109 protein-coding genes (2 of these 109 running past the window's edge) are annotated in these 115,343 nt (G+C 35.7%); 19 read left to right on the top strand and 90 right to left on the bottom strand.

The genetic code is table 11. The features are described 5' to 3' along the window. Together LACWKB10_RS01110 and LACWKB10_RS01105 are read left to right on the top strand one after the other, a co-directional pair. Window positions 1-595: the 3' portion of a hypothetical protein gene (locus LACWKB10_RS01110; RefSeq protein WP_034977608.1), read on the top strand. 137 nt of this gene lie to the left of the window's left edge; the window shows 595 of its 732 coding nt (coding positions 138-732); the start codon falls outside the window, past its left edge; its stop codon occupies window positions 593-595. Continuing rightward, window positions 595-1,314: a hypothetical protein gene (locus LACWKB10_RS01105; protein WP_034977606.1), complete on the top strand. Its 720-nt coding sequence runs from the start codon at window positions 595-597 to the stop codon at window positions 1,312-1,314. Before LACWKB10_RS01110 ends, LACWKB10_RS01105 begins: the two co-directional genes overlap by 1 nt. Before the next feature lie 52 nt (window positions 1,315-1,366). On the opposite strand, the gene LACWKB10_RS01100 is transcribed toward LACWKB10_RS01105, so the two are convergent. From LACWKB10_RS01100 to add, 7 genes are all read right to left on the bottom strand, one after another. Then, window positions 1,367-3,274, bottom strand: a complete 1,908-nt coding sequence (locus tag LACWKB10_RS01100) for a copper-translocating P-type ATPase (RefSeq protein ID WP_034977603.1) — start codon at window positions 3,272-3,274, stop codon at window positions 1,367-1,369. A gap of 13 nt (window positions 3,275-3,287) precedes the next feature. Then, complete coding sequence (locus LACWKB10_RS01095) at window positions 3,288-3,659, bottom strand: cupredoxin domain-containing protein (RefSeq protein WP_081945311.1); 372 nt, start codon at window positions 3,657-3,659, stop codon at window positions 3,288-3,290. A 136-nt stretch (window positions 3,660-3,795) separates the two neighbouring features. Then, window positions 3,796-3,999, bottom strand: a complete 204-nt coding sequence (locus LACWKB10_RS01090) for a hypothetical protein (protein WP_034977598.1) — start codon at window positions 3,997-3,999, stop codon at window positions 3,796-3,798. Between the two features lie 101 nt (window positions 4,000-4,100). Continuing rightward, a complete protein-coding gene (locus LACWKB10_RS01085; RefSeq protein WP_034977595.1) occupies window positions 4,101-4,883 on the bottom strand; it encodes an ABC transporter permease in 783 nt (260 codons plus the stop codon). A 2-nt stretch (window positions 4,884-4,885) separates the two neighbouring features. Beyond that, on the bottom strand, window positions 4,886-5,683 hold the full coding sequence (locus LACWKB10_RS01080) for an ABC-2 family transporter protein (RefSeq protein WP_235191477.1): 798 nt from the start codon (window positions 5,681-5,683) through the stop codon (window positions 4,886-4,888). After that, the gene (locus LACWKB10_RS01075; protein ID WP_034977592.1) at window positions 5,680-6,663 is read right to left on the bottom strand and encodes an ATP-binding cassette domain-containing protein; all 984 of its coding nucleotides are present in this window, start codon (window positions 6,661-6,663) and stop codon (window positions 5,680-5,682) included. The genes LACWKB10_RS01080 and LACWKB10_RS01075 overlap by 4 nt, the downstream gene beginning before the upstream one ends. 241 nt (window positions 6,664-6,904) lie before the next feature. After that, window positions 6,905-7,930, bottom strand: a complete 1,026-nt coding sequence (gene add, locus LACWKB10_RS01070) for an adenosine deaminase (RefSeq protein ID WP_034977589.1) — start codon at window positions 7,928-7,930, stop codon at window positions 6,905-6,907. 300 nt (window positions 7,931-8,230) lie between these two features. Here add and LACWKB10_RS01065 point away from each other — a divergent pair, with 300 nt between their 5' ends. Further along, on the top strand, window positions 8,231-9,376 hold the full coding sequence (locus LACWKB10_RS01065; protein WP_034977586.1) for an IMP dehydrogenase: 1,146 nt from the start codon (window positions 8,231-8,233) through the stop codon (window positions 9,374-9,376). A 53-nt stretch (window positions 9,377-9,429) separates the two neighbouring features. Here LACWKB10_RS01065 and LACWKB10_RS01060 read toward each other — a convergent pair whose 3' ends face one another. The 7 genes from LACWKB10_RS01060 to glmS form a co-directional block, all read right to left on the bottom strand. Next, window positions 9,430-9,855: a MarR family winged helix-turn-helix transcriptional regulator gene (locus tag LACWKB10_RS01060; protein WP_034977583.1), complete on the bottom strand. Its 426-nt coding sequence runs from the start codon at window positions 9,853-9,855 to the stop codon at window positions 9,430-9,432. 10 nt (window positions 9,856-9,865) lie between these two features. Continuing rightward, window positions 9,866-11,263: a DHA2 family efflux MFS transporter permease subunit gene (locus tag LACWKB10_RS01055; RefSeq protein WP_034977580.1), complete on the bottom strand. Its 1,398-nt coding sequence runs from the start codon at window positions 11,261-11,263 to the stop codon at window positions 9,866-9,868. Between the two features lie 130 nt (window positions 11,264-11,393). Further along, window positions 11,394-12,917 carry a glycosyltransferase gene (locus LACWKB10_RS01050; RefSeq protein ID WP_034977577.1) on the bottom strand — a complete coding sequence of 508 codons (1,524 nt, stop codon included), beginning with the start codon at window positions 12,915-12,917 and terminating at the stop codon, window positions 11,394-11,396. Window positions 12,918-13,059: 142 nt separating this feature from the next. Beyond that, complete coding sequence (locus LACWKB10_RS01045; RefSeq protein WP_034977575.1) at window positions 13,060-13,773, bottom strand: hypothetical protein; 714 nt, start codon at window positions 13,771-13,773, stop codon at window positions 13,060-13,062. Between the two features lie 36 nt (window positions 13,774-13,809). Further along, complete coding sequence (locus LACWKB10_RS01040) at window positions 13,810-14,247, bottom strand: CopY/TcrY family copper transport repressor (protein ID WP_034977572.1); 438 nt, start codon at window positions 14,245-14,247, stop codon at window positions 13,810-13,812. A 24-nt stretch (window positions 14,248-14,271) separates the two neighbouring features. After that, entirely contained in the window at window positions 14,272-15,087 is an 816-nt protein-coding gene (locus LACWKB10_RS01035) for a Cof-type HAD-IIB family hydrolase (RefSeq protein ID WP_034977570.1), read from the bottom strand. A gap of 126 nt (window positions 15,088-15,213) precedes the next feature. After that, a complete protein-coding gene (gene glmS, locus LACWKB10_RS01030; protein ID WP_034977567.1) occupies window positions 15,214-17,025 on the bottom strand; it encodes a glutamine--fructose-6-phosphate transaminase (isomerizing) in 1,812 nt (603 codons plus the stop codon). A gap of 371 nt (window positions 17,026-17,396) precedes the next feature. On the opposite strand from glmS, the gene LACWKB10_RS01025 reads away from it, so the two are divergent. Continuing rightward, window positions 17,397-17,687 (top strand): hypothetical protein, encoded by a 291-nt coding sequence (locus tag LACWKB10_RS01025; protein ID WP_034977564.1) that lies wholly within the window; start codon window positions 17,397-17,399, stop codon window positions 17,685-17,687. A gap of 455 nt (window positions 17,688-18,142) precedes the next feature. On the opposite strand, the gene glmM is transcribed toward LACWKB10_RS01025, so the two are convergent. Genes glmM through murB form a run of 4 tightly spaced genes read right to left on the bottom strand, consistent with a single transcriptional unit; the run spans window position 18,143 to window position 22,279 of the window. Next, window positions 18,143-19,495, bottom strand: coding sequence for a phosphoglucosamine mutase (gene glmM, locus LACWKB10_RS01020; RefSeq protein WP_034977561.1), 1,353 nt, complete (start codon window positions 19,493-19,495; stop codon window positions 18,143-18,145). 20 nt (window positions 19,496-19,515) lie between these two features. Continuing rightward, the gene (locus LACWKB10_RS01015; RefSeq protein WP_034977558.1) at window positions 19,516-20,493 is read right to left on the bottom strand and encodes a YbbR-like domain-containing protein; all 978 of its coding nucleotides are present in this window, start codon (window positions 20,491-20,493) and stop codon (window positions 19,516-19,518) included. Continuing rightward, window positions 20,490-21,335, bottom strand: a complete 846-nt coding sequence (gene cdaA / locus LACWKB10_RS01010) for a diadenylate cyclase CdaA (RefSeq protein WP_034977555.1) — start codon at window positions 21,333-21,335, stop codon at window positions 20,490-20,492. The genes LACWKB10_RS01015 and cdaA overlap by 4 nt, the downstream gene beginning before the upstream one ends. Window positions 21,336-21,379: 44 nt before the next feature. Then, window positions 21,380-22,279, bottom strand: a complete 900-nt coding sequence (gene murB / locus LACWKB10_RS01005) for a UDP-N-acetylmuramate dehydrogenase (protein ID WP_034977552.1) — start codon at window positions 22,277-22,279, stop codon at window positions 21,380-21,382. 98 nt (window positions 22,280-22,377) lie between these two features. Between murB and LACWKB10_RS01000 the strand changes: the two genes are divergently transcribed. Next, window positions 22,378-22,911 carry a 3'-5' exonuclease gene (locus LACWKB10_RS01000; protein WP_034977550.1) on the top strand — a complete coding sequence of 178 codons (534 nt, stop codon included), beginning with the start codon at window positions 22,378-22,380 and terminating at the stop codon, window positions 22,909-22,911. A 74-nt stretch (window positions 22,912-22,985) separates the two neighbouring features. Here the strand turns inward: LACWKB10_RS01000 and tsaE are convergent, their stop codons facing one another. Genes tsaE through LACWKB10_RS00985 form a run of 3 tightly spaced genes read right to left on the bottom strand, consistent with a single transcriptional unit; the run spans window position 22,986 to window position 25,154 of the window. Further along, on the bottom strand, window positions 22,986-23,459 hold the full coding sequence (gene tsaE, locus LACWKB10_RS00995; protein ID WP_034977548.1) for a tRNA (adenosine(37)-N6)-threonylcarbamoyltransferase complex ATPase subunit type 1 TsaE: 474 nt from the start codon (window positions 23,457-23,459) through the stop codon (window positions 22,986-22,988). Next, window positions 23,449-24,447, bottom strand: coding sequence for a phosphate acetyltransferase (gene pta / locus LACWKB10_RS00990; protein WP_034977544.1), 999 nt, complete (start codon window positions 24,445-24,447; stop codon window positions 23,449-23,451). The genes tsaE and pta overlap by 11 nt, the downstream gene beginning before the upstream one ends. A gap of 11 nt (window positions 24,448-24,458) precedes the next feature. Further along, window positions 24,459-25,154 carry a uracil-DNA glycosylase gene (locus tag LACWKB10_RS00985; protein ID WP_034977541.1) on the bottom strand — a complete coding sequence of 232 codons (696 nt, stop codon included), beginning with the start codon at window positions 25,152-25,154 and terminating at the stop codon, window positions 24,459-24,461. Between the two features lie 196 nt (window positions 25,155-25,350). Between LACWKB10_RS00985 and LACWKB10_RS00980 the strand changes: the two genes are divergently transcribed. Next, on the top strand, window positions 25,351-26,226 hold the full coding sequence (locus tag LACWKB10_RS00980) for a Cof-type HAD-IIB family hydrolase (protein ID WP_034977539.1): 876 nt from the start codon (window positions 25,351-25,353) through the stop codon (window positions 26,224-26,226). Window positions 26,227-26,236: 10 nt separating this feature from the next. Beyond that, on the top strand, window positions 26,237-26,758 hold the full coding sequence (locus LACWKB10_RS00975; RefSeq protein WP_034977536.1) for a hypothetical protein: 522 nt from the start codon (window positions 26,237-26,239) through the stop codon (window positions 26,756-26,758). 61 nt (window positions 26,759-26,819) lie between these two features. Here the strand turns inward: LACWKB10_RS00975 and LACWKB10_RS00970 are convergent, their stop codons facing one another. From LACWKB10_RS00970 to LACWKB10_RS00910, 13 genes are all read right to left on the bottom strand, one after another. Further along, window positions 26,820-28,388: an ABC transporter ATP-binding protein gene (locus tag LACWKB10_RS00970; RefSeq protein ID WP_034977533.1), complete on the bottom strand. Its 1,569-nt coding sequence runs from the start codon at window positions 28,386-28,388 to the stop codon at window positions 26,820-26,822. A 186-nt stretch (window positions 28,389-28,574) separates the two neighbouring features. Continuing rightward, window positions 28,575-28,970, bottom strand: a complete 396-nt coding sequence (locus LACWKB10_RS00965) for a MerR family transcriptional regulator (protein WP_034977531.1) — start codon at window positions 28,968-28,970, stop codon at window positions 28,575-28,577. Window positions 28,971-28,982: 12 nt separating this feature from the next. Continuing rightward, window positions 28,983-29,837 carry an aldo/keto reductase gene (locus tag LACWKB10_RS00960; RefSeq protein ID WP_034977528.1) on the bottom strand — a complete coding sequence of 285 codons (855 nt, stop codon included), beginning with the start codon at window positions 29,835-29,837 and terminating at the stop codon, window positions 28,983-28,985. Window positions 29,838-29,918: 81 nt separating this feature from the next. Then, window positions 29,919-30,488 carry a GDSL-type esterase/lipase family protein gene (locus tag LACWKB10_RS00955; RefSeq protein ID WP_034977527.1) on the bottom strand — a complete coding sequence of 190 codons (570 nt, stop codon included), beginning with the start codon at window positions 30,486-30,488 and terminating at the stop codon, window positions 29,919-29,921. Window positions 30,489-30,554: 66 nt separating this feature from the next. Further along, on the bottom strand, window positions 30,555-31,160 hold the full coding sequence (locus LACWKB10_RS00950) for a hypothetical protein (protein WP_034977525.1): 606 nt from the start codon (window positions 31,158-31,160) through the stop codon (window positions 30,555-30,557). 94 nt (window positions 31,161-31,254) lie between these two features. Beyond that, window positions 31,255-31,923, bottom strand: coding sequence for a hypothetical protein (locus LACWKB10_RS00945; RefSeq protein ID WP_034977522.1), 669 nt, complete (start codon window positions 31,921-31,923; stop codon window positions 31,255-31,257). Between the two features lie 134 nt (window positions 31,924-32,057). Beyond that, the gene (locus LACWKB10_RS00940; protein ID WP_034977520.1) at window positions 32,058-32,636 is read right to left on the bottom strand and encodes a hypothetical protein; all 579 of its coding nucleotides are present in this window, start codon (window positions 32,634-32,636) and stop codon (window positions 32,058-32,060) included. A gap of 155 nt (window positions 32,637-32,791) precedes the next feature. After that, a complete protein-coding gene (tpiA, locus tag LACWKB10_RS00935; protein ID WP_034977519.1) occupies window positions 32,792-33,547 on the bottom strand; it encodes a triose-phosphate isomerase in 756 nt (251 codons plus the stop codon). A 24-nt stretch (window positions 33,548-33,571) separates the two neighbouring features. Beyond that, entirely contained in the window at window positions 33,572-34,783 is a 1,212-nt protein-coding gene (pgk, locus tag LACWKB10_RS00930) for a phosphoglycerate kinase (protein ID WP_034977517.1), read from the bottom strand. 106 nt (window positions 34,784-34,889) lie between these two features. Then, window positions 34,890-35,906: a type I glyceraldehyde-3-phosphate dehydrogenase gene (gene gap, locus LACWKB10_RS00925; RefSeq protein ID WP_034977515.1), complete on the bottom strand. Its 1,017-nt coding sequence runs from the start codon at window positions 35,904-35,906 to the stop codon at window positions 34,890-34,892. 63 nt (window positions 35,907-35,969) lie between these two features. Continuing rightward, window positions 35,970-37,001, bottom strand: coding sequence for a sugar-binding domain-containing protein (locus tag LACWKB10_RS00920; protein ID WP_034977511.1), 1,032 nt, complete (start codon window positions 36,999-37,001; stop codon window positions 35,970-35,972). Window positions 37,002-37,423: 422 nt separating this feature from the next. Then, window positions 37,424-38,416, bottom strand: a complete 993-nt coding sequence (gene argF / locus LACWKB10_RS00915) for an ornithine carbamoyltransferase (RefSeq protein ID WP_052060229.1) — start codon at window positions 38,414-38,416, stop codon at window positions 37,424-37,426. A gap of 246 nt (window positions 38,417-38,662) precedes the next feature. Further along, window positions 38,663-40,189 (bottom strand): GW dipeptide domain-containing protein, encoded by a 1,527-nt coding sequence (locus LACWKB10_RS00910; RefSeq protein WP_034977509.1) that lies wholly within the window; start codon window positions 40,187-40,189, stop codon window positions 38,663-38,665. 165 nt (window positions 40,190-40,354) lie between these two features. Between LACWKB10_RS00910 and LACWKB10_RS00905 the strand changes: the two genes are divergently transcribed. Together LACWKB10_RS00905 and LACWKB10_RS00900 are read left to right on the top strand one after the other, a co-directional pair. Next, entirely contained in the window at window positions 40,355-41,791 is a 1,437-nt protein-coding gene (locus LACWKB10_RS00905; protein WP_034977506.1) for an APC family permease, read from the top strand. An 87-nt stretch (window positions 41,792-41,878) separates the two neighbouring features. After that, window positions 41,879-42,325 (top strand): Fur family transcriptional regulator, encoded by a 447-nt coding sequence (locus LACWKB10_RS00900; protein ID WP_034977503.1) that lies wholly within the window; start codon window positions 41,879-41,881, stop codon window positions 42,323-42,325. A 164-nt stretch (window positions 42,326-42,489) separates the two neighbouring features. Here the strand turns inward: LACWKB10_RS00900 and LACWKB10_RS00895 are convergent, their stop codons facing one another. Further along, a complete protein-coding gene (locus tag LACWKB10_RS00895) occupies window positions 42,490-44,196 on the bottom strand; it encodes an SH3-like domain-containing protein (protein WP_034977500.1) in 1,707 nt (568 codons plus the stop codon). A gap of 160 nt (window positions 44,197-44,356) precedes the next feature. Here LACWKB10_RS00895 and clpP point away from each other — a divergent pair, with 160 nt between their 5' ends. Then, the gene (clpP, locus tag LACWKB10_RS00890; RefSeq protein WP_034977497.1) at window positions 44,357-44,941 is read left to right on the top strand and encodes an ATP-dependent Clp endopeptidase proteolytic subunit ClpP; all 585 of its coding nucleotides are present in this window, start codon (window positions 44,357-44,359) and stop codon (window positions 44,939-44,941) included. Window positions 44,942-44,999: 58 nt separating this feature from the next. Here the strand turns inward: clpP and whiA are convergent, their stop codons facing one another. The 17 genes from whiA to LACWKB10_RS00805 all read right to left on the bottom strand — a co-directional run bounded on the left by whiA (window position 45,000) and on the right by LACWKB10_RS00805 (window position 65,849). Further along, a complete protein-coding gene (gene whiA / locus LACWKB10_RS00885; RefSeq protein WP_034977494.1) occupies window positions 45,000-45,935 on the bottom strand; it encodes a DNA-binding protein WhiA in 936 nt (311 codons plus the stop codon). A 6-nt stretch (window positions 45,936-45,941) separates the two neighbouring features. Next, entirely contained in the window at window positions 45,942-46,967 is a 1,026-nt protein-coding gene (yvcK, locus tag LACWKB10_RS00880) for a gluconeogenesis factor YvcK family protein (protein ID WP_034977491.1), read from the bottom strand. Window positions 46,968-46,971: 4 nt separating this feature from the next. Further along, window positions 46,972-47,850, bottom strand: coding sequence for an RNase adapter RapZ (rapZ, locus tag LACWKB10_RS00875; RefSeq protein WP_034977488.1), 879 nt, complete (start codon window positions 47,848-47,850; stop codon window positions 46,972-46,974). A 93-nt stretch (window positions 47,851-47,943) separates the two neighbouring features. Continuing rightward, window positions 47,944-48,507 carry an HdeD family acid-resistance protein gene (locus tag LACWKB10_RS00870; RefSeq protein WP_255358030.1) on the bottom strand — a complete coding sequence of 188 codons (564 nt, stop codon included), beginning with the start codon at window positions 48,505-48,507 and terminating at the stop codon, window positions 47,944-47,946. 29 nt (window positions 48,508-48,536) lie between these two features. Then, window positions 48,537-51,389 carry an excinuclease ABC subunit UvrA gene (uvrA, locus tag LACWKB10_RS00865; RefSeq protein WP_034977483.1) on the bottom strand — a complete coding sequence of 951 codons (2,853 nt, stop codon included), beginning with the start codon at window positions 51,387-51,389 and terminating at the stop codon, window positions 48,537-48,539. After that, complete coding sequence (uvrB, locus tag LACWKB10_RS00860) at window positions 51,379-53,421, bottom strand: excinuclease ABC subunit UvrB (RefSeq protein ID WP_034977480.1); 2,043 nt, start codon at window positions 53,419-53,421, stop codon at window positions 51,379-51,381. The genes uvrA and uvrB overlap by 11 nt, the downstream gene beginning before the upstream one ends. 100 nt (window positions 53,422-53,521) lie before the next feature. Continuing rightward, entirely contained in the window at window positions 53,522-55,246 is a 1,725-nt protein-coding gene (locus tag LACWKB10_RS00855) for a phospho-sugar mutase (RefSeq protein ID WP_034977476.1), read from the bottom strand. Between the two features lie 132 nt (window positions 55,247-55,378). Further along, window positions 55,379-56,308, bottom strand: a complete 930-nt coding sequence (gene trxB, locus LACWKB10_RS00850; protein ID WP_034977473.1) for a thioredoxin-disulfide reductase — start codon at window positions 56,306-56,308, stop codon at window positions 55,379-55,381. Between the two features lie 57 nt (window positions 56,309-56,365). Continuing rightward, complete coding sequence (locus LACWKB10_RS00845) at window positions 56,366-57,385, bottom strand: NAD(P)H-dependent glycerol-3-phosphate dehydrogenase (RefSeq protein ID WP_034977470.1); 1,020 nt, start codon at window positions 57,383-57,385, stop codon at window positions 56,366-56,368. A gap of 30 nt (window positions 57,386-57,415) precedes the next feature. Continuing rightward, complete coding sequence (gene lgt / locus LACWKB10_RS00840; protein WP_034977468.1) at window positions 57,416-58,252, bottom strand: prolipoprotein diacylglyceryl transferase; 837 nt, start codon at window positions 58,250-58,252, stop codon at window positions 57,416-57,418. Next, window positions 58,249-59,211: an HPr(Ser) kinase/phosphatase gene (gene hprK / locus LACWKB10_RS00835; RefSeq protein WP_034977465.1), complete on the bottom strand. Its 963-nt coding sequence runs from the start codon at window positions 59,209-59,211 to the stop codon at window positions 58,249-58,251. Before hprK ends, lgt begins: the two co-directional genes overlap by 4 nt. A gap of 16 nt (window positions 59,212-59,227) precedes the next feature. Further along, window positions 59,228-59,503, bottom strand: coding sequence for a hypothetical protein (locus tag LACWKB10_RS00830; protein WP_034977462.1), 276 nt, complete (start codon window positions 59,501-59,503; stop codon window positions 59,228-59,230). 8 nt (window positions 59,504-59,511) lie between these two features. Then, window positions 59,512-60,628, bottom strand: a protein-coding gene (gene prfB, locus LACWKB10_RS00825; RefSeq protein WP_162833768.1) for a peptide chain release factor 2 whose coding sequence is annotated in 2 segments (ribosomal slippage) — window positions 59,512-60,555 and window positions 60,557-60,628 — 1,116 coding nt in all. Because the reading frame shifts where the segments join, the coding sequence is not laid out codon by codon here. Between the two features lie 79 nt (window positions 60,629-60,707). Beyond that, window positions 60,708-63,107 carry a preprotein translocase subunit SecA gene (gene secA / locus LACWKB10_RS00820; RefSeq protein WP_034977457.1) on the bottom strand — a complete coding sequence of 800 codons (2,400 nt, stop codon included), beginning with the start codon at window positions 63,105-63,107 and terminating at the stop codon, window positions 60,708-60,710. A gap of 130 nt (window positions 63,108-63,237) precedes the next feature. Next, complete coding sequence (gene hpf / locus LACWKB10_RS00815; protein ID WP_034977454.1) at window positions 63,238-63,786, bottom strand: ribosome hibernation-promoting factor, HPF/YfiA family; 549 nt, start codon at window positions 63,784-63,786, stop codon at window positions 63,238-63,240. Between the two features lie 93 nt (window positions 63,787-63,879). Further along, window positions 63,880-64,569: a ComF family protein gene (locus LACWKB10_RS00810; RefSeq protein WP_034977451.1), complete on the bottom strand. Its 690-nt coding sequence runs from the start codon at window positions 64,567-64,569 to the stop codon at window positions 63,880-63,882. After that, window positions 64,566-65,849 (bottom strand): helicase-related protein, encoded by a 1,284-nt coding sequence (locus LACWKB10_RS00805; RefSeq protein ID WP_034977448.1) that lies wholly within the window; start codon window positions 65,847-65,849, stop codon window positions 64,566-64,568. The genes LACWKB10_RS00810 and LACWKB10_RS00805 overlap by 4 nt, the downstream gene beginning before the upstream one ends. A 42-nt stretch (window positions 65,850-65,891) precedes the next feature. On the opposite strand from LACWKB10_RS00805, the gene LACWKB10_RS00800 reads away from it, so the two are divergent. Then, window positions 65,892-66,554, top strand: coding sequence for a YigZ family protein (locus tag LACWKB10_RS00800; RefSeq protein ID WP_034977445.1), 663 nt, complete (start codon window positions 65,892-65,894; stop codon window positions 66,552-66,554). Between the two features lie 37 nt (window positions 66,555-66,591). Here the strand turns inward: LACWKB10_RS00800 and LACWKB10_RS00795 are convergent, their stop codons facing one another. From LACWKB10_RS00795 to LACWKB10_RS00705, 19 genes are all read right to left on the bottom strand, one after another. Beyond that, entirely contained in the window at window positions 66,592-67,746 is a 1,155-nt protein-coding gene (locus LACWKB10_RS00795) for a glycosyltransferase family 4 protein (protein ID WP_034977442.1), read from the bottom strand. A gap of 167 nt (window positions 67,747-67,913) precedes the next feature. Beyond that, window positions 67,914-69,710 carry an FAD-dependent oxidoreductase gene (locus tag LACWKB10_RS00790; RefSeq protein ID WP_034977438.1) on the bottom strand — a complete coding sequence of 599 codons (1,797 nt, stop codon included), beginning with the start codon at window positions 69,708-69,710 and terminating at the stop codon, window positions 67,914-67,916. A 21-nt stretch (window positions 69,711-69,731) separates the two neighbouring features. Continuing rightward, entirely contained in the window at window positions 69,732-71,537 is a 1,806-nt protein-coding gene (locus LACWKB10_RS00785; protein WP_034977436.1) for an FAD-dependent oxidoreductase, read from the bottom strand. A gap of 16 nt (window positions 71,538-71,553) precedes the next feature. Beyond that, window positions 71,554-72,546, bottom strand: coding sequence for an AraC family transcriptional regulator (locus LACWKB10_RS00780; protein WP_052060227.1), 993 nt, complete (start codon window positions 72,544-72,546; stop codon window positions 71,554-71,556). A 158-nt stretch (window positions 72,547-72,704) separates the two neighbouring features. Further along, window positions 72,705-74,333: a ribonuclease Y gene (gene rny / locus LACWKB10_RS00775; RefSeq protein ID WP_152560546.1), complete on the bottom strand. Its 1,629-nt coding sequence runs from the start codon at window positions 74,331-74,333 to the stop codon at window positions 72,705-72,707. Window positions 74,334-74,467: 134 nt separating this feature from the next. After that, a complete protein-coding gene (gene recA, locus LACWKB10_RS00770; RefSeq protein WP_034977431.1) occupies window positions 74,468-75,580 on the bottom strand; it encodes a recombinase RecA in 1,113 nt (370 codons plus the stop codon). A gap of 146 nt (window positions 75,581-75,726) precedes the next feature. Then, window positions 75,727-76,392, bottom strand: coding sequence for an ABC transporter permease (locus LACWKB10_RS00765; protein ID WP_034977428.1), 666 nt, complete (start codon window positions 76,390-76,392; stop codon window positions 75,727-75,729). Continuing rightward, window positions 76,392-77,297 (bottom strand): osmoprotectant ABC transporter substrate-binding protein, encoded by a 906-nt coding sequence (locus tag LACWKB10_RS00760; RefSeq protein WP_034977798.1) that lies wholly within the window; start codon window positions 77,295-77,297, stop codon window positions 76,392-76,394. Before LACWKB10_RS00760 ends, LACWKB10_RS00765 begins: the two co-directional genes overlap by 1 nt. A gap of 43 nt (window positions 77,298-77,340) precedes the next feature. Next, window positions 77,341-77,964 (bottom strand): ABC transporter permease, encoded by a 624-nt coding sequence (locus LACWKB10_RS00755; protein ID WP_034977425.1) that lies wholly within the window; start codon window positions 77,962-77,964, stop codon window positions 77,341-77,343. A 2-nt stretch (window positions 77,965-77,966) separates the two neighbouring features. Beyond that, entirely contained in the window at window positions 77,967-79,145 is a 1,179-nt protein-coding gene (locus tag LACWKB10_RS00750; protein ID WP_034977422.1) for an ABC transporter ATP-binding protein, read from the bottom strand. Window positions 79,146-79,305: 160 nt separating this feature from the next. Further along, the gene (gene pgsA / locus LACWKB10_RS00745) at window positions 79,306-79,866 is read right to left on the bottom strand and encodes a CDP-diacylglycerol--glycerol-3-phosphate 3-phosphatidyltransferase (protein WP_034977419.1); all 561 of its coding nucleotides are present in this window, start codon (window positions 79,864-79,866) and stop codon (window positions 79,306-79,308) included. A 24-nt stretch (window positions 79,867-79,890) separates the two neighbouring features. Beyond that, complete coding sequence (locus tag LACWKB10_RS00740; protein ID WP_034977416.1) at window positions 79,891-81,018, bottom strand: RodZ family helix-turn-helix domain-containing protein; 1,128 nt, start codon at window positions 81,016-81,018, stop codon at window positions 79,891-79,893. Window positions 81,019-81,082: 64 nt separating this feature from the next. Next, window positions 81,083-81,811 (bottom strand): elongation factor P 5-aminopentanone reductase, encoded by a 729-nt coding sequence (ymfI, locus tag LACWKB10_RS00735; RefSeq protein WP_034977413.1) that lies wholly within the window; start codon window positions 81,809-81,811, stop codon window positions 81,083-81,085. A gap of 161 nt (window positions 81,812-81,972) precedes the next feature. Then, window positions 81,973-84,423 carry a DNA translocase FtsK gene (locus LACWKB10_RS00730; protein WP_034977410.1) on the bottom strand — a complete coding sequence of 817 codons (2,451 nt, stop codon included), beginning with the start codon at window positions 84,421-84,423 and terminating at the stop codon, window positions 81,973-81,975. A 19-nt stretch (window positions 84,424-84,442) separates the two neighbouring features. Beyond that, the gene (locus tag LACWKB10_RS00725; protein WP_034977408.1) at window positions 84,443-84,835 is read right to left on the bottom strand and encodes a DUF1149 family protein; all 393 of its coding nucleotides are present in this window, start codon (window positions 84,833-84,835) and stop codon (window positions 84,443-84,445) included. Between the two features lies 1 nt (window position 84,836). Beyond that, window positions 84,837-85,394, bottom strand: a complete 558-nt coding sequence (locus tag LACWKB10_RS00720; protein WP_034977405.1) for a tRNA (cytidine(34)-2'-O)-methyltransferase — start codon at window positions 85,392-85,394, stop codon at window positions 84,837-84,839. A 44-nt stretch (window positions 85,395-85,438) separates the two neighbouring features. Then, a complete protein-coding gene (locus LACWKB10_RS00715; RefSeq protein WP_034977401.1) occupies window positions 85,439-86,665 on the bottom strand; it encodes an AI-2E family transporter in 1,227 nt (408 codons plus the stop codon). Between the two features lie 13 nt (window positions 86,666-86,678). Beyond that, window positions 86,679-87,059, bottom strand: a complete 381-nt coding sequence (locus tag LACWKB10_RS00710) for a PTS glucitol/sorbitol transporter subunit IIA (RefSeq protein WP_034977398.1) — start codon at window positions 87,057-87,059, stop codon at window positions 86,679-86,681. An 80-nt stretch (window positions 87,060-87,139) separates the two neighbouring features. Then, window positions 87,140-89,896, bottom strand: coding sequence for a cation-transporting P-type ATPase (locus LACWKB10_RS00705; RefSeq protein ID WP_034977395.1), 2,757 nt, complete (start codon window positions 89,894-89,896; stop codon window positions 87,140-87,142). 170 nt (window positions 89,897-90,066) lie between these two features. Here LACWKB10_RS00705 and LACWKB10_RS00700 point away from each other — a divergent pair, with 170 nt between their 5' ends. After that, a complete protein-coding gene (locus tag LACWKB10_RS00700; RefSeq protein ID WP_034977392.1) occupies window positions 90,067-91,101 on the top strand; it encodes a lactonase family protein in 1,035 nt (344 codons plus the stop codon). Window positions 91,102-91,167: 66 nt separating this feature from the next. Here LACWKB10_RS00700 and LACWKB10_RS00695 read toward each other — a convergent pair whose 3' ends face one another. The 3 genes from LACWKB10_RS00695 to LACWKB10_RS00685 are packed head-to-tail and all read right to left on the bottom strand — an operon-like array spanning window position 91,168 to window position 93,480. After that, window positions 91,168-92,058 (bottom strand): RluA family pseudouridine synthase, encoded by an 891-nt coding sequence (locus LACWKB10_RS00695; protein ID WP_034977389.1) that lies wholly within the window; start codon window positions 92,056-92,058, stop codon window positions 91,168-91,170. After that, complete coding sequence (locus tag LACWKB10_RS00690; protein ID WP_034977387.1) at window positions 92,045-92,851, bottom strand: NAD kinase; 807 nt, start codon at window positions 92,849-92,851, stop codon at window positions 92,045-92,047. Before LACWKB10_RS00690 ends, LACWKB10_RS00695 begins: the two co-directional genes overlap by 14 nt. Next, window positions 92,851-93,480, bottom strand: coding sequence for a GTP pyrophosphokinase family protein (locus tag LACWKB10_RS00685; RefSeq protein ID WP_034977384.1), 630 nt, complete (start codon window positions 93,478-93,480; stop codon window positions 92,851-92,853). Before LACWKB10_RS00685 ends, LACWKB10_RS00690 begins: the two co-directional genes overlap by 1 nt. Window positions 93,481-93,833: 353 nt before the next feature. Between LACWKB10_RS00685 and LACWKB10_RS00680 the strand changes: the two genes are divergently transcribed. Further along, window positions 93,834-94,457, top strand: a complete 624-nt coding sequence (locus LACWKB10_RS00680; protein ID WP_034977382.1) for a CYTH domain-containing protein — start codon at window positions 93,834-93,836, stop codon at window positions 94,455-94,457. A gap of 73 nt (window positions 94,458-94,530) precedes the next feature. Further along, on the top strand, window positions 94,531-95,151 hold the full coding sequence (locus LACWKB10_RS00675) for a DsbA family protein (protein ID WP_034977379.1): 621 nt from the start codon (window positions 94,531-94,533) through the stop codon (window positions 95,149-95,151). On the opposite strand, the gene LACWKB10_RS00670 is transcribed toward LACWKB10_RS00675, so the two are convergent. The 6 genes from LACWKB10_RS00670 to LACWKB10_RS00645 form a co-directional block, all read right to left on the bottom strand. Beyond that, on the bottom strand, window positions 95,137-95,979 hold the full coding sequence (locus LACWKB10_RS00670) for a competence protein CoiA (protein ID WP_034977377.1): 843 nt from the start codon (window positions 95,977-95,979) through the stop codon (window positions 95,137-95,139). The genes LACWKB10_RS00675 and LACWKB10_RS00670 overlap by 15 nt on opposite strands. Before the next feature lie 73 nt (window positions 95,980-96,052). Beyond that, the gene (locus LACWKB10_RS00665; protein WP_034977375.1) at window positions 96,053-96,778 is read right to left on the bottom strand and encodes an adaptor protein MecA; all 726 of its coding nucleotides are present in this window, start codon (window positions 96,776-96,778) and stop codon (window positions 96,053-96,055) included. 107 nt (window positions 96,779-96,885) lie between these two features. Further along, on the bottom strand, window positions 96,886-97,284 hold the full coding sequence (gene spxA / locus LACWKB10_RS00660) for a transcriptional regulator SpxA (protein WP_034977372.1): 399 nt from the start codon (window positions 97,282-97,284) through the stop codon (window positions 96,886-96,888). A 202-nt stretch (window positions 97,285-97,486) separates the two neighbouring features. After that, entirely contained in the window at window positions 97,487-99,220 is a 1,734-nt protein-coding gene (gene ptsP / locus LACWKB10_RS00655; protein ID WP_034977369.1) for a phosphoenolpyruvate--protein phosphotransferase, read from the bottom strand. Next, window positions 99,220-99,486: a phosphocarrier protein HPr gene (locus LACWKB10_RS00650; protein WP_034977366.1), complete on the bottom strand. Its 267-nt coding sequence runs from the start codon at window positions 99,484-99,486 to the stop codon at window positions 99,220-99,222. The genes ptsP and LACWKB10_RS00650 overlap by 1 nt, the downstream gene beginning before the upstream one ends. 113 nt (window positions 99,487-99,599) lie before the next feature. After that, entirely contained in the window at window positions 99,600-99,782 is a 183-nt protein-coding gene (locus LACWKB10_RS00645; RefSeq protein ID WP_034977361.1) for a hypothetical protein, read from the bottom strand. Between the two features lie 170 nt (window positions 99,783-99,952). On the opposite strand from LACWKB10_RS00645, the gene LACWKB10_RS00640 reads away from it, so the two are divergent. Further along, entirely contained in the window at window positions 99,953-102,148 is a 2,196-nt protein-coding gene (locus tag LACWKB10_RS00640; protein ID WP_034977795.1) for an ATP-dependent Clp protease ATP-binding subunit, read from the top strand. Between the two features lie 127 nt (window positions 102,149-102,275). Next, window positions 102,276-102,557 (top strand): DUF1827 family protein, encoded by a 282-nt coding sequence (locus tag LACWKB10_RS00635; protein WP_034977791.1) that lies wholly within the window; start codon window positions 102,276-102,278, stop codon window positions 102,555-102,557. Between the two features lie 30 nt (window positions 102,558-102,587). Here LACWKB10_RS00635 and LACWKB10_RS00630 read toward each other — a convergent pair whose 3' ends face one another. Both LACWKB10_RS00630 and LACWKB10_RS00625 read right to left on the bottom strand, forming a co-directional pair. Then, entirely contained in the window at window positions 102,588-104,159 is a 1,572-nt protein-coding gene (locus LACWKB10_RS00630; protein ID WP_034977358.1) for a peptide chain release factor 3, read from the bottom strand. Next, window positions 104,159-105,031 (bottom strand): hemolysin family protein, encoded by an 873-nt coding sequence (locus LACWKB10_RS00625; RefSeq protein WP_034977355.1) that lies wholly within the window; start codon window positions 105,029-105,031, stop codon window positions 104,159-104,161. The genes LACWKB10_RS00630 and LACWKB10_RS00625 overlap by 1 nt, the downstream gene beginning before the upstream one ends. 99 nt (window positions 105,032-105,130) lie before the next feature. On the opposite strand from LACWKB10_RS00625, the gene LACWKB10_RS00620 reads away from it, so the two are divergent. After that, window positions 105,131-105,592: a hypothetical protein gene (locus LACWKB10_RS00620; protein WP_034977352.1), complete on the top strand. Its 462-nt coding sequence runs from the start codon at window positions 105,131-105,133 to the stop codon at window positions 105,590-105,592. On the opposite strand, the gene LACWKB10_RS00615 is transcribed toward LACWKB10_RS00620, so the two are convergent. Together LACWKB10_RS00615 and recX are read right to left on the bottom strand one after the other, a co-directional pair. After that, window positions 105,589-106,074, bottom strand: coding sequence for a hypothetical protein (locus tag LACWKB10_RS00615; RefSeq protein ID WP_034977349.1), 486 nt, complete (start codon window positions 106,072-106,074; stop codon window positions 105,589-105,591). The two genes, LACWKB10_RS00620 and LACWKB10_RS00615, sit on opposite strands and share 4 nt — an antisense overlap. Window positions 106,075-106,082: 8 nt before the next feature. Beyond that, entirely contained in the window at window positions 106,083-106,898 is an 816-nt protein-coding gene (gene recX, locus LACWKB10_RS00610; protein ID WP_034977345.1) for a recombination regulator RecX, read from the bottom strand. A 122-nt stretch (window positions 106,899-107,020) separates the two neighbouring features. Between recX and rlmD the strand changes: the two genes are divergently transcribed. Then, complete coding sequence (gene rlmD, locus LACWKB10_RS00605) at window positions 107,021-108,397, top strand: 23S rRNA (uracil(1939)-C(5))-methyltransferase RlmD (protein ID WP_034977342.1); 1,377 nt, start codon at window positions 107,021-107,023, stop codon at window positions 108,395-108,397. A gap of 242 nt (window positions 108,398-108,639) precedes the next feature. On the opposite strand, the gene LACWKB10_RS00600 is transcribed toward rlmD, so the two are convergent. Beyond that, the gene (locus LACWKB10_RS00600; protein ID WP_034977340.1) at window positions 108,640-109,596 is read right to left on the bottom strand and encodes an alpha/beta hydrolase; all 957 of its coding nucleotides are present in this window, start codon (window positions 109,594-109,596) and stop codon (window positions 108,640-108,642) included. Window positions 109,597-109,667: 71 nt separating this feature from the next. Between LACWKB10_RS00600 and LACWKB10_RS00595 the strand changes: the two genes are divergently transcribed. After that, on the top strand, window positions 109,668-109,952 hold the full coding sequence (locus tag LACWKB10_RS00595) for a hypothetical protein (RefSeq protein ID WP_034977337.1): 285 nt from the start codon (window positions 109,668-109,670) through the stop codon (window positions 109,950-109,952). A gap of 28 nt (window positions 109,953-109,980) precedes the next feature. Here the strand turns inward: LACWKB10_RS00595 and LACWKB10_RS00590 are convergent, their stop codons facing one another. The 5 genes from LACWKB10_RS00590 to LACWKB10_RS00570 all read right to left on the bottom strand — a co-directional run. Continuing rightward, complete coding sequence (locus LACWKB10_RS00590; protein WP_034977334.1) at window positions 109,981-111,144, bottom strand: hydroxymethylglutaryl-CoA synthase; 1,164 nt, start codon at window positions 111,142-111,144, stop codon at window positions 109,981-109,983. After that, entirely contained in the window at window positions 111,128-112,354 is a 1,227-nt protein-coding gene (locus LACWKB10_RS00585; RefSeq protein ID WP_034977331.1) for a hydroxymethylglutaryl-CoA reductase, degradative, read from the bottom strand. The genes LACWKB10_RS00590 and LACWKB10_RS00585 overlap by 17 nt, the downstream gene beginning before the upstream one ends. Next, window positions 112,355-113,503, bottom strand: coding sequence for a thiolase family protein (locus LACWKB10_RS00580; protein ID WP_034977328.1), 1,149 nt, complete (start codon window positions 113,501-113,503; stop codon window positions 112,355-112,357). A 156-nt stretch (window positions 113,504-113,659) separates the two neighbouring features. After that, entirely contained in the window at window positions 113,660-114,547 is an 888-nt protein-coding gene (gene galU / locus LACWKB10_RS00575) for a UTP--glucose-1-phosphate uridylyltransferase GalU (protein WP_034977326.1), read from the bottom strand. A gap of 65 nt (window positions 114,548-114,612) precedes the next feature. Next, window positions 114,613-115,343 carry the 3' portion of a YihY/virulence factor BrkB family protein gene (locus tag LACWKB10_RS00570; RefSeq protein WP_052060226.1) on the bottom strand. Its footprint extends 187 nt past the window's final position, so 731 of the gene's 918 nt are visible here — the last part of the coding sequence; its start codon lies beyond the right edge, outside the window; its stop codon occupies window positions 114,613-114,615.

The following is a 115,343-nucleotide window of genomic DNA, read 5'->3' as shown; positions in this document are numbered from 1 at the left end:
TAATCCACAATTGTGGCTGCAAAGTGGTATTTTTGGTATGTGGACTTCGTGTACAACCGTTGCCGGTTGTATCGGTTTTGAACGTTACAAAGGAACGCTGCCATATTTGCTAAACAGTCAATATGACGAGCGAGCTTCTTTAATTACTTTACTTTTACCTGCTTCGAGCTATGGTTTATTTTCATTTCCTATTGCTTATATTCTTGCAAAAATTTTAGGAGTAGCTACTGGTAAAATTTCTCTGTACCAGATTTTGCTAATTTTTCTACTGTGGATCGGATGCTCAGTAATGGGAATTTTAATTTCTTCATTTCTTACTCTTTCACCTAATGCAATGGTTTATGAGGGCTTAATTGGCACTCCTATTTTGTTATTAGCAGGATTATTTGGCAATGAGACCATTTTGAATCCCTTAACCAAGTTTTCTCAGTGGTTTATTCCTATAACTGGACCAATTGCTTCTTTGTCCCATAATAAAAGTCTCAACTGGACTGCTTATTTTTGCAGTTTACTTCTTTGGCTTTTGTTAATTGTGATTATTGTGAGAAAAATTAACGACCTTGTCAGAAAGAAAGGAGCTCTGAAAATTATCTAATGTTTGCTACACAATTCTCTGGCCTTTCTTTTCTCAATAATTGGCGTACCAAACTAACTTATTTCTTTATCACACCAATGATAAATCTGGTCCTGTTAGTATTAATCAATATGCAGTATTCTAATCAATTTAACTGGGATGTTGCGATCAGTTCAATTGTAATAGATGCTGCGGTACTTGCTCTTGAAACATTTTGTTCCGCTGTGATTAATGATGCAGACTTAAAAATTGACTTTGAATTAATTGCCAAAAGACCTTTTAGTATCATGTATTGGCTTTCTAAATGCATTGTTGCCATCATTATAGGTTGCATTTTAGCATTAATTAACCTATTTTTATTGTACTTAGCCGGCTCTCCCATAGTCATTATTGAACGAGCTTTGCTCATGCTACCGCTTTTATGTATTTATGGCTGCGTTTTAGGTTTTGTATCTTGGGCCATCTCATGGCAAATGAATGATCCTTACTTTTTGGAGAATATTTTTAGCAGTTTAGCCCAATTAGTATCAGGAGTCCTAGTTGTAATTTCAGCTTATCCTGAATGGTTAAAAGAAATTGCTTTATTATTTCCTTTTGCAGAACCTGTTACTTACATCAAAACTGGTAGCGCCAATTTGATGTACAGTGCATTAATTACATTTATTTGGCTCATTATTGGAATTTTAGCTTATATTAGCCAAATCAAGCCAGTTCTGGCTAAAGGTAAACACCATTATTAAAGCTTACACAGTAAAATAGCAGTCGCAAGATTTACGACTGCTATTTTTATATCTATATTTTTGTTTTTCCTAACAAAACTGAACTGATTACAACCGATAATGAACTAAAGGCCATTGCTAATCCTGCTATTTCCGGACTAAGTGTGAGACCCACACCTGCAAAAACACCAGCGGCAACTGGAATACCCAGTACATTATAAATGAAAGCCCAAAACAGATTTAGCTTTATCCTATTAAAAGTCTTGCGACTAAGTTTCAAAGCGCGAACAACATCTTCCAAGTCATTTTTGATAAGCACGATACCACCCGCATCGATGGCAACATCCGTACCCGAACCCATGGCAATTCCAACATCTGCCTGGGTTAGAGCTGGCGCATCGTTGATCCCATCACCAACAAATGCGACATGGTGCTTCTCTTGCAATTTTTTTATAACTGCTGCTTTATCAACCGGCAAAACCTCAGCAATTACCTGATCGATATCGACCTGTTCTGCAATAGCGTGGGCTACTTGTTGATTATCTCCAGTTAACATGACAGTTTTCAAGCCTAAACGATGTAAGTCGTTTATCGCATTTTTGGCATTCACTTTAGGAGCATCCTGAATTGCAATTAGACCCAGCACTTGATTATCCTGAACAACAGACACTACTGTTTTTGCCTCATTTTGCAATGCCACTGTTTGCTCTTCTAATTCTGGAGCAATTTTAATTTCTTCTTGTTTTTTGGGACTGCCGACAGCAACATTTGTACCAGAAATTTTACCAGTGACACCCCATCCCTCAACTACAGTAAAATTTTCTACCGTTTTTAACTGCAACTTTTCCTTTTTCGCCGCAGCTAATATAGCTGGAGCGAGAGGATGTTCAGATAATTTCTCTAAACTGGCAGCATATTGTAGGACATTTTCTTTATCTCCAACAATATCTGTTACTTGTGGTTGACCTTTGGTAATCGTTCCCGTTTTATCAAAAACTATAGTATCAATGCTGTTTGCAGCCTCTAAAATTTCTCCATTTTTAATTAGGATTCCCATTTTGGCACCACGACCAGTTCCAACCATTAGTGCAGTTGGTGTTGCCAGCCCTAAAGCACAAGGACAGGCAATAACCATAACCGCAACGGCAAAAACTAATGCAGTTGCTATGCTTTTACCTAAAAAAATATACCAAACTAAAAATGTTACAGTTGCAATAATCAATACTGTGGGAACAAAAATATTTGCAACCTTATCAGTTAATTTTTGAATCGGTGCATGACTGTTCTGTGCCTTTTTAACAATTTCAATAATTTGCGCTAGCATCGTTTCATTACCAACTTTTTGGGCTTGCATTACAAATGATCCCGTTTGATTGATTGTAGCTCCTATTACCTGATCGCCTGTCACTTTTTTAACTGGCATACTTTCGCCAGTTACCATAGATTCATCAATGCTTGAATTGCCAGAAACAATTTTGCCATCAACTGGTACTTTTTGCCCAGGCATTACTTGTATGTAGTCGCCCTTCACAACTTCAGTGATAGGAATACTGACAAATTGATCATCGCGCTTTACTAAGGCATTTTTTGCACCTAAATTAAGCAATTTCCCCATAGCGTCAGAAGCAGTTGACCGCATTTTTTCTTCTAAAACCTGCCCTAATAAGACGAAAGTAATAACAAAAGCAGCACTTTCAAAGAAAACAGGTCTTTTAGTAAACATCGCATAAATACTGTAGATATAAGTTATCGATGTTCCTAAAGCAACGAGGGTATCCATATTTGAATGGTGCTTTTTAAAGGCAGACCACGCACTAGTAATAAATGGACCTGCTGAAATCAACATAATTATTGTTGTAAAAATAAGCATGGTCCATTCACCACCTGGCAACATCCATCCAGTAAAAGGATGAATAATCATTTCCAGAAGCATTGGCAGTGATAATATTAGCGACGTCCAAAAACGTGTTGTAATTTTCATTGTTTTTCCTTAGCTATTTGACAATTACCTTACCATGAAACATGTTCATACTGCATTCCCATTGATATTCACCTGGTTTTGAAGTATCTATTTTAACCGTTTCTACTTTGCCTTCAGGTAATTTCTGATTTATTCCAAAATCTGAAAATACAACATGATCTAAACAATTGGAGGAGTCTGTTCTCTTAAAGTTTAAAGTAGCGGGCACTCCCCTTTTAAGAACAACTCTTTCTGGTGAATAACCACCTTTAACTTCAATATCAACACTCTGGTTGTTTGACTTCATAGTGGCTTTCTCCTCTTCTACTTGATGGCTACCAAAGAACCACCATGCAATAAAAGCTATTAGTGCAAGACCCAAAGCTAAGATAATAATTTTATTCATGATAATTCCTCCCCGATGAAGCTTATTATTAATGTCTACATTTGTAAACTAAATTTAGTATAAATTATGTATCTACAAATGTAAACATAAATGCTCAAAAAAAACTTACTGATTTTTTTCAGTAAGTTTTACCTTATTAATCTGCATCTAATCGCTTTAACCAATGAGTCAGATCATTTTTGTCCACCATTATTTGCTTAAGTTCGGCCTTATTATCTGCGGCCAAAAACAGCATTAACTGTAGATACTTTGTCACAGAAAGTCCATAATTTTCCAGATTAGCCTTAGCTGCTTTTACTACTGTATCATTTAAACTAATTGTAAGAAGTTCGTCTTTCAAAGTCTATCCCATTTCCTATATTCTAAATAAAAACTAACAGGATTATTTTAGAAAAACCTCTAATGCTATGCAAGTATTTAATTCAAAAATCATAATTCTTTTTATCTACCTGCTCCATTATATTTCCTCAAGCCTAAATTCCATACCCAATGGTCTAAAAATAAGAATACTAAGGCTATCAAAAGTTGCAATAACATTATTTGCCATTGCCGTGGCCTTATTAAAATAATTGTTGCAGGACAAGCAATTAGTCCAAAAGGCAGGATGAAATTAAAAATAATATTACCCAGCCCCCGATAAATACTTGCAGGGTAGCGACTCATTTGTATCATACTTAAAAATAAATCATTTCTGCCAAAATTTGTTGGAAACCAAAATGCCGAAATTGTCCATAAATACCAAAGAGAATAGTATAAAATGCAGCCAAAAACGCAAGAAAGCAAAAATAACAACACCTGGCCTATATTAATACTTATACCCTGACATGCATAAATAATTACAAATAGTCCCAGCACCGAATTAATTAATTGTGTAAATTCAATTGCACTAAAAAAGTAATATACCTTAGCGTTAATTGGTTTTAATAAAATTGAATCTAAAGTTCCTTCTCTAATGTCTTTTTCCATTTTAGGCATTGATTTGACCAAGAAAGCCATTAAGAAGCCGTCAAGCATAGTATAAACGCCAACCAACAACAGACATTCTTTGTAGGTCCAACCACCGATAGTATCAACATTTAAATAAATTACCTTAAAAAAAGCTATAGGAATGCCTAACCACAATATAGAAGAGATTATCCCAAACAATGTGTCTAACCTGAAACTAATAGTTTGCAATAAGGCAATTTTAATTAACGATTTGACTACTTTAAGTTTACTTTTCATAATCAACCCATTACATCAGAGTATCTCTGAAGCCCTTCTTTATTAACTATTTTTACTATTAAATAAAAAACTATCATCCATACAATTTCAATGATTGTGTTTTTAAGCCATATATTTAATGGTAATGCTTTAACAAGCGTATCAATTGGAAAAGAGCTGAAATATTGAAATGGCAGTAGTTTAATTATTTTTACCAAAAAAGGCGGCAAAATTTCTAAAGGAAAGTAAAAGCCTGCCAGCAGATTGACTACAACTTCTTTTACCAGTAAAACAAAGAAAAGATTGTCAAACCAGTACGCTACACTACCAATAATATAAGAAAAAAGAAACCATAATATGGCTGCCATAATTAAACTAAATGCAAATTCAAGAAGCACGAGTAAAGAAATATGAATTAAATTACGCGCAACTATATAGACAAATCCAATAATTAAAATCGGAGCAAGCAAAATTAAATTTGCCAGTCTATCGCCCAGCATTTTAGCAAAATAATATTTTTCAATTGTAATTGGTCTATGGATGATATTAGACAATTCTCCTGAATGGATATCATCATTCAATTCCCAGTCAACTGCATACCATACAAAAGAATTAATAAAATTAACCCCAATATAATAAATTACCATTTGATTTTTGCTAAAACCACCAATAGTTTGACCATGATTCAATATTAATGACCACAAATAAAACATCACTAAACTTGGTACCAGTGCTTGCAGAAGCAAAATTATGACGCTGCTCTTATTGGCTAATATAGACTTCAATGAGATCTTGCTTACTGAAAAATAGGTTTTTATCATTTTTCTTTCTCCTCAGCAAATAGCTCTAAGATAATATCTTCAAGCTTCAGGTCATTTATTTGATAGTCGGAGCCTTGATTATCCCGTGCCAACTGAGCGATCTGGTCATCTACCTTTTCTACAGGAACTTTAATTGTCACGGTCAAATCATCCTGATCAATAATCTTGGCGCCCAATTTACTTTCGTTGAAGTTCTCCGATTTAATAAAAGTAATATATTTATTCTGATTAAACCTCTCTAATAAATCTGTTTTTGGTCCATCCCACATTATCTGACCGCTATTTACAATGATCAGGTGATCACAGATAGTTGCAATATCTTCCATATCATGAGAGGTAAGAAAGACAGTCAATTTTTCTTCCTGATTCAGCCTTAACAAAAACTTGCGTATATCCCTTTTTGCCAAAACGTCTAAGCCAATAGTCGGTTCATCTAAAAAGAGTATTTTTGGTCTAGTTGCTACGCCGGCCAGAAATTCTACTTTCATTCGTTCTCCCAGTGATAATTTGCGGGTTTGTACATCTAATTTTGAAGTTACATTTAATATTTGAGCCAGATCATTGACCGTTTTTTGAAAAATTTCTTCCGGTATATCGTACATTGACTGCAATAATTTTAAATAATCTCTAGGGGTTAAATCAGGAAAAAGTTGCGATCTATTTCCCATAACGACTGAGATTGACTTTTTGAAATCATTTATCCTTTTTGTAGGATCATAGCCATTTACTTTGCAAGTTCCAGCTGTTGGAAACAAGGTTCCAGTCAGCATCTTAATGGTCGTGGTCTTACCTGCCCCATTTTTGCCAATAAAGCCAACTTTTTCACCGTTCTTGATAGTAAAATTGAGCGATTTTACTGCTTGCACTGCCGTCTTTTCAGGCTTAAAAATATTTTTAACAACTGCACGCCAGTTTTCACCCCTGCTGCTAATAAAATAATCCTTAGAAAGATTATGAACTTCAATCGCATTTTCGTTCATTTTTGACCTCATTAGTTATCTAGCCAGCACAAAAAAGCAATTTTTAAAAGGACAATCCTTTTTACAAAATTGCTTTAAGTTTTGAACACCTATCATCATACATTTAGAAACTGTCATTGGTTTAACCTTATTACTCATAGTTTTTAAATCAGCAACAATTAGATAAATTCTACCACATTTTTAGCATTTTTTAAATATAATTTAATTTTTGGCACAAAATATATTTACTATTTAGAAAATATCACCTTTTACTTGAGATGTATTCTTCTATTTGGGCAAGATAGTGTTCTTTTTCCTGTTGACTGATCCAAGAGGTTTTAAATGAATTTTGTGCTATTCGAATCAGTTCTTTTTCACTCCAATCGCACTTTTGGGCAAATTTATAGTAAACATCATTAATATAATTACTACCCTTATAAGCCGGATCATCGGAATTAAAACTAATCAGTGCACCGCTATTAAAAAGCTTATTTATGGCCTCTTGTTCCATAACTTTGCGGGTGTAAAAATAAGCCATGGGACATGCTGTAATACCAATTTTTTGGTCTATTAAAAATTCCATTAAATCCTCATTTTCAACTATATTTAAGCCATGATCCAAACGATCTACCGTAATAATTTCTAAAGCTTGTTTGATATGATCAATTGAATCAACTTGGTGTAGATCACAATGCATTGTTAAATAGTAACCTTGAGCTCGGGCCTTAGCAAAAACCAGCATAAACTTCAACGGTGGGTTATGATGTTCATCTGAATCAAGACCAACACCTAATATCCAGCCTTTTTTATGATATGGCTCAGCTTCTTTTAAAGTTTGCATTGCTGATTCTTGTGAATACTCTCTTAAAAAGCACATTATTAACTGTACATCAATGTCTAATGATGCTGCATCAACAATCGCTTCATGAATGCCCTCAATTACTGTAGCAAAAGGGATGCCCCGACTAGTATGAGCTTGAGGATCAAAAAACAATTCAAGGTGCTTAACATTGCTGTCAGCTTCTTTGCGCAAAAAAGCTGCAGTTAAATCATAGAAATCTTGTTTAGTCCGCAAGACCTGCATCCCTTTATAGTATGCCTTTAGAAATTCCGGCAATCCTACTCCATAATTCCTGTCAATATCCGCTGGAGTCTTAGCACCGATATCAATCTGGTTTCTCTTAGCGATGGCAAATTCCATTTCGGCTTCTAGTGTTCCCTCTATATGAACATGCAGTTCAGCCTTAGGCAATCCGTCAACAAACTTACGAGATAATTTTTGGATCATCTTTTTCTCCTTAACAAAATCACTATAAATACGAACATTTTAACCGAATTATAATTACCTTCTTTATCATCAAAGCTTTTATATAGGTAAAAATCAATATTTAAAATCATAACATTTTTATTTAATACTTACAATGACTATTTATATTGTGCTTTTGTTCGATTTTTGCATTGAAATACTTTGGTAGCAATATTATAATTTTAACAATACGATCTATAATTTTATCTTGACCAAGGTTAAAATCACTAGTAAAGTGTAATCAATTTAACTTTAATATTTTTGAAAAGGAGAGTGCATTAAATGTCAAATTGGACAACAAAATTTGTTAAAGAGGGCTTAACGTTTGACGATGTGTTATTGATTCCAGCGGAAAGCCATGTATTGCCAAATGAAGTGGATCTTCATACTCAATTAGCGCCTAACCTGAAACTTAATATTCCTATTATTAGTGCTGGAATGGACACCGTAACTGAAGGCGCAATGGCAATAGCCATTGCTTTGCAAGGTGGTTTAGGCGTTATTCATAAAAACATGTCCATCACTGCCCAAGCTGGCGAAGTTGCAAACGTCAAAAATGTTGTTGTTCCATCTAACATTACCAAAGCAGCTGTCGATGACAACAATCACCTGCTCGTTGCTGCTGCTATTGGAGTCACAAGTGATACATTTGAACGTGCTGAAGCACTTATCGAAAAGGGTGCTGATGCAATTGTCATTGATACTGCTCACGGTCATTCAGCTGGAGTTTTGCGTAAAATCAAAGAAATTAGGGATCATTTTCCTCATGTTACGTTAATAGCGGGCAACATTGCTACTGGAGATGCTGCTAGAGCTCTTTTTGATTCAGGAGTTGATATTGTCAAAGTGGGTATTGGTCCTGGCTCCATTTGTACTACCCGCGTCGTTGCTGGTGTCGGAGTTCCGCAAATTACTGCAATTTATGATGCTGCTACTGCTGCCAGAGAATACCACAAACCAATAATTGCAGATGGTGGAATGAAGTACTCAGGAGATATAGTTAAGGCACTGGCTGCGGGCGGAAATGCGGTCATGCTTGGAAGTATGTTGTCAGGTACAACTGAAGCACCCGGTGAAGTGTTTGAAAGCAATGGTCAAAAATATAAAACCTATCGTGGTATGGGATCTGTCGGAGCAATGGCTCAAGCCCATGGATCCTCTGACAGATATTTCCAAGGTGGTGTCAATGAAGCTAATAAATTGGTACCTGAAGGTGTAGAAGCACGAGTGGAATATAAAGGTGATGTTTCTGATATTATTTTCCAAATTATTGGAGGTCTGCGTTCAGGCATGGGTTATGTGGGCGCTGCCACTATTGATGAACTACGTGAAAATGCTCAATTTGTGAAGATTACCAATGCTGGTTTAAGAGAATCCCATCCACATGATGTCCAAATTACAAAAAAAGCACCTAATTACGAAAGATAAAAATTTAAATTAAAAAATAGTTATTGCATGAAAGCAATAACTATTTTTTTGATCTATTTTTCAGATATGGCTTCGTTCAGCTTCTGTAGATTTTTTACCAATTCTTTTTTTGTATCAGTTCCTAAAATTTCGGCATAACTATTCTCAGAATTGATAAAATAATTAGTTATTTTTGGTCCAAGCTTGACAGCTTTCTCAGTTAGGATTATTGCCTTTAATCGTGTATCATGTTGATCAACTTTTTTGGTAATCAAGTCTTTTTCTTCCATTAAGCGTAATACATTAGTAGCAGTAGACTTCCTAATGTTAAATTCATGCTCAATATCCTTCTGATAAATTGACTTGTTTTGGGCAAATGAAGCCAAATATTCAATGATCAACATCTGTGTTCCAGTTAAGCCAATTTTCCTGGCGTAGTAATCAGCATTACGATTAAATGTATTTTGTACACGCTGTAAGGCTAATCCTAATCTGTTCATTAATCTTACTCTATTCCTTTGTTTTTACCGATTTTGTAGCTTGATAAAGTAAGTATACACCAACAAGAACAATAATAAGAATAAAAATAAAACCTACCTGAGCAGCCTCAATGTATTTTCCAGTAGTAGAGCTTTGACTACTCATCTGTTCTACAAATTGCATAATAGCTGAAATAATTGCCGTGCCGACAGCTCCAGCAAATTGCTGTGCCATATTGAACAGCCCATTTCCATCTGTATTTTCTTTTTCATCTAGTTGACCAATGGAAGCAGTCATTGTGTCCCCCATTACCAGGCCTATACCCATCATAGTAATAGCATAGAACAGAATAATTTTGCCAGATGATAGTGACGAAGCAAATAAACAATAAAGAATGCCGCCTATTATTTCAAAAAAAGCACCAGTCATAATTGGCTTTCTAGGACCGTAATTGTCGAGCAATCTGCCACTAATTGGTGAGAGCACCGCTCCAACAAGTCCACCGGTTAAAAGCAGAAGACCTGCAGTCATTGCTGTAGAATGATTAACAATTTGAACATAATTAGGCAAGATAAACGACAATCCTAAAGTATTAACTTGAAAAATAAAATAAGCTGTTATGCCTTGAGTAAATTTTGTGTTTTTAAAAACTCTAATATTAATTAACGGAGTAGCGGTATTTAATGAATGCTTGATAAAAATAATTAAACAAATAACACCAACTGCCAGAGGCAAAATGAACATCAATGGTTTTTGTAATATAGTAGACAAATTGCTAAAAGCAAAAATAAAACCTATGAATGTTAAAGCAATACTCAAAAATCCTGCTGTATCGAGTTGAGTATGTGAAATTTTTTTGGATTCATCATTAATTGAAGCTATACCCATTAGCAGAGAAATAATCATCACAGGAATGATAAAAATAAATATGTAGCGCCAACCTAAAGTGTTGACGACTAATCCACCAAAAGTTGGACCTAAAGCTGGAGCGACCGCTGTAATCATTGTTCCTATTCCCATAAGCAATCCAATTTTATCTAATGGTGTCCGTTCCAAAATAATATTAAACATTAATGGAATAGCTATTCCTGCACCTGCTCCTTGGATGACACGACCAAGTACCAGAAAAATAAATTGATTTGCTACTGCATCAATGACTAAACCACAAATAAATAAGGTAGCGGCTGTCACAAAAAGTTTTCTTGAACTAAAATTTCTTTTTAAATATGCAGATAATGGCATAATAATAGAAGCAACTAACAAATAACCAGTTGTCATCCACTGTACGGTAGCCATATTAACATGAAAATCATTCATTAAAACAGGAAAAGTAACGTTTCCCGCTGTTTCAATTAGCACACCTGAAAAAGACATTAATCCGGCTGCGAAAATTGAACAAATTAATTTTGCATCTAATTTTCTTTGCATTCAAATTCCTCCTAAAATTTAGTTAGCAAGCTAACTAATTAACCATAGTAACTCACATTTTTTTGAAATGCAATAAAATAGAGCAAAGAAAAACACCTGAGACTCAGATGTTTTTCTTATAATCAAATATTCATTTATCAGTATCAATTACATATTTTTGCCAATAACGCCAAACATTTTCGCTTGAAAAACGCTTAGCATTTTCATATGCCCCATCATTGAATTTCCTGCGTAATTTAGGACTAGCAAAAAATTCAGTAATTTTGGCAGCCAAATCATCAATATGTCCGTCAGGTACAATGAAGCCACTTTCATCGTCAGAAACCAAATCCGCTACTCCGTAATTAATATTATATGAAATCACCGGGACGCCATGAGATTGGGCTTCAAGTAAAGAAAGATTGAAGCCTTCATACCTCGATGTAGCAACAGATAGCTGCGCATCATCATAAATATAATTCATATCCTTCACATAACCCATAAAATGGACTACATCCTCCAAGTCAAGATCCTGCACTAATTCTTTTAGCTTTTTTTCTTCCTTGAAATTATCAGCACCATTACCATAACCATAGATATCTAAGGTCAGCGAATCATTATTTTGATAAGCCTGATTAAAAGCTTCGATGGTGTCATCAATACGCTTTTCATAAAATAGTCTAGCTACTACTATTATTTTACCTTTAGTGCGCTCACTCATTGGTATATGCTCAACATGCAGCTGCTTATCTGACACTATTCCAACAGGAATAGCAACGATTGGTACTTGTGTCCTCAACCTTTTACGCATATCATCTGCTTGTTGTTTTGTAGGAGTAATTACTAAATCGGTTTTACTAAGTAGCTCATTATTAGAAATTGAGTTGTAAGTAAGAGGTGAAGTAGGATCCCAATAATCTCTAAAATGAATACTATGAAAATGCTCAATTTTTCTGGCAGGCGTTTTCATATTAATCATTGGTACATTAGTAATATTGCTACGGTCCGAAATAAATGTTGATCTTTCATCCCCATCTTGTTCGTTCAATTCATCAAGCATAATGGTAAAGGCTTGACCATTATTCATTAGTGAGTGGACATTGCCATTAGTGTCGGTCATTTGAATGTTAGTAGCTGGATAGACATTTGGTTTTCTTTCATATGAGATTTCATAGTAAATGGTATTATTTGGACGAAAGAACAACTCATAAATTAAATGACCATCAACTGTATCATAAATTTGGGTCATACTCTTAAATCCACGTGTATCGTAAAATTCTTGTTTAATACAGTGGACATCAGCATTAAAATATTTAATTGTATCGATGCTACCATTAGGCAACATAATAATAGTCATTGTTTTACGTTGACCCTCATAGACTTCATAACCATTGTCAATTTTTTTTACATTATTGTCACTCGGAATCGGCAAATCTTTTATAGTTACAATACGACTAGCAAACTTTACTGTACCGGCAAAAAAGTCGAACTTATTAACATAATCATCATCGGTCATGTCATACAAAGGTAAATTTCGGTGAGCAAACCGGTTATATTCCGATGTCACTATTTTTGCCTCAACGTGATTACGTTTAAAGAGCATTAATCTTTTGACTTCTGCGTGCTCTATTCCTGAACTATTCGCATCTAATCTATTATCTAAAAAGTAATACATAAATTGTCCTTTATTCCTATATTCAAACTGTCATAGTCAATTTTAGCATAAAATTTCTAAATATAAGTAGTGGATTTAAAATGCAAAAAAGTATTAACCGATCAATATTCGGCTAATACTGCTAATACTTTAGTTAAATTATTTACCGCTGCTTTTTAGTTAATTTTAAAATTAAAGGCCAAATAATTGCAGCAATTATGCCCAAAGCCAAACCGCCCCATAGAATCGGGGAGGTAGTTAATGAAATTCCATTTGCAACATTACTTTCAAGCCATTGAACTAATTGATTTGCTAAAAACTGTAGTGCTCCAAATGATCCTATGGACGCAACTAATAAAATAATTGAAGCCCAATATTTACCAAATAACATCAACAAAGCAGCTAGAATAAAAACTAATATTGTTGCAAAAAGACAATAATGAAAAATACTAATAGTTTGGTTAACTTTATCCTTGTTTTCATCTAAACCATTGTTAATTTTATTTAGCAGCAGATTGCTTACAGCTTTCTGTACTTCATTATTTTCTGGGAAAGACAAATTCTTAGCAGATACTTCTCCATTTTCTTGATAAATAACACCGAGATTATATAGACTAACATAAGACATATCATTATGATATTTTTTGGGTAACTGTTCTAAAATTTTGTCTTCAACACCAAAATCCTTAGCCAATTTTAGAGTACCTTTTAGTCTTGAGTCACCAGTATCATTTACGCTTTTTTTAATTACAGTTTGTGCCATGCCACGAACATTTTGCACATTAACAGTTATTGGAGATTCCAGTAGCAAAAAGCCAGAAATACAAACTGTCGCAGTAAAAATCAGGCGGAATAAAATACTAGCAAATTTTTTCATTAAATTGACCTCCCACAATAATATTAACTATTTAATCTAACAGTCATGTTGACCCGAAGCTAAACAGTTACAATTAACCATTTCGGGAGCACTCTCTTTTTTAAAAGCAAGTTCTTTTTCTATTTTAGCAATGTCACCCTGAGCAAGAGGCATATCTTTAAGAATAGCTATCATTACCTGACCTTTATGCATATCACACATATGACTCATCATTTCTTTTGTGACCCCAATCATCATTTCGATTTGAGTAACAGTAGCAGAATAAACAAAACGGCGACCATCTTTACGAGTTTTTAACAAACCCTTTTTGACCAAACGTCCCATTAAAGTTTTGATTGTAGATTCAGACCAATTCTTTTTTGCTTGAAGCTGCTGAATCACTTCTCCAGTGTGAATTTCTCCTAAAGTCCACACTATTCTCATAACTTCCCACTCAGCTTCGGAAATATTATGTTCTCTATTTTTTTCTACCATAATAATCAACTCAACTTTATTTTACTACAGAACGAACTTTTTTATTGCTTTCGCAATTCCATCATGATCATTGTCTTCTGTCACATAATTTGCATAATCTTTTATTTCTTCAATTGCATTACCCATGGCAATTTTCATAAAGTCAGGATTAGTAAACATGGAAACATCATTGCCTTGATCGCCTATTACCATAATTTGGCTCGGCTTAATTTTTAATCTTTCTGCCAATTGCAAAACAGCATTTCCCTTGGAAGCGTCTTTAATATTAATTTCAATGATGCTTGAAAAACTACGAACAATATCATATTTTGCAAAAGCCCACTGAGGAATATTATTCCACAATTTATCAACTTCTCGCTCATCATCAAGTACGCTAAGACCCACTTTATTAAAAGTAAAGTCTTGTGTTATTTCTTCAGCTTTACGTACTTTAAGCACATTATTTGTAAAGGTAGCATTCCTCGCCAGATTAACACCTATATTACGATCACAAGTCCAGTAACACTCAGGAGTTTCAAAGTGAAGGTTAACATGTGCCAATCTTTGCAGTTTTCGCATATTAGTAAAGTCACGATAATTCATTTCTTCATTCATTAATATGTTTCCTGCCAGATCCTGAATTACAGCACCATTAAAAACAATATCATACTGTTTTTTACCCTCCAAACCTAATTGCTTATTAAATTCCTTTACACCAGATAAAGGTCTTCCTGAAGCTAAAACAATTTTAATTCCCTGACTATCTGCCTGCTTAAGAACCCGTTCAGTTTCCGGTAAAATCTGCTTTGTAGTTGTCAGCAAAGTGCCATCTAGATCAACCGCAATCAACTTTATTGCCAAAATAATATCCTCCTGCACATTTTCACTATTTTCTTTATTATACAAAAAGTCGTAATTACTTACGACTTTTTCAAGAATTATTCTGTTTTAAATAAAAATTTTTGTTAAAAAAGATGATTCAAAATATTATTCTACCGTTACGCTCTTAGCTAAGTTGCGCGGTTTGTCCACATCCAAACCTTTATCTTTTGCTGTAAAATAAGCAAAAAGCTGTGCTGCCACTACACTAACAAGAGGAGATAAATAATAATTTACTTCTGGCAAAACAAGGTCATCATTTGTTTTAGCTAATGATTTACGAACTATTGTAATAACGTTGGCTCCGCGAGCAATCACTTCTTGAATATTGCCACGCATGAGGTCCGCTGTAATCGGATCATTAATCAATGCAATGACAGGTGTACCCTTTTCAATCAATGAAATTGTCCCGTGCTTTAGTTCTGCTGCCGCAAAACCTTCAGTTTGGATATAAGAAACTTCTTTAAGTTTTAATGCCGCTTCTAAAGCAACTGGATAATCGATTCCCCTGCCGATATAAAAAGCATTGCGACTTGGTATAATATATTTCTGAGCAAGCTGCTCTATTTTTGACTGACTGGAAATTACCTGTTCAATTCCTTCAGCAGCCAAAGCAAAATTCTCTTTTAAGTCAAACGCCTTAGCGTCTTTATTTCCTAATTTCTCGCCCAAAGCTTTAGCTACAATAGCTTGAACTGCAACTTGAGCTGTATACGCCTTAGTTGAGGCAACAGCTATTTCGGGTCCTGCTTCAAGCGACATGGCATAATTAGCTTCGCGCGCCAAAGTAGAGTTAGGAACATTCGTTAAAGTTAAACTGGGTATGTTCCTTTTTATTGCTTGTTGCAGCACAACTCGTGAGTCTGCAGTTTCGCCGGACTGGGATAGGAAAATAAAGAATGGGTGCTTCGACATCATAGGAAAATGATATCCTGCTTCTGATGCAAATCCAACTTCAGTTGGAATTTTAGTCAACTTTTCAAAAAGTTGTTTGCCAACTAAACCCGCATGGTAACTTGTACCAGCAGCAAAGATATAAAGTCTGTCTGCCTTTGATAAAGCATTGATAATTTTAGCATCTACTTTAGGATCACCATTTTGATCAAGATAATATTGATCTAAGTGGCGTAAAACAGTAGGTTGTTCACAGATTTCTTTAAGCATATAAAACTCATAAGTGCCCTTAGAAGCAGCACTTTCATCAATATTTAACTCATAGTGCTGATGATCAACCTTTTGACCTGCAATAGTTTCAAGCTTATATCCACTTTTAGTAATATCTCCGACTTCTCCATCCTGTAAATCGACAAAAGTTTTAGTTTGATCTAATACAGATAGTGCATCGGATGCAATAACATTAAAGTCATTACCAAGTCCAAGCATCAAAGGAGATTTATTTTTAGCAATAAAAATATGGTCAGGATTTTGATTATCTACCAATAAAAGGGCATAAGATCCTTTTATTAACTGCAATGCTTGCTTTAAAGCCGTAAAAGCATCTTCGTTTTTTTCACGAGCAAACTTACTAATTAATTGAACTATCACTTCAGTATCGGTGTCAGACTTAAAAGAAACATCTCCAAGGTACTGCTTTTTTAATTCCTGGTAGTTTTCAATTACACCATTGTGAACCAAATAAAAGCGCTCAGTTTCATCAAATTGGGGATGAGCATTATTTTCAGTTGGTTTGCCATGAGTAGCCCAACGAGTATGCCCAATTCCAACTAATCCTTGTTCATCAGGTGTCATTTTATTTTTTAAATCCTGAATACGACCGGCTGTTTTAGTTAAAAATTCTTTTCCAGCTAAATTATTTAGATAAATTCCAGCTGAATCATAACCACGATATTCAAGCTTAGACAATCCGTTTATAACAATTTCCCTAGCAGATTTTCCAACAATTCCAACAATTCCACACATATATTTCTCCTTTGGTCTAGTACAATAATATAATTTTGGGCTAATTAAATAATTCAACTCACGTATGGAATATTAGCTTTTTTAAAGCAATTGGTCAAGCTGTATTTTTATAATTGGTCTATACTTTAACGTGAAACTACTGTTGCTAACACAAAAAGAGGGCAAAAATAAATGATGAAAATTTTAAACTGAGAACAGTTAAATACCTTTGAACAAGCATAAGTCGTCAGATAAAAAGCAAAAATGACATTTAAGTTTTATTCAAAAAGAAGCAGACTTGTTGTTGCCTTTTTTGTTTTCGTTAAATTATCAGCCTTAATAGACAATTAAACAGCTAACTATTAAAATTCAAGTATGTAGAGGTAATCATAATGAAAATTCATAAAAAAGTGTTTATTAACTTATTAGCTGGAATATTGACAACAACATCATTAGCAGTTACTACAACTAATATTGATCAAGCTCAAATTACTACGTCAAATGTAAATTCTGAGCAAGGAAAGCTAACCTTGAATCATAAGCCTCGTGTTTATAACAAAAAGGGTAAGAAAAAGTATTCTTATCTTAAAACTAATGGGCTGCTTAAAAAAGGTGCTTCAGTAAGATACGTAGGCAAAATTAAAGCTTTATCCAATCCAATAACCAAGCGTTATTTCATTTAACGACTATGATATGAACTGGTTTTACCTACCACATAAAACAATTAAAGGTAAGTAGTATTACAATATTGGTCATGGTGTTTATATCAAGGCTGTAAATGTTAGAAGCATTGATGGATATATTTTATGTGTTAACTACGATACTGTTCATATAGCTCCAATACCATTATCTGCTAATACAGGTAATGGGAAAGCAAATCTTGTTAATAAAAAAGCTGAATTATTTTATGAAGTCCTAAATTCACCAGCAAGATCTGAGGAGTGTAATTTTGTGAAAGCTTCAACTGCTAAATATCTCTTTGGCAAGCATTTAAAACCAACTAATACAGCAGCAGATGTAATGCCAGCCAATATAGAAAAAGATGTAAAAAAATAGAATAAGACCCCCAAATTTGCCGTAAATTTGGGGGTCTTATTATTGTTTACCTGTTTTTAGCTCAAAAAACAGTGGGGTTTATTTATACGCCCATTTCCGCTTCAACTACGTCAGTTATTCTCTTGACGTAAGCATCAGTTTCCTCTTGGGTAGGACCTTCAGCCATTACACGCAGAAGCGACTGAGTTCCTGAGGGACGAACTAATACTCTTCCCTCATCTCCCATATCACTTTCAACTTCCTTTATTACATTCATAATCGGTTCATGATTTTTCCAAGAATTCTTATCTTTAACCGGAACATTTACCAAACATTGAGGATATTCTTTAAAATCAGTTAACAACTCTGTTAAAGTTTTGCCTGTTTTTTTCATTACTAACATTAGGTGCAAGCCAGTCAGCATCCCGTCACCAGTATTATGATAATCACTCATAATAACATGACCAGACTGCTCCCCACCTAAGTTATAGCCATTTGCCCGCATTTCTTCTGAAACATACCTGTCGCCAACTTGAGTACGAACATTTTTAATCCCACGCCTTTGTAGTGCCTTCGTAAAACCAAGGTTGCTCATTACAGTAGTGACAATAGTGTCCTTTTTTAGTCGACCACCATCTTCCATGTAGCTTCCAAGAATATACATAATATGGTCTCCATCAACTTCATGACCGTTTTCATCGACAGCGATACAACGGTCTGCATCCCCATCAAAAGCGAGACCAAGTTGTGCACCCTGTTTAACCACTTCTTCCTGTAGTTTTTTAGTATGTGTGGCACCAACATGATCATTAATATTCAAGCCATCAGGATTAATAGCAATCGTAGTAAAATCAACACCGCAATCCGCAAACAAACGAGAAATTAGGCTGCTAGCAGCTCCGTTAGCACCATCAATAACGACTTTGATACCGCCAAGATCTTCAGGAATTGTATTTTCGATAAATTGTAAATACTTTGCGCTGCCTTCGTGAAAATCAGTTACAGATCCTAGACCTTTAGCAGAAGGTCTAGGCAATTTGTCCTCAGGTGCATCAATTAGTTGTTCAATTTTGCCTTCCATTTCATCAGACAGTTTCAAGCCATCACTACCAAAAAACTTAATACCATTATCTTCGACAGGATTGTGGGAAGCAGAAATTTGTACACCTGCATCAGCTCCTTGGGCACGCACTAAATATGACAAGCCAGGGGTAGTTATTACTCCGACTTCCAAGACTTCAATTCCAACAGATAAAAGACCTGATATCAAAGCATATTCCAACATTTGGCCAGAGATTCTTGTATCACGTGAGACTAAAACTTTAGCCTGTTCTTCTTTGGCTTTATTTTTGGTTAAGACATATCCACCGTCACGACCCAATTTAAACGCCAATTCTGGTGACAGGTCTTGATTAGCCACTCCACGAACTCCATCAGTGCCAAAATATTTTAACATTAGTAAACAACCTCTCTATCTTAATTATTTTTTCCTTTTGAATCGTTTGCATTATCTACTTTTACTTCTACAGCAATTTGCGTTGGATTAGACTTAACAATACCATCAGGTAAATCAAGAGTAATAGTCTTAGTTGTAGTAGAATTAACAGAAGCTAAATCAACAGGAACCTCTAAATTTTTAATTTTTGCTAAATCTTTTTCATTACCATATAACGTAACATACTTATTTTTTACAGTAAGCGAATACACTTTATCTGTTTTTTCATGTTCAGGCTTCAGCTTTATTATAACTGCTTTTTTAGAAGTGGTAATGGGAATTGTCACTTTGGCTGTAGCTGGATCAATCACAACGTTAAGTTGTCTGCCCTTACGATCTTCAGCTATTAAACTTACTTGACGTTCATAAGTGTGATCGATTCCATTAGGTAGAATAACTTTGGCAATTATTTGATCAATCTGATCAACCTCGGAACGAGCTCCAGTAACCTCTACTTGTTGTGGGTATACACTGGAGTGTCCCAACTGATAACCCTGTCCAACAGCACTCTTATTATACTCTATTTGTACGGGCATAGTTGTGGACTTTCGCCGTTGAATATCAACTTCAACGCTGCGTGGATTAACAGAATAGGAAATTTGCTTATTAATACCGTTTACATGTACTCTAACATTATGTTGACCAATGCTTTTTTTCGTTAGATCGATATATGCCCTAAAATTTTGGGTATTTATAGTTGATGTAACCAATGCAGTAGATCCTTCAAGGGTAACGCTTACTTTTTCAGGATAACCCACAACATAAAATTTGTCTGTATCTACAGAAACTTGTAAGGGAACTTTAATAGTTTGAGTTTTATTTGCAGTCTGCTTAGTTTTATCCGTCTGTCCCTGAGACAAAAATCCTTCTTGGGTAGAATTAACATAAATTACCAGTAAAACAGCAATTAAAAGGGAAACCAGCCGAATAAACCATGATTTTTTCCAAAACTCTTTCATCGATCGGCACCCCATTTCCATATCTTACGTATAATTTTTTGATACCACTTGTCATTATCATTTTTCTTTGGGACCAGTTCTGCATTAAGGTACTTTAAGTATTCGTCTCGTGTCATGTCAACTAAAAAGCGACCATTACGTGTGATCGTTACCCCACCTGTTTCTTCTGAAACGACTATGGTAATTGCATCAGTCACCTCTGAAATACCAACAGCTGCACGGTGACGAGTTCCTAATCTCTTAGGAATCATACTGTTATCAGACAAAGGTAAATAAGCTGCCGCCACTGCAATTTGATGATCCTTATTAATAATAACTGCACCATCATGTAAGGGAGTATTAGGAATAAAAATATTAATCAGCAGTTCTCCCGTAACATCGGCGTTAAGCTTAATCCCAGTTTCAATATAGTCTTCCAAGCCGGTTTCTTGTTGAATAGTAATTAACGCACCTATTCTTCTTTTCGACATATATTGAATAGCTTTATCAAGTTCATTAATAAATTGAATTGATTCAGTACGGGCACTTTCTTCTCGACCACCAAAAATTGGCAAGCGACCTAAATGTTCGAGACCTCGTCTAATTTCTGGCTGAAAAATTACTATTATCCCAACAACTGACCATGAAACTATTTGATCAATAAGCCAAATCGTTGTGTGTAACTGAAAAATGCCAGCAAGGATACGAACAATAAAAATCAAGACAATTCCTTTGGCTAACTGAACAGCCTTGGTTCCTCTGATCAAAATAACCAGGTGGTAAACCACAAACCAAATAATCAGAACATCAAGAATTATTGAAAAGTTTCCCCATGTAAAAATGTGTGCTCCATTAGTCTGCATAAATACTCCCTTCTATCATAGACAAACTTAATAATTTTTTCGGGTTAATCATTAGGTTTACCAATAATTCTAACTTCAGTGTGTAAATCCAGACCAAATTTCGTTTTGATTTTTTCTTGAATCAAATGAATCAGGTCAAGATAGTCAGTTGCAGTGGCATTACCCTTATTCACTATAAAACCAGCATGCTTTGTAGAGTCTTGAGCACCACCAATTTGTTTTCCTTGTAAACCAGCTTGAATAATCATAGGACCAACATAATGACCAGTTGGCCGTTTGAAAACACTGCCACAAGAAGGGTATTCCAGTGGTTGTTTATATTGACGCAAAGCATTTAAATAATTCATATCCGCCAGAATGCGGGTTTTTGCAGATTTTTTTAATGCAAAAACTGCTTCTAATACAATGTCGCCATTCTCTTGAACCAAAGAATGACGGTAGGAAAACTTCATTTCCGACTGAGAATAATTTTTAAAGTTGCCAGAACGCGTCATTACCCTGACACTTTCAATAACGCTGCAAGTTTCACCTCCATAGGCACCAGCATTCATGAACACAGCACCTCCGACACTGCCAGGTATCCCAGCAGCAAATTCTAAACCACTAAGACTATGATGGGCAGCTGTAAATGCGGTTTCGACAATAGTCGCTCCCGCTTGAGCAATAACTTTGTTTTTATCAACCTTAATTTGATTCATTTTGGTTAAAATTAGGACTATACCTGAGATACCACCATCACGAATTATTAAATTGGAAGCATTTCCTATTATAGTCAAGGGAATATTGTTATTATGTGCGGCAATTACTAAGTTTTTTAGCTCCCTTTCATTTCGTGGAAATGCAAGAAACTCAGCAGGTCCCCCAGTTTTTGTAAATGTATATTTACTAAGCGGAACATGCCTCTTTATTTCTATGCCATTTTTGGTTAAATCTGATAATTTCAAATCAAAAATCCCCTTTGTCTAATCTTTTTCTATTTTACCGCATTCAGTTAATTGCTTCATCATATGTTATACTAAAATTAAAATTTAAAGGTGAGAAAATGAATTTTATCGCGATGGATTTTGAAACTGCCAACCGGCATCCAGAAAGTGCTTGTTCACTTGCTTTAGTAATGGTTCGCAACAACCAGATCGTAGATCGATTTTATACGGTCATTAATCCCCAAATGCCTTTTGATGCACGTAATATTCAAATTCACGATATAACTGCTGAAGATGTCAAAGATGCTCCTACAATGGCAGAGGTATGGCCCAAAATAAAAGATTTGTATCAGCCAGGAATGTTAGTAACTGCTCACAATGCCCGTTTTGACACAAATGTGATGCGACAGAGTTTAGCCCGTTATGACATACAAGAACCACACTATTTTGTCATTGATACTCTACAAACCAGTAAATTGCTTGAACCTAAGTTGCCAAATCACAGACTTGATACAGTTTCAAAAGCTCTTAACGTTGAACTTTGGCACCATCATAATGCATTAAGTGACAGTGAGGCATGTGCAGGTATATTAATAGCTCAGGATGAGCAATACGGCGACGACGCATTGAAAAACTTGGTTTACCAAATATAATAGAAAAAACAGGACCTAATGACATAACCCTAAAATCTGAAAAATTCTGGGTCACATTATAAAAGCCCTGTTTTTTAATTTAATAATTGCAAAATACTTTTAGACCATTGTTTGTTTCTTGCACCCTTTGCATCAAACTCAACTATTCGCTTAGTAGAATCCCAACTATCATCAACACGCTTAATAGTTATTTCTAGAAAAGTTTCTGGCAATTGTTCCTGCACAATTTCTGGCCATTCAATCACTACTATACCGGGTTCAGCCAAATATGCATTCAAATCAATCGAAGATAAATCATCATCTTCCAAGCGATAAAAATCCATATGATACAATGGCAACCTGGCCTCAGGATATTCGCGGACAATTGTAAACGTAGGACTTTTGACCGGTCGCTTAATTCCCAGTGCTCTGCCAATTCCTTGAGTTAGCGTCGTTTTTCCAGCTCCAAGATCACCATTTAATAACAATAGATCATGTGCCTCGGCAGTCTGAGCAATAACCCGACCTAAGTCCTGCATTTGTTGCGCTGAATTGACATTAAGCTTCATTTTCTTCATTCCTTAGTAATACCTGTGCAGCAGTCAATATGGCAATATTATACACATCCTGAGTACTTGCTCCGCGTGATAGGTCATTAACAGGCTTACGAAGTCCTTGCAAAATCGGACCAATAGCGGTGAAATTTCCTAGTCTTTGAGCTAATTTATAGGAAATATTCCCAGACTGTAGTTCAGGAAATATAAAAACATTGGCCTGGCCTTTTAAAGGAGAATCAGATGCTTTTTTTGCAGCTACATCAGGCACAAAGGCTGCATCAAATTGCAATTCACCATCTGCCAAAATTTCAGGATGGTTCTTTTTAAAAATTTCAACAGCCTGTTTTACTTTAGTAACCATCTCACCCTTAGCTGAGCCTTTAGTTGAAAAACTTAGAAATGCTACTTTAGGATCAATATCAATCATTTGGGCAGTTTTAACTGACTGGTACGCAATCTCAGCCAAAGTTTCACTATCCGGATCCAAATTAATTGCACAGTCAGCAAAGACATACTTTTCGTCTTTTCTTTCCATAATAAAACTGCCAGAAACTCGTTTCATTCCCTTTGACGTATGAATTAACTGTAAAGCAGGTCTGACAGTTGCAGCTGTTGAATGGGCAGCTCCTGAAACCATACCGTCAGCTTCATCCATTTCTACCAGCATAGTGCCAAAATAATTTCGGTCTTTCAGTGTTTCTTCAACTTCACTCTGTGGAATATCTTTTCCGCGTGCTTTAACAAAACTCTGAATCATAACTTTTTTATTTTCATAGTTACCGGGATTTACTATTTTCAAATCTTCAAAATCTAAATTTTCCTTTTGAATTAAGTCGATAATTTTTTCCTGGTTCCCCAATAAAACCGGTGTGACAACCTTTTCAAGTGACAATTTACTAGCAGCTTTTAAAATGCGGGAATCACTTGCTTCAGGAAAGACTATTTGAATATTTTTTTCTGCTTTTTTTACTTTATTTTTTAATAAATCAAAAACGCTCATTTACTTCCTACCTATGCTAAATCTTCTTTTGTTATATTTGCGGGCAATTGCCAATCAATTGGAATTTCGTTAAAGTTTTTCAGTGCTTCATTGCAACGTGAAAAAGGTCTCGATCCAAAAAATCCTCTATCCGCAGAATATGGACTTGGATGAGCTGATTTAATCACAAAATTTTTATTCTGGTCAATTAAAACGATTTTATTTTGAGCATAGCGTCCCCATAATATAAAAACCACCTTACCGCGATCACTAAGAGCCTTAATAGCAGCATCAGTAACGTCTTCCCAGCCTTTTCCCTGATGACCGTTAGCGTGACCATAAGGGACTGTTAAAACAGCATTTAATAGTAAAACACCTTGATCTGCCCATTTTTTTAAATAACCATGATTAACTGGTCTGCAACCAACATCATCATAAAGTTCCTTATAGATATTTTGCAGAGAAGGAGGCAATTTTACCCCCGGATTAACCGAAAAGCTCATCCCTGTTGCCTGACCAGGATTATGATATGGATCTTGTCCTAATATTACAACTTTTGTATTTGCAAACGAAGTTAATTTAAAAGCAGTAAAAATATGATACATGTCTGGATAAATTTTTTTGGTGGCATATTCTTTTTTTAAGAATTCATGTAATTGCTGATACTTTTCACTTTCGAAAACAGGAGCCAAAATTTTATCCCAGTCATTACCTATAAACTTTTTCATTACTTCAACAGCCTCTCTTTCACTAACTTTTATGTTATCATGAAATTAATTATCAAAGTGAATCAAATTGGTACTTTTAATTTCTTCTTACTTTTTACCCAAGTTCAACAAAATTAAAAGTAAGGTTTTTTTCATATATAGTAATATGATAAGTACCAAAATGTTTATCAAACTTGGAGGAGGAGCAATTTTACCATTGATTAAATTAGTAGCTTGTGATTTAGACGGAACTCTTTTTAATAGCGATATGGCTATTTCAGAAGAAAATGTAGCTGCAATTCGTGCAGCACAAAGAAACGGTATTGAATTTTTAGTGGCAACAGGACGAACACCACGCCAATCTCGCAGAACCATTGAGAAATATGGCCTTAAGACTGGCTTTATCAATATTAATGGCGCCTTAGTCTACGATGCCGACAATAATTTAAAAGTTAAACATAAATTGCCTAATGACAAAGCGAGCGCAATTTCAAAAATTCTTAAAGAAAATAATATATACTTTGAATTAGTAACTACTGATAAAATATATTCAAGTGATATTAGTAAACGTGTAGTTAATCTTGCTCGAGCATTAATGATACTTAATCCAGGTGTTACTTTTAAAAAAGCTGTTGCCACAGCTGCTGGTAGTGATGCAATGTTAAGTATGACTTTAGTTGATAATCTTGATCAATTATTAGCTAACGATAAAATTGAAATAATGAAGATCATTGCATTTGATGCTCACGGACAATCTGCCTTTGCTAAAGCTAAAAAAGAAATCAATGCATTAGGAAATGTCGTTGTTACTTCAAGTTCGGCTGCTAACATTGAGATTAATGATATTAAAGCTCAAAAAGGACCTGCACTTCTTGATTATGCCAAAAAGAAAGGTCTTAAACGTGAAGAGGTGGCTGCTATCGGAGATAATTTAAATGACGCCAGTATGATTAAAGACGCTGGAACCGGCGTGGCCATGGCAAACGCAATACCGACAATCAAAAAGTTGGCACAGGTCAAAACTAAATCAAATAATGATAATGGAGTTGCTTACATATTAAGAAAATTTATTAAAAATAACGCTAAAGAATAGAGGTGCTTAGATGCGCTACTTATTGGAATTAACTCAAAAACAGGAATATGGTCAAATACCTGTGGCAAATGAAAACAATAAAATTCAGTATATTATTCAAGGCAATTTAGATAATCCTAACCATACCCTCTATCTAAAAAAGTATACCGGTAAAGAAATTGGTCGACTTTATACTGACGGCAATGGAATTATTTCTTCATATACAATTGATGTTGTTAACCACTCATTAGTAAAGGTTAAAAGACTAAACAATAAAGTAGCTAATCTTTTCTATATCACAAGGTTAAATTACATAGTAACCGGCAGCATAAAAAAGGGCAGTTATAAATTTCTCTCTGGAATTAAAAAAGTTGCCACAGTTAAAACCGTTATACAAAATGAAGGAGTAGTCCTGATCTGTGAAGTTGAGCGGCCTGAAGATGTTCCATTTATTTTATTATGTGCTACGCTTTTCACTCAGTGGCATACAACTCCGCTAAGATTGCCAACTTTTCCACCTATTGGCCGTAAATATAATGTTAACTTTAATTAAATAGTTACCAGTAAAACAGACTGATTTCGCTGGTAACTTTTTTATTTTTAGAAATTCCTCCCTAATCTAGTGATAAAATTTTAAAATTGAATTGAGCAATTTCCTCATTTCGATGTGAAACTACTATTACTGTTTCAACTCTTTTAAGTAATTTTTGTAATAATTCTTGCGCTGTTTTCAAGTCAATACTGGAAAAACTTTCATCAAGCAAAATTATTTTACCTTTAATATCAATCAGCCTAGCCAATGCAACACGCTGCTCCTGCCCACCCGAAAGAGAATCAAATTGCCATTCATCGCTAATATTAAAATCTTTCTTTACTAAGTCGAGAGTTTTTTCATTATAGTTGCGACCGAGCAAAATATTATAATCAATTGAGCGCGGAAAAATTGTAACTGCCTGTGGCATATAAACAATCAACGAATTAATTATGCTTCGCGGTATGGCATTAATATCAACTCCATTAAGCAGTATTTTTCCCCGGCTGGGCTTTAGTTGACCAGTAATCAGCTTCAATAAGGTCGACTTTCCTCGTCCCGACACACCATTCAGCTTATAAAAATCTCCTTTTTTAAAAGTAAAAGAAAAATTATGCAGTATTTCTTCTTTTGCTTGAGGATATGCAAAAGAAACATTGTGAAATTCCAAAGTTCTGAATTCCATTGGAAAAGTTGTCTTATCAAATTTCTCAACCTTATTTTTACTTTTTTCTTTCAAATTATTAAACTTGGCAAAGATACTTGATGTAGAAAGAAGTTGGGCAAAATAACGGTTAATAATACCTGCTGAGTCGAACACTTTAGTAGCTAATTCGGCAGTGGCCAAATTAGCCCCAGCACTGATTTTTCCTTGAAAATGCAGGGCTCCGGTAATTCCTAAAATAAGCAGTTGACTGCCTATATTAATCACACCAGTTATAATGTCAACAGCTGAACGTCTAACTGTGTTATGTACATTCGCCTCTTTTAGTGATTGTGAACCAGCAGCTACTAATTTCTTTATTTCGCTGAGAACATTAAAGGCATATAAAGTATCATAACCGTGCAAACCGCTGCTTGTAAATTTTAAAAATTTTTCATTTGCCTGAGAAATCCTAGCAACTCCTGTAGTAAGAAACTTTTTACAAAAACGCGGAACTAAAACAATTATCAAAACTAAAATAATTGCAGCAAGAAAAAGAATATAACTGTAAAGATATAGTGCTGCTAATGCAAAAATCGCATTACCGCTAAAACGTACAATTAGAAAAAAGGTATTTAAGCCTTCTTTTTGAATTAAATTGACATCATTTTGCAAGTAAGACTCATAATAATCAACTGGATTTTCTTTAAACTTATTTTGAGGAAGTTTAATTAAACTGGTAACAATATCATTGCGAATATCACTTAGAATATCCTGCGTTGCGGTTTCTTGAATATAATTTTCAAAAAAGGAAACAATAAATGTTAAAAACCAGAGCATGAAGATAATGAACAACATTTTAATAAAGCGTTCCATTTTACCTGCAATTAAATAGTTTGCCAGCACAGCCATTTTAGTAGCAGCCAAAACCTGCAATATTGAATTAACTAGTAGTAATAAACAGGCTACTATAACTAAGAATGCATGCTTTTTTAAATATTGGTACATTTTGGCCTCCTAAACTATCATTAAGATAATAAATAGTTTTTTACAGCTTATTTAATTAATTTATAATTTATTAATAATATTAACAAAAGAAATTTGGTCATACAAGCTGTCCTTACAAACCTTTTCTATCAGTAAAATATAAAAAGCCCTCCTAAAACCTAATTTTAAGAGGACTTTTGGGTTGAATTAAATTTCAACTGCGCTTTCATATGCCAATTTTTCTTTTTCAAAAGTTAACAAGTGATCATCAAAATGATCGATTTTATAATTAAGATAATTAATTGTTTTTTGAATATCTATCATTCGTTTTTTCAGCTGGTCTCGCTGATCAGTTAACAAACTTTTTCGCTGATCAGAAGATGAACCGACCTGATATATGTTTACAAAATACTTTAATTGCTTTACTGACATGCCCGCTTTACGCAAAACCTTAATATAGAAAATCCAATTCTCTTCATACTGATCATAGACACGATAGCCGTTCTCGTCTCGTTTAACAGGAGGAATTAACTTTTCCTTTTCCCAATATCTTATTGTATCTTTTGTTAAATCAAATTCCTGACTTATTTCTTTAATTGTCAACGTTATTTTCCTTCAATCTACATTTCTAATTAAATCATGAATATTTTGAACTGCAACCGGGTCACGATGGTCAAAAAACTGACTTTCATTTCTATCTAATGTTCTGATTTGATCCATTTCTTCATGACTTAACTCGAAATCAAAGATTTTACTGTTTTCAACAATTCGTTCGTGATGAACTGACTTTGGGATCACTACTATTCCTCTTTGAATTAACCAGCGCAAAATGACTTGTCCGGTAGTTTTATGATATTTAGCACCTATTTTTGACAACAAAGAGCTAGTAAAAACATGGTGTTTACCTTCAGCAAATGGAGCCCAAGCTTCTGGCTGAATATGATGTTTTTTTAAGAAAGAAACTTCATTTGTCTCTTGCATCCATGGGTTGGTTTCAATTTGATCTACTGCAGGAAGAACATCATTATACAAACTTAAATCAAGTACACGGTCAGAAGTGAAATTAGAAACACCTATTGCTCTGATAGTTCCCGCTTTATAAGCTTCTTCCATTGCTCGCCAAGAGCCATAAATATCACCATATGGTTGATGAATAAGATAAAGATCTAAATAACTAAGCTGTAATTTTTTTAATGAAGTTTTAATTGCGCGTTTGGTCGCTTCATATCCAGTATCAGATACCCACAACTTTGTAGTAATAAACAAATCTTGTCGATTAACTCCACTATTTTTAACAGCTTTTCCTACCGCTTCTTCATTGCCATAAGAAGCAGCTGTGTCAATTAAACGATAACCAGTTCTAATTGCATCCGCAACCACACGTTCAGCAATACCCAAATCAGTTATTTGAAAAACTCCAAAGCCCAATATAGGCATTGTAATACCATTATTTAGTTTGATTTCTTTCATTTTATTGCTCCTTTATAAGATTACAAAAAGATTGTAAACCTTAGAGTTAACTCTATAGCAAACAAAATAAAGGAGTATTTTTTACCTTTTTAGTTCGTTTACCAATAAATCTGACAAAAACTTGTATCCTTCTGTTCCAAAATGCAAGCCATCATTCAATTGTCCTTGACAAAGAGTTTTTAAGTCACTATGTTTAATCATAGCTTGAAATAGATTAATAAAATTCAAATTATAAGTTTCGGCTAGTTTTATTAATTCTGTAGTATAAATAGCTATTTCACGATTGTTTCTCTTTTTTTGTCTGGTCTCATCAACTGCAGGCGGTGAAATCAAAATTACATTTTGTGGATAATATAAACAAATTACGCTGGAAATTATGAGAGACATATTTTTACTAAATTGTGTAACCGGAACATTTTTGTGCAGGGCCAAGTCATTAGTTCCCAAGAGTAGAATTAATTTGTCACAACGCTCAACTTTTAACACTAAATCTGGCAATAATGCGTAAAATGCTCCTGAGTTAATACCAGAAACTGCCGTATTAACTAAATTTGTGCCTGGTATTTTTTCTTTTATCTCTGCATTAATACGAGGCTCTTTTAAGCCTTCTTTGCGTGCAATAATGCTATCTCCTGTTAACAGTAGTTTCACGAGTTTCTCCTAAGTTTTCATAAAAAAAACTGTAATCACAGAGAGTTGAGACTACAGCGTAATATCTTAACGTGGATTAATTTTACTATACTTCATGTTTTTAAATTCATGAGCACTATACTTATTAGTTAAAGCTTTGGATTTAAAGTATTGATTTATTACCAACCCATTTTGTGGATTACCTTGAAATAAAATTTTATGATTTTTACCAGCTAATTTTTCATTTTTGATTGTGAAAGCAAAACCGTTTTTAAAAGAGTTCTCTTGGACTGGGCTTAGAATGATCCATTCATTACCATTTATTTTTCTAGTTGTAACACGCAGGTATTTAGCAAGTTCATTTTTATTACTTTGTTTCCATGAATTAGGCATTTGCCAGAGATACTTTTTTGTTCCTTTAATGAAACCTGTTTTCACAACTTTAACATAATCATTTGCCCAAGGAGTATTAAAAGCAGACTTGTGAATAAACATGGGACTTGGTGTAAGATTATTGTTGCTAAACCACTTACCTTGCCATGTCTTTGGGAATTTAAATTGCTGTCCCAGCCTAAACTGGTTCTTCTGATTTTGCACTGCCTGCACTGTTTGCGTCTGATTTGATTTAATTGGTACATTAAGTGATAGAGTAAGAGATGCTATGGCAGTTAATGCAGTAATTATTTTTGACATTCATTTTCTCCTAAAATTAATTATTATATAGTAATAATTATAAACTTGCTATTCAATTTAAGAAATACATTTTTAAAGCAAAAACTGGTTCCATTTAAAAACCAGTTTTTATTCTGAAATATTTACTTTTTTGATATTGATTAAAAACAGGAGCATACGTTTCATTCTTAAAATGATAATTTTGGTATTTCTGTGCTAATTTTGGTGAACGGTAAAATTGATCATAGATTTCGCCAGTCTTAGGATTTGCTTCAAACATTACTTTCTGGGTTTTACCGTCAATTTTTTTATTTTGTAAACTGAAAGCATATCCTATTTTGATATTATTTTCATCAATCGGACTAAAAACTATCCACTTTTTATTTTTTAAGTTTTTTGTGGTTACTCGTCCCAATTTTTTAAATATTTTATTATGTTTTGTAAACCAACTCTGGGGCATTTGCCATAAGTATTTACCAGTACCTTTTACTTTACCGGCTGAAACTAATTCAACGTATTCTCCAGTCCAAGGTGTGTTGAAACCATTTTTCTTAATAATCATGTTGCTCAAGTGACCATGTGTATTACTAAACCACTTGCCCCGCCATGATTGTGGAAATTTGAAATCTCTTTTAAAGCCATACTTAGTTTTATTACTGATTTTCTTAACTGATTTTTGCACCTTAATAGTCTGAGCTTGATTTGTCTGGCTATTAATAATTCCACCTGCTGCAGCTAAAGCAATTACTGCTGCTGTCCAAATGGCAGTTTTACGAAGTTTCATAGTATTGCCTCCTTACTATAATTTTTACCTCATATTATGGACAGGTATTTTCATTATTGCAAGCGGTATCATTAAAAGTAAACAAAAAGCCACTATGAATAGTGACCTCGATTACTTAGGAAAAATGCATGGAATTACCATTCTCCGTATCTTTTTAGCTCTTTAGGCTTATGACCTCCATATTTTTTAGCAAGCTTGCGCGTTTTCCAATAAACATTAGTAATTCTAAATGAGGATGTAGTTCTATCAATTAAAACCTTATGTCCTTTGTAATGATATAAGCCAAGACTCTCACCAGATAAAACCGGACTTACCCACGGATACATGGATATGTATTTTATACCCTTATCTTTTTTAAACTTTACTGGATAATATGTTCTCGACCAGTTCCGAGCCGCCTTAGGTATTTTGGTACCTTTAAAATTAGCTTCTTGCTTATGCAATGGACTCCCGGCAATCGTGTGGGCAGTAATCTTTATCTTATTAATTTTCTTTGCTTTAATTCCATTAATGTCAAAATATTTGCCATACCATGTGCCACGCATTTTTTTAGGTACAGTAAATTTTCCTAAATCTCCCTTAACATGTTTTGCGTCTACAGTATTACTAAAACCAGCAAAATTGTTACTATCTTGAATACAGAATCCTAAAATTAGTACTCCCAAGAGTGCTACCAATATTTCTGCTAGTTTAAAATTAACTTTCTTTTTCATTTCACTGCCTCATTTTATTATTTATATATAAATTGTTTATAAAATTATAGTATTTTATATTTTATTACAAATCAAGCACAAAATAATTGTATTTTTCGGTTAAACAAAAAAGTTTCTGCGAATCGCAGAAACTTTTTGATAAATTACATTTAAAACTAATCTTGATAGTTTACTAATTCTAAGAATGAATCAGGCTTAAGTGAGGCACCACCAACTAAACCACCATCAATGTCTGGTTTAGCCATTAATTCTTTAACATTGCCAGGATTTACTGAACCACCATATTGAATTCTAACGTTCTCAGCAGTTTCTTCGTTGTATAAATCTTTAACAGTGTCACGAATAGTTTTGCACATTTCTTCAGCTTGATCAGAACTGGCAGTCTTACCGGTACCTATTGCCCAGATAGGTTCATAAGCAATAACTAAGTTAGAAACTTGGTCAGCTGAAAGACCGGCAAGAGCAGCTTTTATTTGACTAACTACCCAATCTTCTTGCTTGTTAGCTTCACGTGTTTCAAGTGATTCACCACAGCAAATAATTGGGGTAATGTCATTAGCAAATAAAGCTTTAGCTTTCTTGTTAATATCTTCGTCTGTCTCGTGGAAGTAGCCACGGCGTTCAGAGTGACCAATAATGCAGTAATTCATACCCATTTCTTTTAAAACTTTAGGTGAAGTTTCACCAGTAAAGGCACCCTCATCCTTAAAATAAGCATTTTCTGCACCGACACGTAATTCAGAACCTTTTGCGGCTTGAGCTAAACTTTCGAGATCAACAGCAGGAGCACAAATCAGTGCTTCAACTTTACTTGCTTCTGGCAATTTATCCTTTACGGCAGCAACAAACTCAGTTGTTTGCTTAGGATTCATATGTAATTTCCAGTTACCAGCAATAATTGGTGTACGCATGTAAATAATGTCCTTTCTTAAAGTTTACTTGTCTGAAATGCAGGCAATTCCTGGTAATTCCTTACCTTCAAGGTATTGCAAGGAAGCTCCACCACCAGTTGAGATGTGGGTGATCTTAGGGGCAATACCAAGTTGTTTAGCAGCAGCAGTAGAATCACCACCACCGATAATAGTAGTAGCATCAGTTAAGTCAGCAAGAGCCTTTCCAACTTCTAGAGTACCTTCAGCAAAGTTTGACATTTCAAAGGCACCCATTGGTCCGTTCCAAACAACTGTCTTGGCATCCTTTAAAACATCTTTGAACTTGGCAACAGTCTTAGGACCGATATCAAGACCCATCATGTTTTCAGGAATGTCATCTTCTACAACTTTGCGAGCTGCATCATTAGAAAACTCAGTAGCTGCAACATTGTCAACAGGCAAAACAATTTTACCATCAGCGTCTTGCAACAATTTTTTTGCAAGATCTACTTTATCTGGTTCAAACAAAGATTTACCAATTTCATGGCCTTGAGCTGCTAAGAATGTGTAAGCCATACCACCACCAATTAAAATGTGGTCAGATTTTGGAATGAGGTTAGTAATAACATCGATCTTGTCTGAAACCTTGGCACCACCTAAAATTGTAACGAATGGATGTACAGGGTTAGCAACAGCATCACCCAAGAACTTAATTTCTTTTTCCATTAAGAAACCTGCAGCAACTGGCTTGCCGTCCTTCTTCATGGCTTCAGCAATACCAACGTTAGAAGCGTGACTTCTGTGAGCAGTACCAAAGGCATCGTTAACATACATGTCACCTAATGAAGCCCAGTATTCACCTAACTTAGGATCATTCTTGCTTTCACGTTTGCCAAAATCATTGTCAATATCTTGGAAACGAGTATTTTCTAAAACAGTAACATCTCCGTCTTGCATGTTGGCAATAGCATCTTCAACTTCTTTGCCTTCATTAGCAGGAACAAAAGTTACTGGTTTCTTCAGAAGTTCGCTTAAACGTTCTGCAACTGGTTTTAATGACAATTCTTTCTTATCGTCATCAGACTTTACACGGCCCAAGTGACTAAGCAAAATTGCTTTACCACCATTTTCAATAATGTATTTGATAGTAGGAAGTGCAGCAACAATTCTGTTGTCATCTCCAATGACACCATCTTTAATTGGTACGTTAAAATCAACACGGACTAAAACTTTTTTGCCTTTTACATCAAGGTCAGAAACTATTAATTTAGCCATCTATATCCTCCGATAACTTTATTTATTTAATTTTGAAAAAAAGGCGGAAGGAAGAATTTCCCTCCGCCTTCTCTTTTACCACCTAACAGTAATCAAATATTACAGATTAAAGAGTAGCAAATTTCAACAAAGTACGAACCATTTGGCAAGTGAATGAGTATTCATTGTCGTACCAAGCAACAGTCTTAACTAATTGATTGTCACCGGCAGTAGTTACCATAGTTTGAGTTGGGTCAAAGATTGAACCAGCAGTCATACCAACTACATCACTTGAAACGATTTCATCATCGTTGTAACCAAATGATGGACTCTCGTACTTCTTCAATGCTGAGTTAACTTCGTCAGCAGTAACTTTCTTGTCAAGGATTGAAACTAATTCAGTTAATGAACCATCAGTAACTGGAACACGTTGTGCGTGGCCGTTAACTTTACCGTTCAATTCTGGAACAACAAGACCAATGGCCTTAGCAGCACCAGTTGAGTGAGGAATAATGTTAACTGCAGCAGCACGAGCGGCACGCATGTTACCACCACGAACAGGACCATCCAAAAGCATTTGGGTTGAAGTGTAAGCGTGGATAGTAGTCATAGTAGCTACTTTAATACCAAATTCTTTTTGCAAAGCGTCAACCATTGGTGCTAATGAGTTAGTAGTACATGAACCAGCAGAAACGATCTTGTCGTTTGCATCCAAAGTGTCATCGTTTACTGAGTAAACAATAGTCTTTAAGTCATTACCAGCAGGAGCTGAAATTAAGACTCTCTTGGCACCTGCGTCAAGGTGAGCTTGTGACTTAGCCTTACTTGTGTAGAAACCAGTACATTCAAGAACAAAGTCAACACCATCATTCTTAACCCAAGGAATGTTTTGAGCTTGAGGTTCTGCGTATACACGGTATTTCTTGCCATCTACAACGATTGAATCTTCAGTAGCTGAAACTTCGTGGTTGAAAGTGCCATGAGTTGAGTCATATTTTAGCAAGTGTGCCAAAAGTGCTGGAGTAGTCAAGTCGTTAATAGCAACAACTTCAATATCCTTTGACTTTTCGCCCAAATCCATAATGCGACGGAATGCCAAACGACCAATACGGCCAAAGCCGTTAATACCAATTTTAACTGTCATATTCTAAAGTCCTCCTTAAGAACTATGTAAGAACTGTAAACATCAATTTATTTTAAATGAGAATTATTTCTCCTTTAAAATCTTCTCTGAGGCTCCTTCATCAGTAATTAACCAGGTTTGATGAGGAGCATTGGGCATATAAGCCTTGATTGCTTTAGCCTTGCGGCCACCACAAGCAAATGCAAATATGTGAGGTATTTTATTTAGATTCTCAAACTGCAAGCCAACCTGATGCACGCGGTCAACAATCTTTCCTTCGCCATCGAAAAAACACCCAAAACACTCGGTGACTACTTTTTTTTCACGCAACTCGGACAAACGAACTGAATCGTATCCTCTGCGTCTTGCCATGTCGTGAGCTAGTCCAATTCCGTGAATTACAACATCGGTTTGTGAAATATCTCCAAGGACATCAGTAAATGTAGATTCACGAATTAAAGATTTGTATGCAGCTGATGAAATCTGTTCTGGTAAATATAACGTTTTATATTTACCACCTGTTTCAGCAGCCATTTCTTGAACGATAGTATTACTTTGAATAGCAACATTTTCGCCCAAAGCTCCACGACCCGGTACAAATACCAGTTGTCGATTTTTACTTAAACTTTTAGACAAATTCCTAGTCGATTTTGCAAGAGCTTCACCGCCAAGAACAGTAATAATTGAATGTCCTAACGGCAAAAGAAGATCCAGAGCTGCATTAAGCTCTTCACCCATTCTCTCATAAACCAAGTCCTGTAAATCGCTATCACCCGGTACAATAATTGTCCGTTCGATACCAAGTTTACGCGCCAAATCAATTTCTGTTTTGCGAGCGTTAAACAAACGATCTATCAGAGGAGCAGCCTCCTGCAATATCTTTTTGCCCTTTTCTGTCATAAACATGCCAAAACTTTTGATCTCAATCAAACCATGATCACGAAGATACTCAGTTTCTGTTCGCACATTTCTTTCAGAAAGTCCTAGTGACTGAGCCACACTTCTGCGTCCTACTGGTGCATTAAGTGATATTTGCTCAAGAACAAGATATCTTTGTCGAAAAACTTTTAAGATGTCAGGAACGAGAGCTTCAAGCACGGGAAATTCCGAGTACATCAATATCTCTCCTTCTTCCGGGACCAAATTGACCCATTTATTGTCATTAGGTGTCCCAGATTGTCTAAAAATATATGAGAAACGTGACCTGACGCTAATCAAGTTACTCATTTCTCAATCGACAACTATAGTATAGCAACACACAAAAAATAATTCAAGTGAAATCAAAGCAATTAGAAAGTCTTAATATTTTACCCAACTTTTGTTTTAAAATGTCTTACTGTCTTTTTCGTTTATCAAAGAAAAAACAATTCAATTTTTAGTTTTTTTCTGTTATACTTGTTGTTGTGCCAATTCTGGGTCCTTAGTGTAATGGATCGCACGTAAGATTCCGGTTCTTAAAATCTGAGTTCGACTCTCAGGGGACCCATTGAAACGAAAAGAGTATCTCTTGCAATTTAGCAAAAGATACTCTTTCTGTTTTAAGCTAATAAATTTTGTATAGTTTCTTGGTTCTCACTATTTAGATTACCTTTAAGCAAATACGTAAATACTGCTCTCATTGCTGTTTTTTTGTTTGCAGCTTGCTGCCAGACAATAGATTTTTTGCCATCAAGCACAGAAGCCGTTACTTCTTCACCCCGGTTTGCTGGCAAACAGTGCATAAATTTAACGGACGGATTTTTTGTTTTAGCTAGTAGCTCATCATTAACCTGATACTTAGGATAAAAAAGTTTCATATATTCGTCTTTGCTATGCTCTTGATCATATAGACCATACCAAACATCTGTATAAACGAAATCAGCATCCTCTAAAACTTTTTCGTCTTCGGATAGTGTAATTGTGCCACCATTTTCTTGAGCAATTTTTGCGGCTTTATCTAATATTTCCATAGACAGATGTTTTTCTTTAGGACCATACTGAACGAAGTGCATCCCCATTTGTGCACATAAAAATAGTGCTGAAACTGTAATCTGAGTTGCATCCCCCACAAAAACCAGCTTAACATCAGATAGTTTCTTTCCTTGAGGCAAAAATTCCTTGATTGTAATTAAATCTCCAAGGGCTTGTGTTGGATGATCATTATCACTCATAAAATTAACTACGGGTGCAGGCGAATTTTGAGCAATTTCAATAATATCCTCATGACTGGCAGTTCTAACCCCAATGATATCAACCAGATCACCTAGGGCATGACTCGTATCAGCTAAGCCTTCATGACCATTTTCTCCCAATTGAATTTGACCAGGTGCTAAATACAATGCGTGACCGCCAAGTTCAGTCATTGCAGTTTCAGCTGAACAGCGTGTTCTTGTAGATACCTGATCAAAAATCATACCCAGACTTTTTCCTTTTAATAACGATGGATAATATCCATGATTAATAGTTGCTTCAATTTTTATACCGAGTTCAGCTAAATATTGCATTTCGTCTTTTGAAAAGCTACAAGTATCAATAAAGTCTCTTTTAACCAAAAAATTCTCCTTAAAGTAACTTCTATTTATGTTGTTGCGTACCATAATACAGGAAACCGGCTTCTTTTGAAATCAATGGGGGTCGAATATAGAAAGTCTTAATTACTTTTAAAACATTTTAAAGTAAAAGTTGAAGTATAAATTTTAGCACTAAACTCATAATTGATAGTATTTTTCATTTATATCAAGTTCAAAAATGATAGACAAAAAAAGCAGCTTGATAATCAAGCTGCTCAGTAAATAATTTTAATTCGTGTTACCGGCTGTTAATTCTCCCCTTTGAGCAAACTCAACATAAAGCTTATTGCCATATGAGGATAGCCCTTCAATTTCACGTCTAACATTCAAATGATGGGTCTTCTTAAATGTACCATCTTTATCAACTTTGAAGATGTAATCATTAAAGCCAACATAGAATTGACTGTGCTTTTGATCATAAGTGAATCCTTGAACTGGCGAATGATTGCTTACAAAGTTGCCTTTCGTAGCGCCAACTTCAACTGGAGTCCAGGTATCACCACTGCGGGTAACTTTCCAATATTCATAATAACCGTGGCCACCATTATGGAACAGGCAATACATTGTATTGTCACCGGCAAATGTAGCATTATGAATATATCTTGGATTACCGTAATTAGAAATTCTAAAGGTCCAAATTTGATTAATCTTCATATCTGACTTACGTATTTGCAAGATTTCTTCAGAAGCATCTGAATTGCTTGAAGTATTATTATTTGCAATTACGTAAACATATTTAGAAGATGAACCAATAGCCTGACCATGTCCTAGTTTAATATAAGGACTAACTTTAATATGCGATGCATATTTCTTAAAAGTTGACCAGTTTAGGGTTAATAAGTTTTGAGCCTTAAACTTGTTAATGTGTTTTAAGTCATAAGAAACTAAGTGACCGTTTTGTGCTTTGCTTGAGTTAAAGACTGCAACAGTGAAGTTCGAGCCATGAACAGTAATTCCTTCAGGAATTACACCTACCTGACCCATTTTATCTCCCGCCTTATTGTAGTCAAGACTCACAAATCGAGGTTGGAATAACTTAGTTTTCAAAGTTAAACCATTAGCTTTAAAAGTATTAGATCTGGTTTCAGGAGTATAGTGATGAGCTGCATTCCAATTTCTGGATGAAGACTTAGAACTTCCCTTCCACGTAGAAACTTCCTTTGGACCATTTTTAGGAGTTTTATTTGCCCTTGCAATACCTTCATTCTTGTCAGAGCGAACTGTGACATTTACGCTAGCCTTGGCTTTGCCATAACTGTAATCTACAGTAGTCTTTCCTGGCGTACCCGAGTCAATCTTAGATTTAGAAACATTAACTTTATTTGCATCAACAGCGGTTCCAGTACTATCAGTCACATAATTAATCGCATCTTTAGTATTAAATGAATATTGATTATTTTGTACTAAACTAACTTTGTTAGCTACTGAAATCTTATTTCTAGCAAAAAAGTTTTGGTTAACCCAGCCAACTGTGCGACCATCAACAATTATTTTCCAAAACTTGCCTTTCTTAGTGGCAATAGACTTCTTAGACTGAATCTGTGCGTGTTTGAAATACTTCGTAGAGGTGAATTTCCCAGATGGTCCCTTCTTTGATGCACTATGATAAACTGCATAGTTGCCATTGCCAGCTATCTTAGTAACAGCCTTATGATAACTTTTAGCAGAAATGTATGAATTATTACTCCCGACAAATAAGCCAACTGCTGCTATGGTTCCAGCAACTAGCAATTTGTTTTTAAATTTTTTTTCCATTAAAGCTTACAACCCTTCTTTTATAATATAATAACAGTTTTGCACTTTTCCGGGCATAAATCAATAATTACCGCCGTTATAAAAATAAACTACTTTTTATTAGATTTTTATAACCATTTAAGCTAAAATAATAAAATTGTTATCTTAAAATAAGGGAGTAGTTTCATGGGTGAAACACCAAACAATTCTAAAAAGATGATGTGGACAACGCTTGCTACTATGGCTTTTTCTATAGTATGGAGCTTTGGCAACGTTGTTAACGGATTTATATACTTTGATGGTACAAAGGTAATTTTCAGCTGGATTGTTATTTTCCTGCTTTTCTTTATTCCTTATGCCTTAATGGTTGGTGAGCTGGGGTCTGTTTTTAAGGATTCTGAAGGCGGTGTTGCCTCTTGGATTAACGCTACCATTGGACCTAAATGGGCTTATTATGCTGGCTGGACCTTTTGGGCTGTTCACGTGGTTTACATTTCCAGTAAAGGTACAGGTGGCCTGAGAGGCATGGCCTGGGGTATATTTGGAAATACAAACTGGTATGACAGTCTGCCAACAGCTTGGACACAATTAGCTACACTAGTAGTCTTTTTATTCTTTTGCTGGGTAGCCAGCCGGGGAATTCCAGTAATCAAAACTTTGTCGACAATAGCTGGTACCTCAATGTTCATCATGTCAATTTTATTTATTATTATGATGTTTGCGGCTCCAATGATTAATCCGCACGCTAATTTCAATACTGTAAACTGGAATTGGCAAAACTTTGTGCCAGATTTTAACATTAAGTATTTTACTTCTCTTTCTATCTTAGTATTTGCTATTGGTGGAGCAGAGAAGATTTCGCCATATGTTAATAAACTGAAAAATCCATCAAGAAATTTCCCTAAAGCTATGTTAGGTTTAGCCGGAATGGTGATGATTTCAGCTATTTTGGGCACAATAGCTTTAGCATTAATGTTTGATCCAAAGACCGTTAATGGCAATTTGAATGAATACATTTCAAACGGTCCTTACATTGCCTTTCAAAAATTAGGTGAATATTACGGAGTTGGTGGATTATTCCTCTACATTTATGCCTGGTGCAATGTGATAGGTCAATTTTCCGCATTGGTTATAAGTATTGATGCTCCTCTTAGAATGCTGTTAGGAGGCAAAGAAGCTAAAGACTTCATTCCTAAAAAGCTCTTAAAAGTTAATAAGCATGGTGCCTACATTAATGGTATTTGGATGATTGTTATACTTTCGGGTGGAATTATAGCACTTCAAGCCGTTATGCCTGATGCACAAGCAGTAATGGCGCAATTAGTCAAACTCAATTCGATTGTGATGCCAATGCGTTATCTATGGGTTTTTATTGCATATTTGGCTTTACGAAAACAACATGAAAAGTTCCACAAGGGTTTTGACAACTACCAAATGACCAAGCATCAATGGCTGGCATATATAGCTGGCCTTTGGGGATTGGCAGTTACTACTGCATGCTGTTTAATGGGTATGTACTCATCTGATCCATTTACATTATGTCTAAATATCGCTACCCCCGTAGTATTACTGTTACTTGGTTTGATTATGCCAACTATCAGAAAACATCAAGAAGAAAAATAATAATTAAATAAAATCGCCTTGCTTAAGGCGGTTTTTTCTTTACCAAAAATGCTAAACTATAACTAAATAATAAAGGAGATGAGAACTTTGCCTAATTTTCATGATGATGCTGAAAACTTATTGCGTAACCATCACTTAAAAGCAACTAAGCCCCGTTTAAAAATATTAGAATACTTAATGGCACATCATAATCATCCTACTGCGGCTACAATTTTTTCAGCAATTAGTGGTGATGAACCTACTTATCGTGCCACGGTTTACAATACTCTAAACAAATTAGTTGATGCAGGAATTGTAATTGAAATAAAAAATGGTGATGATTCTCTGCACTACGATTACTTTGTCAAACCCCACTTTCATATTATCTGTAAAAAGTGTGGCAAAATTGCTGACGTCTATTATCCTGAATTTGATACAATTGAAAACCGCATGAGAACAGAAGCCGAAAAGCAAACTGGGTTCGTCACATCCTCTAGTCACGTTGAAATATACGGTATATGTCCTGAATGCCAAAAAAAAGAAAAAAAGAGCTAAAGCTCTTTTTTATTTATGCCTGGAATTATTCGGGTTACCTTCTCTATTGAGGTATCTTAGGGTTAAATACGCTTGCTTTTTGGAGCATGCATTACATATAAATTTATTAGTAAATAAGCAAAAAAATAAGAGCATGTTAGCTCTTATTTTGAATAATTTTTGTTCTAATTAATATTTGTGCTTACGAGTAACTCAGCTCTTTGAGCTAAATTAACATATAACTTATTATCACTTACTGATAGTCCCTCAATTTCACGACCAGTATCAAATGAATAGGTATCCTTTATTTTACCATTACGTCCAATCTTAAAGATTAAATCATTAAAGGCTAAATAAAAGTTTTTGTTTTTAGCATCATATGTAAACCCCTGTACTGGAGCGTTGTTATTAACAAAGTTGCCATCAGTTTTTCCTACTAACTTTGGATACCAGTTATCACCGGTACGAGTAAATTCCCAGTATTCATAACAATTATTTTCAGTATCATGATAAACGGTGTACATATCATAATCGGAAATCATCACACCATTTTGGAAATAGCGGTTAGTCTTGCCGTCATCAATCCACGTTTTGATTGTCCAGATTTTATTAATCTGCAAGTCACTTTTACGTATTTGAATTAATTCTTCAGAATTATTCGTGTCGTTTAACGTATTGTCGTTGTTTAAAACATAAATGTATTTGTCACTTGAGCCCATAGCTTGACCATGACCGATTGGAATATATGGACTTACTTTAATATGCTTAACATAATTGTTAAACTTCTTTTGGGTCATATCAAGTAAGTGTTGTGAATTATATGGATTAGTTAATTTGTTCAAATCATAACCAACAATGTGACCAGACATTACATCTGTATGGCTCAAAAGACTGGTATAGGCCCAACCATCAGAAACGGTTACTCCTTCTGGAATATGACCGACACGATTAATGTTATCATCTGTTGGATCTGCTACACTGAGTAAAACTGGCTGATAAAATTTCGTCTTTAAAGTTAAATCACCACTAGTTAAGGTATGTTTGCTATCTTCAGGACTATACTCTGTTGGACTAACATAATTTAAGGATGAACCATAATGAGTTTTCCAAGCTTGATAATCATTTGTGCCCGGTTGAGCAGGGAAGGAATTAAATGTGTCTGCATCAACAACTCCTTCTTTAGTACTCTTTCTAACAGTCACTTTAACTGTGGCAGTTGCGTCTCCATATGTATATTTCACTTTATATGTTTTAGGAGTACCACAATTTATACTATTTTTAGAAACAATTACCTGACTATTGTCAATTACTGTTCCCATACTATTTGTAACATATGAAATTGCATCTTTTGTTGAAAAGTCATAAAACTCATTGCGAACCAAAGTAACAGTCTTAGGAACAGCGATTTTGTTTCTGTCAAAGTAATTCTCATTTACATAGCCTACTTCACGACCATTGACATAAATACGCCAATAGCGATATTTCTTGGTTTCGATCAGTTGATCTGACTGAATATGACTGTACTGAAAATTAATGCCATCAGCTACTTTAGTATTAACTTTGCCGTCTTTAACTTCTTTCCAAACCTTATAGTTTTTATTACCGGCAACTTTTGTCATCATAGCAAAACCAGTAACAACCTGTTTTGGCTTAGGTTTAGTATTATCCTGATCATCTGTACCATTTTGATCAGTTTGACCAGATTTATTGGTATCAGTATTATCAGAACTTGCATCAGTTGAGCTGTTCGATGATTTATTATTATCATCTTGAACTGGCGGCTGAGTGCTACTGGAATCTGCCGCAACTGATGTAGTTGACAAACCGGTATAGATCAATAGTCCGGCAACTATAGTCAGTAAATAGGTTATTATTTTCTTACAAAGCTTCAAAATATATCCTCCAATATTTAAGTTTACCTTTAAATTATATAATAAAAACCTCATTAAAAAGAATACAAAATTAATACACTTTCATTGACAGCACGTAATGTAAGTGATTTAATTAGCACTGTACTTGATAGAGTGCTAATTATATTTAGGAGGTAGAAAGATGCTTGTACCTACAGTTATTGAACAAACTGCACGCGGCGAACGCGCATATGATATATATTCACGTTTATTGAAAGACAGAATCATCATGCTAAGTGGTGAAATTAACGATGATATGGCAAATTCAATTATTGCACAATTACTATTTCTTGATGCTCAAGACAACACCAAGGACATTTCACTTTACATTAATTCACCGGGTGGTGTGATTACTTCTGGTTTAGCAATCATGGATACCATGAACTTTATTAAATCAGATGTTTCAACCATCGCTATTGGTATGGCAGCCTCTATGGCTTCCATTTTACTTACTAGTGGTGCAAAAGGTAAACGTTTTGCATTACCTAATTCAACGGTTCTAATTCACCAGCCTTTAGGTGGTGCTCAAGGTCAGCAAACTGATATTCAAATTGCAGCCAATGAGATTTTAAAGAGCCGTGAAAAGATTAACCGGATTTTACATGAAACTACTGGCCAGCCTTTAGAAAAGATTCAAAAGGATACTGAGCGCGATAACTACATGACAGCTCAGCAGGCTAAAGACTATGGTTTAATCGATGAAATTATGGTTAACCAAAAGAAATAAACGTTAGCAATCAGCTTGTATTAAAGAAGAAACCCATCCGCATGGATGGGTTTCTTTTTTATTTCTGTATTTTTTCTGCTATATCATGAATTTTTTTAAAACGATGATTGACTCCTGATTTTGATATCGGACCGTCCGGAACTTGCTGTGCTATTTCTTTGAGTGAAAGTTCCGGTTCATCTAATCTTAGTCTAGCCAAACCCCGCAATTTTTCAGGAATATTTTCTAAGCCAATTTTGCGCTCAATTAGCTCAATGTCTTCAACCTGTTTCGCTGCAGCATTTGCCGTCTTTTTTAAATTGGCTGTATCACAATTAACAAGCCGGTTCACAGAATTCCGCATGTCACGCATAATGCGCAGATCTTCAAAAGACAGCATCGCATTCAACGCTCCAACAATATGTAAAAAGTCACCAATTTTTTCAGCTTCTTTTAGGTATACAATATAACCTCGTCGTCTTTTCGTACTTTTAGCATTCAAATTAAAACGATCATTCATAATCTTAAGTAAATCATCATTATGATCTTGATAAATAGAATAAATCTCTAAATGATACCTGCTCGTATTGGGATTATTCACACTTCCACTGGCTAAAAACGCACCCCTGAGATATGACATTGCTCCTTCACGTGACTTAATGATTCTGTCTGGGATTCTGGTGATTAAATTTAACGAGGGCGTTAAAATTTCTAAATTATTCAGTATTTCTTTGACATGATTTTGCAGTCGTACCAAATACTGGTTATTTTTCTTAAGCTTCATTTTGCGTGAAACTATTAATTGTGGCTCAACTTTATATGCAGTTTTTATTAAAGAAAATATACGTCTGGCAATTGCAGGATTTTCAGTAGTTATATCAAGGCTAAACTGATGCTCGTGAAAATTTAAGACACCATTCATGCGCAAAAAAGCAGCCAATTCTGCTTTAGCATGTTCAGGATGAATAGGTAATGAGGTCAACTCTTTTTTCACATTACTTGCATAGCTTGCCATTGTTTGTTATTCCTTCCTGCGAGACATTGCGGCATATGCCAAGTTGATGATTTCCTCAGCTACTTTTTTACCATCATGAAAAACCAAGCCACTATGCTGGTCAATAAAATCATCAGTAATCACGCGACACCCCTGCTCACGCAATCCCTTGAAATCATTTTTAACAGGTTCAAGGTAGGCGTCATAATCTTTAGGATTGAACTTAGACATATCTATTTTGGCACCATTAACCAAAGTCGTATTAATGTAGTGTCCGCCAAGATGGGCATTGATTACTCTTACATGATCACAATCTGAAAAATGATCGGTCTCACCTAATTGTGTCATAATATTGCATATATAAATTACCTCTGCATTAGTTTTTTTGACGGCATCTCCTAAATTAGGAATCATTAGATTAGGCAAGATTGATGTAAACAAACTTCCTGGTCCTAAGACTACAGCATCAGCATTTTTTATTGCCTCCAAAACTGGCGGTACAGCTTCTGGTTCAGACTTGGAATTTGTATTTGTAACCCATACTCGTTTAATTCTTTTGTCTTTATCAGTAATTTCTTTTTCACCATCTTGAATAGAACCATCAACAAATTCTGCATTGAGCGTTAAGGGCTCATTAGAGGCTGGAAAAACATGGCCGTCCACTCTCATCATTGTAGATAAAGACTGTACTGCATCAAAAATATTTCCGTGCATTTCATTCAAAGCAGCGATAATCAAATTACCAATGGCATGGCCAGAGAAAAATGAATCGGAAGAATCAAAGCGATACTGGAAGACATCTTTTTCTTCCTGGGAAATTTCACTTAACGAAACTAAAACATTACGGATATCACCAGGTGGAACAACATTAATAAAATTGCGAATAGAACCAGAAGAACCTCCGTCATCTGATACTGTCACTATCGCTGTGATATCAGCATTCTTCTCTTTGAGCGCATTTAAAACAACCGGCAACCCTGTACCGCCACCAATAACTACAACCTTAGGTCTCCTGCTTTTCGTAGTGCAAATTGCTTTTTCATCAAATGTCATTTAATCACCTATTTCTAGCGTAACGACTAATTTCACGATGGGTGATGTCAACCGTGTAATCTTCAGCCAAATCTTTTGCTAATTGGTGTGCGATTGCTACACTGCGGTGCTGTCCACCTGTACAACCAATCGCAATAGTTAACTTGCTTTTACCTTCTTTGATATATCCTGGTAAAGCATCTTTTAATAAATCCAAAAATTTCTGATAAAAGCTGCGAGTTTCTTTTTTCTCCATCACATAATTAAAAACTCTCTTATCAAGACCGGTAAATGGTCGCAATTCTGGAATGTAAAATGGATTAGGTAAAAATCTGACATCCATCACAATATCAGCGTCAATCGGCATGCCATATTTAAAGCCAAAAGATAATACTTCAATTGAAAAGGGCTGTTTATGCTTTTCACTAAATCTATTAGCCATCTCTTGTTTCAATTCTTTTGGACTTAGATTAGACGTATCAATTATGTCATTTGCACGACTTTTGATGCCGGTTAAAATTCGTCTCTCTTCTAGGATACCATCAAGTAAACGACCGTTATTGGCCAAAGGTGGTACACGCCTTGTTTCTTTATAGCGTGCTACTAAAGTATTATTTGTCGCATCTAAAAAGACTATCCTTGTTTGAACATTGCCGTTATCTTCAAGTGAATTGATTTCATTATCCAAATCCTTATAAAACCGTCTAACACGTAAATCAATTACCACGGCCACTTTGGTAAAACCATCTGAATTCACGATCAAGTCCCAAAAACTTGGCAAAAGCGTTGGAGGCAAATTATCTACTACAAAATAGCCCATGTCTTCTAAAGCATGAGAAGCTACGGTTTTTCCTGCACCACTCATTCCAGTAACAATCAGTAGCTGCTTTTTGTGCTTAGCCATTTTTGCTGACCTCCTATTACTAAAATTATAACATACCAGGTGTGCCCTTACTTTTTTGGGTAAAAAAAAAGTTCATTTGAACTTTTTCATACATTATCTGTTAACAAATGCAGCAATAATTTCGTTAATTCCAAAGATCAATAGCCAGAAAGACACTAGCCAAATCAAGGTTAATGCAGATAATGCCGGATTAAACATCAAACTAATTGCTATTAACAATCCCAAAATGTTTAAAATAATGTTTATCCAAAAGAAAAAGGTAGAAACCTTTCTCATATTCCAAGAAAAAATAATGCCAGAGATTGAGTCAAATAGAAACCAAAATGCAAATAAATATGCAATAGTTAATCCACCAGCATCATAGGAATAGAGAAATAAAATTCCTACGATAATATCAAGCACTCCAGAAACTATTGACAACCAGCTAGAAGGGATAAAATACCTAAAACGGCTGTAAAATACTAACCAAACAAAACCTTGGACAATGGAAACGATAGCAAAAAGCAAAACAAATGCATGTAGCGCTTTACCAGGATGGCGCAATAAAAATAGTCCAGCAATTATCATTAATATACCAGAAATAAATGCGGCCCAGTTAAACCCGCGATTTCCTCTGTAACTAGAAAAATTATCCATTTTTATTCCTCCTTGCGCTATATTGTACACTTTATTGTAAATAATTAATACTATTTACCTGGTTTTTCACTAGCCTTTTTAGTTAATGCTGTGTCCCTTTTTAGCACTGGTTTTAAATATTGCCCCGTGTAGCTTTCTTTAACTTTGGCTACTTGCTCTGGGGTTCCGGTAGCAACAATTTTGCCCCCAGCTTCCCCTCCTTCGGGTCCAAGGTCAATCAACCAGTCAGCATTTTTAATCACATCTAAATTGTGTTCAATTATTAAAACGGTATTTCCTTGATCAACCAATCTTTGCAATACTTCCAATAAACGCTTGATATCATCGGTATGTAGTCCAGTTGTAGGTTCATCAAGAATATAGAAATTCTTTCCCGTTGATAACTTTTGCAGTTCAGCTGCCAGCTTCATTCTTTGAGCTTCACCACCAGAAAGAGTAGTAGCAGACTGACCCAATTTGACGTAGCCTAAACCAACGTCCACGATTGTCTGCAATTTACGAGCAATCTTAGGAATTTTTTTGAAAAATGTACAAGCCTCACTGATTGTCATATCCAATACTTGTGCAATGTTCTTCTTACGGTATGTAACTTCTAAAGTTTCAGAATTGTAGCGACTGCCATGACATACTTCACACGGAACATAAACATCCGGTAGGAAATTCATTTCTATTTTAATAATACCGTCACCATGACAGGCTTCACAACGACCACCTTTAACATTAAATGAAAAACGTGCTTTGGTATAACCGCGAAGCTTGGCTTCATTTGTCTGAGCAAACAGCGCTCTAATATCATCAAAGACGCTGGTATATGTGGCGGGATTACTACGTGGAGTGCGTCCGATTGGGCTTTGGTCAATATCAATAATCTTTTCAATATTTTGATATCCGCTAATGCTCTTATATTTGCCAGGTTTGGTTTGATTTCTATTTAATTTCTGTGCCAAGGCACGCTTTAATATCATATTAACTAAAGTTGACTTGCCGGATCCGGAAACTCCGGTAACCACAATTAATTTGCCAAGGGGAAACTCAACCTTGAGGTTTTTAAGATTATTTTCTGCCGCACCTGTTAATGTGATTTTCTTGCCATTGCCTTTACGCCTTTTCAAAGGCACAGGGACAAACTTCTTACCAGCCATATATTGTCCGGTTAAGGATTTATTGTTTTGTTCAACTTCTTCAGGAGTTCCGGCAGCCATAATCTCACCGCCGTATGTACCAGCACCTGGCCCCATATCAATCAAGTAGTCAGCTTGTCTCATAGTTTCATCATCATGCTCGACAACGATAAGTGAATTGCCCAAATCACGCATGCGCTTTAAAGCAGCTATCAACCTGTCATTATCACGTTGATGCAAACCAATTGAAGGCTCATCGAGAACATACATAACACCTGAAAGATTAGAACCAATTTGAGTTGCGAGTCGAATTCTTTGAGCTTCGCCACCAGACAAAGTGTTAGCAGAACGTGACAGTGTCAGGTAATCTAAGCCTACGCTATTCAAAAAATTGAGTCGATCGCGCACTTCTTTTAATATCGGTTTTGCAATTACTGACTCCTGCTCGTCAAGTTTGATATTTGTGAAAAATTCAAGAGCATGACTAATTGCCAAATCAGAAGCTTCGGCAATGTCTTTGCCATTGACTTTGACAGCCAGGGCTTTACGATTTAACCGCTTGCCATGACAGGTTGAACAGGTCAGCTCAGTCATATATTTTCCCATAACATCACGCATGAATTTGGACATTGGATGGTAATAGCGTCTTTCAACATTTTCCATGGCACCCTCAAAAGGTGCAGTAGTGTCATTAACGCCAAAATCACCAGTTACGTGAAATTTAATTTTCTTAGTCGAGCCATGCAGAATCGTCTCTCTTTGCTTTTTGGTTAATTTGCCAAAAGGTTTGTCTAGGGGAATTTTTAACGCTGCACAAGCTTGTTCAAGCATTTCCCCATAGTACTTCGAATTCTTCCATGGTGCGATTGCACCTTCTGCCAAAGTTTTACTTTTATCTGGGACGACTAAATCTTCATCGACTGATAACTTCACACCCAAGCCATCACAATCAGGACAGGCTCCAAATGGTGCGTTAAAAGAAAATAGACGCGGTTCCATTTCACCTACAGTAAAACCACATTTAGGACAAGCATAGTACTCTGAAAAATTGATCATATCACTACCGATAACATCAACATTCATATAACCATCCGATAAACGCAAAGCAGCCTCTACTGAATCAAAAAGTCGCGAACGAATACCTTCTTTAACAATTAAACGATCAACAACGATATCAATTGAATGGCGTTTATTCTTTTCTAAATCAAATTCTTCACCAATCTCATGCATAGTACCATCGACAATGACACGCACATATCCGGCGCGTTGTACCCGTTTAAAAACTTCTTTATGAGCACCTCTTTTAGATCTAATTACAGGTGCCAGAATTTGAATACGACTTCGCTCAGGTAAAGCTAAAATACGATTTACCATCTGCTCGACTGACTGACGCTCAATTAAGGTGCCATCATTTGGACAAACCGGATGCCCAACTCGAGCCCATAATAATCGTAGATAGTCATTGATTTCAGTCACTGTGCCAACAGTTGACCTGGGATTATGTGAGGTAGTTTTCTGATCAATTGAAATCGCAGGATTTAAACCATCAATAGAATCAACATCAGGTTTGTCCATTTGACCCAAAAATTGCCGTGCATAGCTTGACAATGACTGAACATATCTTCTGCGTCCTTCAGCATATAAAGTATCAAAGGCTAAAGAACTTTTCCCAGAACCTGACAAACCAGTAATAACGACCAATTTGTCCTTAGGAATTGACAGGTTAATGTCTTTTAAATTATGTTCACGGGCACCCCGAATAACAATCTTATCATTTACCATTTAATGCTTTTCCTTTTTTCTTAATTGGGCTTCTAGTTGAGCTCTCCAATTCCATGATCGCATCCCGTAAAGTAGCGGCTCCTTCAAAGTCAAGTTTCTTAGCAGCCTCCTGCATTTGTTTACGCAAGTCTTTAATCATAGTTCTCTTTTGTTTGGCAGTTAATTCATCAAAATTCAAATCGGCAAAACTGTCAGTTTGAGCGTCTTCATCAGCAACTTTTGTGGCAGAAATCACATCTCTAATAGGCTTAACAATGGTTTTCGGTTTCATGCCGTGTTCTTCATTAAACTTAATCTGTAATTTACGTCTTCTCTGCGTTGCTTCAATGGCTTGTCGCATTGAATCAGTAATCGTATCAGCATACATTATTACTGCACCATCAGAATTTCTAGAAGCACGACCCATTGTCTGAACGAGAGGTCTGTATGAACGCAAGAATCCCTCTTTATCCGCGTCAAGGATTGCAACCAGCGATACTTCCGGTACATCAATGCCTTCACGCAGCAAGTTAATACCAATTAAAACGTCATATTTACCGGTTCTCAGATCACGCAATATCTGCATACGTTCCAACGTTTTAACATCTGAATGCAGATACTGCACTTTGATGCCTAGATCCTTCAAATAATCCGTCAAATCTTCTGCCATTTTTTTCGTTAAAGTAGTAACAAAAACACGTTCATTCTTTTCAATTCGTTTGTTAATTTCGGCAACAAGATCATCAATCTGTCCTTCAACCGGTTTTACTTCAATCTTAGGGTCAAGCAAACCTGTCGGCCTGATAATTTGTTCGACTTTGTGATTTGTTCTCTGCAATTCATAATCACCTGGAGTTGCCGAAACATAAAGAATTTGGTTAACGTGCTTCTCAAATTCAGCGAGTTGCAAAGGTCTGTTATCAAGAGCAGACGGTAAACGAAAACCATAATCGATTAATGTCTTTTTACGATTGCGGTCTCCGTTATACATTGCCCTTATTTCCGGCATTGTAGCATGAGACTCATCAATTAAAATCAAAAAGTCATCAGGGAAGAAATCCAGCAAAGTATACGGTGGCTCTCCCTCTTTACGTCCTTCCATATGGCGAGAATAATTTTCGATACCATTGGTATAACCGACTTCGCCCATCATTTCCATGTCAAAAGTCGTACGTTGCTTGATACGTTCAGCTTCTAACAATTTACCTTGACCCTCAAATTTTTTCACTTGTATTTTCATTTCTTGTGAAATTGCTTTAAGAGCCCTTCTCATTTGTTCTTCATTAGTCATAAAGTGAGTAGCAGGAAACAGAGATATACTTTCTCTTTCACCAATTACTTCACCAGTTAAGGCATCAACTTCTACAATTCTGTCAATTTCATCGCCAAAAAATTCAATTCGATAAGCATGATTAGAATTACCTGCAGGAAAAACTTCTACAACATCTCCACGAACGCGAAAACGACCACGTTGAAAGTCAATATCATTACGATCATATTGGATATTAACAAAATCACGCAACAGAGTATTTCTATTATATTCTTCGCCTTCATGAACAGTAATCACACTTGCAGCATATTCTTTAGGATCACCTAAACCATAGATGCACGAAACCGAAGCAACAACAATGACATCATTACGTTCCATCAAATCGCTGGTAGCTTGGTGACGCAACTGGTCAATTTCATCATTAATTGCAGAGTCCTTTTCAATATAAGTATCGGATTGAGGCACATAAGCTTCCGGTTGGTAATAATCATAATATGAAACAAAATAGTCAACAGCATTATGAGGGAAAAATTCCTTAAATTCGCCATATAATTGGCCAACTAAAGTCTTATTATGAGAAATAACTAAAGTGGGTTTATTTAATTTTGCAATAATATTGGCCATTGTGAAAGTTTTACCTGTACCAGTAGCACCTTCTAAAATCTGTTCCTTATAGCCTTTTTTGAAGCCAGTAGCTAATTTGTCGATAGCTTGTTGCTGATCACCTGCTGGATTAAATTTTGAAACCAGATCAAATTTACGTTCTTCTTGTCGTTTAATCATCGAAAAACCTCTCGTAGAAAAAGTTGGACAAAACAGCCCAACTCTCATTTTGACTTATTACATTTTACACTCTCGAACGTATTTTCGCATCCTTTTTGTTTTATTTTAACAGTTTTGCTAATGCTTTTTGATAACTTTCAGCAGCTTCAGTTGCAGTAGCAATATCTGGTTTATTTACTCCAACATAAGCTTTAATTACTGGTTCTGTACCTGAGGGCCGCAAAGCCAGCCAAGTTTCATCGGCCAAAAAGTATTTTAATACATTTGATTTAGGTAAATCTCTCATTGGTTTAGTGCCATCTTCATTAGATTCCTGTTGCTTTAAAAAGTCTTGAATTTTAACGACCGGGATTCCATTTATTTTTTGTAAGTTTTCAGAACGCAATTTTGCCATCAATTCGGCCATTTTCTTTTGTCCACCAATTCCTGGCATTTCTATAGCTTTGGTAATTTCATACGATGTGCCATATTTTTGCCAGATTTCACTCAAACCATCTAAGACTGTCATATTCCTTGAGGCATAATAAGAGGCTACTTCAGCAAACATTAACGCCCCTTGCATAGCATCCTTATCTCGAGCAAATGGTTTAAAAAGGTAACCATAACTTTCTTCAAATCCCATTAAAAATTTGCCATCATGCATTTTATTCATGCGGTCAATTTCTTCGCCAATAAATTTAAAACCCGTCAAAACTGATTTTGTTTTGATACCAAAATCCTGTGCAATTTTAAGCGGCATGCTGCTTGAGACTATTGAAGTAATTAATTCATAGTCACTTATGAGTTGACCATTATTTTTCAAATTAACCAATAAATAGTAAATCATCAAGGTAGCAATCTGATTGCCTGTTAAAACTTGAAAGTCACCATTTTTTGTTCGCACACAAGCACCCATACGATCTGCATCAGGGTCAGTTGCAATGATTAAATCGGCATTTTTTTCATTTGCCAGCTTAATCCCTGGATCAAAGACATCACGATATTCTGGATTTGGCTTTTTAGTAGTGGGAAATTCTGGATCGATGATTGCTTGACTGGGAACGGGTATTACATTACTAAAACCACTTTGCCTAAAAGCTCGTTCATAAAGCATTTTACCTGTACCATGCAAAGGAGTATAAATAATTGTTAGCTTATCGGCATTTTGCTTTATAAGTTCGGTATTAACATTTACCATTTTCAGTTCTGTTAAATATGCCTCGTCAATATCTTCTCCAATTAGTCGCAAAGTTCCCTGAGCCCGCAGTTGAACTACTGGTGCAGTATTAACAGAAAATATATTAGTTACTTTTTGGGAGTGTTCAAAAACGCGCTCAGCATCTTCAGGCCCCATTTGGGCACCATCAGCACCATAAACCTTGTAACCATTATATTGCTTAGCATTGTGAGAAGCAGTGATATTAATTCCTGCATACGAATGTAAATATCTTACTGCAAATGAAAGCTCAGGAGTTGGTCTTAGATCATCAAAAAGATAAACACGAATATTATGAGCTCCTAAAATTTGAGCTGCATGCTCTGCAAACTCGCGCGAGTGGTAGCGAGAATCAAAAGAAATCACTACACCCCTTTTTTGAGCTTTGTCACCTTTTTCATCGATCAGACGGGCCAAACCTTCCGTCATTCGACCTATAGTGTATAAATTAATACGATTAGTCCCTGGCTCAAGTCTGCCCCGCATTCCAGCGGTTCCAAAGTTAATGTCTTGGCCAAATGCATCCGCAATCCATTTAGGATCTTGACTCAGCTTTGTTAACTGTTCTTGCAAGTAATCAGGCATGTTGTGTGCATTTTGCCATTCTTGAAATGTTTTTTCAGCTTTCATTTAGATAAGGTACCCCTTTTTCTAGCAATAAATTCGGTTTCATAGATTCTATTCTAGCATTTATCATTATTATCATCCGTAAAAATAAAAAAAGAATTCATTTAAAATGAATTCTTTTTTTAATCTTTACATTTACCGATCATTTAAGTCTTGGAGATAATTATAAGCTTCTTGACCGGCTATACTGCCATCACCAACTGCATTAGCAATCTGACGCAGATCTTTAGCACGCACATCACCTAAAGCAAAAATGCCATCAACTTTGGTTCTCATATGTTCATCAGTTGGTATCCAGCCCTTCTCGTCAGTTATTCCCAAATCTTTAAATGGAGCTGTTTGAGGAATAACCCCAACGTAAATAAAGACACCTCGAGTTTGCAAATGCTTCTCTTCTCCTGTTTCTTTATCTTTGTATGTCACTCCTGTAACCTTTTCGCCATCTCCATCAATAGATTCGGTCAAACCATTCCAAATAAAGTGCATTTTAGAATTTGCAAAAGCACGTTTTTGTAAAGTCGGCTGAGCCCTTAATTGATCACGACGATGAATAACTGTGACTGATTTAGCACTTTGTGCCAAATAAATTCCCTCTTCAATAGCGGAATCGCCACCACCTATAACAGCAATGTCTTCGTTCTTAAAAAAGGCAGCATCACAAACCGCACAATAAGAGACACCTTTACCGGAATATTCATCTTCACCTGGTACTCCTAAATGACGATGATCAGCTCCTGTAGCAATTATTAATGCAGGGGCACTATATTCACCAGTATCTGTTTTTACTATTTTTTGGTCACCATCTATAGTTACTGTTTGAACATCGCCATACTCAAATTTTGTACCAAATTTCATGATTGAATTATACATTTTTTCACCTAGTTCAGGTCCTTTTATTTCACTGAAACCAGGATAATTATCAATCGCATCGGTATTATTCATTTGCCCGCCATACAAACCACGATCAAGCATCAGAACTGATAAATTTGCACGAGAAGCATAAAGAGCAGCTGTTAATCCACCCGGTCCTGCTCCTACAATAATTACGTCATACTTTTGTGTCATAGTTTTACCCCCAGTACTCTCTTATTTTTCGTAAGTAATGTTACAACGAATTGACCGCTAAAGTCTAATTTCCTGTTTAGGACTTCTACCCATCATCTTGGTAATTTCATCGTCAACATTGGAATTTTGGTATAACACTCGGTAAATTGCTTCGCTGATTGGCATATCTATTTGCTTTTCCTGACATAATTCATGCACAGCTTTCACTGTTGTAGCACCTTCTACAACCTGACCCATATTCTGCAATATGTAATCAAGACTCTTTCCTTCTCCTAATTGCTTACCACAACGCCAATTACGTGAATTAACTGAAGTACATGTAACAATTAAATCACCTATTCCTGAAAGTCCACTGAAAGTCATTGGATCAGCACCAAAATAATTAACTCCTAAACGCGTAATTTCAGCTAAGCCACGAGTCATTAAAGCTGCTTTTGCATCATCACCATAATGTTTTCCTACTAAAATACCAGCTGCAATAGCAATAACATTTTTAACTGCTCCTGCCACTTCAACGCCAATTAAGTCATTGTTAGTATATAAGCGGAAATAATCATTTGAGAATAATTGTTGGACTTTTTGTGCATTTTCCCTGCTTGTTGAGGCACATGAAATTGCAGTTAAATCTTTTTGAGCTACGCTTTCTGCATGACTCGGTCCTGAGATTGCTACAATTTTGTCCTCATCATCTGGATAGATTTCTTCTGTCAATATTTCAGAAATCAATTTTTTAGATCCCGGCTCAATACCCTTAGTCGCTGTCACAATAAGTGGCTTAGCATTAGTCTTTTGTAACACCTTGCTTACATTTTGAGCAACACTGCGAATAGCCTGAGTAGGCAGAACAAATAAAACGATTTCTGCATCCTTTAGTGCTTGATTTAAATCACCCGTTGCAGTAACCGTCTGATTTACCTGCCAATTCTTCATGTAATGTTCATTAGTATGGTGTTGATTAACTTCATCATTAACTTTTGCGTTATTACCGTACAATACGATTTCATAGCCTTTATCAGCAAGCATCGATCCCAGAACCGTGCCCCATGAACCTGCTCCTAAAACTGCAATTTTTGTCATTTCTAACTCTCTTTCACTTAAAACAATTATTTAGTCTCGACTATAAGGATACTTCAAGCCGCTGCCGTCAAGATACCATTTCGGTTTAACTACTTTTCTGCGATAAATAAATAATCCTACGACCACAGCAAATAGTATTAAACTAAGCATTTGTGAAACGCGTATCGAACCCATTAAATAAAGGCTGTCAGTCCGCATCCCTTCCACAAAAAAGCGCACCACAGCATACCACGCCAAATAAAGCATGAATATTTCACCTTGTTTGAATAAATGCTTTTTATGTCTCAAAAACAATATTATTAACAAACCAATTAAATTAAAAAAAGATTCGTACAAGAAAGTAGGTTGGTAGTAGATTCCACCAATTTTCATTTGGCTAATTATAAAATTAGGCAAATGCAAGCTTTGTAAAAATGCTAAGGTTGTTGGTTCACCATGGGCTTCCTGGTTAATAAAATTACCCCAGCGTCCCAATATCTGAGCCGCCATTACACCTGGAGTAATAACATCCAACATCAAAAATGGGGGCAGCATTCTTTTATAACAAAATACCAAAAGAACTGCCAAACCAGCTAACAGACCACCGTAGATAGCGATGCCGCCATTCCAAATAGCAATTATCTGATCAAGATGCTGTGAGTAATAATCCCACTCAAAGATAACATAATAAATACGTGCGCCAATATATCCGATTGGAACAGCCCATAATAGCAAATCCATGAAGTCGTCACTTTCAATTTGTCGCTTGCGTCCCTCAATAATTGCCATTGATACGGCTAAAATAATCGCCACCGCCATGATAACGCCATACCATTTGACACTTAAGTTTCCTAATTTAAATGCTACAGGATTAATGGTCAATGTCATTTATTCTTATCCTTTGCTGAATCTTCTTTAGAGTTTTTCTTAATTAACTTCGTTAAGTTATTATCAAAAGTTTTCGTAGCGTTGTATCCACTTCTTTTGGCACGAAAATTCATTGTGGCAATTTCAATAATGTCTTCCATGTTGCGGCCTACTTTAACTGGAATAGTAATTTGTGGCACTTCAACATTGCAAATATCACGTTTGCTCTCTTCAAAGCCTAAACGATCGTAATTTGCCTTATTATCCCAATTAACAAGCTTGATTACTAGTTGAATACTTTCACGGCTTTTGACGGCACCAACACCAAACAAATCCATGACATCAATTATGCCAATGCCGCGAATTTCCATTAAATGCTTCAAAATGGCCGGTGCTTCACCCATCACCGTTTCAACATCTTTTTGATAGACATCAACCCGATCATCGGCAATTAAACGATGACCACGATGAATCAAACCCAAGGCAGTTTCAGATTTCCCAACACCGGAATCACCAGTCAAAAGGACACCCATACCCTTGACTTCAATCAGAACACCATGAATAGTATCGCGAACGGCCAGACGTTCGCGCAAATATTCCGTTAATATACTAGAAACATAAGTGGTTGATTCAGGTGAAGAAAGGATTGGAATTTGTGCATCATCAGCAGCTTTAACTAATTCAGGCGGTACACGCAGAGAACGTGACACAAAAAAGCACGGCGTATCAGGTGTGCAAAGCTTAGTAAAAACATCGACCAAGCTATCGTGATCTAACCTAGCAGCATAAGAAATTTCTGTTCTACCCAATAACTGAATACGCTGGCGCGGATAAAAATCAAAGTATCCTGTCAATTCCAACCCTGGTCTGTAAATATCGGATACTATAATTTCTTTATCGTTAATATATTGTTTTCCGTGCACAACGTGGACAATTTTATTATCACGAATTAAATTTTTTAATTTGACCGCATTTGTCATTTTAAATTGCCCCTTTTTACTTGTCGACATCTTTAGTTTTAGCATCACGTACTTTTTTACGTTTTGGTCTGGCTTCATTATTTTGGTTCCAGTTTCCCCAGTTATAAGGACCAGGACCAGAATTTCCGCTCTTATTTTTATCATTTTTAGTAAAATGGTTAATAAGCCATATAATGCCAATAATAACTAAAGCTGCGGGCAATAACAAAATAAAGACATGAAACATGGAGTAAATAATACTCAAAATGACTACTGCAAGTAAAACTAAACCAATAATTCCCCAAAAACTCATCTAATCACCTACTCTGGATTTTCCTGACTTAAAAGCCACTGCAAATATGCATAAACAAATGGTTGCAGCTTACCATCCATTACACCATTTGTATCAGAAGTTTCATAGCCTGTGCGCAAATCTTTAACCAAATTATAAGGATGAAAAACATAAGACCGAATTTGAGAACCCCAGCCAATTTCTTTTTGGTCACCTTTAAGTTCCTGTTTGTGTTTACGTTTCTTTTCTTCTTCTAAATGAAACAATTTTGCTCGTAATTCATTCATCGCAGTTTCCCTATTTTGCAGCTGAGATCGCTGTGCCTGAGATGTTGTTACAATTCCTGTGGGCAAGTGAGTGATTCTAACGGCACTTGAAGTTTTATTAATATGTTGTCCCCCTGCACCACTTGAACGATAGACATCAATACGAAGGTCCTTAGGATTAATATCTACTTTAATACTGTCATCAATTTCCGGAATAACCTCAACAGACGCAAAAGACGTATGTCTTCTTTTAGCTGAATCAAATGGTGAGATTCTAACTAACCGGTGAACCCCATTTTCCGACTTCATTAGACCATAGGCATTTTTGCCAGTAATTTTTGCACTGACACTTTTAAGACCAGCTTCTTCTCCAGGTTCATAATTATTAATTTCAAACTTGAAATTCCTAATATCAGCATAACGCTGATACATTCTAAGAAGCATTTGCCCCCAGTCCATAGCCTCAGTACCACCAGCACCAGGGTGAATTTCAATAAGCGCATTATGACTATCATATTTACCAGATAAGAGCAAATCTAATTCATAATCATGAAATTCAGTCTGCAACTGTTGTAAATCTGCTTCAACTTCTTTTTGTAAATCATTATCTGGCTCTTCTCTCAGCAACTCTACTGCAGTTATTTCATTTTCATAATCAGACTTTAATTTATCAAAAGAATCGCGTTTCTCTTTTAACAAATTTGTTTCACTGATCAAGCTTTGGGCTTTTTCTTGATCATCCCAAAAAGAGGGATCTTGCATCTTATTTTCATTAACAATAATATTTTCAGTAATTGAATCTAAGTCAAAGAGACCCCCTAAAGTGGTCTAACCGCTTTTTTAAACTATCTAATTCATTTTGAATTTCACTTATTTCCATTTTTAAGCATAACACCTTTATTCTTAATAAAATTTCAGTAAAAAAGAGAAAGCAGCTGCTTTCTCTTCAATCTTAACTGTTAACGACTAAGATTTTGTCTAATTTCAGCTTTCATAAATAAACGAGTTACGTCAAATTCAATATTTGAAACCATTTCTTCAAACATGTTGTAACCAGAATCCTGGTATTCAACCAACGGATTAAGTTGACCGTAACCACGTAAACTAATTGATTGCCGTAATTGATCCATTGCATCTATATGATCAGTCCAGCGGTCATCAACTACTCGCAATATAACTACTTTTTCAAATTCAAGCATTTCTGAAGGATCAGCTAAAATTTCTTCTTTTTCTTCGTAATTAGCTTCAACAAGATCATATAGTTTTTGCTTTAAGTCAGATACTGTAATTGTTTTGAAATCAATTGCATCTGTTTCTTCTTCGTTGGTTAAACTGGAAGAAATAAAGTCCCGCAAAGAATCAAGACGCCACTTGCTGCGATCACCTTGCGTAAACATATCTACTTGACTGTTAATAGTACGACGAATCATCGGAATTAAAACATCCTTGAGGGAATCTTCTTCGCCGATAACTTGCATCCTTTCACCGTAAATAATTTCACGTTGAATACGCATAACATCATCATATTGCAGGGTTTGCTTACGAGTATCGTAGTTATTACCTTCAACCCGTTTTTGAGCTGACTCAACTTGTCTGGTGATCAGACGACTCTCAATCACTTTATCATCGTCATTATCTGATAGACGATCAAGAAAATCTTTTACCCTGTCACCACCAAAACGCTTCATCAAATCATCTTCAAGTGAAAGATAAAAACGTGTAACACCGGGGTCACCCTGACGACCGGAACGTCCACGGAGCTGATTATCAATTCTACGGGATTCATGACGCTCGGTACCAATAACAGACAGTCCACCTAATTCTTTGACACCTGGCCCTAATTTAATGTCAGTACCACGACCAGCCATGTTAGTAGCAATAGTTACGGCACCGCGTTGACCAGCATTCATAATGATCTGAGCTTCTTTAGCATGGTTTTTAGCATTCAGAACCGCATGCGGTATTCCTTCTTGGTCAAGCAATTTACTCAGTCTTTCAGAACTTTCAACCGCGACAGTACCGACCAAAACTGGTTGACCTTTAGAATGACGGTCTTTTATTTCATTGACAACAGCCGCAAACTTAGATGACAAAGTTGGGTAAAGAATATCAGGATTATCTTTTCTAATTAACGGGCGGTTTGTTGGAATCGTAATAACCTGCATATTGTAAATTTCACGAAACTCTTCTTCTTCCGTTTTAGCAGTACCAGTCATCCCGGCAAGTTTTTTATACATTCTAAAGAAGTTCTGATAGGTAATTGTAGCCTGAGTCTTGGATTCTTCTTGAATCTTTACTCCTTCTTTTGCCTCAATAGCTTGGTGCAAACCATCAGAATAGCGCCGTCCTTGCATAACACGACCAGTAAACGAGTCAACAATTAAGACTTCACCATCTTGAACAACATAATCAATATCTTTAAGCATAATGTAATTTGCTCTCAGAGCCTGATCAATATGGTGTACTAGTTTTTGATTCTCAACATCGTATAAATTTTTAAGTCCAAAATGATCACAAGCTTTTTGGATACCTGTTCTGGTTAACGAAATAGTTTTAGTAGGCCAGTCAATCTTATAATCACCATAGTCTTTGTCATCGTCTGCATCATCATCACTCTTATCCTCTTTAAGGGTTTTGACAAAACGGTCTGCACGAATATAGTCACCATTAGCTTGTTCGGCTTCACCCGAAATAATCAATGGCGTTCTAGCTTCATCAATTAAAATTGAGTCGACCTCATCGATAATAGCATAGTTAAGCTCGCGTTGAACCATTTGTTCCTTGTAAACAACCATGTTATCACGTAAATAGTCAAAACCAAGTTCAGAGTTAGTTGAATAAGTTACATCACAACTATAAGCTTCCCGTTTTTCATCTGGCGACATCGCATTAAGATTAAGACCAACTGTTAAGCCTAGCCATTTATATAGCTGACCCATTTCTTCTGCGTCACGACTGGATAAGTATTCGTTGACAGTAACAACATGAACACCTTTTCCTGTTAGTGCGTTCAAATATACAGGCATGGTTGCAGTCAAAGTCTTGCCTTCACCGGTCATCATTTCAGCAATATTACCATAATGCAGTGCAATACCACCTAAAACCTGAACATGAAATGGGTAAAGTCCTAAAACTCTTTTGGCACCTTCACGAGCAACTGCAAAAGCTTCTGGTAAAAGTGAATCCAAACTTTCACCATTTTTTAGCCTATCACGAAATTCAGGTGTTTTAGCCTGCAATTCTTCATCAGAAAGTTGACCATACTCTTCTGCATGATCTTCAACTTTACTAGCAATTTTTTCAAACTTTTTCAGTTCTCTTTTATCATTATTGTATAGTTTCTTTAAAATGTTTACCATTTAATCGATCCTTATATGTAGTTAAAGTATAAAAACACATGATAATTTTACCATGATTGACGCTAAATGAAAAATAAACAAAACAAAGACCTCACACTAAATGTGGGGCCCTTGCTTGATAATACTATTTTTATTTTGTTTCAATCAAACCATAACGGCCATCATTTCTGCGATAGACAACACTTGTACCGTTAGTTTCACCATCTTGGAAAACAAAGAAATCATGTTCAAGCATATTCATTTGCAAAATCGCTTCTTCAGGACTCATCGGTTTCAAACCAATTTGTTTATTGCGAACAATAGAAAACTCATTGACCTCTTTATCTTTAGAATCCTCTTCTGCACTTTCAACAAAGAAATCGTTAAATCCTTTTTCACGACTCTTACGATTCACACGAGTCTTATACTTTCTGATTTGTCTTTCAAGTTTTTCTGAAACAAAATCAATACTGCGGTACATATCGTCAGTTGTTTCTTCAGCTCTCAATACTAAGTATGGCAGTGGTATAGTTACCTCGACTTTAGCCTTGTGATCACGATACACCTTTAAATTTACATGAGCAATCATATCTTGATTCAAATCAAAATACTTCTCTAATTTTTTTAGGCGCTTTTCTACGTAACTTCTTAAAGCATCAGTTACCTCAATATTTTCACCACGGACATTATACTTTAACATATGAGATTCTCCTTTCAACTGCTTATGCAGTCTTATGTTACCTATATTATAGCAAAATTATAGCAAAACATGAAAGCGCTGAACAATTTAGTTTTATCTGCATAAGGTAAAACTACTAATTTTTGCATTAGGAAAAACTTCTGCCAACGCATCCCGTGCATGATAAAGCGTTCTGCCCGTAGTATATATATCATCTAATAAAAGTATCTTGTATTTCTTCAAATTAATCGTAAAGTTTTTCTTAACAAAAAAACTTTGCTCACTTCTTAATCTTTCAGCACGATTTTTTTCTCCCTGTGCACTTAGCCCTGTTTTTTTACCCAATACACAGGTTAATGAAACCAGATTACCATAAATTGAACTGATAGTATCGAATTGTCTTTGTTCAATATGTTCTGGAGAAGTAGGTACAGGAACATAGAGGTCGGCTTGATATTTAGTTAGATTTTCCCGACATAATTCCTCTAATACTTTGTGCAAAGCATAATCACCATATCTCTTATAATTAACCATTAAATCATGAAAAGCCTCATTATATAAATATAAGGAATGATTTTTTAGTAATTTTTGTCCATAGATTTTCTGCCAATTAATACAATCTAAACAAAATTTGTTTTGGCTCAACTGACCAAAACAAATTGGACAATGTTTGTCAGGGATGCGCATATATTTGCTTTGACAATTAGAGCAGATACATGTGGTTTCCTGTTTGTACCAAGAAAATAATTGGATAAATGACACTTTAGCAACAAAAAGCTGCCCACACAGTAAGCATCTTCTCATTTGTTCATCTCACGAATTTGTTTCATTGCATTACGAATGCTGTTGGTATATTTATGATAACAAAATAAAACCAAACCACTGGAATCAGTTTTGTCTCTCCCAACCCTGCCGGCTATCTGCACTAGGCTCGAAGCAGAATAAATTTTATCATCCGCCTGAACAACAATTACCCAGACATGATTAAAAGTAACCCCTCGTTCCAAAATTGTAGTTGTCACTAATAGCCGAGTTTTTCCTGCTCGAAACTTTTCAACTTTTTTAATTCTATCTGTATCGTTTGCATGAACCCCAGAAATTTCAATCTTACTAAGTTTTGGATCCTTTTTTAAGGCATCAATATAAAGATTTATTTGATCAACACGAGGTACAAAAAGCAATAATGGGTGGCCTGCTTCTACAACTTTTATAATTTCATTAATGAGGTTAGCATTAATTTTGTTTTGATGCAGAAATGGACGGAGAAATAATTTTTCTTTTGGTACAGGTAAAAGATTTCCATGGAACCTTCTTTTCAATTTTAGTATCTGCAATTTACCTTTTTCTACGGATGCCAATAAATCTATAGTAGGCGTTGCTGTTAAGTAGACCCTTTGTCCCTTATCATTAATCGCATTTTTCGCTGCAAAATGTAATTCTGAATTATGGACATAGGGAAAAGAGTCAGCCTCATCAATTATAAGTAAATCGAAAGCATGAAAAAATTTTAATAATTGGTGTGTCGTACAAATAGTTAATTGTTCTAGGCCTGGCTCTTGGTACTCACGACCATGATATTTACCGATTTTAATTTCACTAAAAGCATTTTGAAAACGAGGATACAACTCGTTTACAACGTCAATTCTTGGAGTTGATATACAACATCTTTTTCCTTCTGCTAAACAGTGTGCTATTAAAGGAAAAAGCATTTCTGTTTTACCTGCACCAGTTACCGCATGAACTAGTGAGTCCTGACCGTTGATATAATTTTCAACTAATTTACGTGCAATTTCAGCTTGTAGTGAGGTTAATTCACCCTTCCACGATAATCCACCATTTGCTTTTATCGCAAAATTTATTTTTTGTTTATTGCGAATCAAATAATCGCCTTCCACAATTCTTCCCAGACCAATACAAGCTCTGCAATATTTTTTGCCACTTGGCAATTGCGCATAAACCTTGGCATTGCAACGCAAGCAGCGACCATCTTTAATTGCCTCGACTTTGGTTAAATCACCCTTTGTGCTAAAATCCATTTGACTACTAACCCATTGACGGCCAGAAAGATTTGAAATACTTTCCATTTTGTCCTCCAATGATAAATACGCAAAAAAGGATTGATTTTTTTGAGTGAAAAAGAAAATTATTTAACCATTAAAGAAAATGGCAAACATGAGTTAATTATAAAAAAAAGTCGCTTTATTACGACTCTGATTAGGACTCCAACCGTTGAAGAGGCTGAAAAAGCAATTGCTGCTGTTGCTAACAAATACCGTGATGCTACTCATAACACTTTTGCTTATACTATTGGCCTCAATGATGAGCACGTCAAAGCAAGCGACAATGGTGAACCCTCTGGTACGGCCGGAGTTCCAGAACTAAAAGCCTTGCAATTAATGAAACTTAAAAATGTCACTGCAGTAGTTACGCGCTATTTTGGCGGAATAAAATTAGGGGCGGGAGGTTTGATACGTGCATATTCTAATAGTGTGACTAAGGCAGTGGAAGCCATAGGCGTAGTTAAACGAGTTCAGCAACAGGGAGTTAAATTTCAAGTTGATTATAAAAAATTCGATGAAATCCAGCACTATCTTAATCAACAAAAAATCTTAATCGATAATATTGACTATGGAGTTAGTGTGACAATTACAATATACATTGATGAAGGCAAATTAAAGGAACTAGAGAGTGATCTCACTAATATTTTGTCAGGCAAAGTACAGTTTATTTTTCTTCCCAAAAGATATAACGAAGTCTTTGTCACTCAACATAACTATCATGATCAATAAAAAAGACTCACAAGCATTTTGTGAATCTAGCCTAAATCTAATCTTTCTTTTTCTTTTTTAATTGCTCAGGCTTGTCTTGCCCGAGGTGCCAAACTTCCACCGTAGGATCTTTTTTACTCCGAGAATTAATCAGTTTTTGTGTCAAATTCATAAGCGGTTTGTATTTTTCTCCTAAAAGTCCAATGGATTCCACAAAAAACTCTAATGCAACTGCCAGACCTGCAATTAAAACCCACATCCCCCACATTGGTGACAATAAAAACAAGAGGGAAATGAATGAAAAAATAAGTGATAAAGCATAAATCGTTAAAACAGTTTGTCTGTGGGTCAACCCCATTTTCATTAGTTGATGATGCAAATGATGCTTATCGGCTTGCGAAACGGGACGGTTATTTAATTTGCGCCGAATCATGGCATAAATTGTATCTGTAATTGGAACCCCTAATATAGTGACTGGCACTAACAGAGAAATAAAAGTTACATTTTTTAAACCTTTAAGTGAAAATACCGCAATCATAAAGCCAATGTATAACGCCCCTGTATCACCCAAAAATATTTTTGCGGGATGAAAGTTATAAGGCAAAAATCCCAATAGACATGCAGCAAGCATAAAACAACCAATAGGTATGTATAGTTGACCGGTATGCAGAAAGAAATAACCAACGATCCCCATGGTAATAAGTGAAATCATCGAAACCCCATCGGCCAGGCCATCAAGACCATCAATTAAATCAACTGCATTAGTTAAGGCCAATATCCAAAAAATAGTAATTGGTAAACTCCACCAGCCTAATTGTATTTGTTTATTAAGAAAGGGCAAATTTAAGACGTTCATCCTGATGCCGGCAAGAAAATAAATTACTAGAGCGCCAATAAATATACCCAACATTTTTTGCCTTGGCTTTAGCTCCATAATATCGTCAATTATACCAGTCAAGACAATCACACTGGATCCTAAAAGTATGCTAAAAGCCTCATGTGTCGGGAATTGCTCACGCAATAAAACAAAAGCGCCAATATTAAAGGTCACAAAAATACCCAATCCACCCAACGTTGGCATTGGTTTTTTATTTACCCTTCTTTTATTTGGAATGTCGACTGCACCTAATACAAAAGCCAATCTCCTAATAAAAGGCGTGATCGCAGCTTGTATAATCACTAAAAAGAATAATTCAACAATAATTTTAAACATAGTCGGCTACTTTCATTTATAGTTGCCTTAATTATACAAGCTGGAATAAAAATGCACAAATTAGGTTAATTGAATACTAGTATTTTTTAACAAAAAATTGTTATTTAATATAAAAAGAACTGGGTTCAAACGAATCCAGTTCTGATTAATCTTTAAAATATAAAAAACTAACATTGAGAGGCAGCTGAACTTGCATCAGCCTCCGCTTTGACATTGGCTGCCGCACTTTCTCCAGCTATTCTTCCAAAAACAACAGCATTAGTAATGCCCATTCCACATCCAGGATAAGTCATTCCGCGCCAACCACCTGTAGTACTTCCTGCAGCATAAAGATTGTTTATCTTTTTATCAAAATTGTCCAGAACTTCTGCTTTGGTGTTAATAGCTAATCCACCTGCCATGTCAGGTGTTGAAGGAGCCAGTTTAGCAGCATAAAATGGTGCTTTAAAAGCTGTTAAATCTTTTTGACGACCAAATTCTGTATCTTCACCTTTAATAATGTCATTATTCCACTTTTTAATTGTTTTCTCTAATACCTCCGGATTTAGGTTAATCTGCTGAGCTAATTCTTTTATCGTATCAGCTTTCTTGAAGTAACCATCTTCTACCTCACGTTTTAAATGTGGTGACGGAGCTGGTGCTGAAAAAGCAGCTGGCATTTCATTTGCCATGCCTTCATCAAAAATTAACCAAACATAGCCTTGATCAAGACTTGCGATTTTCTTAGAGGCATATTCAAAATACATATCTTCCCTAAAGTGTCTTTTAGCATCTGTGCCTACCCAAATGTAAGGCTTTGTCCAGGCAGTACACAGAGGACCGATACATACATTATCGCCGGATTGAGTGCCAATTGAGTTTGCTATTGGCATCCACATATCTTTTAACTTAGCGCCAATTTCAGCGCCCATAGTGATACCATCACCCATTTGTCTGATTGAACCATATGATTCTCCAACAGCAAAATCAGGCGCAAAACTCTTAAGCATTTCTTTATTACGAGAAAAGCCTGCTGTAGCAATAATAACACTTTGGGCTTTGTAGTTACCCTTATTAGTATGTACACCAACTACATTATTATTCTCGTCAGTTATTAAGCTTTCAGCTGTGATATTAAAAATAAATTTTGTGCCAACTTCTTTTGCCTTATTGTAAAGCGGCTTTGACAGACCATAGCCACTTTTTTCGACAGTTAAATGTGATCTGGCTGCCGGAATAGCATAGTCTTTCATTGCTTCTTCATTGCCAATTTCTTGGACTTCTTGAAAATTGACCCCAATTTCACCAGCCAGCCATTCATAATCTTCTGCGCCGTGTTCAACGATTGTTTCTCTCATGCCAGCATCTTCATAGCCTTGACCAACTGCTTTTAAATAATTATTCCAGTTTTCCTTGGTATCTTTTATTCCCTGAGATTTTTGCAAACTAGTGCCACCACCAGCGTTGTAATAACCACCAGATAAAGTCATATCTGACAACATATAACTTGAAGTATATTCTAAACAAATTACTGAGGCACCTTTTTGCCTTGCAGCAATAGAAGCTGAAAGACCAGCAGCTCCCGCTCCGATTACCAAAATATCTGTTTGATCTTCAAATTCTAAATCATCTGGATTTATGTTGCGATAGTCTTTGCCATTATCCTTTTTCTCAGTATTTCTCAAATCAACTTTTTTATCAAGACCACTAGGATCGCCAGCCTTTGAAACTGCATCTCTGACTGCTTTTTGGACAGCTTGAAAACTAATAGTTGCTCCAGTAACTGCATCAATGTTATATGACTGATGCTCAACAATTAGCTTTGGTGCCTTTTTTAAAGCAGCAGTGCTTATACCAGAAGTTTCATCCTGTTGATCAATTGTTACATTCGTAATTTTATTGTCTTTAACGGTTACCGAAACCTTAACTTCACCGCGGTTACCAGAACCTTGTCCCTGATAAACGCCATCTTTTAAATTTGCCATTTCTTATCCTTTCGTTAGAAACTAAGCTTGATTTAACGCAGATTCAACAGCCTCTTTAAATGCACGACTTGATGCAGAAGCTCCAGATACAGCATCTACATTGACTGTTTTGTTAGTCAGCATTTCTTGTTTCATTTTCTTAATCGCTTTTTCACCGTAGTCAGGTGATTCGCTTTCTTTTAAAACTTCAATATTGGTTGGACGCTTATCACTGTCAACTGTTACTCGCACTACTATTTCATTGCCCATGCCGCTTGTTGATTTGCCAATATATTGATTTTCAGCAGTGGAATAATCTTCTTGTTTAGCATCTGATTCAGGAAATGCAGCATCAGTATTATTTTCACTAGCACTGGCACCTGAGACTACTTGATCATCTTTAGTCTTGGCGGCATTTTCTCCAGCTAGTTTACCGAATATTAAGCAGTCAGCTATGTCTCCGCCGCCATTATATTGATTTGCACCGATATGACCCAGTTCACCAGCAGCATATAAGTGTGGCAAAACTTTTTGATCTGTATCTATGACTTCAGCATTTTCATTTCGACGTGGTCCACCTTGAGTATTTAACATCGTATGTTGCTGAGCTAAAGAATAGAACGGACCTGCAAGTGAAATTTTAACCATTGATTCTGGCTTACGTCCACACTGATAATCGACTCCCTGATCAACAAAGAAATTATATGTGTTCAAAGTATTTTCTAAAACTGCCCGATCGACTTTTATTTCTTTAGCTAAATCTGAGATAGTTTCTGACTTAACTACTTTAGTTAAAGCTTCTTTTTGAAATTCATCATTATCAGCTGAGAATAGTTCGTCGTATTTTTTCTGATCAAAAATCATATGAGGATGTACTTGGGCTAAAGGAATTCTCCAAAGGCCATGATTATAGCGATGACCATGACGGGTTGGATCGTCTTCTGCTACATAACGCGTACCATCATCACCAACTGTGATCAAGGAACCGGCAAATAATGCTTTCCATGCCATAATGTTATGAGCTCTTTGGCCTTTAGGAGCGGCTAAATTAACAGTTCCACCTGGTTCATAATTATTCATATGCCATAAATCCGCACCAACTTCTATAGCCATTTTGATGCCATCGCCATTGTTATAAAGCGTACCGTATGGTAATAAATTAGTTTCACCTAAATAATCCTGTACCATTTGTTCGTTATTTTCAAATCCGCCAAGCGCTAAAACTACACCATTTTTTGCTTGAACATTGAACAGCTTGTCTTTATTTTCAATCTGTACACCTATAATTGTCTTATCCGTATCCTGGATTAAGTGCTTTGCTGGTGTTGAATAAAGCACATCAATCTTGTCGCTGCGATCCAGTACATTCTGCCGCAATTTTTTCCAAAGAGCAGCATCAAATATCTGATCATGCACTAACAAGTCATCATTGGTGTCTGCGCCTTCAAATTCAGGATATTCAGCACTCATATAAGCCAACATAGCAACATTTTTGTTACCTGGATTATTTTTCACACTAAAAGCTTTTCCACCCAAATATTTTTCAAAATAATCTGGCAAATTGACCATACCTTTTACAAAGGTTTCAAGCACCTTCTCGTCTAAATCAAGTGGAGCGGTCATTTTTTGATAATACTTTTTGAGCTTATCATAATCGTAACCTGCTTCAACTATCTGACCACAGTATCTGGTATTGCCACCTTCATGTCCCTCTGGAGCACTGTCAACCAGGAGGACTTTTGCTCCTTTGTCTGCAGCGAAACGCGCCGCTGTGGCTCCTGCTCCACCAAATCCAATTACAACAACATCATAAGTCGCATTCCAGGTTTCGTTGTCTTTTAAAAACATTTTGTTTTCTCCTAAATTAAATTGCATTTATGCTATTAGACTGTAAAATCTTTTGCAGTCTGTATTCTCTAACCGTTAATCCGGACCATTTCTTAAAAGCTTTATAAAATGAGGCAACACTGTTAAAACCGACTAAAAAACTTACCTCAGCAGTATTTAAAGTTTTATCTTGCAGCAGGTTTTGTGCCAAAATTTTTTGCACAATACTAAGTTGCTTTTTAAATGTAGTACCCTCATTTTGCAACCACCTTTGTAATGTCCGTGAAGAAATACCTAATTCACTTGCTACATCATTTAGTTGAAAATTGCCCCCAGCAATCAGCTTAAAAAGAGTGTTTTGTACAACAGCCGAAATTGGAGGGTTGATATTTAATTTTTTGATGTATTTTTTTAAACCAGGTTCAATAAAGTTCCACATTACGTCGTTCTTGGTCATAAATGGCTGCTCTAAATCATGTTTTTTAAACACCAAATAATTGTCTAAACTATTTTGAGCTTCAACACCTAAATAACTATTAATTTGCGATCCATATTTGTATTTGCTACCAATAGATACAGGAACAATATTTTTATTTGTTCCAGCTCTAATCAGACTAACTAAAGAAATTTGATCAACTAGTAGACTAAAACGTGAGAATTTACGATATTGATCCAGGTATCTGATATGAATTCTTAAATTTTCACCTTCTTTAAATCTTCCCATTTCGATTGGCCCTATAAGCTGCTGATAGGTTGCCAACCGAGAAATTGCCTGTATTCCGTTTTTACTTGATAATGAAGCAAAATATGGAGGAACAAACTGGTAAAAATTTTGAACATCACTGCAAGCCAGTAACTGCTTATCAGTGGCTTCTTTATCAAGTACTTGAAATACGTGTGAGTTTTTTATCCATTTAGCATTAAGATATTTATCCATCATGCTAGAATCAAGCAACCCAGAAATTGAATCAAATGGATAACCTAACTCTTGTAAAAAGTCTTTTAATTCAGTTGTTATCTTTTGGTTCACGGTATATTCCTCCATTCAATTCGTATTGTATACCCTTTCATTTTATCAAAATATGTTCAATTGCGATAATTTATGTCAAAATATGCCACATCATAGTTGAATTATAATAAAACGAACAAATAAAAAAGGTTGAATTTTTAAAAATTCAACCTTCTACTTTACTTCGCAATTGATACAGCTCGTTTTTCACGAATAACTGTTATTTTAATATTACCCGGGTAATCAAGTTCCTTTTCAATTTGGTTACGAATGTCTCGTGCCAATACGGTAATACGATCATCTGAAATTTTATCAGGCTCAACCATTACGCGAACTTCACGTCCGGCTTGAATAGCATATGCCTGTTTAACTCCATCATACCTGCTAGCTATTTCTTCCAGGTCAGTAAGTCTTCTAATATAATTTTCCAAACTTTCGCTTCTGGCACCGGGTCTTGCAGAAGAAATTGTATCCGCTGCAACTACCAATTCAGCAATAAACGATAACTTCGGCACATCTCCATGATGTGCTGCAATTGCATTAACAACCACATCCGGCTCATGATACTTCCTAGTCAATTCCACGCCTATTTCAACGTGTGAACCTTCAATATCATGGTCGACTGCTTTTCCAATATCGTGTAATAATCCCGCGCGAACCGCTAATTTTTCATTTAATCCAAGCTCCGCAGCCATTGTCCCAGCTAATTTTGCAACTTCAATTGAGTGACCTAAAACATTTTGACCGTAGGATGTACGGTACTTAAGTCTACCCAATATTTTAACCAGCTCAGGATTCATTTTATGAATTCCCAGCTCCATTAGAGCGCTTTCTCCAGCTTCGTAAATGTCATCATTTACCTCTTTACGAGCCTTGTCGACTGTCTCTTCAATTCTAGCCGGATGAATTCTTCCATCCTTAATTAAACGCTCCATTGCCCTTTTAGCAATTTCACGTCGAATTGCATCAAAACCACTTAGCGTGACAACTTTAGGTGTGTCATCAATAATTAGATCCACCCCGGTAAGTGCCTCAAAAGATCTGATATTACGCCCTTCACGACCGATAATACGACCCTTCATTTCCTCATTAGGCAAATCAACGACTGACACTGTAGTTTCGGCTACTGTATCAGCAGAACTGCTTTGAATAGCATCAATAATTATTTTACGTGCATAGTGATCCGCCTTGGCTTTTACTTCTGCATTACTATTACTAATCATTTCTGCTCGTTCTTTAACTAATTGGTCTGCCAATTGATTTAAGACGAGCTTTTTCGCCTGCTCCTTGTCTAAATGAGCAACTTCGTAAAGTTTTTGTGTAGTCTGTTCGACCAATTCATCAGCCTTTTGCAATTTAGCAGTTAATTCAGTTTGCTTTTGTTCCAGCTGTTCATCTTTTTTAGCTAAATCTTCCTCTCTTTCTTTTAGCAAAGAGTTTTTATGATCGAGAGTATCCTCTCGTTGTGTTAAGCGATTTTGATCGCGTGCTATTGTATCACGTTTGTCGTTTAATTCATCTTCAACTTTTTGTCGATAATCTTGAATTTGTTCTTGAGCTTCAAGAATTTTTTCCTTTTTAGTGTTTTGCGCACTTTGTTTTATAGCGTCAGCTGCCTGCTTCTGTGCATTGACTTCAGCCTTAGCAGCGTCGACTCGTGCTTTTGCTTCGGTTAAAATATGATCGGCATCGTTTTGAGCATTTTGGGCTTTCTTCTCCCAAATTTTTTTACGTATAGCGTATCCTACAACTGTGCCTACTATAATTGAAATAATAGCAATCGCGACGGGAATCAAAAATTTATTCATCATGATTTCTATCGCCTTTTTATTTTTTTAGATTATTCACACAATATTAATGATAAAGAACCACGGGGATTATGTCAAACGTCATGAAAAAAACCTCAACCAGTTTTCACAGGTCGAGGTCTATTTCTTCATAGTTAGCTACTTTTGCTGTCAGCTTCTTTTTTATCAGAAGCTTCCTTTTCTTTACTTGCAACTTTCTTAGCTTTTTTTTCTTTTATTTTTTCTGGATCTTCTCTTTCAGCTACGGATTCTTCATCAATACCAAATGCCTGACGAACTTGCTTCTGAACATCATCATAAACATCAGGATGATCTTCAAGATACTTTTTTGCATTTTCACGACCTTGTCCAATTCGTTCATCATGATATGAATACCAAGAACCAGCTTTAGCAATAATGTCCTTGTCAGCGGCCATATCCAAAAGTTCGCCGCTTTGCGAGATACCTTTACCATACATCATATCAACTTCGGCAACTTTGAATGGTGGTGCAACTTTATTTTTAACAACTTTAATTTTTACACGGTTACCAGTAATTTCACCGCCAGTTTGCTTGATTTTTTCCGCTCTTCTGATTTCTAGGCGTATAGTAGCATAAAACTTGAGTGCACGACCACCTGGTGTAGTTTCAGGATTACCAAACATGATCCCAACTTTTTCACGTATTTGATTAATAAAAATTGCTATAGTTTTAGTCTTATTAATATTACCTGAAAGTTTACGCAATGCTTGACTCATTAAACGTGCTTGCAGTCCAACGTGACTGTCACCCATCTCGCCGTCAATTTCAGCTTGAGGTACAAGTGCTGCAACTGAATCAACTACTAAAATATCAATTGCACCACTCGTAATCAATGTGTCCGCAATCTGCAATCCCTCTTCACCAGTGTTGGGCTGGGATAAAATTAGTGAATCAACATCAACACCTAGTGCTTCTGCATAAGCAGGATCCATCGCATTTTCAGCATCAATATAAGCAGCGGTGCCGCCTCTTTTTTGCACTTCAGCGACCGCATGTAAAGCTACTGTCGTCTTACCAGAAGACTCTGGTCCGTAAATTTCTACAATTCTACCACGGGGATAGCCGCCAACTCCTAAGGCCGCATCAAGAGCAAGCGAACCTGAAGGAACAGTTGAAATTTTGGTGTCAGCTTTATCGCCCATACGCATGACGGCGCCTTTACCAAAATTCTTTTCAATTTTCTTAAGCGCATTTTCCAATGCAGCTTGTTTTTCATCTTTGGCCAAGACTCTTGTCCTCCTATAAATAGTTTCATCATTTTAATACGTAATAATTATACTTTGCTTTAGTGTATATTTGCAAGAAAAAAGGCGAACAAATGTTTATTAATTTTGTTCACAATAATAGTTACGCAAAAACCAGCAAAATTTTTTTAGTTTGCCTTTTTTAATCCCTTTGGTTCTAAAATTTTTTGCAAGAAGTTCAAAATGACATCTGCCAAAATTGCCATTAAAGCTGTAGGAAGAGCACCGGCCAGTATAATTGCACTGCCGTTGGTAGCATTAGTGCCACGGATAATAATATCACCTAACCCGCCAGCACCAACAAATGAGCCAATTGATGTAATACCAATAGCTATTACTAAAGCGTTTTTTAAACCTGCTATAATAACTGACATCGATAAAGGCAGACGAACCATGTAAAGCAGCTGAAACTTTGTCATACCCATACCTTTACCAGAATCAATAACATTTTTATTAACATTACTCATACCAGTATATGTATTTTTTATAATAGGTAAAAGTGAATAAAGTGTAACAGTTACAATAACAGTCATAACACCTAAACCCAGACCAATCATTACAATGGACAACAGAGCCAAAGATGGAATAGTTTGAATAAAGTTGGCAATTTCAACAACAAAGTCACCTAAATGACCATTGCGGGAGATAAAAATTCCTACTGGAATTCCTATAATTGCAGCAAATAATACCCCATATATTGAAATGAGAAAAGTACGATTAAATTGTTCCAATACGTAACTGCCATTATGGGCATAATAATAAATAAACTGCTGCCACAATGATAAATGAGACATTATTTCTCCCCCCTAAAGTAATTATGCTTTACTAAAAATTGATGTGCAACAATAGCCGGCTCAAGCAGCTTATCATCAACTTGAAAATTCATTTTACGAATATCATGAACACTCACATTGCCAACTAACCGTTTCAGTATTGGCTTTAATTCAGGATGCTCGCGCAACAAATAATTATTGATTAACATCCCACAATTATATGGTGGAAAGAAATGCTTATCATCTTTGAGAAGATGTAAATTATAGCTGTCAATTCGACCATCTGTTGAATAGCCCAAAATGACATCCATTTTTCCACTATTCAAAGCAGAATATACTAAACCTATGTTCATAGGATGGGCTTTAGAAAAAGTCATTCCATATGCTGTTTGAAAAGCCGGATAACCTACTCCTGGGGCATTAACCCACTCCGATGCTACACCAAAAGAAAATTTGTCTTTAACTTTCTTTAAATCTGAAATTTTATAAAGATGATATTTCTTTTGATCTTTTGCTCTAACCATAAAGGCATAATTATTAGCAAAACCATAGGTATGCAAATAAGTTTGGTCCCATCTCTTTTTTACTTCTCTGCGAACTGTATCATTTGCCTTCTTGGAATCTTTAATTGCAGGTAAGAGCAAATTTGCTGTTAACTCGCCACCATCATACGCGGCTGCTTGTATATCAGCATCATGACGATACAATGCCTGGTGTTGCATAGGTGCAGATCCCAAATTATTAACAATGGATGTCTTGTATGAAGTTTCGTGCTCAATTAATTGAGCAACAATATTAGCCATAATTTGAGATTCAGTCGTTGTTAGTGCCGTAATTCTAATGTTTTTTTCACTGCCCTGACTATCAGAAAGTCCCGGTAGACCACAAGCACTAGTAGTAAGCATTACGAGCAAGGCTGTTATCATTAACAATATTTTTTTAAAATACTTTTTCACGATGAACGCCTCCTTATATTCCTTTTGGAGTCAGCTTACGTTCCAGCTTGCCCAATAGGTAATCTGTAAGAAGAGCCAAAATGATTACAGGAATTGTTCCTCCAAAAATGAGATCCGTTTGGTAGAGACTAAGCCCGTTAAAAATAAAGTCTCCTAAGCCGCCAGCTCCGATATACGAAGCCAGAGTTGCCCAGGCAATTACATAAATAGCAGAAAGTCTAATTCCTGCCATAATTACAGGCATGGCTAAAGGAATATCAACTTTTAAAATAAGCTGCATATTAGTCATGCCTAACCCGCGTGCAGAATCAATTGTATCTTGATTTACATCAGTTAGTCCTACGTATGTGTTACGTAAAATTGGCATTAAACTATAAAGAAAAAGAGCTATAATTGCTGGTACTTTACCAACACCAAAAAATGGTATCATAATTGCTAGAAGCGCCAAAGCTGGTATAGTTTGTAACATACTGGCTATTGCTATTACCACTTTAGCAATTCGCTTAAATTTCATTAATATAACGCTCAGTGGAACTGCAACTAGTATTCCCAGTCCTAAAGAAATAGCAGAAATATATATTTGTTGCCAAGTTTTTACTAATAACTCTGAACCGTGTTGTGCAAAAAAGGCTGACATTATTATTTCGCCTCTTTTTCTGAAGAACCTTGCAGGTGACTTTTATCGCCCCATATTTTTTCATAAACAACATTTACCAAACTAGCTCGAGTGACGATTCCAACTAATTTTTTATCTGAATCTGTTACTGGTATGTAACTCTTATTACGACTCATAATCCGACTAAAATTATCACGTAGATATTCCTCAGGACCGACAGTCCCTAGTTTTGTAATCAATATATCGCTGACGCTACTTGCTTTAGGGTAATTGCGTTGCAAATCATCAATTGAAATGTAACCTTTAAGATGGTCTCCATTATCAACTACTAAAAGCGTATCAACTCGATGCTCCTTCATCATAGTTAAAGCATCAGTGAGTGAAGCACCTAAATCAATTTTTGTTGGATTAGTCAGCATCACATTTTTAACTTTTACAGTTTCATATTTTGCTTCTGACAAGCGCTCCTCACCAATCAAGCTCTTAACGTAGTCATTTGCAGGTTGATGTAAAATCTGATCCGGTGTTCCTACTTGAATTAACTGGCCATCATGTAAAACAACTACTTTAGTTGCAAGCTTTAACGCTTCGTCCATATCATGTGTGACGAAAACTATTGTTTTGCCTAAGCGCACTTGTAAGTTTTGAACCAAGTTCTGCAAGCTTTCACGAGTTATTGGATCGAGCGCGCCAAATGGTTCATCCATTAATATCAAGTTTTGATTTGCCGCAAGCGCACGTACGACACCTATTCTTTGTTGCTGACCACCAGATAGCTCTGTTGGGTATCTGTCTAAATATGACTCAGGCAACTCAGCCATTTTAATAAGCTTTTGTGCTTCTCCAGCCAACTTTTCTTTAGGCCACTTTAATAATTTTGGTACTAAAATTATATTTTCTCTGATGGTCATATGAGGCATTAAACCGTTATTCTGAATAACGTAACCGATATGACGCCTTAAATTGACAGGATTGAAACTTTTAACATTCTTGCCGTTAACAAGTACTTCACCTTTAGTTACACTGTTCATGCGATTTATCATACGCATTATAGTTGTCTTTCCTGAACCGGAGGTGCCAATCAGGCAGCAAAAATCACCTTTTTCTATTTTAAAACTAATATGTTTAACAGCTGCATTTTTCATCTTAGGATATATTTTTGAAACATCCCGAAATTCAACTGCTGGTACTTTTTCTACCATAAAATTTCCTCCTTTTCCAATATTCCCTTAATTTAATCCTAACAAGTAAATGTAACTTAATCAACAATCTGTCTTTTCAACAGCAGTTTATATTAAAAATAATGCACAAAAAAACACTACTAAAAGTAATGCTTTTTTTCTATATTAACTTTTCATTAATTTACATTGAACCTTCGAAAACATCCCATGAACTGTGGAAATAATCCCAACCAGAATAAATTGTAAAGATTAATGCAATGTATAGCAAAATTGTTCCTATGTGATAGAAGTTTCCGATTAACAGGAAAATAATTGAGAGCATTTGACAAGTTGTTTTAATCTTGCCAGGCATTGCTGCAGCCATAACTTGACCCTTGTTTTCTGCCAATATTAAGCGCAAACCTGTTACTGCTAATTCACGGCAAACTATAATAGCGATAATCCAGGCAGGAGCCAGATTTAACGAAATCAACATAATAAAAGCAGTCATAGTAAGCATTTTATCTGCCAGCGGATCCGCAAATTTACCAAAATTGGTAACAAGGTTGCGTGATCTGGCTATGTGCCCATCAAACCAATCCGTTGCAGATGCCACTGCAAAAACAATAGCTGCAATGACTAATTTCCAATAAACAGTTGTTCCTGCAACCTTAACACTAGCATTGCCACCAAAAATGACAATTAACATAAAAACTGGTATCAATAATATTCTAAAAACCGTTAACTTATTAGGCAAATTCATTCTTAACTTTTCCTCCCAAAATAACTATCTTTCATTACTATCATTCCCACCGGAAGAAGTGCCTCCAGAATGACCAGATTCACTACTGTGTTCATTATTATTTGACTGATTGCTATCATGACCTGACTGATTATTATTCTGGTTACTCTGGTTATTATTTTGATTACTTTCTTGGCTATTGGATGAACTAGAATTATTGTTGCCACTAGTACCATTATTAGTGCTGTGACTGCCAGTTTGATTATGGCTCTGGTTTTGATGATTTGAATTACTATGTCCTGAATTATTGGTCGTAGTTCCAGAATTGTTCTGGTCAGTTTGAGTTTGATTACTTTGATTACTGTTACGTTTACCAATATAAAAGGTCAAAGAAAGATTCGAATTCTGAGCAGTGTATGGAACTTTTTTACCACCAATTGTAACTGAAGTCCCGACAGCATTACTGAAAGTAACAACGACAGTTTGAGCAGTTTCAGGAATCCTCAATGTGTGCTTTTGACCAGCAGTTAAAGTCTGACCACTTTGGTTAACGCCGTTCATAGCAATAGAAACCGTAGTAGCCTGATCACCAGCTCGCACAACCAAATTGCGATTATTTTTTAGACCAGTAATTTGGAACTGATTTGTAGCTAATTCTTTAATTTTTACGCTCTTCTTTTTAGGCTTCTTGATCTTTTGACGACGTTTATCATTATCTGAAGAAACTGATACATCACCCGCTGTATTATTATTTTCATTGCGGTTAGAAGAGAAATGAGCATAAACAACATAGCATACCAAAATAACAACGACTATTCCTAGGCCAACAATAATTCGTGGAAGGTAATCTTGCCATATCTTTTTCTTATTATTAGTTGTTTTGCTGACTTCTTCACTTTTATTGTCAATCGAATCTTCAACAAATTCTTCAGGCTCAGCCTTTGGTATATCCTCGTGATATTCACTTAGCAGCTTTTTACCATCCAAACCGACTATTTGAGCATACTGTCTGATAAATGCTCTTACATAAAAATCACCCGGAAGCTTATCAAAATCATTTTGCTCAATCGCCGTCAGATATCTGCCTTGAATTTTGGTTGCTTTTTCAATATCTTCAATTGAAAGTCCCTTAGCCTCTCTGGCACTGCGTAATTTATCTCCGATATCTGCCATAGTTACCTCTTTAAATCCTAAATTTACTCTTTGAGTATAACATATACTATATACTATTTTATATTTAAATGAGCCAGCCGCCACTTACATAAATGGTCTGACCAGTTAAATATCCAGAATTAACGTCCAGCAGCGTTTTAACCCAGTAGGAGATGTCTTTGCCCTCTGCTAAACGTCCAACAGGTATTTCGCCCCTAACTTCCTCCATTGCTTCTGGTGCTAATATTGAATTCATTGATGTGTTGACCGCGCCTGGTGCTAAAACATTCACTGTGAGATTGGCAGAAGCCACTTCACGAGAATATGCTTGTGCGAAGCGCTCAAGTCCGGATTTTGAAGAACTGTAGACAGCTTCCATAGCACTGCCTGTACCACCATAAACCGAACCTAAATAAACAATACGACTATAATCATTTTTTATCAAATGAGGTTCTAACAAGCCTGTTAATTTAATAGGAGTAATCAAATTTATATGCAAAACTTCATCAATTTTTGTCATATTTTGACTGCTAACAAAATTATAATCTGTAACTCCTTGGGCAAATACCACTGCGTTCACTGGCAAAAGCTCACTAACAAATCCTTTTAATTCGTCATTTTTAGCCAAAAAATCTAACTTTATAGGGATAAAGTCCTGACCGGGATATTTCTGACTCATTCCTTCAGCCATAGTATAGGCCTTTTGCCAATTTTGACTGCAATGAACATAAAGAGACCAACCGGCACTGGCTAAGTCAGCACAAATAGCTTGACCAATGCCACCTGTTGCACCAAATACAAGTGCTCGCTGCAATTAAAACATTCCTTTTATTTTATTTTAGTATGAAGATGACCATATAGCTAAACTAGTTCTTTAAAGATAAATTCAGTTATGTATTCATATTCAATTTTATTTTAACATTATTTTTTTGCAAATTTGAACTAATAAAACGACATGATAAACTTTCTTAAAAATTAGGTCTTGACCTCATCTTTTTTAGGTGGTAACAAAACTTGACGAGGCTTTGATCCTTCGGATGGACCCACAATACCCTTCTCTTCCATCGCATCAACTATTCTGGCAGCACGATTATAGCCTATACGAAATCTTCTTTGTAAAAGTGATACACTTGCTGTTTGTTGCTGTCTTACCAGTTCAACAGCCTGATCATAAAATTCATCCTCTGGTTCGTCATCTTGTTTTTCTGAATTTTCTTGACCTTTTTGCGGAATCATCCCTTTATCATATTCAGGCTTTTGTTGTTTCTTTACCCAAGAAATTATCTTCTCAACCTCACTTGAAGAAACATAAGCACCTTGAATTCGTTCAGGTTTGGAGGCTCCTACCGGCATGTATAACATGTCTCCTCTGCCGAGCAACTTTTCAGCTCCAGTTTGGTCTAAAATTGTTCTTGAATCAATACCACTTGAAACAGCAAAAGAAATTCGAGATGGTACGTTTGCCTTAATTAAACCGGTAATGACATCAACACTCGGTCGTTGAGTAGCCAAGATCATGTGAATTCCCGCAGCGCGCGCCATTTGCCCTAAACGAACAATTGCACCTTCAACATCGCGGCCACCAACCATCATCAGATCACTAAGTTCATCGACTACTACCAAAATATATGGTAATGGTTTCATTGCAGGCTTAGATTTATCTTGATTATTGAGTCGAATCTTATCATTAAACTCACCCACATTACGGACACCACTTGCAGCAAATAGTTTATAGCGCCGTTCCATTTCCTTAACAGCTTTGCCTAAAGCATTCGCAGCTAACTTAGCATCTGTAACTACCGGTATCAACAAATGTGGAACACCATTATAAACAGAAAGTTCAACCATTTTAGGATCAATTAAAATCAACTTAACTTGATCCGGCAGTGCCTTCATTAATATACTCGTTAAAATGGTATTGATTGCAACAGACTTTCCGGAACCTGTTGAACCAGCAATGAGAAGGTGGGGCATCTTAGTTAAGTCAGCTGAAATCGTTTGTCCGCTAACATCCTTGCCCAAAGGCACTTGCATAGGATCTTTCTTAGCTTTGTTATCTTGACTCTGCATTACATCTTTAAAAGCAACGACCGAAGTGTTTTTATTAGGCACCTCTATACCGATATATGGCTTGCCGGGTATAGGTGCTTCTATTCTTATATCTTTTGCTGCCAGGGCAAGAGCCAAATCATCTGCTAAATTAACAATCCTGCTAACTTTAACTCCAACAGCAGGCTGTACTTCATATCGTGTAATTGTAGGACCCAAAATTGCTTTTTTTATGATAACTTTGACGCCAAAACTTTTAAAAGTAGACTGTAAAGTTTGCGTATTTTTGCGAATAAGAGCCTTATCGGTACTTTGATCAACATTCTTAATGCTATCAAGCAAGGTTAAAGGAGGTTTTTGATAATTTGGACTAACTTTCTGATCTTGTTTAAGTTCACCATGATCAACAGATTCCAATTCTTGCTTAATTTTCTTATCTTCTTCAACAAAAGAATGTGATTTAGGTAAATTGCCACTGGTATTGTCAGTTTTGCTCTCTTTTTGATTATTATTTTGACTGGCCACCTGAATTTGTGGCTCAACTGGAGAATGTTCTGGCATATCACCAAATTCAGATTCATGCGAAACAGAATTGTCTACATCTGTAGTGTCTGCAAATTCTTCAGACGACTTGTCATTAACAGCAAAATCATCAACATCAGGAAAAACCATATTTTGAGAATCCGATGTCTCCTGTAAATTTTGAGATTGTTCATTCAAGTTCTTCTGTTGTTGTTTTTCTCTGAATGAACCATATTTATCTTTTATTTTCGTGCCAGCTGCCTTATTTTTAGCAATAAAAAGCTGACTAACCGTCTGAAATTTTTTAATTATAGTTGCAAACTTTACATCAAAGAACATCAAAATACCACACGGAATTAGTAGAATTGCAATTACTCGCAATCCTATATGACCTAGCAAGGGATAAAATATTTGGTAGCATAATGCACCAATTACTCCTCCACCAACATGTTTGGTAACAGCCATTCGGCCAAATTCAGCTGATATTTCATGCCAGAAAGCATTCATAAACGCATTATTTACAAATTCACTTTCAAAATAAACGCTGCTCTGAATTAATAAAAATCCGAGTATTGCAAAAAACAGACCACAACTGCGCTTAAATTTAAAGTGCATTGGCTTGTTGTAAATCAGCATAACCAGGCCAAAAATAATACAAATTCCAGCAGCTAATAAATAGGAATCTCCAAAAAAGAAACGAAAAACATTCGCAACTTGTTTACCAAGAATTCCAAATTTAACAAATGCCAAAACTGAAATAATAATTTGTACAAGGCCAAAAATTGCCCAAGTAATTCCAGTATTCTGATTTTTCTTATGAGACTTGGTGGTTTTTCTCCTCTTCTTTTTAGGCATAATACTACCTAATCAACAATTAAAAATTTGCTTGGAAGTTCAAATTAACTGGTTCATCCAAAGTAATTTGAGTAACTTCATAAGTAAGAGTTTCAATATATTCAACTAATGGCCGACTAAGCAACTTATAATCTGTCTTTTCAAGGTCGCTGCCATCACCAAAATAATCTTTGATTTTAACGATCTGACTAATCATTCCGCTAACCGAAAAATCACCCGGCGCTGGCGCCACGTCAAAAATAACAGTCACATCAAAATAATTGCCGTCAGAACCAGCATCAGTTGAACCATCATCATTTTGTTTTTCGACCTTTTTTAAGCCAAAATTTACCTGATCTTTAACTTCCTGGTCTTCATTAATATCATAATGAAAGTTTTTGACAATAACAGGAGTTTCTTTTTCAAATTCCATCTTATTTTCCTCCTAAATTTCTTTCATACCTCTCAGGGCGATTGTAGTTATCTTTTAATTTATCATTTTCATAATGATGTGTAGTTTCTAAATTAGGAAAACCTTGCTGACGCAATGCTTCAAGTAAAACTATCGCCACTGAGTTAGCCAAATTATAACAACGAATATTATCCGACATTGGTATTCTTAAATTGCGTTCGTAATATTCTCGCATAAATGTTTCTGGTAAACCAGTAGTTTCTTTGCCAAACACAAAGTAATAATTTTTCGCAGAATCTGTATAATCTATTTCCGCATAATTTTTTGAAGAAAATTTAGAAATAAGATACATTTCGTCTTGGGGACCGAGTTGACCTAGGAATGCATTAAGATCTTCATGTACCCGAACATCAACCTTATCCCAATAATCCAAGCCTGCTCGTTTCATTTTTTTGTTATCGATTTGAAAACCTAATGGCTCAATCAAATCAAGAACTGTATTAGTCCCGGCACAAGTTCGAGCAATATTACCAGTATTAGCTGGCATTAGTGGCTCATATAACACTACGTGATTAGTCAATCTGTTTCTCCTTCACTAAATTTTTAAATTTTTAATAATAAGAATTATTTTTTTGGCGCTTTTTCTTCTGATTCAGTGATCAAATTATTCTGATGTCCAGTGGCATCTTCGAAATCTTCATCATCTTCATCTTCTTTGAATACTTGAGAAACATTACGATAATAGTTATAAACACGCAAAATAATAATTTTTAAAATAGCATAAATTGGAATACCAAAAATGACGCCCCAAAGTCCCCAAACAGAACTTGAGCCTATCAATAACAAAATAGTGGTTACCGGGTGCATCTCCATCTTGTTTCCCATTACCAAAGGACTAATAACCCTTGACTCAATGGTCTGTTCGATTGCAAAAACAACCAAAACTTTAATTACCATTGGTACAGAAAGCATAATAGCAATCACGATTACAGGTATAAATGAAATAAAAGTACCAAAATATGGAATAAGGTTAAGAATACCGCTTAAAACAGCAAGGGCAATGCCATACGGAAGTCCAATGATACTGTAGCCAATGGCAAACATGATTCCGACCCAAAAAGCAACAGTAAGTTGTCCCCTAATATAAGATGCTAGTGCAGTATTAATATCGTAAAGAAGTTCACCAAAACTTTTCTGCCAACGCTTCGGTGCAAATTGCATTAAGTAAGGGCGTAAATTGTGAGCATCTTTTAACATAAAAAACAGAATAAAGGGTGCGGTAAGTAAAGTCATAACTATAATAGTAACAACACTAATTGCTGAAGAAATATTGCTAAGCGCTGCATTGACGGCCTCATGACCTGACTTAAAGAGCATATCTTGCGCCCTATTGATAGCATCATTAATATTACCCTTAACACTGTGAAGTTGCGGATTACTCAGCCAATCCTGTACCGCATTTGTAGCATCCTTCCAGATATGAGGCCAATGAGTAATTAATGAGTTAATTTGACTTTGAACAATTGGCAATAAAGTATTAACTATCCAAACGAGCAAAACTGCTACTAAAACAAATAATCCAAGAATAGTAACAATCCTTGGTACTTTGAACTTTCTCTCTAAAATATCTACTAGCGGATTCATAATATAAAACTGAATCAAAGCCAGCATTAACGGAGGAAGAATCGCACTTACAAAGACCTTAGCGGGATTTAAAACAAATGATATTTTGTTGAACAACCAAATCACAAGGAAGAACAACAAAATGTTTAGTAGTGCAATACTAAACCGATTATTCAAAAACCATTTTTGAAATATGGTTCTTTTTTTATGCTTTTTCTCGTAGTCCATCAAATCATCCTAATCAAATGTGCTCATATACTATGTCATCACCAATATTAAATTCAGGCATTGTCTGTTTATCCTCTATAGTGAAATACACACCGTTAGCAAGAGGATTTTTTGACTTTTTCTGGTTAAAAAACAGCGTTACATGACCTAAAGCTCTCATATCGCTGGTAACCATGGAACCGACAAAGTCAGCAATATAGGTCTGACCATCGATTGTAATTGTGTCGCCTTTTTTCATAATAAAACTACTGACAGGGGTTTGGGCATTAAATTTTTGAATTACCGAAACATCGACTAATTCGGGAGTGACATTTTCACCAAATAAAATCACCATATTACCCTTAGGCTCAATAGCTTGTTTACCAATTTTTGTAATAGTTGCTGTCCATTTCATAATTTGCTCTCCTTAAGCTTTAATTTTAGCATAACAAAAACCGCTTAACTAATATATAAGCGGTTTTCTTTGTTACTTCTTTATTTTTTATGATAAAGAAGCCATTTTTTAATTTCATCTATAATAACTAACGGTATTGGCAGACAGAATAAGAATAACCAGTCAACCGGTAATAACCTTGTCGTATTGAATAATTGCTGCAAGCCGGGAGTAACAGTTAAAGCCAAAAACAGAAGGATTTCGAATATAATTCCGTACCAGATATTACGATTGCTGAATATACCTTTCTTAAACAGAGAAACTTTGTTTGTTCTGCAATTCAGTACGTTTGCGATCTGCGTAAAAATGATTGCTCCCAAAACCATTGTAGTTGCACGCATATAAACTGGACCATCAGCAGCTAATGGCACATGAGGCCAGCCGTTTTGGAAATTCACAAAGAAATATGCACCAATTGATATGGCACTGGAAATCAAACCATACCACAAAAATGCTTTAATAATTACGCTTCTGTTAAGCAAGTGCTCATTACGTTTTCGTGGAGCTTGTTTCATGACATCAGGATCAACAGCTTCTCCGCCCAGTCCTAATGCCGGTAGCATATCCGTTCCCAAGTCGACTGTTAAAATCTGCATTACAGTCATTGGCAAAGGAATCATGCCTCCAGAAAATAGGAATAATATCGATGGAAAGGCCTCCGGTACATTTGAAGTCAAAATATAAGTTAAAAACTTACGGATATTGCTGTAGACGGCACGGCCTTCTTCAATTGCGGCCACAATAGACGCAAAATTATCATCAGTCAAGATAATATTGGCTGCATCTTTAGCTACATCCGTACCAGTCAAGCCCATTGCTATACCAATATCTGCCTGCTTCAAAGCAGGTGCATCGTTAACTCCGTCACCAGTAGAAGCTACAATTTCACCATTTTCCTGTAAAGTTTTAACGACCTTATATTTTTGTTCAGGAGCTACTCTAGCAAAAATCACTTCTCCTTTCAAAGCTTCTCGTAAATCTTCATTGCTCATGGTCTCTAGTTCATCACCAGATATGACTCGAGCCTTGTCAGAGGTCAAACCAATTTGAACTGCAACAGATTTTGCTGTCAACTTGGAATCCCCAGTAACCATAATAATTTTAATTTTTGCCTGGTGACAACGCCTAACGGCATTATATATTTCAGGACGAGGTGGATCACTCATTGTAGTCAAACCAACAAATATTAAGTGCTCCTCAGCTGATTCAATGGTTAACTTAGTAACATCAGTATTTTCTTTTTCCACAATTCGATAGGCCATAGCCATACTGCGAAGTCCTTTAGCAGCATAGTCGGCATTGTGTTTTTCGGCTCGTTTCTTATCATCGTCAGTCAGAGCCCGAACTTTGCCATCGACTTGAATTTGGTCACACTGCTTAATCACATCGCTAAAAGAACCCTTAGTAAAAATGATATATTGGTGATCATTCCAGCGATGAATAGTTGACATACGCTTTCTATTAGAGTCAAAAGGCAGTTCTCTTAATCGCGGATACTTAACCAAAACTTTTTGACGATCAAATCCTGCTTTTTCGGCCATAATAATTAAACAGGCTTCAGTTGGCGTCCCCAAAATTTTGGGTTTTCCTCCTTTGACCTTGCTGGGTTGAACAGCAGTATCGTTGTCCAAAGATGCTATTTGAACCAACTTATGCAAGTCGGGATTTTCTTCATACCACAACTGCTTATTGTTTAATTCAATCTGCCCATTATTGACATAACCATTGCCAGTAACTTTATATTCATTTTGAGGAGTCCAAATGTAATGAATAGTCATTTGATTCTGGGTTAAGGTACCCGTTTTGTCTGAACAAATAACTGTAGTTTCTCCAAGTGTTTCAACAGAATTTAATTCCTTAACCAGTGCATGTTTTTTGGCCATGCGTTTAACACCCTGAGCTAAGCTAAGAGTTACAGTAGGCAATAATCCTTCTGGGATAAAAGCTACAATCATCCCTAAAGCAAAAATAAAGGCTTTAGCAAACGGATATTTAACAAAGAAAATTGCTGCAATTAGGAACAAAATACCTATCGAAACAGCAATAATTGATAATTGTTTCGTTAGGCGGTTTAATTCTTGGGTTAGTGGACTATCGACCTTATTTTGCTTTTGTGTTAACTGCGCTATTTTGCCAAATTCAGTATTCATTCCCGTAGCAAATGCTATTGCACGAGCTGTACCTGAGCCAACTGTTGTTCCTGAATAAACCAAATTAGCTTCTGCGTAGCTGCCTTCGCCCGGTGCGTAATCCGTAGTTTTTGATTCAGGTACAGATTCACCATTTAGAGCACTTTGATCAACTTGCATTGAGCTGGCAGTAATTAGTCTGGCGTCTGCTGGAATAGCATTACCTGCTTGAAGAATAAAAACATCTCCGGGAACCAATTCTTTGGCATCAATCTGCGTTTTTTTACCATCACGAATTGCCTGAACATAAGTTGGCAACATATTATTTAAAGCATCTGTTGCTCTTTTAGCTGCCCTTTCCTGCCAAAAACTAAACAAACCATTAATAATGTTGACCATCCAAATGGCAATTCCCAATTCAATGGTACCGCTGAACATCGCAACAGCTCCGGAAATCCACAACAAGATTGCCATCATACTAATAAAGTTCTTAAAAAAAGTCTTCCATTCAGACTCTTCCTCAGACTTTTTAATTTCATTACGACCATATTTAGCCAATCTTGCGGTTGCCTCTGCAGAAGTTAAGCCTGCAGAAGATGAGTGAAGATTAGTATAAACTTCAGAAATATCATTCTTAGCATAAAGCTCTCGAATTTTATTTTCTTCCATTCCCAACATACCTCTTATTTCAAAACTTTCAATTTAAAATTAATAAATAAAGCCGACACCATACTTTAACACTTTTTGAAATGTTAAAGTCACTCAATATTTTTACAATTGCGTGTCATGCTATACTAATTATTGAGACAATTATAAATGAAATTGGAGGCTTTTCAAGCATGAAATTATTAATTGGAGGATATACCAAAAAAAAATCAACGGGAATCTATGAATTACCACTCACACTTGCTGAAAATGGATTGGAAATGCAAATGGGACCAGCTAAAGAAGTAATAAAAGTTGGAGGTCCAACCTATTTTGTTCAAGAAGGCAAGCTTATTTTTACTATTAATAACGCTGGCGATAAGGGTGGCATCAGCTCATTTGAACTCGTTGATGGTAAGTATCAGGAAAAAGATTCATACTTAACTCCCGGTTCGTCACCTGCCTACATTGGCATTAACCAGAAAAAGAAATTGCTTTATACTGCCAATTACCATACAGCAGTTTTAGCTGTATTCTCATTTGATGATGATGGCAAGTTAACTTTTTTGGATTCAGTGACTCACACTGCAGATAGCCTGGGGCCTTGTCCTGAACAAGCTGATGGTCCCCATCCGCATTTTTTTGATCAAACACCACAAGGAAATCTTGTAAGTTGCGACTTAGGAAATGACTGTGTTGATTTTTATAGCTTTAAAAATGATAAGCTGCATCATTTAGCTAAATATCAAAACGAGCCAGGCTTTGGCAGTCGCCACATTGTTTTCAGTCCTGATGGCAATTATTTTTATGTTGTTGGTGAACTTTCAAGCAAAATTAATTTAGTCAAGTTTGATGAGGTTAATTGGCAATTTAAGAGTATTGCCACTTATTCAACTATTCCTGATGATTATTCCGACCACAATGGAGCGGCTGCTATTAAAATTAGTAAAGATGGTAAATTTATTTATGCTTCCAATCGTGGTCACGATACTATTACTGTTTTTGCAGTCAACGATGATCACACTTTACAGTTGCGTCAAAGAATCTCAACCTTTGGCGAATTTCCGCGAGATTTTAACTGGGATAAAGACGAAAAATATGTAGTAGCAACTAATCAAAATTCTGATAATGCTACTTTATATACCAGGGATGCGGAAAATGGCTGTTTGACTCCTGTGCAAAAGAATATTTTTGTTCCAGAAGGAACCCGCGTGCTTTTTAGCGAATAATTTTTCCAAAACAAATAAAGAGTTGTCTAAAATAATGACAACTCTTTTTTATTACATGTGCTAAAACTATTTCGGAATATTCTGCCATAATTCTTGCATATCAATTGGATCAGGGATCTCAATACTAACTTGCCTTTCTTTACTGAACGGATCAGGAAATTCTAAGTAAAAGCAATTTAATGCTTGTCGTTTGAAATTATCTTTTTGCCCATATAATGGATCTCCATATAAAGGATGACCAAGATATTGCATGTGCAAACGAATCTGGTGAGTTCTCCCGGTATAAAGGCGTAGTTCTACTATACTGGCATTTTCTTTTTGTGCAATCACTTTATATGCCGTTTTTGCTTTCTTGCCAGTGGGTTCAATACTACGTACAATCGAAGTTCCTTTTCGTCCAATTGGCTGATCTATGATGCCCTTTAGTTCGTCTAAACCAAAATTACCATGAACTATTGCATGGTACTTTTTAATAAATTTATCCTTTTTAAGCTGACTAAAACGTGCATGCGCAATAGCATTTTTACCAACTAAAACCAAACCAGAAGTGTCACGGTCAAGTCGCGTTACAATATGTGGCTTGATATTCACACTTTTTTTGCGCTCAAAATAACCTAAAATTTGGTTAACGAGTGCGTTATCATCATAGCGGGAAGGAATCGATAAAATCCCTGCAGGCTTATTAACAACCAGGTAGTTTTCAGTTTCTTTAACAACCTCAATAGGTTTTTGGGAAGGTGTGAGCCATGGATTATGCTTTTCCTGACCCGGAATGAAAATCACTTCATCGCCAACATGTAAAATGAAGTTTGTATAGCGCCTTTTATGATTAACAAGAATCATGCCACCCGCATTTTTAGCATTATTGACAGCTCTTTTTGAAAAACCATTCTTTAATAAAAAAATCCCCAGTTTTTTGGGGGCCTTTTCATCTACAGTAACTTTAAATAGTGTCATCGTTATCTCCAATAAATGCACTTTGAACCCTTGACCAAAAATGGGTATGTCCAAACCTGTCAAAATGAATTTCCTTACTAGAAATACGGTAATTAATCTTTTTAGCATTTCTAATGTTAATGCGACGACCATCAATGGTCATTACAAAATGATCAGCTTTAGGAACTATGGTAACACACTGCTGGGGAGCGAGTACAATTGGTGATGACAAAGATCTAAAAATACTATTGTTAATAGAAGCTATTTCTGCCATCTGTAAGGCTTTAAGTCTCGGATGGATTACGGCACCACCAAGCGATTTATTATAACCTGTTGAGCCGGTTGGAGTTGAAATACATAAACCATCTCCGCGGAAATTTTCAAATAACTGATCATCAATGTAAACTTTAGCTTCAAGCGTATGTGAAATGCGCTTTACTGCTGACTCATTTAAAGCTAAAAAGTGTTTCTTTTCATTAGCTTCAGTTAGAAGTTCCACCTCTAACAGCGGATAGCTGGCAGACTCAGGTTCTCTTAAAAATAAAGCATCCACCATTTTATCAACTTCAGGACCACGCCAATCAGTATAAAAGCCCAAATGTCCAGTATGGATGCCGATGAAGCGAATTGAACTGATTTGGTTTTCATATCTGTGAAAAGCATTTATCAACGTTCCGTCTCCACCGACCGTAATCACTACATCTGGATACTTGGCATCAAAGACAACGCCCTCTTTGGTTTCTAACAATTTTCGCAAGTGCGCCACTACCTTTAGTGTCTCCTGATTGGTGTTATGGGCAATTGTAATTCTCATTATTTTTCCTTACCCTTGTTTTTGGTAAAAACTTTCTGAGCTTCTTGCACTTCATCTTTAATTAATGACATTTCTTCATCAAGCTTATATGCCGTTTCTGCAGTAGATTTTAGTCTTTCAGAAATATCTTTAGGATAAGAACCCTGATATTTGTAATTGAGAGTGTGTTCTACCGTTGCCCAAAAGTTCATTGCCAATGTTCTAATCTGAATTTCAGCTAGTAATTTTTTGGGACCAGTCGGCAAATAAACAGTATATGAAATAACCATATGATAAGAGCGATAGCCCGAAGGTTTGGCATTTTTCACATAATCACGTTCTTCAATGACTTCCATGTCGGCACGTGTATGAATTAAGTCTACCACCTTATAAATATCATCGACAAACTGACAAACTATTCTAATTCCCGCTATGTCTTGCATATCAGTTTCAATAACGTCGAAACTAATTACACGTCTTTTCATTTTTTCTTTAATTGAGTCAACAGTTTTCACCCTGCCGACCACAAATTCTATAGGTGAATGTTCTCCCTTTTTCAAGAAACTTTGTCTTAAAGAACGAAATTTCACCTTTAATTCTCGCACAGCCTCTTCATATGGCCATAAAAAATTATCCCAGTCATAATTCATAGAAATAACCCTTTCTCAAACAGCATATTCATTTTAACATAATTTATATGATAGCAATTTCATATGGTCATTTACCTTAATAAAATAATCCCTGTTTTTCTATAAAGGTGCCTAAAGCCTTATTACAAAGTCTTTTTTCTTGCACATTAAACCTTTTGATATTATGATAAATTTATTAATTTCAATTAGGCTATACTATCATAGCTTTAGCACTTATTTTACTTATTTAGAAAATTTTAAAATTTAATGACATTTGTTTTTGATTTTTAGAAACTACTTTTGAAAAATATAGATTTTGCTACAGAATATTAAAGTATTTCTTTCATAAACAAAATTGAATGGAGTAATATTAAATGTCTCAAAATAATGAAATTGAAGCAAAAATCATCTTGCCTAAGGCAATATACCAAAAACTTTGTCATGATTTTCCAGTAAAGCAAAGCTTTACACAAGAAAATTATTATTTTGATACTACTGACAGTTTGCTAAAACAATATAACATAAGCTGTCGCATTAGGCTTTTTAGTGACCATGCAGAGCAAACTCTGAAGGTTCCAAATAAGAATCCCATACAACACGATTTTCATGAAGCAATAGAAATTAATGATTCCTTAAAATTAGATGAAGCTAAAGCATTAATTAAGCATGTAGCAAAAGGATCGCCTATAATTTTTAAGTATAGCGTAGGAGAATATTTGGATCAGAAATTTTCACAGAAGTTAAAACTGCATTTACAAACTTTCTGCAAAACTCACCGTATATTAGCGAATGGACCACAAAATTGTGAACTGACTTTTGATGATAACACTTATCCAGATAACTACGAAGATTTTGAGCTTGAGATTGAAAACCATAATCCAGATTTAATCGAGCAGATTCTTGCAGAATTAAAAAAAGAGTATAAATTTACACAAAATTATACTAATACTAACCAAGCAAAAGTTGCACGCGCTTACATACATCGTGTTAGAATATGATTGAGTGAACTTTTTAAAAGGGTAGATATTTAATCATTTTATACTTAACAATCAGTATTGGAGGAGCCTGATCATGTTCGAGATTTTTCTTTTTGTTAATCCCGTTGGTATTTATTGTTATGATACGGAAGTTTTAATCAAAGACGCGATTGATGAACTTAATATCAACTCTTCTTTTCATTTTGTTCCGATCATAAATTCAAAAGTAATAAAAGAGGACATTATTAGAAGAAAAAATAATGGCCAGAAAATAAAAGATATACCGAAGTATACAATTGCTTCTTTCCAGGCTTTACGGCACTACAATGCAATCAAGATAGAATATGGCAACAAGAAAGCACGTGCTTATTTAGTAGCTTTACAGCGTGTTATGAGTACCGATTTTAATAAATACTCAGAAAGTTTGCCTAGAGAAATTGCGCAAAGTTTAGACTTGGATTTTAGTCGCATTAATAGCCGCAAAATTGCCCGCTATGTTGATGATTCAATTCAACAAGACAAAGATCTTGCGCGTAAATTCAACGTCCGCAATTTTCCTACTACTATTATTTTTAATGAAAGTGGCAATTATAATGGTGTAATGTTAGAAGGTATTCTTGCACATGATAAACTGATAAAGCTTCTTAAGGATAATGGTTGTGTTGCCAGAGAGCCAAAAAATTATTACCCTGTACGACATTTACGGTTGATTTAAATATTTACTTACATTATCCGGCGAATTTATTTTACGAAAATTGTTAAAAACCCAAAGCGGCAAATCATCTATGGTTTGTCGTTTTTTATATAACAAATTTGCAATTTGTATGCCTTTCAAGCTTTTATGTGCAAGCTGCATTTGCAAATATTGTTTTTGCTGTTTAGGATTAACATGATATTTCTGTAACAATGGCTGAAAATGCCATAATTTTTTTAAACCTTTTGCACCGATACCAAATTTTTCTTCTTGAAAATGAACTTTATTTGTTAGCGGCTCAAGCAAAACGTTATATTTTAACCGAATAATCTTTTTAAAAGGATCAATCTCTAAATAATAATCTTGCCAAAAATTATTTTTACGAAAGAAAATGAGTTGAGATTTTTTCAAGTTTTGTAATAAAAAGTGCCTCTTACCAACTATCCATATATCCTTAATGCCTATTTGTTTATATAAAAAATGGCGATGTCGAAATTCTGACTTATTAAGAGGAGCACACTGAATTTCAAAGGCTAAATTTGAAGATGCCAATACATCAGCTCGCAATTGTCCATTAGCAAGACTGACCTCTGATTGAGCATTAAAATGTACCTCTCTCAATGCTTGAGTCAGTATTCTTTTACTTTGAGCATGTTCTTTATTTTCCCCGCATAAGTTAATTTCAGATGGTATATGTTTAAAGTAGGGTCGCTTATCTTTACTTACTAATCGCATTTCTCGTTCACAATGTGGACAAAAATAATGTTTTTTAATTTTATTGTTACTTTGGGGCAACTTGGCTTCCTCAATTGCTAAAACCAAAATATTATTTAACAATGCTGCGTACATATTTATCACCTAAGAATAAATACGCAAAAAGGCAGGGTTTTACCTGCCTTTTTTATTCAGCTATTTTGCTATTTTATTTAATATCACTAAAATATTGGCGTAATCGGTCTAAAGCATCATGAGATAACAAACATTTACCATTTGTTCGCACGCGAGCCATTTCACTTGTCTTTACTTTTATACCATATTCGTTTGCAATTGCCCATGCATCTGCTGGCTTTATTTCTGAATATTCTTGATCAGTAAAAATCAGCTCTAAATAAAATTTACCTCGTTCGAAGTATAGGCTGGAAGATAAATCACTTGCTTCAAGACTGTCTGCTAATTCAGTTACCTGATCAAGATCATTAAAGCAGTAGGCCTGTTTTTTCTGCAATTTCCAAAACTGTTTCTTAACCTTAGGTTGAGAAGAATCTGCTGGCTCACTTGAATCTTCTTTATCTTCTTCCTCATTTTCAGGTTCAAGGTCGAGAAAAGATTTGCGAGCATCATTATTTTTTTTATTGTCGTTGTTGGCAAAATCATTATCAAATAATTGAGCAAGATTATTACGATCTTTTTCTGTAACTTTAGTGATTAGTAAATCAAGTCCACCATTATTAGGCATCACTTGAAAAGTTACCGGTGCATCCTGACTAAAAGAGTGATCAGTATCAATTTCATCCAAAATTGAGTAAAAGAAATGCTGGATTTTATTTTTATCACCTAGTAAATCCAAAACTTTGAGACCACGATTAGCTAACTCTTGTTTACCTATTCTCACGCGAATCGTATTATTGTTTATATGATCTACTTGCATGAGTTCTCACCTCCATCAGATTCTTTGTTCTATTGTAGCGTACTTTGCTAATAAAATAAAAGCGTTAGTTTAAAAACTAACGCTTTTATTTTAAACTTACCTGAATTTTATAAATCAGCTATCTTTTGCATTTCTTCAAGCTCAAGACGACGTACTTTTCTTGGTAAAAAGCGACGAATTTCATCTTCATTATACCCAACTTGCAAACGTCTATCATCCATAATGATTGGGCGTCTTAATAAACTAGGATTCTTTTCCACTAAGTCAAGCAGTTGGTCTATTGATAGATCATCAAGATTAACTTTAAGTTGTTGAAAGGCTCTTGAACGCGTAGAAATAATTTCTTCCGTACCGTTTTCAGTCATTCGCAATATTTGCATAAGTTCGTCTTTTGTCAGCGGCTCAGAAAAAATATTCCTTTCCTTAAACGGAATATCGTGTTTCTTTAACCAAGCCTTTGCTTTGCGACATGATGTACAGCTCGGAGATATATATAAGTTGACCATATATTTCACGCTCCTTTTAATTGTTTTCTAAATTATTATAACATACTACTTCTTTTTTGTAAGTAGTGTTTTTGATGACTAATTACATTCTTATGTTAAGTTCAAAACGTGAATATTCTGTGAACTTTTTGCCAAGAAAGATTAAAGAAATTAAAAAAGGATACAAAAACTTTAAGAATGTACCCTTTTTGAATATTAATATTTATTTATTTACTTTTTTCATTAAATCGCTAACTAATTTTTCGTTTTCTTCAGCAGTTTCTGAAACATAGCAAGCTTTATTTGCTAATTCTTTGATGTCATTAGTGTCAAGCTTCTTCATCAAACTTCTGATTCGTAAAATCGAGGTAGCACTCATTGAATACTCGTCTAAGCCCATTGACAACAGAATTGGGAACATGGTGCTGTCTCCAGCAGCTTCACCACACATGCCACACCAAATACCATTTTCATGAGCTGCATCAATTGTATGTTTAATCAGACGTAAAACAGATGGGTTTGCTGGTTGATACAGGTAAGAAACGTTATCATTACCACGATCAGCAGCCATTGTATATTGGATTAAATCATTAGTACCAATTGAGAAGAAATCAACTTCTTTTGCAAGTTGGTCGGCTAAAACGGCAGCAGCTGGAACCTCAATCATCATTCCAACTTCCAAATCTGAACCGATCTTAACTCCCTTTTCAACTAACTTGTCTTTTTCTTCATTTAAAATTGCTTTAGCTTTACGTAATTCATTAATGGTACCAATCATTGGGAACATGATACCTAATTTACCATAAGCAGATGCACGTAACAAGGCACGAAGCTGAGTACGGAAAATTTCTTCATTTTGCAGTGAAAGCCTAATTGCACGCACTCCCAAAAATGGGTTCATTTCTTCTGGCAAGTTCCAGTAGTCAAGGTGCTTGTCACCACCGATATCCATGGTTCTAATAATAACCTGCTTGCCATGCATGCCTTCAAGGACTTCTTTATAGGCTTCAAACTGTTCATCTTCTGTTGGAAAGTCTTTTGAATCCATGTACAAGAACTCAGTTCTATAAAGGCCTACAGCCTCAGCACCATTGTCATTCACACCCGGCATATCATTTGGCGTACCAATATTTGCTGCAATTGTGAATTTTTTACCATCTGCAGTTACTGAAGGTTCATTCTTTAACTTTTCCCATTCAGCTTTCTGCTTCAAGAAGTCAGCACTCTTTTGCTTATAGTCTGCAATCTCGCTGTCCGTTGGCTTAACGATAACATCACCGCTTAGACCGTCAACAGCAAGCGTATCACCATTTTGAACATCTTTTGTGATCGAGTCAGTACCAACAACGGCTGGTAATTCAAGAGAACGAGCCATAATAGCAGAGTGAGCAGTCCGACCACCAATGTCAGTTACAAAACCTTTAACAAACTTCTTGTTTAATTGAGCAGTGTCACTTGGGGTTAAGTCATGGGCTACCACAATTACTTCGTGATCAATTGATGCTGGATTAGGCAATTCTTTACCCAATAAATGAGCCATAATTCTCTTAGAAACGTCTCGCACATCAGCTGCACGTTGCTGCATGTATTCATTATCAGTCATGCCTTCAAAAATTGTAATGAACTTTTGAGCAGTTTCATCAAGTGCAGCTTCACTGTTAATTTTTTGCTCTTTGATTTCATTTTCGATGGCACCAGTAAATTCAGGATCGTTTAAAATCATCAGATGAGCTTCAAAGACCTGAGCTTCATCTTCACCTAAACTCTTCTTTGCGCTATCACGGATTTTTTCAACTTCAGCAGTTGATACTGAAATTGCCTTCTTATACCGTGTTAATTCACTTTCAACATCGCTAACTGTAGTTTTTGAAAATGAAAGATCAGGTTCAACCAAGAGATAGGCTGGTGCTACAGCAATACCATCACTTGCAGCAATTCCTTTTAATGTCTTGGTCATTATTCAGCTAAACCCTCTTTTTTCATTGTTTCAGAAATAGCATTAATTGCGTCTTTTTCATCATCACCATCAGCACTGATCGTAACATCAGCATTTTTACCAACTCCGAGTGACATAACACCCATGATTGACTTCAAGTTAACAGATTTACCGTTGTATTCCAAGTTGATATCTGAACCAAACTTAGAAGCAGCTTGTACTAGCAATGTAGCTGGACGAGCATGAATACCTGTTTCTGCAACAACATGAAAATCGCGTTTTTCCATTATATATATCTCCTTTTAATTCAAAAAATCAAAACGGTAATAAATACCTATTCGCTTACTTAGACTATCATTTTTTTGTGAATTAGACAACATAAATGTAACAGTTTACATCACTAAACTCCAGTCTTAGACTGCGAATAAATTATTTTACCACCCCGCAAAGCCTTTCCCGTTATGTTTTGCCTCTTACCAAAAGACCTTAATGCAGATTGAAATTCAAAAGCGTTTTGAGGATCAACTTCATAATGATCTAGTTCACCATCTGCCAACTGCTCAAGAATTTTTTGATAATCCAAATTTACCACCGCTTTTATCCTATATTAATTCAGCAATATTTTTGATTTTGCCTACATGTATTTTAGCATATTTACCGTACTTACAAATAATAAGATCCAAGTTTTAGCACTTGATTATTCCGAGTGCTAATTATATAATTTAGTAAACTGATATGAAAGGCGGTAATACAATGCTTTGTCAAAACTGTCAAAAACGACCAGCTTCCATTCACTTATTTGCAAAAGTTAATGGACAAAGTCGAGAAATTAATTTATGCGGACAATGTTATCAACAACTTAAACAACAAGGAAATATTAATATGAATAATGACAATAATGGCTTCTTTGGTGATTTCAGCGACCTGTTTAACTATAATGGCAATGCTGGAAATCCAGGAGACCCTAGAATGAATAATGGTGGACCTAACAATGGTAATAATGGTACCGGAGGTAGTCGTTCACTTTTAGATCAATATGGTACAGATCTAACTGCATTAGCAAGAAAAGGCAAAATTGACCCAGTCATTGGGCGTGATAAAGAAATTGCACGCGTCATTGAGATTTTAAACCGCAGAACAAAGAATAACCCAGTTTTAATTGGTGAAGCCGGAGTAGGTAAAACTGCTGTGGTTGAAGGCTTAGCTCAACAAATTGTTGATGGCTCGGTTCCTGCCAAATTACAAGATAAAAGAATAATATCATTAAACGTAGTTTCTTTAGTGCAAGGTACAGGTATTCGTGGCCAATTTGAACAGCGTATGCAGCGACTTCTTAAAGAAGTGGAAAATCATGATGACATTATACTATTTATTGATGAAATTCATGAAATTGTTGGCGCGGGGAATGCTGAAGGCGGAATGGATGCAGGCAATATTATTAAACCCGCTCTTGCCCGTGGTGATCTGCAACTAGTCGGTGCTACTACATTAAAAGAATATCGTGAAATTGAAAAAGATTCTGCTTTAGCAAGACGCTTTCAGCCCGTCGATGTTAAAGAGCCGTCAGTTCCAGAAACTATTCGGATTTTGAAAGGTATCCAAAAGCGTTATGAAGACTACCATCATGTACATTTTACTGATGATGCCATAAAAGCTGCTGCTGAATTATCTGAGCGTTATATCCAGGACAGATTTTTACCTGATAAGGCTATCGATTTGCTTGATGAAGCAGGTTCACGAATGAATCTGACAATTCCGTACGTTGATAAAGATAAAATGAAGGAACGGATTGATGCAGCACAAAAATTAAAACAAGAATCTTTAAAGAACGAAGACTATGAAAAAGCTGCATACTACCGCGATCAAATTGAAAAATATAATAAGATGAAGGATCAAAAAGTCGATCCAGACAAATCTCCTATTATTACCAGCAAGATTATGAATAAGATTGTTGAAGAAAAAACTGGCATTCCTGTGGGCGATTTGCAAAAGCAGGAAGAAAACCAGCTGCAAAATCTGGCACCAAACCTGAAAGCTCACGTCATTGGCCAAGACAAGGCTGTTGATAAACTGGCTCGGGCAATTAGGCGTAACAGAATTGGCTTTAACAAATCTGGTCGTCCAATAGGCTCTTTCTTATTTGTTGGACCAACTGGAGTCGGTAAAACTGAACTAGCTAAACAATTAGCAAGACAAATGTTTGGCTCAGAGAATGCTTTGATTCGTTTTGATATGTCAGAATATATGGAATCATATTCAGTCTCTAAGCTTATCGGGTCTGCACCTGGTTATGTGGGTTATGAAGAAGCCGGTCAATTGACCGAACGAGTTAGAAGACACCCATACAGTTTGATATTGCTTGATGAGATTGAAAAGGCTGACCCAGCTGTTATGAATCTATTTTTACAAATCCTCGATGACGGTCGTTTGACCGATTCTCAAGGTAGAACAGTATCATTCAAAGACACAATTATTATCATGACCTCTAATGCTGGTCAGGGAATTAAGAATACCAGTGTTGGTTTCGCAGCAGAAAATTCTAAGGATAAGCCGGATTCTGCCAGAAGTTCAATGAGTCAATTCTTCAAACCAGAATTTTTAAACCGTTTAGATGATGTAATTGAATTCAATGAATTAACTAAAGATGATCTGATTAAGATTGTTAATTTGATGCTTGACGATGTAAACAATATGGTTAAAAATCAGGGCTTACAGATTACTGTTAGCGACGATGCCAAGAAGAAACTTGTTGAAGAAGGCTATAATCCTGCTATGGGAGCAAGACCTCTGCGCAGAACTATTCAGGAAGAAATTGAAGATAAAGTTGCTGACTATAAGCTTGACCACCCTGCAGCAAAGAACTTACTAGCAAATGTTTCTGACAACAAAATTGTCATAAGCGAAAATGAAAATGTTGTAAATTCAGAAAACAGCAGTGATAATTACTAACTAAGTCAATTCTTATTAAGCATGGTTATTGTAAATTATGATAATCATGCTTTTTACTAAAGAAAAAAGTTTAGATTAGTTGTATACTAAAATAAAAAAGAGCTACTAGAAGAAACGGGTGAAATCCATGCATTTAATAGATGTAACCAATAGTTATAAGGACCTAGTTCATAGTCAACTAAATACGACTAACGTAAATTACGTCAAAGTTTACTCTCTAGGCAATACTTCCGTTATCTACACCGAAAGTGATAAAGCGATCGGAATTGTCTTGGAAAACCACAATCGCCGTGTACGCAAGGACGAAACAGATTTTGTCATTAAACGACTTATTCAGGAAAAAGATCCTATATATAAGTTGACAATTGATGAAAGCCAACATGTAATTGAAATCCATATCGATAAATAAAAAAAGCTGGTTTAAAAACCAGCTTTTTTGTTATAATTTTTCGGTTAATTTAACATCAGGATACTTATCTTTGAAAAATCGTTCAGCAAATTGATTTTCGAACAAAAATAGTGGTTGACCATAGCGATCTTTAACCAGTAGGTTTCGACTATTAGCCATGGCAGGATCCAGCTGTTCAGGGTCAATCCAACGGGCTACTCTATGACCAATATTAGTCATTTCAACATCAGAATTATACTCATTTTTCATTCTGAATTTAAAGACTTCAAATTGCAATTGACCGACTGCACCTAAGATATACTCATCAGTTTGATAATTTTGGTATAACTGAATTGCACCTTCTTGAACCAGTTGTACCATTCCTTTATGAAATGATTTCTGTTTCATAACGTTTTTAGCAGTGACCCTTACGAATAATTCCGGTGTGAATTCTGGCAGTGGTGGGTAAACCACTTTGTCTTTGCCGGCATAGATACTGTCACCTATCTGAAAATTACCAGTATCATAAAGTCCAACAATATCTCCTGCTACAGCATCCGAAACCTGTACTCTTTCGCTGGACATAAACTCTGTCGCATTATTTAACCTTATTGGTTTACCTGTACGAGCCAAAGTAACGTCCAATCCCTTTTTAAACTCGCCACTGCCAATACGAACAAAAGCAATGCGATCACGGTGATGAGGATTCATATTAGCCTGAATTTTAAACACAAAACCCGAAAATTCCGAATCATCAGGAGCCAGTTCTTCAGTTTCATTAACTGTATGACTTGCAGGTGCAGGAGCCAGTTGGACAAAGCTTTGCAGGAAAGTTTCAACACCAAAATTTGTTAAAGCAGAGCCAAAGAATACCGGAGTTTGATCTCCTTTAGCAATCTTTTGTAAGTCAAACTGGTTACCGGCTTCTTTAATTAATTCAATTTCTCCTAGTGTATCTTGAAATTGAGGATTTTGACTAAAGGGTTCACTGTCCGGCAATTTACCATCTTTATCTAGTGACAAAAAGCGGTCAGATCCATCTTTATGATACATTTCAATTTTGTTATTAGCGATATCATACAATCCCTGTAAGGTTTGGCCTGAACCAATTGGCCAATTCATAGCCACGCCTTCAATGCCCAGCAGATCTTCAAGTTCAGCAATCAAATCTAGCGGAGGTCTGCCGTCACGATCCAACTTGTTCATGAAGGTAAAAATTGGAATCCCCCTTTGTTTTACGACCTTAAATAATTTTTTAGTTTGAGGTTCAATACCTTTAGCAGAATCGATAACCATGACTGCTGAGTCAACTGCCATTAAAGTACGATAAGTATCTTCAGAAAAGTCTTCATGCCCAGGAGTATCAAGAATATTAATTCTCTTTCCCTGATATTCAAATTGCATGACGGAGCTGGTAACTGAAATGCCACGTTGCTTTTCAATTTCCATCCAGTCACTTGTAGCATAATGACCGCTTTTACGTGCTTTAACTGTCCCAGCACTGCGAATTACGCCACCAAAAAGAAGCATTTGCTCCGTGATCGTAGTTTTCCCTGCATCTGGGTGCGATATGATAGCAAATGTTCTTCTTCTTTTTACTTTGTCTAACAGTTCGTTACTCATTAAGTATTTTGTTCTTCTTTCTTTTTAGGTTTTGCTTCAGGTATAGTTAATAAAACTGTCATTAGTCTTGAACGCATCATTCTTCTGGTAGTTAAAACCATGCCATTGTCTAATTTGACTGAGAGTTTTTCGCCTTTTGCAGGAATTATACCTAATTTGGTAATCATATAGCCGGCAATGGTATCCACATCTTCCATTTCAAGATCCGTGCCAAATTGTTCATTAAAATCATCAAGAGGCATTTTACCATAAATGACAAACTTGTTCGGTGCAATCTGATGCACTAAAACCTCAGTTTGATCTACTTCATCATCAATATTACCGACTATCTCCTCAATAATATCCTCAATGGTTGCAATTCCGACAACTCCACCATATTCATCTGTCAAGATAGCTAATTGCTGCTGAGTTTGCTGCATTTCTACGAGTAGTTCTCTAAGTTCAGTTGTTTCTGGCGCAAAAAGAGGAGGATTCATTACATCATCGTAAGTAATTTTGTCAAAGCCCTTCTCCCAAGCTTTACGCAAAACTGTGCGAATATGAATGATACCAACTATTTTGTCCTTATCATGTTGATAAACCGGTATTCTGGAATATGGTTCACGCAGTATTTCTTTTAGATGATCCTGCAAACTTTCCTGGCAATCAACCATGAAAGCATCAATTCTGGGTACCATCACTTCACGTACCATCCGTCCCTGAAAATCCAAAACTGCATTTAACATTGAAAATTCATTGTCACTAATTTTCTTGTCTTTATGTAAATCTTCAATTTCTGTAATTAAGTGCTCTCTTGTTTCTTCATCATTTGTAGGGGAAAATTTATTTTTGAAACGCTCAAATAAATTCCCCTTGTCGGGGTCGCTAGCCATTTTATTGCTCTCTTTCTTAAAATAACGTATTAAATACCAACATTATATCATGTACGCAAACAATATGTTAGAATAGCACGTAAGAAATGAGGTCAAACTATGAAAAAAAGTCATGTCATACTTGTTTTCACATTTTTACTGTTAATTCCCTATCTGTGTAGTTTAACCATTATTGGTATTGGTTATGATGCTCTGGTTTTACATTCAGCTGATCTTTTTCGCACTAGTATTGGTGCAACAGTCGGTGCCTTAATTATGTTTGCAATTAAGGCAACGATTCAAAGACCGGTCGACTTGCTGGCAGTTGAAATAAACGATGGCTTCTTGAAGCAATTGCTACGTTTTTTCAGTATCAGAAGACGCTACCTTTTGCAAATTGCCAATGTAGTTTTAGATTTCATTCTTTGCTTTGCTGCCACTTTTGTAGTCAGAGAATTTTTAACACTAGATCAGATTGTAGGCAAATCAGTTGGTATCGTGATGCTGATCATGCTTTTGTCAACTTGTCTTGGTGCATATGTGGAGTATGATAACCTGTCAATTGATCCCAAACAACACTAATTTTTAAGACTGTCTTCAAGATATAATTCTTGGGTCAGTTTTTTTGTGTCTAAATTCAAGTTTTGCAAAATATAAGGAGTTAAACTATCTCCCGGATTTTGGTAAATTTTTATGCCTTCATCTGCAACAGCAGCTAAAAACTGTGAAATTACCATATTTAATGGTTGACTAAAAAAGGAAATGTTTTGATTAGTTTTTTCTTCAATTGCTACTTGAGTTTCAGGCAAAACAAATTTCATTAAACCTTGAGGAACTTTAATATTGTTTGGTGCAACAACACCATACCAATACATGAAATTTTCAGGACCAAAAACCACCATACAGCTCCTAGTATTTTTCAAATTGTTTTTGCTAATAAAATCTTGGAAAACTTGATTTTGTTCCATTTCCATGTTTGCCTGATTAAAAGTTTTTTGTTCATCCATCACTTGATCTGGAAAAGGACGACCAACGAATGTTACTTTTTTTTGCAGTTTTTTCATAAATTCTCCTAATATTCAGCTAATTCATCTAAAGGAATAATTTCGCCAGCAAGAAAGGCATCAATTTCGTTACTGGCAAATCCATGTGTGAAGAGATAATTACGTATTTTAATTTGTCTTTCGCTTTCTGGTAAACGCCGAAAACGCTTATATGCTTTTATGCCCTGCTTTTTTAAGGCTTCTGTTTGGTCTTCATCATTTTGTGGTAAATCAATTTGAGCAATTATTGTGCTGGCCAGAGAACTGGAGAAGCCATGACTTAATAATTTCACCGTCATTTTTCGTTCCAGCTCACGTTTTGCTAATTTGCCTACTTTGCTTCTCATTGATTTGAGCACTCTTTTGCCTGCATCCAGCCACTTATCGTCATCTACTTCAGCTAAAGCATTGTCAATTATTTCAGGATCAATTCCTTTTTGTCTAAGCTTATTGCTTAAACTAAGTGGTCCATCAGTACCTATACGTAAATCTTGTCTAATCATCAATTGAGCGTACTTGGCATCATCTAAAAAACCCATTTCTGTCAGCTGACTAACTGCTGCTTGTGCAGGTTCATTGTCAATGTCATGTTTATTAAGGTATTGTAGAACTTCAAAAACTGTTCTGGGTTCATAACTTAAAAATTTAGTTGCAATATTAGTTGCTTTAGCATCTGTATCAAATTGTTTAATTTCCACAATTTGTTCTTCAGAAAGCTCCTGCCCTTTTAAGAGCATAAACTCAGCCACAGTTTGTTCAGCAGCCGAAAAAGAATATTTGCCGTCTAAAAAGATATTAAAACGACCAGGTCTTTTTTGGCTACTGACTTTAGTAATTATTGCCATAGTGACTCACCTTTCCACTCCCTAAATCCATGCTAGCAAATTTTGCTCTTTCTTGCTAAAAACTTTTTCCAGGGAGTACAATAAATTATTAACATTTAATATTTTATTGTAGAAAGAAAATTATGTACAAGAAATTTAACCAAAATAATCCAAAAGATAAAGATATTATTATTACAATTAAAAGACTAGGAATCAATGGTGAAGGCATCGGCTATTACCGCAAAAAAATAATTTTTATTCCCGGTGCCCTGCCTAATGAAGTAGTTGTTGCCAAAATTATTACAGAATACCCACGCTATATTGAAGCTGAGCTTGTCCGCATTAAGGAAAAAAGTCCTGATAGAGTACCTTTCCCCACTAATGTCAATCCAGAAATTGGTGGACTCGAACTTGCTCATTTAGATTATCCTAAACAGCTTGAATTCAAACGTGACAATGTTCTTGAAGCTCTTAAAAAATATCATCCACGCGGTTACAGCAAGTATAAAGTTAAAAAAACAATTCCGGCTCCAGAAGAATGGCATTACCGCAATAAAGCTCAATATCAAATTGAACAATCTCATGGTCAGACCAGTTTAGGGCTTTTTGCACCTAACTCACACGAACTGTTTGATTTGCCTGAAATGCCAACTCAAAGTGAGGCAACCCAAGACACCGAACGTAAAATTAAAAGTTTAGTGGAAAAATTGCACATTAGAATTGCAGATCCTTTTCGGCACTCTGATGGTCTTAAGACCATTGTAGTACGTCAAGCCTATGCTACTCACGAAATTCAAGTAACTTTAATTATCGTAGGACATAGCCTTAAAAATATTAATCAACTTGCAAAAGAAATTATAAGGCTTCCGGATGTGGTTAGTGTTTATCAAAATGAAACTGATTGGCGCAACCCACAAGTCTGGGGCAACAAAACCACTAAAATAGCAGGTAAAAATCAAATCACTGATGAAATTTTAGGCAAAAAGTTTGCCTTGTCACCGCGAGCATTTTTTCAGTTAAACCCGGTACAAACTATTACTTTGTATTCACTCGCACTTAAATTTTTAGATTTGAGTCCAGATGAAACGCTGATTGATGCTTACAGTGGTGTGGGAACGCTGGGAATTTTGGCATCAGATCAAGTCAAGCAGGTTATTGGCATTGAAACTATTCCTGAAGCAGTTGCTGACGCTAATCATAACGTGGAATTAAATCATATCAAAAATGCTAATTATATCCAGGGAAGTGTAGAAAAGATTTTACCTGAACTAGTAAAAAATGGCGTTCCAATTGATGCGCTGATTGTCGATCCGCCCCGAACTGGTCTAGCGAAAAGTTTGATCAAAACCCTGTTGAGAGTAAAACCCAAAACGTTTGTTTACATTTCCTGTAACCCATCTACTCTCGCTCAAGATTTAGTTCTTTTAAGTGAGGCATACAATGTCAGATTGATTGAAAATGTCGACATGCTACCCCAAACACCTAGATGTGAATGTGTCGTTAAACTTACTTTAAGATAAATAAAAAGTAAAATAGTTGTCGCAATCAGCGACAACTATTTTTGTGGATCGGGTGTCAATTGAGAATATTTCTTGAGATAAAATCCTCATATACAAATATATAAAACTTTACAAATTTTCGCGATAAACTTGTCATTTTAAAATTAGATAACAAACATATTATGGAGATAGAAATCTTGTAACCTTAACCACACTTTAATAATAGCAGACAAATGTAAGCGCTAGCAAATAAAATGCATAGTTTACTTCACATATTTAGCTAAAAATGTCGCAACACGTCTTTTATATTCCTTTGGATGCTTTGAAAATGACTTGGCATGTTTAGCTCCGGGAGCTACCCATATTTCCTTTGGTCCTCTGGTAGCATTATAATTAGGATAGACCATTTTAGTTGGTACAAAATTATCACGGCTGCCATGAATAAACAGCATTGGTCTATGATTTTTATGTAACTGTTTAACACTAGAGGCATTACCCATGAAATAGCCAACTTTTATCTTATTAATGCCACTTAGAATTTCAACTAGTGGAAAACGAGGAAAAGCAGGCATATTGTACAAGACTCCTGCTTCATGCTCAATTTCATCCTTGACGCTGGTATAGCCACAGTCTTCTACAAACGCTTTAACTTGATGAGGAAGTTTAAGCCCACTTGTCATCATGGCAGTTGCCGCACCCATACTTAAGCCATAAATTACTACCTGTTGGTTCTGCCCATATTTTTGCAATAAATACGAGACCCATTTTTTTACGTCATCTTTTTCCGGCCAACCATACCCAATGTATTTTCCTTCGCTCTTTCCCTGAGCTCTCGGATCTGGAGTTAAAGTATTATAGCCTAATTGATGAAACAAGGCATCATATTCTCCCATATCTTCTTTCGTGTCCATATATCCAGGTAAAACAATAGCTGTCTTGTTGGAAGTTTTGTAAGGAATAAAATTTGCGTCTAATTTGAATTTTTCATCAGCTGATTCAATATACCACTTTTGTTTAGCAGTTTTTTTAAACCAAATTTTTTCACGGTAAAGAGGATCTGACTTCTTGATTACTTTACTTGAAGAACTTAAAAAACTTTTTTTACCTGGTACACATGCCACTTTAAAGAAATAGTAACCTGCTCCTGTAAATAATACACATACTAGTAAGATAATAATAATTGATGAAAGCCATAGCTTTTTATGTTTTAATTTTTTCAATTAGTTCAGCCACCCTCACTAAAATAATATCTTATAGTATAACATTTTAAATTTGTATAGGAATATTAAAAATGAGATTAACAGATTTATTACAATTAACCAATGATCTAAGCAACCAAACTAACTTGTATTTAACTATCGGTCAAAAAACCATTCCTTTGGCAAAAGTAAAAATTTCAAGCAGTGAATGCTTGCTTTTTCCAGGAAAAAAGTCACTTACAAAAGAAAAATTGATTAACTTGGTTAAAAATATTCACGGTCGCAGTATTCCGATATTTATTTATAATCAAAAAGAGAGAATTGCTGTTTATGGTATTCAAATTTTACCTGATCAAAATGGAGTTAGGCTAACCTAAAAAGGCTGCCGTTTGGCAGCCTTTTTATCTATTTTTGGAAATATTGACGAATGCGGTTTTTGGTTCCGGCAAAATACCAGTTGCCGTTTTCTTCATCACTTTGAAGCTCTAAGTTATCTTGTGGAAATTCTAAAGCCTGATTAAAAATTTGTTCATATTCAGGAATAGTTAATTTTTGACGGCGATTAATCATTGTTTGATCTGCATTTGCATGTAGATTCTTTTCATAACCCTCAATAATTTGTCCTGAATAAAACTCACCCATTGCCCCTGAACCATAAGAAAATAAACCAATCTTTGCATTTGCCGGCAATTTAGCATTTTCCAGTAAACTCAAAAGGCTTAAATATAAAGAAGCAGTGTAAATATTACCGACTTCCTTGCCATAAATAGCTGCAGCAGTAAAATTCTCTGTCAGTCGTTTTTTTGCCTTTTCATCCAGATCAGTAATTGCCCATTCATTTGCTTTAAAGCCCATTTTTACAAAAGGCAAATGATAAAGTAATGCTGTGAAATCACTAGTTTTTATTCCGGTTTGTCTAAGATAATCCTTGAATGTGTGTTTAAAAAAGTCTAAATACACATTTTTAGAATATTTACCATCAACTACGGCAACTGCTGAATCATTAGGGCGCCAGAAGTCATTAATATCCTCACTGTGTGAGCTGTGTCCATTATTGATAGCCAAAATTTGGGGATCAGCCTTTATCAACATGCTAATGCTGCCAGCTCCTTGTGTCACCTCACCCCCCGTGTTAACTCCATAACGAGCAATATCAGAGCCAATTACAATTGCACTATGGTGCGGATGGAGGCGGACGTAATCCCGAGCAATCATGATGCCTGCAGTCATGCCAAAGCAAGCTTCTTTTACTTCAAAAGTTCTGACATTTGCCGGTAATTCCAAAGCCGATTTGATGAAAAGCGAAGCTGATTTAGACTGGTCAACACTGCTTTCTGTTCCAACGATTAATAAACCGACTTTTTTACGTTCAATTTGATCTAAATATCTAAGCGTTGCATTAATTCCCATTGATACTGTATCTTGAGTCTGATCAGCAACACTCATTCTAATTTGACCAATACCAATCAAAAATTTATTAGGATCTTCATTTCGAGCTTTTGCCAAATCCACCATATCAACGTATTTGTTTGGTGTATAAAAACCAATTTGATCAATTCCGACTTGCATTATTTTCCTCTCTGATTTCTTTTAAAAATTCCTTAGCTGCAGATTGACTGTATTTTTTGCTATTTATGATTTTTTGGAATACAACTTTTTTCTCGGCAGCAGTAGCATCTAAAACTGCAACAATATTTCTGGCCTGCAGTTTCATGTGTCCTGCTTGTATTCCCCTGGTAGAAATTGCCAGTAATGCTGCTAAATTATTGGCTAAACCAATGGCAGCAATAATATTAGCCAATTGTTCTGCAGTAATTTTCTCCCCTAAAATACGATAGTTTTGCTTAACATCTTTTCTGTTATTAATTGAGCCGCCAACAGTTCCAATTGGCAAGGGAATGCTAAGCTTTCCGATAAGATTTTCATTTTCAAGTTGCCATTTGCTGAGACTGATGTAGGTATCCTTTTTACTTGCAAAAACACCACAAGCTGCCTCTACTGCGCGAGTATCGTTTCCAGTTGCCAGTAAGACAGAATCAACTCCGTTCATGATTCCTTTGTTATTGGTAACCGCTCTCATTGGGTCGTCCTGACCAATTTGACTCAATAAAGCAATTTTTCTGGCAATTTCTGTTCCACCTATTAAATCAACAGGAATTGCAGCCTTGACCGTTGTGATTTGGCTAGGATAATTTGACAAAATGGCAAATAATTTTTGTTTAATGCCAGCAAAATCCTCTAACTTATCTGCCATAAATTCTAAAATTGAATTTACTTTATTTGCACCCATAGCCTCTGCAGGATCAACTAATACTTTTATATAAAGCAAATCATTTATTTGCTTAAGTTCTATTTTACGGACTCCACCGCCATGACTTACAAGACTGGCAAAATCAGTATTTGTCTTTTTAATAAGAGTTGGCAATACTTCTTGCAAGTTGGAGACTTCAAAATTTTCAGCCACCTGCATTACAATTTGACCCCAAATACCGTCTCGTTGACTACTTGCGGTAAAGCCACCAGCTTTTGCAACAATACCAGCGCCATTATTAGCCGCTGCAACTACCGAGGCCTCTTCGGTCACCATTGGCACTTGGTAATTTTGACCATTAACCAATAGGTTTTGTGCTAAACCAACAGGTAAACGTAATTGACCAATTACATTTTCACTTAATAAATCCAAGTCATGCAAAACCTGAGAATCAACTTGATCCAGTTTAATTCCTTGTTTTTGCAGCATTTCTCGTCTTTTTTCTGGTGCTAACTTATAAAACTTCATTTAAAATTTCTCTATTTCATATGCAATTGCTTGTCCGCCACCAATACAAAGAGTTACCAAAGCCTTGTGACCATTGATATGATTCATAATATTGACAGCTGTTCCTACTAAACGAGTTCCGGTAGCAGCAAGAGGATGACCTAGTGCAATGGCTCCACCAAAAATGTTTAGTTTAGCGGGTGGAATTCGGAGTTTTCGAGCTAAGACAACGCTAGGTGCAGCGAAAGCTTCATTAACTTCGATTGCATCATAATCATTAATGGTATTGTTTGTTTTTTGTAATAATTTTTCTACTGCAAAATATGGCGCTACACCCATGTATGCCGGATCAGTACCAGATTCAGCAAACGAACCCAACCGCGCCAGAGGTTGCAGTTTGAGTTCCTTTACTTTTTCTGCGCTTGCCAAAATAATCATACTGGCACCATCACTTAAGGGCGAAGAATTGCCAGCTGTAACTAAACCATTTTTCTTAAAAACAGGTTTTAGCTTACTTAGTGCTTCTAAATTAGTATCAGCTCGAATCGTTTCGTCCTGCTGGATTATTTTACCGTTTACTTCTACGCCAATTATTTCATCTTGAAAAAAGTTTTGCTGAACAATTTCAACTGCTTTGCGATGAGAAGCTAAACTATATTCATCCATTTCTGTACGCGTAACTCCATATTTTTCTGCTACGTTTTCAGCCGTTAATCCCATATGCTCATGAGAAAAAGCATCAATGAGGCCATTCTGCAGCATTTCGCTTTGAAACTGTGGTTTTTCTTTGTCCTCTATTAAATAAACAGCATTAGACATACTTTCAGCACCGCCAACAGCTACCAAGTCAAAGTCACACAGTTCCATCTGTCCTTGAGCCAGTCTGAGAGCTTTTAAACTTGAACCACAGACTTCATTAATTGTAACGCTGCTGCTTTTGGGACTCATACCCGTTTTTAGAGCAATTTGCCGAGCCATATTTTGTCCTAAACCAGCACCCAAAACATTACCCATAAATAAGGCGTCTAGTTTTTCAGCAGGCAGATTAATGCTTTTTAGTGTTTCTCTTAAGGCTAACTCTCCTAAATCTATTGCATTTTTTTCAGCCCATAACCCATGATAGCGACCAAAAGGAGTTCTTTTAGCTGCAACAATATATATATCTTTCATTTAACCTATCCCTTAGCGAAAAGTTTCAAGTTGCATGATACAAAAATTTTCAACTCGAGGACAGTAATTAGTCAGACATTAAGAAAAATTTTACATAAAAAAAGAAACCATTAAATGATGGTTCCTTTAATTGCATAATTGATTTATTTGCTATTGTTAATTTTGTTCTTCTAATTTTTTCCCTAAATCAATAATATATTTACGTAATGCATCCTTCGTTTCCGGATGTTTTAAGCCATATTCTATCGATGTTTCCAAATAACTTTCCTTATTCCCAACATCATGACGAGTCCCCTTAAATACGTGCGCTAAAACCCGTTGAGTTTTATTCATGGTATCAATCGCATCAGTTAATTGAATCTCCCCGCTTTTATCTGGTTTCTGTTCAGCCAAAATTGGAAAAATTTCAGGGGTCAAAAGATATCTGCCAATAATGGCATAATCACTTGGTGCCTTGTCTACTTCTGGCTTTTCTACAAAAGATTTAACATTTATTAAGCCAGGCGCAATTTCACTATCTGGTTCAATTATTCCATATTTATAAACTTCTTTATGTGGTACCGGCATGACTGCAATTGTGGAAGCATTAGTTTCACTATAACGGTCAATCAATTGCTTTGTTAATGGTACTTTGTCCATCATCAAGTCGTCGCCAAGCATAACGACAAATGGTTCATCTCCAATAAAACTACGTCCACGGGCAATCGCATCCCCTAAACCTGCTGGATAGGGTTGACGAGTATAATAAATATTAATTCCCAAATGGGTAATTTCCTGCGACATTTTAAGCAGACCAGTCTTGCCTTTTTCCTGCAGATTTTGTTCAAGTTCAGGATTGGAGTCAAAGTGATCTTCAATAGAGCGCTTATTTTTCCCAGTGACAATCAAAATGTCTTCAATACCAGATTTTTTGGCTTCTTCAACAATAAATTGAATAGTCGGTTTGTCGACAATCGGCAACATTTCCTTAGGCATTGCTTTAGTTACCGGCATAAACCTAGTACCAAGACCAGCAGCAGGAATAATTGCTTTTCTTACTTTCATATTTTTTACGCTTTCTTTAAAATCATAAAACTAATATACCAAAATAAAATTGAATGCGCTAATTTTTAATGACTGCGTTTTCTTTGAATATATTCAGCTAAACGACCCACTGAATAGTTTACTTCTCCGTAATTAAGCGTCACTATCGCAGCATTTACACATGTCCCCAGTAAAAAGAGGATTGAGGAAATATTCAACCACAACATGAAAATAATAAAAGTACCGATAATGCCATAGTTTTCCCAGCTAATACGAAAATGATGCAGATAGAAACTAAAAAGCCAGGAAAGAATAATCCAGCCGAATAATGTAGTAAAAACACCTGGCCAGATAACTTTTTTCTTCAATCTGATGTTGGGTAAAAAATAATTGACATAATACAGTGAGCCTATCATTGTGATAATAATTACTGGGTAACGATAACTAAAAATTTTTTCAATTTCGCCAACAGAAAAAGAGAAAATTGGGCGTAAAAATTCGAGTACCTGCTGACCAAAAATCAAAGTTAAATTAAGCAAGGCAAATACTATAATCATAAGGTTGGTCAACATAATAGTAATAGATCTTGTCCAAACAGTAACTTGCCATTTTTGCTTTAATTCTTGGGCACGAACACCATAAACCCGATTCATACCAATTCTAATAGCATTAACTAACGAAGAAACAGACCATAATGCCAATATAATACCGAATGAAATATAACCACTTGATTTGCTTTTTAATAATGAGTTAATTATCGGCATAATAAATTTAGCAATTTTATCTGGAAAAATCAGTTTTAAATAACTGGCAATCG

The sequence above is a fragment of the Lactobacillus sp. wkB10 genome (assembly GCF_000760615.1).
Classification (GTDB): Bacteria; Bacillota; Bacilli; order Lactobacillales; family Lactobacillaceae; genus Lactobacillus; species Lactobacillus huangpiensis.
This window is presented reverse-complemented; position numbering and strand designations above follow the sequence as displayed.

Excerpts from the sequence above, each read along its gene's own strand:
- LACWKB10_RS01015 (WP_034977558.1), bottom strand. The coding sequence starts at position 20,493 with ATGAAAGAGTTTTGGAAAAAATCATGGTTTATTCGGCTGGTTTCCCTT.
- rapZ (WP_034977488.1), bottom strand. The coding sequence starts at position 47,850 with ATGGCTAAGCACAAAAAGCAGCTACTGATTGTTACTGGAATGAGTGGT.
- LACWKB10_RS00750 (WP_034977422.1), bottom strand. The coding sequence starts at position 79,145 with ATGGTAGAAAAAGTACCAGCAGTTGAATTTCGGGATGTTTCAAAAATA.
- LACWKB10_RS00790 (WP_034977438.1), bottom strand. The coding sequence starts at position 69,710 with ATGGCAAATTTAAAAGATGGCGTTTATCAGGGACAAGGTTCTGGTAAC.
- LACWKB10_RS01025 (WP_034977564.1), top strand. The coding sequence starts at position 17,397 with ATGAAAATTCATAAAAAAGTGTTTATTAACTTATTAGCTGGAATATTG.
- pgk (WP_034977517.1), bottom strand. The coding sequence starts at position 34,783 with ATGGCTAAATTAATAGTTTCTGACCTTGATGTAAAAGGCAAAAAAGTT.
- LACWKB10_RS00970 (WP_034977533.1), bottom strand. The coding sequence starts at position 28,388 with ATGTACCAATATTTAAAAAAGCATGCATTCTTAGTTATAGTAGCCTGT.
- LACWKB10_RS00585 (WP_034977331.1), bottom strand. The coding sequence starts at position 112,354 with ATGAAGTTTTATAAGTTAGCACCAGAAAAAAGACGAGAAATGCTGCAA.
- add (WP_034977589.1), bottom strand. The coding sequence starts at position 7,930 with ATGATCCAAAAATTATCTCGTAAGTTTGTTGACGGATTGCCTAAGGCT.
- cdaA (WP_034977555.1), bottom strand. The coding sequence starts at position 21,335 with ATGCAGACTAATGGAGCACACATTTTTACATGGGGAAACTTTTCAATA.
- LACWKB10_RS01080 (WP_235191477.1), bottom strand. The coding sequence starts at position 5,683 with ATGATAAAAACCTATTTTTCAGTAAGCAAGATCTCATTGAAGTCTATA.
- LACWKB10_RS01050 (WP_034977577.1), bottom strand. The coding sequence starts at position 12,917 with ATGTATTACTTTTTAGATAATAGATTAGATGCGAATAGTTCAGGAATA.
- LACWKB10_RS00940 (WP_034977520.1), bottom strand. The coding sequence starts at position 32,636 with ATGAAAAAGAAAGTTAATTTTAAACTAGCAGAAATATTGGTAGCACTC.
- LACWKB10_RS00615 (WP_034977349.1), bottom strand. The coding sequence starts at position 106,074 with ATGAAAAAACTGCAAAAAAAAGTAACATTCGTTGGTCGTCCTTTTCCA.
- clpP (WP_034977497.1), top strand. The coding sequence starts at position 44,357 with ATGCTTGTACCTACAGTTATTGAACAAACTGCACGCGGCGAACGCGCA.
- LACWKB10_RS01055 (WP_034977580.1), bottom strand. The coding sequence starts at position 11,263 with ATGCAAAGAAAATTAGATGCAAAATTAATTTGTTCAATTTTCGCAGCC.
- glmS (WP_034977567.1), bottom strand. The coding sequence starts at position 17,025 with ATGTGTGGAATTGTTGGAATTGTTGGAAAATCTGCTAGGGAAATTGTT.
- LACWKB10_RS00855 (WP_034977476.1), bottom strand. The coding sequence starts at position 55,246 with ATGAAAGCTGAAAAAACATTTCAAGAATGGCAAAATGCACACAACATG.
- LACWKB10_RS00920 (WP_034977511.1), bottom strand. The coding sequence starts at position 37,001 with ATGTACTCGGAATTTCCCGTGCTTGAAGCTCTCGTTCCTGACATCTTA.
- LACWKB10_RS00975 (WP_034977536.1), top strand. The coding sequence starts at position 26,237 with ATGCGCTACTTATTGGAATTAACTCAAAAACAGGAATATGGTCAAATA.
- pgsA (WP_034977419.1), bottom strand. The coding sequence starts at position 79,866 with ATGAATTTGCCTAATAAGTTAACGGTTTTTAGAATATTATTGATACCA.
- hprK (WP_034977465.1), bottom strand. The coding sequence starts at position 59,211 with ATGACAAATGCGGTCAAATTAAAAAATTTAATTCGTGATAATAAAATT.
- LACWKB10_RS00740 (WP_034977416.1), bottom strand. The coding sequence starts at position 81,018 with ATGGCAGATATCGGAGATAAATTACGCAGTGCCAGAGAGGCTAAGGGA.
- trxB (WP_034977473.1), bottom strand. The coding sequence starts at position 56,308 with ATGACACAAAAGTATGACGTAATTATTGTAGGAGCAGGACCGGGTGGA.
- rny (WP_152560546.1), bottom strand. The coding sequence starts at position 74,333 with ATGAATAAATTTTTGATTCCCGTCGCGATTGCTATTATTTCAATTATA.
- LACWKB10_RS00960 (WP_034977528.1), bottom strand. The coding sequence starts at position 29,837 with ATGAAAGAAATCAAACTAAATAATGGTATTACAATGCCTATATTGGGC.
- pta (WP_034977544.1), bottom strand. The coding sequence starts at position 24,447 with ATGAGCGTTTTTGATTTATTAAAAAATAAAGTAAAAAAAGCAGAAAAA.
- gap (WP_034977515.1), bottom strand. The coding sequence starts at position 35,906 with ATGACAGTTAAAATTGGTATTAACGGCTTTGGCCGTATTGGTCGTTTG.
- LACWKB10_RS00590 (WP_034977334.1), bottom strand. The coding sequence starts at position 111,144 with ATGCAAGTCGGAATTGATCAAATTGGTTTTTATACACCAAACAAATAC.
- LACWKB10_RS00670 (WP_034977377.1), bottom strand. The coding sequence starts at position 95,979 with ATGTACGCAGCATTGTTAAATAATATTTTGGTTTTAGCAATTGAGGAA.
- LACWKB10_RS00760 (WP_034977798.1), bottom strand. The coding sequence starts at position 77,297 with ATGATAACAGCCTTGCTCGTAATGCTTACTACTAGTGCTTGTGGTCTA.
- lgt (WP_034977468.1), bottom strand. The coding sequence starts at position 58,252 with ATGACATTGACCATTAATCCTGTAGCATTTAAATTAGGAAACTTAAGT.
- LACWKB10_RS00845 (WP_034977470.1), bottom strand. The coding sequence starts at position 57,385 with ATGACAAAAATTGCAGTTTTAGGAGCAGGTTCATGGGGCACGGTTCTG.
- rlmD (WP_034977342.1), top strand. The coding sequence starts at position 107,021 with ATGTACAAGAAATTTAACCAAAATAATCCAAAAGATAAAGATATTATT.
- LACWKB10_RS01100 (WP_034977603.1), bottom strand. The coding sequence starts at position 3,274 with ATGAAAATTACAACACGTTTTTGGACGTCGCTAATATTATCACTGCCA.
- LACWKB10_RS00945 (WP_034977522.1), bottom strand. The coding sequence starts at position 31,923 with ATGAAACTTCGTAAAACTGCCATTTGGACAGCAGCAGTAATTGCTTTA.
- uvrA (WP_034977483.1), bottom strand. The coding sequence starts at position 51,389 with ATGGTAAATGATAAGATTGTTATTCGGGGTGCCCGTGAACATAATTTA.
- LACWKB10_RS00705 (WP_034977395.1), bottom strand. The coding sequence starts at position 89,896 with ATGGAAGAAAATAAAATTCGAGAGCTTTATGCTAAGAATGATATTTCT.
- LACWKB10_RS00905 (WP_034977506.1), top strand. The coding sequence starts at position 40,355 with ATGGGTGAAACACCAAACAATTCTAAAAAGATGATGTGGACAACGCTT.
- LACWKB10_RS00695 (WP_034977389.1), bottom strand. The coding sequence starts at position 92,058 with ATGACACTATTTAAAGTTACTGTAGATGAAAAGGCCCCCAAAAAACTG.
- LACWKB10_RS01105 (WP_034977606.1), top strand. The coding sequence starts at position 595 with ATGTTTGCTACACAATTCTCTGGCCTTTCTTTTCTCAATAATTGGCGT.
- spxA (WP_034977372.1), bottom strand. The coding sequence starts at position 97,284 with ATGGTCAACTTATATATATCTCCGAGCTGTACATCATGTCGCAAAGCA.
- tpiA (WP_034977519.1), bottom strand. The coding sequence starts at position 33,547 with ATGCGTACACCAATTATTGCTGGTAACTGGAAATTACATATGAATCCT.
- whiA (WP_034977494.1), bottom strand. The coding sequence starts at position 45,935 with ATGGCAAGCTATGCAAGTAATGTGAAAAAAGAGTTGACCTCATTACCT.
- LACWKB10_RS01040 (WP_034977572.1), bottom strand. The coding sequence starts at position 14,247 with ATGGTAGAAAAAAATAGAGAACATAATATTTCCGAAGCTGAGTGGGAA.
- LACWKB10_RS00830 (WP_034977462.1), bottom strand. The coding sequence starts at position 59,503 with ATGAGTTTTTGGGGAATTATTGGTTTAGTTTTACTTGCAGTAGTCATT.
- LACWKB10_RS00650 (WP_034977366.1), bottom strand. The coding sequence starts at position 99,486 with ATGGAAAAACGCGATTTTCATGTTGTTGCAGAAACAGGTATTCATGCT.
- LACWKB10_RS00730 (WP_034977410.1), bottom strand. The coding sequence starts at position 84,423 with ATGCCTAAAAAGAAGAGGAGAAAAACCACCAAGTCTCATAAGAAAAAT.
- LACWKB10_RS01045 (WP_034977575.1), bottom strand. The coding sequence starts at position 13,773 with ATGAAAAAATTTGCTAGTATTTTATTCCGCCTGATTTTTACTGCGACA.
- LACWKB10_RS00910 (WP_034977509.1), bottom strand. The coding sequence starts at position 40,189 with ATGGAAAAAAAATTTAAAAACAAATTGCTAGTTGCTGGAACCATAGCA.
- LACWKB10_RS00715 (WP_034977401.1), bottom strand. The coding sequence starts at position 86,665 with ATGGACTACGAGAAAAAGCATAAAAAAAGAACCATATTTCAAAAATGG.
- yvcK (WP_034977491.1), bottom strand. The coding sequence starts at position 46,967 with ATGACATTTGATGAAAAAGCAATTTGCACTACGAAAAGCAGGAGACCT.
- LACWKB10_RS00805 (WP_034977448.1), bottom strand. The coding sequence starts at position 65,849 with ATGGAAAGTATTTCAAATCTTTCTGGCCGTCAATGGGTTAGTAGTCAA.
- tsaE (WP_034977548.1), bottom strand. The coding sequence starts at position 23,459 with ATGAAGCTTAATGTCAATTCAGCGCAACAAATGCAGGACTTAGGTCGG.
- LACWKB10_RS01000 (WP_034977550.1), top strand. The coding sequence starts at position 22,378 with ATGAATTTTATCGCGATGGATTTTGAAACTGCCAACCGGCATCCAGAA.
- secA (WP_034977457.1), bottom strand. The coding sequence starts at position 63,107 with ATGGTAAACATTTTAAAGAAACTATACAATAATGATAAAAGAGAACTG.
- LACWKB10_RS00765 (WP_034977428.1), bottom strand. The coding sequence starts at position 76,392 with ATGTCTCATTTATCATTGTGGCAGCAGTTTATTTATTATTATGCCCAT.
- ptsP (WP_034977369.1), bottom strand. The coding sequence starts at position 99,220 with ATGACCAAGACATTAAAAGGAATTGCTGCAAGTGATGGTATTGCTGTA.
- uvrB (WP_034977480.1), bottom strand. The coding sequence starts at position 53,421 with ATGATTAAACGACAAGAAGAACGTAAATTTGATCTGGTTTCAAAATTT.
- LACWKB10_RS00700 (WP_034977392.1), top strand. The coding sequence starts at position 90,067 with ATGAAATTATTAATTGGAGGATATACCAAAAAAAAATCAACGGGAATC.
- LACWKB10_RS00595 (WP_034977337.1), top strand. The coding sequence starts at position 109,668 with ATGAGATTAACAGATTTATTACAATTAACCAATGATCTAAGCAACCAA.
- LACWKB10_RS00685 (WP_034977384.1), bottom strand. The coding sequence starts at position 93,480 with ATGAATTATGACTGGGATAATTTTTTATGGCCATATGAAGAGGCTGTG.
- galU (WP_034977326.1), bottom strand. The coding sequence starts at position 114,547 with ATGAAAGTAAGAAAAGCAATTATTCCTGCTGCTGGTCTTGGTACTAGG.
- LACWKB10_RS00690 (WP_034977387.1), bottom strand. The coding sequence starts at position 92,851 with ATGAGAATTACAATTGCCCATAACACCAATCAGGAGACACTAAAGGTA.
- LACWKB10_RS00675 (WP_034977379.1), top strand. The coding sequence starts at position 94,531 with ATGTTCGAGATTTTTCTTTTTGTTAATCCCGTTGGTATTTATTGTTAT.
- LACWKB10_RS00710 (WP_034977398.1), bottom strand. The coding sequence starts at position 87,059 with ATGAAATGGACAGCAACTATTACAAAAATTGGTAAACAAGCTATTGAG.
- LACWKB10_RS01095 (WP_081945311.1), bottom strand. The coding sequence starts at position 3,659 with ATGAATAAAATTATTATCTTAGCTTTGGGTCTTGCACTAATAGCTTTT.
- LACWKB10_RS00635 (WP_034977791.1), top strand. The coding sequence starts at position 102,276 with ATGCATTTAATAGATGTAACCAATAGTTATAAGGACCTAGTTCATAGT.
- hpf (WP_034977454.1), bottom strand. The coding sequence starts at position 63,786 with ATGTTAAAGTATAATGTCCGTGGTGAAAATATTGAGGTAACTGATGCT.
- recX (WP_034977345.1), bottom strand. The coding sequence starts at position 106,898 with ATGGCAATAATTACTAAAGTCAGTAGCCAAAAAAGACCTGGTCGTTTT.
- LACWKB10_RS00630 (WP_034977358.1), bottom strand. The coding sequence starts at position 104,159 with ATGAGTAACGAACTGTTAGACAAAGTAAAAAGAAGAAGAACATTTGCT.
- LACWKB10_RS00785 (WP_034977436.1), bottom strand. The coding sequence starts at position 71,537 with ATGTTTTTAAAAGACAACGAAACCTGGAATGCGACTTATGATGTTGTT.
- LACWKB10_RS00755 (WP_034977425.1), bottom strand. The coding sequence starts at position 77,964 with ATGTCAGCCTTTTTTGCACAACACGGTTCAGAGTTATTAGTAAAAACT.
- LACWKB10_RS00580 (WP_034977328.1), bottom strand. The coding sequence starts at position 113,503 with ATGAAAGATATATATATTGTTGCAGCTAAAAGAACTCCTTTTGGTCGC.
- LACWKB10_RS01060 (WP_034977583.1), bottom strand. The coding sequence starts at position 9,855 with ATGAACAGATTAGGATTAGCCTTACAGCGTGTACAAAATACATTTAAT.
- LACWKB10_RS01075 (WP_034977592.1), bottom strand. The coding sequence starts at position 6,663 with ATGAACGAAAATGCGATTGAAGTTCATAATCTTTCTAAGGATTATTTT.
- LACWKB10_RS00950 (WP_034977525.1), bottom strand. The coding sequence starts at position 31,160 with ATGTCAAAAATAATTACTGCATTAACTGCCATAGCATCTCTTACTCTA.
- LACWKB10_RS00680 (WP_034977382.1), top strand. The coding sequence starts at position 93,834 with ATGTCTCAAAATAATGAAATTGAAGCAAAAATCATCTTGCCTAAGGCA.
- LACWKB10_RS01065 (WP_034977586.1), top strand. The coding sequence starts at position 8,231 with ATGTCAAATTGGACAACAAAATTTGTTAAAGAGGGCTTAACGTTTGAC.
- LACWKB10_RS00665 (WP_034977375.1), bottom strand. The coding sequence starts at position 96,778 with ATGCAAGTAGATCATATAAACAATAATACGATTCGCGTGAGAATAGGT.
- LACWKB10_RS00725 (WP_034977408.1), bottom strand. The coding sequence starts at position 84,835 with ATGGAATTTGAAAAAGAAACTCCTGTTATTGTCAAAAACTTTCATTAT.
- LACWKB10_RS00625 (WP_034977355.1), bottom strand. The coding sequence starts at position 105,031 with ATGGCTAGCGACCCCGACAAGGGGAATTTATTTGAGCGTTTCAAAAAT.
- LACWKB10_RS00985 (WP_034977541.1), bottom strand. The coding sequence starts at position 25,154 with ATGAAAAAGTTTATAGGTAATGACTGGGATAAAATTTTGGCTCCTGTT.
- LACWKB10_RS00640 (WP_034977795.1), top strand. The coding sequence starts at position 99,953 with ATGCTTTGTCAAAACTGTCAAAAACGACCAGCTTCCATTCACTTATTT.
- LACWKB10_RS00620 (WP_034977352.1), top strand. The coding sequence starts at position 105,131 with ATGAAAAAAAGTCATGTCATACTTGTTTTCACATTTTTACTGTTAATT.
- LACWKB10_RS00810 (WP_034977451.1), bottom strand. The coding sequence starts at position 64,569 with ATGAGAAGATGCTTACTGTGTGGGCAGCTTTTTGTTGCTAAAGTGTCA.
- LACWKB10_RS01085 (WP_034977595.1), bottom strand. The coding sequence starts at position 4,883 with ATGAAAAGTAAACTTAAAGTAGTCAAATCGTTAATTAAAATTGCCTTA.
- LACWKB10_RS00795 (WP_034977442.1), bottom strand. The coding sequence starts at position 67,746 with ATGTTTAAAATTATTGTTGAATTATTCTTTTTAGTGATTATACAAGCT.
- glmM (WP_034977561.1), bottom strand. The coding sequence starts at position 19,495 with ATGTTAAAATATTTTGGCACTGATGGAGTTCGTGGAGTGGCTAATCAA.